Annotated in this window: 87 protein-coding genes and 1 tRNA gene (2 of these 88 cut by a window edge); 30 read left to right on the top strand and 58 right to left on the bottom strand. The window is 34.0% G+C overall.

Annotated elements, in window-relative coordinates:
- The 3 genes from sprA to Q0912_RS13060 all read right to left on the bottom strand — a co-directional run.
- Positions 1-4,209 carry the 5' portion of a cell surface protein SprA gene (sprA, locus tag Q0912_RS13070; protein WP_299115784.1) on the bottom strand. It extends 3,066 nt beyond the left edge of the window, so only the first 4,209 of its 7,275 coding nucleotides appear in the window; its start codon is at positions 4,207-4,209; its stop codon lies beyond the left edge, outside the window.
- Between the two features lie 80 nt (positions 4,210-4,289).
- On the bottom strand, positions 4,290-4,871 hold the full coding sequence (ruvA, locus tag Q0912_RS13065) for a Holliday junction branch migration protein RuvA (protein WP_299115782.1): 582 nt from the start codon (positions 4,869-4,871) through the stop codon (positions 4,290-4,292).
- Positions 4,872-5,028: 157 nt separating this feature from the next.
- Positions 5,029-7,323: an NADP-dependent malic enzyme gene (locus Q0912_RS13060; protein WP_299115780.1), complete on the bottom strand. Its 2,295-nt coding sequence runs from the start codon at positions 7,321-7,323 to the stop codon at positions 5,029-5,031.
- Positions 7,324-7,431: 108 nt separating this feature from the next.
- Between Q0912_RS13060 and Q0912_RS13055 the strand changes: the two genes are divergently transcribed.
- Complete coding sequence (locus Q0912_RS13055; protein WP_299115777.1) at positions 7,432-9,804, top strand: DUF5686 family protein; 2,373 nt, start codon at positions 7,432-7,434, stop codon at positions 9,802-9,804.
- A 3-nt stretch (positions 9,805-9,807) separates the two neighbouring features.
- Here the strand turns inward: Q0912_RS13055 and queG are convergent, their stop codons facing one another.
- From queG to Q0912_RS12995, 12 genes are all read right to left on the bottom strand, one after another.
- Positions 9,808-10,728, bottom strand: a complete 921-nt coding sequence (gene queG, locus Q0912_RS13050) for a tRNA epoxyqueuosine(34) reductase QueG (protein ID WP_299115775.1) — start codon at positions 10,726-10,728, stop codon at positions 9,808-9,810.
- Positions 10,729-10,776: 48 nt separating this feature from the next.
- Complete coding sequence (locus tag Q0912_RS13045; RefSeq protein WP_299115773.1) at positions 10,777-12,117, bottom strand: cytochrome c peroxidase; 1,341 nt, start codon at positions 12,115-12,117, stop codon at positions 10,777-10,779.
- A gap of 125 nt (positions 12,118-12,242) precedes the next feature.
- Complete coding sequence (gene ruvB / locus Q0912_RS13040) at positions 12,243-13,265, bottom strand: Holliday junction branch migration DNA helicase RuvB (protein ID WP_299115771.1); 1,023 nt, start codon at positions 13,263-13,265, stop codon at positions 12,243-12,245.
- A 140-nt stretch (positions 13,266-13,405) separates the two neighbouring features.
- Positions 13,406-14,707: a T9SS type A sorting domain-containing protein gene (locus Q0912_RS13035; protein WP_299115769.1), complete on the bottom strand. Its 1,302-nt coding sequence runs from the start codon at positions 14,705-14,707 to the stop codon at positions 13,406-13,408.
- 140 nt (positions 14,708-14,847) lie between these two features.
- The gene (locus tag Q0912_RS13030) at positions 14,848-16,641 is read right to left on the bottom strand and encodes a cbb3-type cytochrome c oxidase subunit I (RefSeq protein WP_299115766.1); all 1,794 of its coding nucleotides are present in this window, start codon (positions 16,639-16,641) and stop codon (positions 14,848-14,850) included.
- A 32-nt stretch (positions 16,642-16,673) separates the two neighbouring features.
- On the bottom strand, positions 16,674-17,741 hold the full coding sequence (locus tag Q0912_RS13025; protein ID WP_299115764.1) for a cytochrome c oxidase subunit II: 1,068 nt from the start codon (positions 17,739-17,741) through the stop codon (positions 16,674-16,676).
- 28 nt (positions 17,742-17,769) lie between these two features.
- Positions 17,770-19,137 carry a quinol:cytochrome C oxidoreductase gene (locus Q0912_RS13020; protein ID WP_299115762.1) on the bottom strand — a complete coding sequence of 456 codons (1,368 nt, stop codon included), beginning with the start codon at positions 19,135-19,137 and terminating at the stop codon, positions 17,770-17,772.
- Positions 19,138-19,158: 21 nt separating this feature from the next.
- Positions 19,159-19,719 carry a cytochrome c gene (locus Q0912_RS13015; protein WP_299115760.1) on the bottom strand — a complete coding sequence of 187 codons (561 nt, stop codon included), beginning with the start codon at positions 19,717-19,719 and terminating at the stop codon, positions 19,159-19,161.
- Between the two features lies 1 nt (position 19,720).
- On the bottom strand, positions 19,721-20,260 hold the full coding sequence (locus Q0912_RS13010) for a DUF3341 domain-containing protein (protein ID WP_299115758.1): 540 nt from the start codon (positions 20,258-20,260) through the stop codon (positions 19,721-19,723).
- An 8-nt stretch (positions 20,261-20,268) separates the two neighbouring features.
- Entirely contained in the window at positions 20,269-22,005 is a 1,737-nt protein-coding gene (gene nrfD, locus Q0912_RS13005) for an NrfD/PsrC family molybdoenzyme membrane anchor subunit (RefSeq protein ID WP_299115756.1), read from the bottom strand.
- A gap of 29 nt (positions 22,006-22,034) precedes the next feature.
- The gene (locus Q0912_RS13000; protein ID WP_299115754.1) at positions 22,035-25,145 is read right to left on the bottom strand and encodes a TAT-variant-translocated molybdopterin oxidoreductase; all 3,111 of its coding nucleotides are present in this window, start codon (positions 25,143-25,145) and stop codon (positions 22,035-22,037) included.
- A 27-nt stretch (positions 25,146-25,172) separates the two neighbouring features.
- Positions 25,173-26,471, bottom strand: coding sequence for a c-type cytochrome (locus Q0912_RS12995; protein ID WP_299115842.1), 1,299 nt, complete (start codon positions 26,469-26,471; stop codon positions 25,173-25,175).
- A gap of 211 nt (positions 26,472-26,682) precedes the next feature.
- On the opposite strand from Q0912_RS12995, the gene Q0912_RS12990 reads away from it, so the two are divergent.
- Positions 26,683-27,066 (top strand): SPOR domain-containing protein, encoded by a 384-nt coding sequence (locus Q0912_RS12990; protein ID WP_299115752.1) that lies wholly within the window; start codon positions 26,683-26,685, stop codon positions 27,064-27,066.
- Positions 27,067-27,130: 64 nt separating this feature from the next.
- Here the strand turns inward: Q0912_RS12990 and infB are convergent, their stop codons facing one another.
- From infB to rimP, 3 genes are all read right to left on the bottom strand, one after another.
- Positions 27,131-29,833 (bottom strand): translation initiation factor IF-2, encoded by a 2,703-nt coding sequence (gene infB, locus Q0912_RS12985; protein ID WP_299115750.1) that lies wholly within the window; start codon positions 29,831-29,833, stop codon positions 27,131-27,133.
- A gap of 70 nt (positions 29,834-29,903) precedes the next feature.
- Positions 29,904-31,136, bottom strand: a complete 1,233-nt coding sequence (gene nusA / locus Q0912_RS12980) for a transcription termination factor NusA (protein WP_299115747.1) — start codon at positions 31,134-31,136, stop codon at positions 29,904-29,906.
- A 12-nt stretch (positions 31,137-31,148) separates the two neighbouring features.
- Positions 31,149-31,613, bottom strand: coding sequence for a ribosome assembly cofactor RimP (gene rimP, locus Q0912_RS12975; RefSeq protein ID WP_299115745.1), 465 nt, complete (start codon positions 31,611-31,613; stop codon positions 31,149-31,151).
- Positions 31,614-31,773: 160 nt separating this feature from the next.
- Between rimP and Q0912_RS12970 the strand changes: the two genes are divergently transcribed.
- Positions 31,774-32,598 carry a universal stress protein gene (locus Q0912_RS12970; protein WP_299115743.1) on the top strand — a complete coding sequence of 275 codons (825 nt, stop codon included), beginning with the start codon at positions 31,774-31,776 and terminating at the stop codon, positions 32,596-32,598.
- Positions 32,599-32,651: 53 nt separating this feature from the next.
- Here Q0912_RS12970 and Q0912_RS12965 read toward each other — a convergent pair.
- A tRNA-Gln gene (locus tag Q0912_RS12965) sits at positions 32,652-32,724 on the bottom strand.
- Positions 32,725-32,877: 153 nt separating this feature from the next.
- Between Q0912_RS12965 and Q0912_RS12960 the strand changes: the two genes are divergently transcribed.
- Complete coding sequence (locus tag Q0912_RS12960; RefSeq protein WP_299115741.1) at positions 32,878-36,276, top strand: DUF2723 domain-containing protein; 3,399 nt, start codon at positions 32,878-32,880, stop codon at positions 36,274-36,276.
- 8 nt (positions 36,277-36,284) lie between these two features.
- Entirely contained in the window at positions 36,285-36,953 is a 669-nt protein-coding gene (locus Q0912_RS12955) for a polysaccharide deacetylase family protein (protein WP_299115739.1), read from the top strand.
- On the opposite strand, the gene Q0912_RS12950 is transcribed toward Q0912_RS12955, so the two are convergent.
- From Q0912_RS12950 to Q0912_RS12930, 5 genes are all read right to left on the bottom strand, one after another.
- Positions 36,934-37,230: a thioredoxin family protein gene (locus tag Q0912_RS12950; RefSeq protein WP_299115737.1), complete on the bottom strand. Its 297-nt coding sequence runs from the start codon at positions 37,228-37,230 to the stop codon at positions 36,934-36,936. The genes Q0912_RS12955 and Q0912_RS12950 overlap by 20 nt on opposite strands.
- 106 nt (positions 37,231-37,336) lie before the next feature.
- A complete protein-coding gene (locus tag Q0912_RS12945) occupies positions 37,337-38,581 on the bottom strand; it encodes a metallophosphoesterase (RefSeq protein ID WP_299115735.1) in 1,245 nt (414 codons plus the stop codon).
- A 30-nt stretch (positions 38,582-38,611) separates the two neighbouring features.
- On the bottom strand, positions 38,612-41,110 hold the full coding sequence (locus Q0912_RS12940; RefSeq protein ID WP_299115733.1) for a glycoside hydrolase family 2 protein: 2,499 nt from the start codon (positions 41,108-41,110) through the stop codon (positions 38,612-38,614).
- Entirely contained in the window at positions 41,100-41,789 is a 690-nt protein-coding gene (locus Q0912_RS12935) for a copper homeostasis protein CutC (protein WP_299115731.1), read from the bottom strand. Before Q0912_RS12935 ends, Q0912_RS12940 begins: the two co-directional genes overlap by 11 nt.
- A gap of 1 nt (position 41,790) precedes the next feature.
- Positions 41,791-43,989 carry a family 20 glycosylhydrolase gene (locus tag Q0912_RS12930; RefSeq protein WP_299115729.1) on the bottom strand — a complete coding sequence of 733 codons (2,199 nt, stop codon included), beginning with the start codon at positions 43,987-43,989 and terminating at the stop codon, positions 41,791-41,793.
- A gap of 112 nt (positions 43,990-44,101) precedes the next feature.
- Here Q0912_RS12930 and Q0912_RS12925 point away from each other — a divergent pair, with 112 nt between their 5' ends.
- The 3 genes from Q0912_RS12925 to Q0912_RS12915 are packed head-to-tail and all read left to right on the top strand — an operon-like array spanning position 44,102 to position 49,802.
- Positions 44,102-47,050 carry a GH92 family glycosyl hydrolase gene (locus Q0912_RS12925; protein WP_299115727.1) on the top strand — a complete coding sequence of 983 codons (2,949 nt, stop codon included), beginning with the start codon at positions 44,102-44,104 and terminating at the stop codon, positions 47,048-47,050.
- Between the two features lie 22 nt (positions 47,051-47,072).
- On the top strand, positions 47,073-48,749 hold the full coding sequence (locus Q0912_RS12920) for an MFS transporter (protein WP_299115725.1): 1,677 nt from the start codon (positions 47,073-47,075) through the stop codon (positions 48,747-48,749).
- 42 nt (positions 48,750-48,791) lie between these two features.
- Positions 48,792-49,802 (top strand): N(4)-(beta-N-acetylglucosaminyl)-L-asparaginase, encoded by a 1,011-nt coding sequence (locus Q0912_RS12915; RefSeq protein WP_299115723.1) that lies wholly within the window; start codon positions 48,792-48,794, stop codon positions 49,800-49,802.
- Here Q0912_RS12915 and Q0912_RS12910 read toward each other — a convergent pair.
- Complete coding sequence (locus Q0912_RS12910; RefSeq protein WP_299115721.1) at positions 49,799-51,211, bottom strand: aldehyde dehydrogenase family protein; 1,413 nt, start codon at positions 51,209-51,211, stop codon at positions 49,799-49,801. The genes Q0912_RS12915 and Q0912_RS12910 overlap by 4 nt on opposite strands.
- A 270-nt stretch (positions 51,212-51,481) precedes the next feature.
- On the opposite strand from Q0912_RS12910, the gene Q0912_RS12905 reads away from it, so the two are divergent.
- Complete coding sequence (locus Q0912_RS12905) at positions 51,482-51,742, top strand: hypothetical protein (RefSeq protein ID WP_299115719.1); 261 nt, start codon at positions 51,482-51,484, stop codon at positions 51,740-51,742.
- Between the two features lie 70 nt (positions 51,743-51,812).
- Here the strand turns inward: Q0912_RS12905 and cphA are convergent, their stop codons facing one another.
- Positions 51,813-54,452, bottom strand: a complete 2,640-nt coding sequence (gene cphA / locus Q0912_RS12900; RefSeq protein ID WP_299115717.1) for a cyanophycin synthetase — start codon at positions 54,450-54,452, stop codon at positions 51,813-51,815.
- A 91-nt stretch (positions 54,453-54,543) separates the two neighbouring features.
- On the opposite strand from cphA, the gene Q0912_RS12895 reads away from it, so the two are divergent.
- Positions 54,544-55,404, top strand: coding sequence for a cyanophycinase (locus Q0912_RS12895; RefSeq protein ID WP_299115716.1), 861 nt, complete (start codon positions 54,544-54,546; stop codon positions 55,402-55,404).
- Positions 55,405-55,581: 177 nt separating this feature from the next.
- Here the strand turns inward: Q0912_RS12895 and Q0912_RS12890 are convergent, their stop codons facing one another.
- Both Q0912_RS12890 and Q0912_RS12885 read right to left on the bottom strand, forming a co-directional pair.
- A complete protein-coding gene (locus Q0912_RS12890; RefSeq protein WP_299115714.1) occupies positions 55,582-56,232 on the bottom strand; it encodes a GNAT family N-acetyltransferase in 651 nt (216 codons plus the stop codon).
- Between the two features lie 41 nt (positions 56,233-56,273).
- Positions 56,274-57,203: an isoaspartyl peptidase/L-asparaginase gene (locus Q0912_RS12885; RefSeq protein ID WP_299115712.1), complete on the bottom strand. Its 930-nt coding sequence runs from the start codon at positions 57,201-57,203 to the stop codon at positions 56,274-56,276.
- Between the two features lie 36 nt (positions 57,204-57,239).
- Between Q0912_RS12885 and Q0912_RS12880 the strand changes: the two genes are divergently transcribed.
- Positions 57,240-58,607: a PQQ-dependent sugar dehydrogenase gene (locus tag Q0912_RS12880; RefSeq protein WP_299115710.1), complete on the top strand. Its 1,368-nt coding sequence runs from the start codon at positions 57,240-57,242 to the stop codon at positions 58,605-58,607.
- A gap of 144 nt (positions 58,608-58,751) precedes the next feature.
- Positions 58,752-61,604 carry a DNA polymerase I gene (gene polA, locus Q0912_RS12875; protein ID WP_299115708.1) on the top strand — a complete coding sequence of 951 codons (2,853 nt, stop codon included), beginning with the start codon at positions 58,752-58,754 and terminating at the stop codon, positions 61,602-61,604.
- A 33-nt stretch (positions 61,605-61,637) separates the two neighbouring features.
- Here polA and Q0912_RS12870 read toward each other — a convergent pair whose 3' ends face one another.
- A complete protein-coding gene (locus Q0912_RS12870; protein WP_299115706.1) occupies positions 61,638-62,273 on the bottom strand; it encodes a TonB-dependent receptor plug domain-containing protein in 636 nt (211 codons plus the stop codon).
- Positions 62,274-62,548: 275 nt separating this feature from the next.
- Between Q0912_RS12870 and Q0912_RS12865 the strand changes: the two genes are divergently transcribed.
- The 9 genes from Q0912_RS12865 (at position 62,549) to Q0912_RS12825 (ending at position 70,430) form a co-directional block, all read left to right on the top strand.
- Positions 62,549-62,827 carry a UBP-type zinc finger domain-containing protein gene (locus Q0912_RS12865; RefSeq protein ID WP_299115704.1) on the top strand — a complete coding sequence of 93 codons (279 nt, stop codon included), beginning with the start codon at positions 62,549-62,551 and terminating at the stop codon, positions 62,825-62,827.
- A 2-nt stretch (positions 62,828-62,829) separates the two neighbouring features.
- On the top strand, positions 62,830-64,458 hold the full coding sequence (locus Q0912_RS12860) for a cyclic nucleotide-binding domain-containing thioredoxin-disulfide reductase (protein ID WP_299115702.1): 1,629 nt from the start codon (positions 62,830-62,832) through the stop codon (positions 64,456-64,458).
- Between the two features lie 42 nt (positions 64,459-64,500).
- Positions 64,501-65,460 carry an L-threonylcarbamoyladenylate synthase gene (locus tag Q0912_RS12855; protein WP_299115700.1) on the top strand — a complete coding sequence of 320 codons (960 nt, stop codon included), beginning with the start codon at positions 64,501-64,503 and terminating at the stop codon, positions 65,458-65,460.
- 158 nt (positions 65,461-65,618) lie between these two features.
- Complete coding sequence (rplM, locus tag Q0912_RS12850; RefSeq protein ID WP_299115698.1) at positions 65,619-66,074, top strand: 50S ribosomal protein L13; 456 nt, start codon at positions 65,619-65,621, stop codon at positions 66,072-66,074.
- Positions 66,074-66,460 carry a 30S ribosomal protein S9 gene (gene rpsI / locus Q0912_RS12845; RefSeq protein ID WP_299115696.1) on the top strand — a complete coding sequence of 129 codons (387 nt, stop codon included), beginning with the start codon at positions 66,074-66,076 and terminating at the stop codon, positions 66,458-66,460. Before rplM ends, rpsI begins: the two co-directional genes overlap by 1 nt.
- 209 nt (positions 66,461-66,669) lie before the next feature.
- Complete coding sequence (gene rpsB / locus Q0912_RS12840; protein ID WP_299115694.1) at positions 66,670-67,455, top strand: 30S ribosomal protein S2; 786 nt, start codon at positions 66,670-66,672, stop codon at positions 67,453-67,455.
- Between the two features lie 81 nt (positions 67,456-67,536).
- A complete protein-coding gene (gene tsf / locus Q0912_RS12835) occupies positions 67,537-68,511 on the top strand; it encodes a translation elongation factor Ts (RefSeq protein WP_299115692.1) in 975 nt (324 codons plus the stop codon).
- 183 nt (positions 68,512-68,694) lie between these two features.
- The gene (locus Q0912_RS12830) at positions 68,695-69,636 is read left to right on the top strand and encodes a ribose-phosphate pyrophosphokinase (RefSeq protein WP_299115690.1); all 942 of its coding nucleotides are present in this window, start codon (positions 68,695-68,697) and stop codon (positions 69,634-69,636) included.
- Positions 69,637-69,782: 146 nt separating this feature from the next.
- On the top strand, positions 69,783-70,430 hold the full coding sequence (locus Q0912_RS12825; protein WP_299115688.1) for a 50S ribosomal protein L25/general stress protein Ctc: 648 nt from the start codon (positions 69,783-69,785) through the stop codon (positions 70,428-70,430).
- Positions 70,431-70,507: 77 nt separating this feature from the next.
- Here the strand turns inward: Q0912_RS12825 and Q0912_RS12820 are convergent, their stop codons facing one another.
- From Q0912_RS12820 to Q0912_RS12800, 5 genes are all read right to left on the bottom strand, one after another.
- On the bottom strand, positions 70,508-71,245 hold the full coding sequence (locus tag Q0912_RS12820; protein WP_366125136.1) for an alpha/beta fold hydrolase: 738 nt from the start codon (positions 71,243-71,245) through the stop codon (positions 70,508-70,510).
- A 98-nt stretch (positions 71,246-71,343) separates the two neighbouring features.
- Positions 71,344-74,106, bottom strand: a complete 2,763-nt coding sequence (locus Q0912_RS12815; protein WP_299115686.1) for a PD-(D/E)XK nuclease family protein — start codon at positions 74,104-74,106, stop codon at positions 71,344-71,346.
- Between the two features lie 71 nt (positions 74,107-74,177).
- A complete protein-coding gene (locus Q0912_RS12810) occupies positions 74,178-75,575 on the bottom strand; it encodes an OmpA family protein (RefSeq protein WP_299115684.1) in 1,398 nt (465 codons plus the stop codon).
- 124 nt (positions 75,576-75,699) lie between these two features.
- Positions 75,700-76,893 (bottom strand): glycine C-acetyltransferase, encoded by a 1,194-nt coding sequence (gene kbl / locus Q0912_RS12805; protein ID WP_299115682.1) that lies wholly within the window; start codon positions 76,891-76,893, stop codon positions 75,700-75,702.
- Between the two features lie 40 nt (positions 76,894-76,933).
- Positions 76,934-80,065: a UvrD-helicase domain-containing protein gene (locus Q0912_RS12800; RefSeq protein WP_299115680.1), complete on the bottom strand. Its 3,132-nt coding sequence runs from the start codon at positions 80,063-80,065 to the stop codon at positions 76,934-76,936.
- Between the two features lie 114 nt (positions 80,066-80,179).
- Here Q0912_RS12800 and Q0912_RS12795 point away from each other — a divergent pair, with 114 nt between their 5' ends.
- Positions 80,180-80,788: a superoxide dismutase gene (locus Q0912_RS12795; RefSeq protein WP_299115678.1), complete on the top strand. Its 609-nt coding sequence runs from the start codon at positions 80,180-80,182 to the stop codon at positions 80,786-80,788.
- Between the two features lie 550 nt (positions 80,789-81,338).
- Here the strand turns inward: Q0912_RS12795 and Q0912_RS12790 are convergent.
- The 4 genes from Q0912_RS12790 to Q0912_RS12775 form a co-directional block, all read right to left on the bottom strand.
- Complete coding sequence (locus tag Q0912_RS12790; RefSeq protein WP_299115676.1) at positions 81,339-83,237, bottom strand: amidophosphoribosyltransferase; 1,899 nt, start codon at positions 83,235-83,237, stop codon at positions 81,339-81,341.
- A 42-nt stretch (positions 83,238-83,279) separates the two neighbouring features.
- Entirely contained in the window at positions 83,280-84,206 is a 927-nt protein-coding gene (locus tag Q0912_RS12785) for a PfkB family carbohydrate kinase (RefSeq protein WP_299115674.1), read from the bottom strand.
- A 114-nt stretch (positions 84,207-84,320) separates the two neighbouring features.
- Positions 84,321-84,962, bottom strand: a complete 642-nt coding sequence (locus Q0912_RS12780; RefSeq protein ID WP_299115672.1) for a ribonuclease H family protein — start codon at positions 84,960-84,962, stop codon at positions 84,321-84,323.
- A gap of 109 nt (positions 84,963-85,071) precedes the next feature.
- On the bottom strand, positions 85,072-85,638 hold the full coding sequence (locus Q0912_RS12775) for a phosphoribosylglycinamide formyltransferase (RefSeq protein WP_299115670.1): 567 nt from the start codon (positions 85,636-85,638) through the stop codon (positions 85,072-85,074).
- A gap of 181 nt (positions 85,639-85,819) precedes the next feature.
- Between Q0912_RS12775 and Q0912_RS12770 the strand changes: the two genes are divergently transcribed.
- The 5 genes from Q0912_RS12770 (at position 85,820) to pyk (ending at position 90,115) form a co-directional block, all read left to right on the top strand.
- Positions 85,820-86,053, top strand: coding sequence for an acyl carrier protein (locus Q0912_RS12770; RefSeq protein ID WP_008269813.1), 234 nt, complete (start codon positions 85,820-85,822; stop codon positions 86,051-86,053).
- Positions 86,054-86,066: 13 nt separating this feature from the next.
- A complete protein-coding gene (gene fabF, locus Q0912_RS12765; protein ID WP_299115668.1) occupies positions 86,067-87,317 on the top strand; it encodes a beta-ketoacyl-ACP synthase II in 1,251 nt (416 codons plus the stop codon).
- Positions 87,318-87,324: 7 nt separating this feature from the next.
- Positions 87,325-88,068 (top strand): ribonuclease III, encoded by a 744-nt coding sequence (gene rnc, locus Q0912_RS12760; protein WP_299115666.1) that lies wholly within the window; start codon positions 87,325-87,327, stop codon positions 88,066-88,068.
- A gap of 123 nt (positions 88,069-88,191) precedes the next feature.
- The gene (locus Q0912_RS12755) at positions 88,192-88,671 is read left to right on the top strand and encodes an IPExxxVDY family protein (RefSeq protein WP_299115664.1); all 480 of its coding nucleotides are present in this window, start codon (positions 88,192-88,194) and stop codon (positions 88,669-88,671) included.
- A 1-nt stretch (position 88,672) separates the two neighbouring features.
- The gene (gene pyk / locus Q0912_RS12750) at positions 88,673-90,115 is read left to right on the top strand and encodes a pyruvate kinase (RefSeq protein ID WP_299115662.1); all 1,443 of its coding nucleotides are present in this window, start codon (positions 88,673-88,675) and stop codon (positions 90,113-90,115) included.
- Positions 90,116-90,247: 132 nt separating this feature from the next.
- Here the strand turns inward: pyk and Q0912_RS12745 are convergent, their stop codons facing one another.
- The 7 genes from Q0912_RS12745 to dinB all read right to left on the bottom strand — a co-directional run bounded on the left by Q0912_RS12745 (position 90,248) and on the right by dinB (position 98,237).
- Positions 90,248-91,270, bottom strand: a complete 1,023-nt coding sequence (locus Q0912_RS12745) for a HEAT repeat domain-containing protein (RefSeq protein WP_299115660.1) — start codon at positions 91,268-91,270, stop codon at positions 90,248-90,250.
- A gap of 11 nt (positions 91,271-91,281) precedes the next feature.
- A complete protein-coding gene (locus Q0912_RS12740; RefSeq protein WP_299115658.1) occupies positions 91,282-93,180 on the bottom strand; it encodes a S9 family peptidase in 1,899 nt (632 codons plus the stop codon).
- A gap of 87 nt (positions 93,181-93,267) precedes the next feature.
- A complete protein-coding gene (locus Q0912_RS12735) occupies positions 93,268-94,314 on the bottom strand; it encodes a helix-turn-helix domain-containing protein (protein ID WP_299115656.1) in 1,047 nt (348 codons plus the stop codon).
- Positions 94,315-94,350: 36 nt separating this feature from the next.
- Positions 94,351-96,012: a serine hydrolase domain-containing protein gene (locus Q0912_RS12730; protein ID WP_299115654.1), complete on the bottom strand. Its 1,662-nt coding sequence runs from the start codon at positions 96,010-96,012 to the stop codon at positions 94,351-94,353.
- Between the two features lie 88 nt (positions 96,013-96,100).
- A complete protein-coding gene (locus Q0912_RS12725; protein WP_299115652.1) occupies positions 96,101-96,607 on the bottom strand; it encodes a hypothetical protein in 507 nt (168 codons plus the stop codon).
- A 2-nt stretch (positions 96,608-96,609) separates the two neighbouring features.
- Positions 96,610-97,077 carry a hypothetical protein gene (locus tag Q0912_RS12720; RefSeq protein ID WP_299115650.1) on the bottom strand — a complete coding sequence of 156 codons (468 nt, stop codon included), beginning with the start codon at positions 97,075-97,077 and terminating at the stop codon, positions 96,610-96,612.
- A 47-nt stretch (positions 97,078-97,124) separates the two neighbouring features.
- On the bottom strand, positions 97,125-98,237 hold the full coding sequence (gene dinB / locus Q0912_RS12715; RefSeq protein WP_299115648.1) for a DNA polymerase IV: 1,113 nt from the start codon (positions 98,235-98,237) through the stop codon (positions 97,125-97,127).
- A gap of 43 nt (positions 98,238-98,280) precedes the next feature.
- Here dinB and Q0912_RS12710 point away from each other — a divergent pair, with 43 nt between their 5' ends.
- Both Q0912_RS12710 and Q0912_RS12705 read left to right on the top strand, forming a co-directional pair.
- Complete coding sequence (locus tag Q0912_RS12710) at positions 98,281-98,754, top strand: CYTH domain-containing protein (RefSeq protein WP_299115646.1); 474 nt, start codon at positions 98,281-98,283, stop codon at positions 98,752-98,754.
- Positions 98,754-99,287, top strand: a complete 534-nt coding sequence (locus Q0912_RS12705; protein ID WP_299115644.1) for a YciI family protein — start codon at positions 98,754-98,756, stop codon at positions 99,285-99,287. Before Q0912_RS12710 ends, Q0912_RS12705 begins: the two co-directional genes overlap by 1 nt.
- A gap of 47 nt (positions 99,288-99,334) precedes the next feature.
- Here Q0912_RS12705 and Q0912_RS12700 read toward each other — a convergent pair whose 3' ends face one another.
- The 6 genes from Q0912_RS12700 to Q0912_RS12675 all read right to left on the bottom strand — a co-directional run bounded on the left by Q0912_RS12700 (position 99,335) and on the right by Q0912_RS12675 (position 109,511).
- Entirely contained in the window at positions 99,335-100,399 is a 1,065-nt protein-coding gene (locus Q0912_RS12700) for a hypothetical protein (protein ID WP_299115642.1), read from the bottom strand.
- A 3-nt stretch (positions 100,400-100,402) separates the two neighbouring features.
- Complete coding sequence (locus tag Q0912_RS12695) at positions 100,403-100,867, bottom strand: T9SS type A sorting domain-containing protein (protein WP_299115640.1); 465 nt, start codon at positions 100,865-100,867, stop codon at positions 100,403-100,405.
- A gap of 92 nt (positions 100,868-100,959) precedes the next feature.
- Entirely contained in the window at positions 100,960-102,879 is a 1,920-nt protein-coding gene (locus Q0912_RS12690) for an OmpA family protein (RefSeq protein WP_299115638.1), read from the bottom strand.
- A gap of 20 nt (positions 102,880-102,899) precedes the next feature.
- Positions 102,900-103,811: a type IX secretion system membrane protein PorP/SprF gene (locus tag Q0912_RS12685; RefSeq protein ID WP_299115636.1), complete on the bottom strand. Its 912-nt coding sequence runs from the start codon at positions 103,809-103,811 to the stop codon at positions 102,900-102,902.
- A gap of 35 nt (positions 103,812-103,846) precedes the next feature.
- Positions 103,847-108,349, bottom strand: a complete 4,503-nt coding sequence (locus Q0912_RS12680) for a gliding motility-associated C-terminal domain-containing protein (protein ID WP_299115634.1) — start codon at positions 108,347-108,349, stop codon at positions 103,847-103,849.
- A gap of 211 nt (positions 108,350-108,560) precedes the next feature.
- Positions 108,561-109,511, bottom strand: a complete 951-nt coding sequence (locus tag Q0912_RS12675) for an endonuclease (RefSeq protein ID WP_299115633.1) — start codon at positions 109,509-109,511, stop codon at positions 108,561-108,563.
- 72 nt (positions 109,512-109,583) lie between these two features.
- Here Q0912_RS12675 and hflX point away from each other — a divergent pair, with 72 nt between their 5' ends.
- The gene (hflX, locus tag Q0912_RS12670; protein WP_299115631.1) at positions 109,584-110,795 is read left to right on the top strand and encodes a GTPase HflX; all 1,212 of its coding nucleotides are present in this window, start codon (positions 109,584-109,586) and stop codon (positions 110,793-110,795) included.
- A 49-nt stretch (positions 110,796-110,844) separates the two neighbouring features.
- On the opposite strand, the gene Q0912_RS12665 is transcribed toward hflX, so the two are convergent.
- From Q0912_RS12665 to Q0912_RS12635, 7 genes are all read right to left on the bottom strand, one after another.
- Entirely contained in the window at positions 110,845-111,753 is a 909-nt protein-coding gene (locus tag Q0912_RS12665; RefSeq protein ID WP_299115629.1) for a DUF3078 domain-containing protein, read from the bottom strand.
- A gap of 130 nt (positions 111,754-111,883) precedes the next feature.
- Entirely contained in the window at positions 111,884-112,390 is a 507-nt protein-coding gene (locus Q0912_RS12660; RefSeq protein ID WP_299115627.1) for a DUF2480 family protein, read from the bottom strand.
- A gap of 7 nt (positions 112,391-112,397) precedes the next feature.
- Positions 112,398-113,837 (bottom strand): hydroxymethylglutaryl-CoA synthase, encoded by a 1,440-nt coding sequence (locus Q0912_RS12655; RefSeq protein ID WP_299115625.1) that lies wholly within the window; start codon positions 113,835-113,837, stop codon positions 112,398-112,400.
- A gap of 14 nt (positions 113,838-113,851) precedes the next feature.
- Positions 113,852-114,178: a DUF59 domain-containing protein gene (locus Q0912_RS12650; RefSeq protein ID WP_299115623.1), complete on the bottom strand. Its 327-nt coding sequence runs from the start codon at positions 114,176-114,178 to the stop codon at positions 113,852-113,854.
- Positions 114,179-114,230: 52 nt separating this feature from the next.
- Positions 114,231-114,653, bottom strand: a complete 423-nt coding sequence (locus Q0912_RS12645; RefSeq protein WP_299115621.1) for a SufE family protein — start codon at positions 114,651-114,653, stop codon at positions 114,231-114,233.
- A gap of 33 nt (positions 114,654-114,686) precedes the next feature.
- Complete coding sequence (locus Q0912_RS12640; RefSeq protein ID WP_299115619.1) at positions 114,687-115,214, bottom strand: hypothetical protein; 528 nt, start codon at positions 115,212-115,214, stop codon at positions 114,687-114,689.
- Between the two features lie 48 nt (positions 115,215-115,262).
- A protein-coding gene (locus Q0912_RS12635; protein ID WP_299115617.1) for a cysteine desulfurase crosses the window boundary here: on the bottom strand, positions 115,263-115,343 show its final stretch. It continues 1,158 nt past the right edge of the window; only the last 81 of its 1,239 coding nucleotides appear in the window; its start codon lies off the right edge, out of view — the gene reads right to left on this strand; its stop codon occupies positions 115,263-115,265.

Raw genomic sequence — 115,343 nt, 5'->3', positions numbered from 1 at the left:
TGCAAGAGAACCACCTTCAACCAAATCTGTTGGCAATAAAGGAATCTCAATCTGATAATAGTTTTGTGTAAAATCATTACCCATTCTAATAAAGCCTACTATTTCGCCTTCTTGTAAAGTAGACCCTTCTTGAGCTTCAGCATGTAAAAACATACGCAGTTTTTTATATTGGCGCATGTCTACATTAATATTCTTAAATACGCCTCGAGAATCTGTTGGTTCTAAATCACAAGCCTGAAGCACAAGGGATTGCTCATTTTGCCTTATAATATTATTGTTATTATTTAGTTCTTCTCGTCTTACTCCTGGCGGAATAACATAATCTCCATCATTTTCTTGTACACCAACTATAGCTACATTAAATTCTGCATCTGCACTGTTATTACTTGTGTCGTTATCTAAATCTAGTGTATAGCGTCTCCAATCACTACGAACTAAATCTAAGGTCGCAAAACGCAGTACTGTATTTTCGGTAAAATCCTCTAAATATAAACGTGCAAAACGTACCGACCTAATATCTGTAATTCCACCTATTCTATTTGTTTCTTCATTTATAGGCAACCTAAACTGATACCATCTTACCTCTCTTTGGGTTCCGTTTGGTAATGTTACAGTTCTTGTCTTTACATCATTAATCTGAGGGTTATTGATATTAAGGTTGGTAGGATTCATCTCAACCTCATACTCAAAATAACTATCAATGGTATTCATAGTATTATCTCGGTTGATATCTTCAACATCTGGTTGAGTTGTTGATCCTCTATTGGTATCTGTAAATACATCTGGTGTATTACCTTCTTGCCCGTTATATAATTTATAACGTTCAAAAATATCCCCATCTGTATTTAAATAATACGTGTAATTATCTTTTGCTGGATCTTCACCAAAATTATTAACCCCATAGATATCCTGTAGCATCTGGCTTTCTTCGATATCATCATAACCATCAAGTCCAACATCTTGGTTAGCGCGCTCATTTCCAGTAGTGGCAAAGGTGTATATTAGGGATTGGTTTTGAGGAACTACATACGGCTGATTAGGCTGTAATGGAGTGTCTGCTTTTAAAAACTCTATATTACCGTCATCTGGTAATCCGTTTTCGTATTGTTTTTTACCATCTTTAAGTACATCTTCAGAAATATTACCTAGATTAACAAATAATTTACCGCCAGTACTTGAAGGGTTATCTAAAAATGGGTCTTGTACCCAAAACTCAATATATTCTACATTAGCTTGCTCAAAATCGGTTGATGTGATTTGTCTTGTAATACCTGCCCAACTTTGTGTTGGATCTAATGGAGTATTAGCTGCAGCTGGATCAAAATTATAAGGTCCACGTTCTGTTGGATAATATGCTAAATCTAGAGTATTTATAACTGAGGTTTGTCCTTGTACAATATCTACTTCAGGGAAAATTTCTTCAATAAAGACACGCCTGGTATATAAATCTGAGACATCGTCATCTGTTATACCGCCTGGTCTTTGACTACTGTAAAAAATCGGATCTATAGTATACCAGTTTAAAAATGCTCTGTCGTAACCATTCTCAATACCATTATTATTGCTAGGGTCACTTTCACTAACACCATTAACTGTAAGGGGCCTACTGGATAAAAACCAAGACAATGGACTTAACAAATCGATAGACCCTTGGGTCCCTTCAAAATCATCAATATATGCTGTAGCTTCACCATTAAAGTCCGTACCATTAGGTGCACCTGGTAGCAAATATGCAAATTCACCTCTTAGTGAAACATTAGATGGTACGTCAGTATCTACATTTGGTAATTTATTTACTAACCGGGTTAAGAATGGTACTTCGGTAGAATAATTTCCATTGACGCCAAAAATGGTATTATTAATTGGTTCTGAGTTAAAATTGGCTTTTTGTGTAATTGGTCGCTCATTAAGGTTTAATAAGGTTGCACCAAGCACAAAATTTTCGTTGAACTGATGTTCTATATTAATTCCTGTGAATCGTCTTGTTTGCTGTCCAAAAACAGCATTATTCTCTACAGAAACATTAATTGGTGTATTAGACGCTTTTAAGGCTTCGTCTAAAATCTCGACACGTCCTAATTGATAATTTACTGTGTAATCAATGCCTTCTACAAGTAATCGCCCACCAGCAGTCACTCTAACCGAGCCTCTAGGTACATTAAAGGCACCTATTGGGATACCTCCATCACCTCCACTACTTTTAAAACGCCCTTTAATCTCAAACTTATTTTTCTCTGCTTCGTCTAAGGCTTGTGTTTTTGTAGATTTATAGAGTAAATCGTAAACATATTTCTCTTGGTTTGCGTTGGGATATGTATCTAGCTCATAATCGGCATCATTATTATTAGGGTTGCCATCATCATCTAAAACATCAAATAAGTAACGCCCAAAAGGTTCTACTTTAGTAAACACAATTTTACCATTTTGTGGTATAACAGTTACAATTGGGTTTGCCACATAATCAAAAAAGCCATCACCACGTTCTTGAGGGTCATTGTTAACATTGAGTCGGTCTAAATGAAAGAGTCGTATTAATGGTGTTTCTCTAATTTCGGAATCATCTGCTGTAAATGGTGTATTGTTATTGAATATCGGAAATGTAGTACCTTCAACAGGTGTAATGTAGTTTAAAGGCGAGGCTTCAGTATAAAAAATATTTAACCTGAAATCTTCCTGGCTTAATTGAAAAGCACCCGTGTCGTAGATATTTTTCATCATTAAATCCCAAATTGGCTGGTCTACTGCGGTAACAGCACTCTTTAGCATCTTTAAGACTAAACTTTGATTGTTTACCACTTGGTTACCATTGTTGCCATCAGTGACTTCTGTAGCATCTACACCATCATTGGCAAACTCACCAACCTGAAACACTTCTCCTCCTCTGGTATACTGAAAAGCAACAGCTAAAACCTCATCATTTAGCAAACGTTGATTTAAGGAAATATATCCTAATTCTGTATGTAGAACATAATCACGACCTTCAATAAGTTTTCTGGCTGCCTCTAATTTTCCGTAATCAAAGCCTTCATTTACGTTAACGAGTACGCCAGATTCTACATTAGTAATATCTCTAACAGCTTCCGTTAGTAGTGAGCCTGCACCTCCAATATTAGTTGGATCAAAATCATTATTTCCATTATCTGGTAATGCCCCTGGATTATTTACAAAATTTGCTGGTAATGGATTTAAACCTATGTTCCCTGCTTCTGATTCTCCTAAATCCTGAAATGCAACAACATTTCTAACATTATCGGTTTGATTATTTCTATTGGTTACCCATACTTCTACTCTTGTTATTTGTAGTCCTTGATTATCAATAAAAGGGTATTGTAGTAAAGCATCGTCGTAAGTATCTCTAAAATAATGTGATAAGAAATAATGCCTGTTTTCGTCGTAATCTCTTGCAAAAAACTCAAACTCTTCTAAAGTTCCGCCACCTTGTGCAACCACAGATCTTGATTGCGACTGTTGTTCTGAAAACACTGCAGTAACTCTAGTCTTACCAAATTGCAATTCTGTTTTAACACCAAAAAGACTTTGTGCTCCTGTTATAAGTGAGCTATTTAAAGGCATGTTTACATTACCTACTTCAATTTTTCTAACAATATCATCTTCTGTTGGTGTGTATTCTAATTTTATGAGTTGTTGAAAATCGAAAGTAGCCTCGGTGTCATAATTTGCTGTTACCTGGAGTCTGGTACCAACTTTTCCTAGTAAACTTATCCCAATTCTCTGATCAAAATCGAACGTAAAGTTAGTTCGGTTTCTGGGTGAAAAAGATGGATTATCTTGTTTAGAAAATAATATCCCAAGATCTACTTCTGCATAACCGCTAGGAATTACATTTATAGTATTACCACCAAATATAGTCTCAAACAAACCAGAATTAACATAGAACTCTGGCAGTAGGTTTTTCTGATCTTCTTCAGAACCTTCCTTTTGGCCAGCAGCAGCATCTGCCATGCGCTTGTAATATTCCTTCAACTTTTCTTCTAATACCAATTTTTGAAATTCTGCTGGAGTTAAGATTAAAGGGTAATTAATATTGAAATTCCCTATCTTTTCCGTGTAGACATAGCGGTCTAAAATAGGATCGTATGTATATTTTGAAACAATACTGTTTGGGTTTGGCATGTTTAGCTTCCCAAAGGCAAAAGTTGTCTTTGTAGAATCTTGTTCAGTCTCTGTTTCTTGTGCAAAAACTGACATATTCATTAGAGTTATAAGCACTAATGAAAGGCAAAGATTAATTAAGTTTAAACGGTTATAGTTAGTTTTGTTCAATTCTATTATAAATTTTTTAGAGCTTCTTTTATAATTTGCTCTACTTGCGCATCTGGCTGAGTTTTTAAAATTCTATCAACAATTTTTTCAGATTGTTTTTTATTAAATCCTAAAACGTCTAAAGCAGATAACGCTTCATCTTTATTCGTATTGTTTGGTATTGAAGAAAGTTCGTCTATACCATAGACTTTTAACACTTTATCCTTTAAATCTATAATAACACGTTGTGCAGTTTTCGCTCCGATTCCCTTAACGCTTTGTATTAGAGCCACGTTTTCGCTTGCAATACCTTCTTTTATCTGTTCTGGGGTTAAGGACGACAACATAGTACGTGCAGTATTGGCACCAATACCACTAACTGAAATCAATAGCTTAAAAATTTCACGCTCAGTTTTAGAGGAAAACCCATAAAGACTATGAGAATCTTCTCTAACCTGCAAATAGGTATACAACCTTAGGTGTTCTCTATCCGGGATTTGAGAAAATGTATGAAGTGATATATTAATAAAGTACCCTACACCATTGCAATCTATTACAATATCTGTAGGATTTTTTTCAACAAGTTTGCCCTCTAAGTGCGTAATCATAAAATCTAGCTGTCTACTTAGATTAACACTAATTGAAACTTATCATATGCATAAAATGGCTTATTGTGCTTTAGCCATAATTGCCCGATAAATCTATGCCATAGGTTAACGTCCCAAATGTAATAAAATTATTTACATTACAAGGGTAAGTTACAGACTAAGAAAGCAACTCTTTTTGCTGTCTTTTTTCGCGCTCTTGTGCATCGATTACTGCAATTGCCGTCATATTTACAATTTCGTCTACACTTGCACCTAATTGCAAAATATGCACTGGCTTTGCCATTCCCATCATAATAGGCCCTATAGACTCTGTCTTATTAAGTTCCTTTAGCAACTTATACGTTATGTTTGCAGCATCTAAATTTGGAAAAACAAGAGTATTGACTTTATGACCTGCTAATTTTGAAAATGGAAAAATATCTTGAAGCATTTTAGAGTTTAATGCAAAATCGGTTTGCAATTCCCCATCAACAACCATTTCTGGATATGCTTTGTGTAGAAACGCAACGGCTTCTTTTACTTTTTCGGCTCTTGGATTTTCTGATGACCCAAAATTAGAATACGATATCATAGCAGTCACGGGTTCCATACCAAACATCTTCGTTACACGAGATGTCATACGAGCAATTCTGGCTAAGTCTTTGGCTGAAGGATTAATATTAATAGAGGTATCACTCAAAAACATAGGTCCGCGTTGCGTCATCATTACATTTGTAGTCGCTACTCGAGATACACCTTTAGCCATGCCAATTAATTCTAGCATTGGTTTTACAACTGATGGGTAACTTCGAGAATAGCCTGTAACCAGAGCATCTGCATCGCCAACATTTACCATCATAGCTGCATAAAAATTACGCTCGCGCATTTTCTTTTCTGCAGAATAAATCGTTACTCCTTGTCGTTTACGCTTTTCCCAATAGGCTTTGGCATATTTATTTTTTCGCTCTAATTCTTCATCAGATTTAGGATCTATAATTGGGACATCTGCATCAAATTCTAACTCCTCCATTAAGTCTATAATGGTGTCTCTTCTCCCTAATAATATAGGCTCAGCTACACCTTCCTCGTAAACTATCTGTGCGGCTTTGAGCACATCTAACTGATCTGCTTCAGCAAATACCACACGCTTTGGATTTGTACGTGCCCTACCCAATAATTGACGCACTAGTTTATTGTCAGAACCTAGTCTTTCGAGCAGTGAATTTTTATAACGATCCCAATCTTCAATTGGTTCTTTTGCTACACCACTTTCTATGGCTGCTTTTGCCACAGCAGGCGGCACCTCTGCAATCAACCTTGGATCAAATGGTTTTGGGATAATGTAGTCTCTACCAAAAGTTAAACGTGTTTCATTATATGCCAGATTAACTTGTTCTGGCACAGGTTCTTTTGCTAATCTCGACAATGCTTTAACAGCAGCCATCTTCATAGCTTCGTTGATTTTTGTTGCTCTTACATCTAGAGCACCTCTAAAAATAAAAGGAAAACCTAATACATTATTTACTTGATTAGGATGATCACTGCGACCTGTTGCCATTATAATATCGTCGCGCGTATCTATGGCCAACTTATAGCTTATCTCTGGGTTTGGATTAGCCATAGCAAAAACGATAGGGTCTTTTGCCATAGACTTAAGCATCTCTGGTGTTACAATATCTGCCATAGAAAGACCTATGAAAACATCTGCGCCTTTCATAGCATCATCTAAAGTATCTATATTTCTATTTGTAGCAAATTCGTCTTTCTGAGATGTTAAATTATCTCTGTCTTTTCTTATTACTCCTTTGCTATCTAGCATTACAATATTTTCTGCTTTGGCTCCACAACTCTTATATAAACGTGTACAGGATATGGCGGCTGCACCAGCTCCGCTAACTACAATCTTAACGTCTTTAATATCTTTTTCAGCAATTTCAAGTGCGTTCAATAAAGCTGCAGCTGAGATAATTGCAGTACCATGCTGATCATCGTGCATTACAGGAATATCTAATTCTTCCTTTAATCGACGTTCAATTTCAAAGGCTTCAGGTGCCTTAATATCTTCGAGATTAATACCACCAAAAGTTGGAGCTATGTTTTTTACGGTTTCAATAAAAGTATCTATATCTTCTGTATCTACTTCAATATCAAAAACATCTATATCTGCAAAGATTTTAAAGAGTAATCCTTTACCTTCCATAACTGGTTTTGATGCTTCTGGCCCAATATTTCCTAGCCCTAAAACCGCTGTTCCATTAGATATAACAGCGACCAGATTACCTTTAGCTGTATACTTGTAAACATTATTAACCTCTTTTTCAATTTCTAAACAGGGTTCTGCAACACCTGGAGAATATGCTAAAGATAAATCGCGTTGAGATGCGTATTTTTTAGTAGGAACAACCTTTATCTTACCTGGTGTTGGTTTGGCGTGATAAACTAATGCCTCAATACGCTTACTTTGTTTACTCATAATCTAAATGGATTAAGGCGCAAAGATACATAATGATAATTGGTCTGAAAATCCAATAGTTTTAAAAAATCTCCGTTAATTAGCAATACACTAGCCATCACTTATTAAATGAAAAAATTATTTGTTCTAACATTACTCATTCTAAGTTTTAAAACTATAGCGCAAAATCCTGAAAAATTTATTCTTATAGACGATACCAATGAGCAAGTCGTACCATTTGCTAATATTCTTTTTAATACAACAGATTATAAAGGTACTTCATCAGATATTGACGGTGTTTTTTACGTTACATCTGATGTAAAAACGATTACAATTAGCTATGTTGGCTATGAAACTAAAATATTAACGTTAAGTGAAATCACTTCAAAAACTATTAGACTAAAGCCTAAAGTCAGTGAATTAGAAGAAGTTGTGCTTGACGGTGAAAACCCTGCTCATCGTATTATTAAAAACACCATCGCTAACAAAACCTTAAATAATCCTGAGCACTTAAATTCATTTACCTATGAATCTTATGATAAAATTATAATAACTCTAGGCAAACAAAAAAATGAAAAGGAAAGAGATACGATTAGAGAGAAAATAGATAGCATAATGAAAGGCTCCTATTTTTTTATCACAGAAACTATAGCAAAACACAAATATTTAAAGCCTAATTTTTCCGAAGACAGTATTATTGCGACACGATCTTCGGGTTTTAAGAACCCTAAATTTGCAATGCTAGCTAATAATTTTCAACCCTTTTCTTTTTATAGTGAGCATATTACCCTTTTTGAAACCAATTATTTAAATCCAATTTCTAAAGGTAGTACACGTAAATATAAATTTAGATTAAAGGAGGAATATCTTCAGGGTAATGATACTATTTTTGTAATTTCTTTTGAGCCTAAAGCTAATCGCAATTTTGAAGGGCTAAAAGGTCTACTAAGCATTAATTCTAATAAATATGCTGTACAAAGTGTGGATGCTACAACATTCAATTCTGGCAAATTAGAAGTCACAATTCAGCAAAAATATAAGCATGTTAATAACACTTATTGGTTTCCTGAACAATTGAATTTTGAAATTAATGTTGGTGAAGGTCTTGGTAGTGTGACATACATTGGTAAAAGTTATCTTTCTAAAATTACTCCCAATGTTTCGTTAACAAAAAAGGAATTTCCATTTGTATCTGTAACCTTAGCTGAAAATGCTGGATTAAAAGATAAGTCATTTTGGGATTTCAACCGAAGGGACTCACTTAATTACAGGGAGAAACGCACCTATATTTTTATAGATAGTATAGGAGAAAAAATAAAACTTGATAAGGTTTTTGACATCGTCCCTAGCTTACTTAAAGGTAGATACCCATTAAAGTACATAGATATAGACCTTACTAAAATTGCGCGGTTCAACAAATATGAAGGGACTCGACTTGGCTTAGGCCTTTACACTAATGATGATATATTTAAACACGTATCTATTGGCGGATATGCTGGCTATGGCTTTAAAGACCATACCTGGAAATACGGAGGAGAACTTTTAGTAGATGTTCCTGGTAAAAAAGAAATCTCAGTGAGTTTAAAATATATAAATGACCTCAGAGAAACAGGTGCGTCAATAGATAACAGGTTTAATTATTTTCTTTCGCAACGAAATTGGATTGCCAGACAAATGGATGGTATTGAATCTTATAGTATAACAACTAACATGAAACTCTACAGAAACCTTAACTGGTCATTAGGTTTTAGTACTACAGATATTACGCCACTTTATGATTATACATTTTTAAATAATGGAAATCCTGTTACAAACTATACAAATTCCGAGTTTAGTATCGGCATAGGTTACCATGTTAAAGAGCAATTAGTTAATAACTTTGGCGTAACCAATAGATTGCCAAATGATGCACCAGTCTTAAATTTACTGTATTCTAAAGGTTTAAAGGGTGCCTTAGATGGTGATCTAGATTATAATAAGTTTAGGTTTACCTTAGATCATAGTTTTATTACAAAAGGCTTAGGAAAAACGACTTATAGGTTAGATTTAGGTTATATAGATAGTTCGCTTCCGTTAGGTTTATTATTTACTGGAGAAGGATCCTTTGATAGGCAAATTCCGTTTGTTGTTCGTAATTATTTTCAAACAGTATCCCCTTATGAATTTCTTTCAGACAAATATGCGCATTTATTTACCGTTCATAATTTTGGTAGACTGTTAAATAATAAAGGATACTTTCAACCCGATGTTTTATTACATAATAATTTGGGACTTGGAAGTTTATCTGACACAGAGAATCATCAAACGGTAGCTTTTTCAACAAAAGAAGAATTGTTTATAGAAACTGGACTTGAATTGCAAAACCTTATAAAATTACCTTTTATGAATATTGGTTATTTGGGTTTAGGTGTTGGTGGTTTTTACCGTTACGGTTATCATAATTTAGAGTCATCTGGTGATAACTTTGCTTTTAAGTTTTCAATGGGTTTTAGTTTTAAATAACTCTCAATCTTTTAAAAAATCAATATTACGTTTTAAACCAGAAAATTTAGTGCGTTTTACAGCTGATTTTTTAAATACTTTTCTAAATGTGTCTTCCGTTATTTCTTCCCAATCTTTTTTGGTCATGGATAAGAGTTCTGGGTGAGGATTAAACAGAGGTTCGTTATGAGATTTTGAAAATCGATTCCATGGACATACATCCTGGCAAACATCACAGCCAAACATCCAATCATCAAATTTGCCTTTAAATTCTGATGGTATATTTTCTTTAAGTTCTATTGTAAAATAGGAGATGCATTTACTTCCATCTACAACATAAGGTTTGGTTATGGCTTCTGTTGGGCAAGCATCGATACAAGCAGTACATGTACCACAATGATCAGTTACAGGCGTATCATAGTCTAACTCTAAATCAATGATAAGTTCGGCGATAAAATAAAACGAACCTACCTGCTGTGTTAATAGGTTAGAGTGTTTACCAATCCAACCTAATCCAGATCTCGCTGCCCAGGCTTTATCTAAAACTGGCGCAGAATCTACAAACGCTCTACCACTTACTTCACCTATTTCTTCTTGAATAAACTGTAAAAGTGATTTAAGCTTATCTTTTATTACGAAATGATAATCTGTTCCGTAAGCATATTTTGATAACTTAAATGAATCTTCATTTTGAAGCTCAGATGGATAATAATTTAATAATAAGGATACCACACTTTTTGAGTCTTCTACAAGTAAGGTAGGATCCAAGCGCTTATCGAAGTGGTTCTCCATATAACGCATTTCACCATGCATGCTCTTATTTAACCAAGCTTCAAGTCTTGGTGCTTCTTCTTCTAAGAATTCTGCCTTGCTGATACCACAAGACAAAAAGCCAAGGCGTTTTGCTTCGGCTTTAATTTGGTTTGTATAAGTTGTAGTATTCAATTTAGTTCTTAAAAAAACTAAACTACGATAATGTTTTTAATTTATAATCTACTCACAGCCTAAATCAGACGATGACATATAATCAGCATTAGGGAAACAATTACCTGAAGGGATTGATTCTGGGACATAACGACTCAGATTATTATCATATAAAGACGCTTCAAGGAATAATGTTAACTGATCAATTTCTGTTTCAGTTAAGTTTAACTCTACAAAATAAGAAGACAACTTATTTTCTGGCACAAGACTATTTTCTGCTACTGCAGCATTCTTATATTCAATAACTTCTTTTAGGGTTTCAAAGCTTCCTCCATGTCCAAAAAATTGAACATCTTTTAAATTATATAATTGCGGCGTTTTGAATTTAAAATCATCATCTGGATTCCCTGTAAATCCTCCACGTCCTTTTCTGGTTGCCATATCAACGTCATTAAACACATCAGCCCCTTCAAGATCATTCATTCCTAAAGCATGAAAATCCATTCCGTTTAAACCTGGCCCAGAATGACATGTATAACATTGTGCCTTATTAAAAAACAACTTTGCTCCTTCAATTTCTTCTTCTTCCATGGCATTAGCATCTCCTCTTAACCACCTTTGAAAAGGGGATTGATTTGGCAGTAATGTTCTCTCGTATGCAGCAATAGCCAAAGCTGCATTTAACTTGGTATAACGCTCACTCTCATCTATATTTGAAAAAGCAGTATCAAACATATTTTTATATGACGAGTTAATGATATCATCTGGATTAATCTGTAATCTATGAACATCTAAACCTGCAATTGCCTGAATCTCTACACCTTCAAAACCTAAATTATTATTCTCTTTAGGCGTACCAACAGTCCATTGGGCTTCTGTACCTAGATTTGGACCGACAGCTCCAAACTGTCCATTCCACAACATTACTTTTTGAAAAGCTACATTCAATGTTGTTGGCGTTCTTATGGGTTGAACATCGAGATCAGATGCAGCATACATAGGGTTTTTAATTCGTCCTTCGCCATGAGTACCAAAACCTAATCCTCCGTCGCCTATACCTTGTTTTAGTCCACTTTGAAAACCAGCATCTACATGGTGACAACTAGCACATGAATAAGTATACATGCCTTCATTTTCGTTTGGATTTGTAGCTATCATAGTTTCATGATATAATAGTTTTCCTAACTCTACTTTAGCTTCAGTAATAGGATTATTTATATCACTTGGAATAGAACTATAGTCAGTTTCTATTGGTTGAATTAATGGGCTGGTAGAACCATATAGTTCAATTATACGATTCTCTAATTCGATATTATTAGATACTGTTTCGTAGTTGTCCTTATCAGAATTACAAGAACTAAAGGTTAAAACAGTCAGTAAAAATATTGACTTAAATAGTAGGTTTTTCATGATTAGTAGGCATTATATATCTTTCAAAGATATAGTCTACTTAAAAGGATAAAATTACTTTTAGACAAAATCACAAAAAATTAGTTGAATTAATGTAAGGTGCAGAATTTATAGATAAACGGTTATTAAAACAATCCTCCTTGTGTAGAGCCTTTTATTTTTCCTAAATGCCTGTATGCTTGTTCTGTTACTTCACGTCCTCTGGGCGTACGCATTATAAACCCTTGCTGAATTAAAAAGGGTTCGTAAACTTCTTCTATAGTTTCAGAACTCTCACTTACTGCAGTAGCTAAAGTCGTGATACCTACAGGACCTCCTTTAAACTTGTCTATAATGGTAGTTAGGATTTTATTATCCATTTCATCCAAACCATGTGCGTCCACATTTAGGGCTTCTAAAGCAAACCTGGCAATTTTAATATCTATTTTACCATTACCTTTTATTTGAGCAAAATCCCTAACTCTGCGTAGTAATGCATTTGCAATACGAGGTGTTCCTCTACTTCTACCTGCTATTTCTATAGCAGCTTCCATGGAAATTGGCACGTTTAATATAGAAGCACTTCGTTGTACAATCGTAGTTAATAAATCTGTTTTATAATATTGTAAACGACTACTTATCCCAAAGCGTGCACGCATAGGTGCTGTTAATAAACCTGAACGTGTTGTTGCACCAACAAGTGTAAATGGATTTAAGTTGATTTGAACTGTTCTGGCATTTGGACCAGATTCTATCATAATATCGATCTTATAATCTTCCATTGCAGAATATAGATATTCCTCCACAATTGGGCTTAGGCGATGGATTTCATCAATAAAAAGTACATCTCTATCTTCCAGATTTGTTAATAGGCCTGCCAAATCACCGGGTTTATCCAACACAGGACCGGAAGTAACCTTTATACCAACATCTAATTCATTGGCCAAAATATGTGCTAAAGTCGTTTTGCCCAATCCAGGTGGTCCGTGAAATAACGTATGATCGAGAGCTTCTTCTCTAAGGTTTGCTGCTTGAACAAACACCAACAAATTTTCCAACACTTGGTCTTGACCTGTAAAATCTTCAAAAGTAAGTGGTCTTAATTTCTTTTCTACATCAAGTTCTTCTGGTGTAAAGTTGTCGTTATTTGGATTTAGGTTTTCGTTCATAGCATTTCCCATGAAAATGGTAATCTCTTAGTTTTAGATTTTTTGCTTTACTCTGAATGACAGAGCTGTTAAAACAAATATAACGAAAAAGCCTTTCTGTTTTAGAAAGGCTTAGTGCATATAAACAATTAATTATTTATTCATTCTTTAATTATACGCTTTATTGAAGTTCCATAGTCCGTTTTTATCTTGATTAAGTACATTCCCGACTTTAAGTGAGACACATCAAAAACTCTTATACTTGATTGGGACTTTAAAATGGTTTTACCAAGGATATCGTAAATAGTAATCTCTTGTATAGCTGCATTGTTCGTATTTATCTGAAGCTTATTCTTTACTGGGTTCGGATATATATTTATAACATTTTTTGATAAGTCTTGACCTAAACTCAAAGTCCCTGTGTTATAATTTAAAACAATATCATCAATTATATTTAAACTAAACCCAAAATTGTTACTACTTGTAATGACTACACGGTCAACATCACCAAATATAAGACCATCAAAAGTGACGCTATATTGCCCAACAGATGGATATACTGAAAAACCTGTTCCAGTGTTTTGTATTCCAGTTGATGATCCATTTTTAAAACCTTCAGCTGAAACAAAATTTGCATCCAACGATGTGCCAAATGTATTGATTATTAACTCTTGAAAATCGAATTCATCACCAGCAACCGATTCAATTGTCAATGTTTCACCATTTACAAAGTTTGATGGGAATAAGGCTTGAGTACCAGCATTACCATCGTTATCAACAATATAGATATCACCACTACTTAGGATTAACTTTATATCTCCATCTGTAAATTCTCCGCCTGTAATTGTGGCTTGACCTGATGAAGCAACTGGCCAGGTATTTGGCTCGAAACTAATCTTTGTTCGTGTATCATTAAAAGAAGTTGCTGAAGAGTATTGAATTGAGTTTATTAGAGTAGTACCATTATTGTCAACCGATTCGTTGAAGTACACTCTTACTTCGTCAACATCATTAAATGCTTGGTTAGAAGAGACATCTATGGTTTGAGCTAAATTTTGCGTAAAAGTAATTGCGCTAAAAGCACCAACCACTGTTTCTCCATCTTTTAGACCTGATAAGGTAGCCGAAGTTGTAGTTGAAATATTGAATTCAATATTCATAGTCTCGAATTTAAACTCGGATCCATCTGTTCTTGAGAAGCTATAATACGACTGATCGTTATTCATGGTAAAAGCTAACTGACCTGATCCATTTCTAGTCACAATTCCACTTCCGCCTCCTACGCTAGAAACTGAATAAGAATTTGAATCAGATAGAGTAATACTGCCCGTGGCTGGTGATGGAATAAAGCCTGTTATATTTACAAATGCACCCGTAAAATCTAAAGTAGTTGTCTGAGCTAGTAGTTTGCAAGGTAAGTTTAAGATTACAATAACAAATAGTAGTTGGGTAATTTTTTTCATAATAGGTTAAGGTTTAAGATTTGTTTGTTACAAAGATAAATATTTATGGTATTATATATTAAAAAGCCTTTCTGAAAAAAGAAAGGCTTTTTAATATAATGTCCCCTTTTACTTTTACTAAGCTTAGGGTTTTATCTTGTTTAGTGCTGCAACTCTTCCTCCCCATCATACAATGGCACATTTTGAGGTACAAAGTCTACATCATGTCCTGGCTTACTATAATCGTAAGGCCATCTGTATACGTGAGGTATCTCACCCTCCCAGTTACCATGAATATGCTTTATCGGTGCTGTCCACTCTAAGGTTGTAGATTTCCATGGATTCTGCTCTGTTTTCTTTCCGTAGAAAATAGAGTAGAAGAAGTTCCACAAATACACTAATTGGAAAATACCACCAACAATAGCAAATATTGTAATGATAACATTTGCATTAGCTGTATCGTCAAATAATGGGAAATTAGAATTTGTATAATAACGTCTTGGTAAACCTGCCATACCTATAAAGTGCATTGGGAAAAATACCCCATAAGCACAAATTGCAGTGACCCAGAAATGTAAATAGCCTAAATTTTTATTCAGCATACGACCAAACATTTTAGGGAACCAATGATAGATACCAGCAAACATTCCATACAATGCTGATATACCCATTACCAAGTGGAAGTGTGCTACTACAAAATACGTGTCGTGTACATTAATATCTAAAGCACTATCACCTAAAATAATCCCTGTTAAACCACCTGTAATAAATGTAGACACAAAACCTATAGAGAATAGCATCGCGGGATTCATCTGCAGATTTCCTTTCCATATGGTCGTTATCCAGTTAAAGGCTTTAACTGCAGAAGGTATTGCAATCAATAAAGTTGTAAATGTAAATACAGATCCCAGGAATGGGTTCATACCTGAAATAAACATATGGTGACCCCAAACTATTGTCGATAAAAATGCAATAGCTAAAATAGACATAATCATAGCACGATAACCGAAGATAGGTTTACGTGAATTTGAAGCCATAATTTCTGAAACCAGACCCATAGCCGGAAGTATAACAATATATACTTCTGGATGCCCTAAGAACCAGAATAAATGCTCAAACAGTACTGGAGAACCACCTTGATAATGTAGTACTTCACCCTGAATAAATATATCTGATAAGAAGAAGGATGTCCCAAAACTTCTATCCATTATTAATAATAATGCAGCAGATAATAAAACTGGGAAAGAAATCACACCAATAACAGCAGTGATAAAGAATGCCCATATAGTTAATGGTAATCTTGTCATAGACATTCCTTTTGTACGTAAATTAATTACGGTAACAATGTAGTTCAATGAACCAAGTAAGGACGATGCAATAAATATAGCCATAGATACTAACCAGAGTGTCATACCCATACCTGAACCTTGTTGTGCCATTGGTAAGGCAGACAATGGTGGATAAATTGTCCAACCTGCTGCTGCAGGTCCTGCCTCTACAAATAGAGAAATAACCATAACAACACTAGACAAGAAGAATAACCAGTATGATACCATATTAAGGAATCCTGAAGCCATATCTCGTGCCCCAATCTGTAACGGAATTAAGAGGTTACTGAATGTTCCACTAAGACCTGCAGTTAGTACAAAAAATACCATAATGGTACCATGTATAGTTACTAGTGCCAAATATATATCTGGATTCATAACACCCTCAGGAGCCCATTTGCCTAATAACGCTTCAAACAACACATTTGGTTGTTCTGGCCAGGCAATTTGCATACGAAACATTATAGACATTAAAACACCAATAACTCCCATTATTGTACCTGTAATTAGGTACTGCTTTGCAATCATTTTATGATCTTGACTAAATATATATTTAGTTACAAAAGTCTCTTTGTGATGATGTACGTCGTGATCGTCGTGACCGTGTGTATCTACTGTTGCTGACATAATCTCTTTATCTATTGCTTAAAATGATTTTATTATTTATTTAATGAATTAGCAAAGGTTTTTTGCTCTTTCATCCAGGCGTCATATTCTTCTTGAGTTTCTACAATAATCTTCATTTGCATATTGTAGTGCGATATTCCACAAATCTTATTACATAGTAATAGGTAGTCGAATTCATAAGGTTCAAGAGCTTCCTCGCCATTTGCTGTTAGCTTTTTACTCTTTTCAGCCCTGATAGTATTAATATTTTGAACCTTATCTACCATATCTGGATTTTCGCGCATTTCTGCAGTGGTAATGGTTGGTGTAAAACCAAATTGAGTAACCATTCCTGGCACACAATTCATTTGTGCTCTAAAATGTGGCATGTAGGCAGAGTGTAATACGTCTTGAGAACGCATTTTAAACAATACTGGTTTCCCTACTGGTAAGTGCAACTCAGTTACTATAACATCATCTTGCGCATTTGGATCATCTTCGTCAACACCTAAAATATTGGCTCTATCTAAGTCAATTAATCTTACGTTAGCCTTACCTAATACATTATCTTGACCACCATATCTAGCTTTCCAGTTAAACTGTTGTGCATATAATTCTACAATAATTGGGTCTTCATCTTCGTCAATACTCATGATATCATTCCAGGTGAATAAACCATATATAATTAAACCAGCTAATACAATAACAGGGATGATCGTCCAAATAAATTCAAGCATGTTATTATCTGCATAGAACAATGCTTTTTTTCCTTTTTCACCTCTATATTTAAAGGCAAAATAGTGCAAAATAAATTGCGTCACGGTTTGTACAAAAAATATGATCACCATTGAGATAATCATCAAATTATCTAAACCTGGACCATGCTCTGAGGCAGCATTAGACATTAAAGGTAAATCACCTAAGTACCAAAAACTTAAAATGGTAATAACATAGATAAATACTAAAAAGCCCATCATCAGGTAGCCATTTAGCTTATTGTCTTTATCATCAGCAACTGGTGAGTTCGAACTACCAACTTGAGCTAAATCAAAAATCTTTACCAGTTGCCATAAGGCAATAGCTACAAAGAGTACAATTATAATCGTTAATAAAGCAGTCATTATCGTTTATGTTCTTTTTTAATAATTATTAATAATGGAAATGTTCACTTTCCTTCATAAATGGGTTTCGTTTAGCTAATAATGGTGCTTTTCCTAATGCTGTAAACACAAACAATAAAAATAGACCACCAAATAGTAATATAGAACTAATCTCAGGGATTCCTATATACCATCTTTCAACTACTGTTCCTGGCATAATCCAATTGAAAACATCTAAATAGTGTCCACAAAGAATTACTATCCCAGCCATAATTACAAACCAATTGATACGCTTGTAATCACTATTCATTAATAGTAATAATGGGAATATAAAATTCATAGCTAACATACCAAAGAATGGTAATTTGTAATGTTCAATACGTGTAACAAAATATGTCACCTCTTCTGGAATATCTGCATACCAGATTAACATAAATTGAGAGAACCATAAATAGGTCCAGAATATACTAATAGCAAACATAAATTTCGCTAAATCGTGTATATGACTATCATTTACAAACTCTAACAAGCCTTTAGATTTTAAGTAAATGGTAACCATTGCAATTACAGTAATACCACTTACAAACATACTTGCAAAAACATACCAACCAAATAATGTACTGAACCAGTGAGGATCAACACTCATTATCCAATCCCAAGACATCATAGATTCTGTATAAATATAGAATACTAAGAATGCAGCTGAGATTCTAAAGTTCTTTTTAAAGTTTCTGTTATCATCAGCACTATCCTGAGCAATAGAGAATTTTCTAGAGAAGTATCTGTATAAAGACCAACCACCTAAGAAGATAGCACCTCTGATAAAGAATCCTGTTTTATTTAACCAACTTGATTTGTTAGCCACTAATTTGTCATAGTTTTCATGCCCAACTTCAGTTATACCCTCTTTTAACCAAACAAACAAATGACTGTCTGCAAAAAATGCTATTGTTAATACAATTAATCCGCCTGGCAAAACATATGATGTAATACCTTCCATAACTCTAAATAATACTGGAGACCAGCCTGCTTGAGAAGCGTACTGAATCGCATAAAAAGCAAGCACTCCTAAAGCTATCATAAAGAAAAAGAATGCAGCTACATATAAAGCTGAATATGGTCTGTTGTGTATTTGGTGTAACACGTGTTCTTCGTGAGACATTTTATGACCTTCCTCAGCATGAGCTTCATCACCATGACCCTCTTCTACATGCGATGCAGGTTCACTATGAGACTCTCCATGTGCTTCTTCTGCATGTCCACCACCATGATGAGCTTCACTCTTTAATAGGGTCTCAACATCTTTTACAGTTTCATATTTATGTGAATCCATAAAACCGTAAGCAACACCAAGAGCACCAAGTACTATCATTATGATAGCACCCATTCTTAATCGATTTGAAATTTTATATTCCATTATATAATCTTTATCTAAATCTTATTTTTCTAAATCTGCTTTTAGTTTTTCAACATAAGCTACAACTTGCCAACGCTCATTTTCATTCAATTGGTTCGCATAAGAACCCATAGTGTTTTTACCATAATAAATAACATGGTAAATACTACCTGTTGTAATGGCTCTACCAGCATCATCATAACTAGGTACACCTAATATTTTTTCACGGTCTACTAACTTTCCTTTACCATTACCTTTATTACCATGACAAATACCACAGTAAATATCATATAACACTTTACCTTCAGCATAATCAACTTGAGTAGAATCTAAGGGACTGGTTAAAGTCGTTTTGGCTAACTCATAACCTTCATTTGTATTGTCTATTTCATAAGGCATAAAATCACCTCTTGGTATAGAACCTTCTGCTGGTAATTGCGCTTCAAATCCATTAGCAAAAGCATCAGATTCTTGATATGTTTCATACCCCACAGGTTCATACATGTTAGGCATATACTGATAGTTGGGTCTTGAATTCTTCTGACAAGACACAAAGCCTACCAACATTACTAATACTACGATATATTTTAAGGATGTCTTCATATTAATGTGCATCTTCGTCTTTATCAACAATATTTATTTCAACAGCTCCTGTTTCTTGTAATAATGAAGTTAACTCACTTTCATTATTATGTATGGCTATTTCCATTAAGAAATGGTCATCTGTTGTTCTTGGGTCAGGGTTCTCAGCTTTTTTAAAAGGCCACATTCTACTTCTTAAATAAAATGTAATTACCATTAAGTGAGCCGCAAAAAATACTGTTAGCTCAAACATAATAGGTACAAAAGCTGGCATATTTTCTAAATAACTAAAGCTTGGTTTACCACCAATGTCTTGCGGCCAATCTTTAATCATTATAAAATTCATCATTACAATAGCTACTGTTAAACCAACACAACCATACATAAATGATGTAATTGCGATACGAGTTGGTGCTAAGCCCATTGCCTTGTCTAGTCCATGAACTGGAAAAGGTGTGTATATCTCTTCAATGTGATGTTTTTCTGCCTTTACCGTTTTAACGGCAGACATTAATACATCATCATCTGTATAAATAGCATGAATTACTTTTGAAGCTTCCATAGACTATATTAATTATTTAATAAATTTTTAGCTTGCCCTGCCCAATCATCACGTTCTGCTCTTCCTGGGAAAGAACCTGTGATTGAGTCTAACAAGTCGTATTCAGTTTTTGTCATCTTACTTACTTGTAAGAACGTATAGATACCAATACTATTAAGTACGTCTTCCATTTTAGGTCCAACACCACTAATCTTCTTTAAATCATCTGCTGTTTCGGTAGCGGCATCAAAAGAACCTATAGTTCCTAAAAGACTATTTACTTTCTCAGAATTATCTTCTGATGTAGAAGCCTGAGGAGTAGCTCCAGTTGACGCTACACCTTGTGATGTTCTGGCATCTGCACCTGTACCAACTAAACTATCACCGCGTTCTCTAATCTTCTTATAACGTTCACCTGAAGATTTTAAAATGGTCTTAACCTCTGCCTGAGCTATTACTGGGAATGTTCGTGAGTATAATAAAAATAACACAAAGAAAAACCCTATTGTTCCGATAAAGATTCCTATATCTACAAATGTTGGAGAGAACATTGTCCATGATGATGGTAAGTAATCTCTGTGTAATGACGTTACGATAATTACAAAACGTTCAAACCACATACCAATATTTACAACAATAGAAATAAAGAATGAGAACATAATGCTTGTTCTAAGCTTCTTAAACCACATGAATTGTGGAGAGAATACGTTACACGTCATCATTGCCCAATATGCCCACCAGTAAGGACCAGTTGCTCTGTTTAAGAACGCATACTGTTCATACTCTACACCAGAGTACCATGCTATAAATAACTCCGTGATATAAGCCACACCAACGATAGAACCTGTAATCATAATTACAATGTTCATTAACTCAATGTGTTGTACTGTAATATAATCTTCTAGGTTACACACTTTTCTCATAATGATGAGAAGTGTATTTACCATGGCAAATCCTGAGAAAATCGCACCTGCAACGAAGTAAGGTGGGAAAATCGTGGTGTGCCAACCTGGAATAACAGACGTTGCGAAGTCAAAAGATACAATGGTATGTACAGAAAGTACAAGAGGTGTTGCTAAACCAGCAAGTACCAATGATACTTCTTCAAAACGTTGCCAGTCTTTTGCTCTACCAGACCAACCAAAACTTAATAACGAATAAATTTTCTTTTGGAAAGGTCTAACGGCTCTATCTCTGATCATGGCGAAATCTGGTAATAGGCCAGTCCACCAGAACACTAACGAAACCGATAGATATGTAGAAATTGCAAATACATCCCAAAGTAATGGAGAGTTAAAGTTTACCCATAAAGATCCAAATTGGTTAGGAATTGGCAATACCCAATATGCTAACCATGGACGACCCATGTGAATAATTGGGAATAAACCTGCTTGTACTACTGAGAAAATCGTCATGGCTTCAGCAGAACGATTAATTGCCATTCTCCATTTTTGACGGAAGAGTAGAAGTACAGCAGAAATCAGTGTTCCTGCGTGACCAATACCAACCCACCAAACGAAGTTAGTAATATCCCAAGCCCAGTTTACAGTCTTATTAAGACCCCAAACTCCAATACCTGTTGAAATGGTATAAATAATACAACCTATTCCCCAAAGGAATGCAACCAAAGCAATGCTGAAAACAATCCACCATGCTGTGTTGGCTTTGCCTTCTACTGGTCTTGCTACATCAACGGTAACATCGTGATACGATTTTTCTCCAGTAACTAAAGGTCTTCTAATAGGTGCTTCGTAATGAGACGCCATAATTATATACGTATTTCTTTAATTTTTATTTATGCTTTAGCTGTATTTCTTACTTTGGTTTGATATACCACATTTGGTTTTACACCAACATGCTCAAGTAAGTGATATGCTCTATTATCTTCTCTTAATTCTGCTATTTTACTATCCTTATCATTAACATCACCAAATACCATAGCTCCATTACCACAAGCTGCAGAACAAGCAGTTTGGAATTCTCCATCTTTAACAGGACGGCCTTCACGCTTCGCATCAAGAATGGTCTTTTGTGTTTTTTGAATACACATAGAACATTTTTCCATCACACCACGAGAACGCACTGTAACATCTGGATTTAATACCATACGTCCTAAATCGTCATTCATATAATAATCAAACTCATCATTCTTATTGTATAAGAACCAGTTAAAACGACGCACTTTATATGGACAGTTGTTAGCACAATATCTTGTACCTACACAACGGTTATATGCCATATGGTTTTGACCTTGACGACCATGTGCTGTTGCAGCAACCGGACAAACCGTTTCACAAGGTGCATGATTACAATGCTGACACATCACAGGCTGGAATGCTACTTGAGGATTATCAGCAGGACTTTCCATCTCACCGAACTCACTTAATGAGCTTCCTAAACCAGAAATATTTTCTTTCTTTTCATTGTCTCCTTCAAAAGAATCTTGAGATGAATAGTATCTATCAATACGCAACCAGTGCATATCTCTACTTCGTCTCATTTCAGACTTACCTACAACAGGAACGTTATTTTCTGCATGACATGCAATAACACATGCACCACAGCCTGTACAAGCATTTAAGTCAATCGATAAATTAAAATGATGTCCGACTGAACGATCAAATTCATCCCATAAATCTACATCAGGAGATGTTACAGGTGTTTCTATGTGATTTAAGGATACTTCTGGAACTTTGTTCCAAACATGTTTATCTTTAGTATTAAAAATTTCTAAACTTGTTTCTTTAATGATATCTCCACGCCCCATTAAAGTGTTATGTAACTGTACACAAGCAAACTCATGCATACCAGAAGCTTTCTTTATAGTTACATCTTGTACTGTATTGAAATTCTTATATAATGGATAAGCATTAACACCTGTCTTCATCTCCTTTTTAAGTGCATCAGATGTTCTTCCATATCCAAAAGCTAAACCAACGGAACCTTTTGCTTGTCCTGGTTGAATGATTACAGGAACATTTTCTACAGTAACACCATTAACTGTTACGTTAGCGTAACTACCATTTAATCCACCATTAGCAACATTTTCGTTAACCAATTCCATTTCATCAGCATCAGCTCTGGAAACGGTTAAGTAGTTATCCCAAGTGGTTCTTGTAATTGGATCTGGGAACTCTTGTAACCAAGGGTTGTTGGCTTGTTGGCCGTCGCCCATTCCGGTTTTTGTATATAATGCTAATTCCATAGCTCCACCCTTAGCAGAAGCAGCTAAAGCTCTTGCTGCGTTTCCGCTTGGTGTTTCAACAGTCTCTTCATCAGAATCTGAAGATGAATCAATTAAAATTTCAGCTTCGGGATTAGCACTTACAAATACCCCATCTTGAACTGCTTTATTGAAAGAAGCGCCATTCAAAATATCAGCAGTCCATACCGATTTTAAATAATCTCTATATGAAGTACTATTTCCATTCCATGCTAAAAGCACTTCTTGAAATTGTTTTGTATCAAATAATGGACGAATTGTTGGTTGCATCATTGAATAATGACCAGACTTTAATTCGTAATCCCCCCAAGACTCTAAATTGTGAGGTGCCGCAGCGATATAATTACAATTTACAGCTGTTTCATCTTGCTTCATTGAGAAGGCCACAGATAAATCCACCTTAGCTAATCCTTCAGCAAAATCTGATGCGTTTGGCAAGGTATACATTGGGTTAACACCATTTACAATAAGTGCTCCAACATTACCAGCTTTCATATCAGCAACTAATTGCATTACTGCTTTGTCACTACCTTGTCTTGTATTAATCGTAGTCTTAGAATCAAACGCTTTACTATTTAAGTATTCATTTAATTCTAGAGCAACAGTTTGTGCATTTACATCTTGAATACCTGTAACCACAACTGCATTACTTCCTGCTTTACTTAATTCTTTAGCTGCTGCTTTAACTGCTGCATCTAAAGCTTCAGGAAGATTCGCACCACCTACAGAGTTTCCTGTAACGTAGCTATATAATTTAGCTAATGCTAATCTTTGCTCACTTGGCTTCAATGGCAAACGTTTATCTGCGTTTGCACCAGATAATGACATATTAGATTCAAACTGAATATGTCTTGACATTTTACCATGATCTGGAACACGCTTTTTAGCATAACCAGACTCAAAACCTCCGCCTTGCCAACCTCCTAAGAAATCCGCTCCAACAGAAACAATGGTCATGGCTTTAGAGAAATCGTAATTAGCCATTCCTCTTTTACCATACTTTGCTTGGTAAGCATCTAAAGTTGCAGATTCTGAAACAGCATCATAAACCACATGTTTTACGTTACCATATTTTTCAGAAAACTCTGCTATTAATTTATGTGTTGATGGACTTGGCATAGTAGCCGTTAAGAAAACGATTTGCTTATCATCACTCAGTCCATTTAATTTTGAAGTTGTTCCAGACATGAATGCATCCCAAGAAATAGCTTCTTCACCTTTCATTGGTGATTTTACTCTTAAGTTATCATACAATCCTAAAACCGAAGCATTAACTCTGGCATTTGCCATACCATTGGTAGCGGCATCAGTATTGTTCTCTATCTTAATTGGTCGTCCTTCTCTTGTCTTTACTAAAACACTAGCAAAATCATATCCATTTGCAATTGTGGTTGCATAGTAGTTAGCAACACCAGGAATAATTTCCGTCGGCTGCACAACATAAGGAATTGACTTTATCACTGGACCTTCACAAGCTGCTAATGAAGCAGCGGCTGTACTAAACCCAACGTATTTTAAGAAATCACGACGCGATGTAGACGAAGATTCTAACGATTCTTTATCTCCCAAAAACTCATCTGTTGGAATTGCTTCCACAAATTCATTTTGCTGTAGCGTCTCAACAATAGAGCTGTTTTCGTTTAGCTCTTCAACACTTTTCCAGTATTTCTTGTTTGATGACATATAATTCTGAATTACTTCTTATTAAAATTAATAATGGCACTTACCACATTCTAATCCGCCCATCTGTGCCGCAGTTAACTGATCAACACCATACTTTTTAGACAATTCTTCATGAATTTTAGTATAGTAACCGTTGTCCTTAACTTTTACATTTGTTTCTCTATGACAATTAATACACCAACCCATTGTTAATGGTGAGTATTGGTACATAATTTCCATTTCTTCAACAGGTCCATGACAGGTCTGACACTCGATACCAGCAACAGAAACGTGTTGAGAGTGATTGAAATACGCAAAGTCTGGCAAATTGTGAATTCTAATCCATTTTACTGGTTTAGAGTCACCTGTGTAGTTTTGTCCATCCCAACCAACAGCTTCGTATAGCTTTTGGATTTCCGCATTATAATCTACACCATATTCTTTACCTTCTGCTAAGGTTGCAGGTGCCACTTCACTAATTGATTTATGACAGTTCATACAAACATTAAGCGAAGGAATACCCGAATGTTTACTCACTCTGGCTGAAGAGTGACAATATTTACAATCAATGCCATTATCACCAGCATGTATTCTGTGCGAGTAATGAATTGGTTGTACTGGCTCGTAACCTTGATCTACACCAATCTGCATAAAGTAACCATACACAAAATAACCACTAGCTAACAAGAAGAAAATTGCAGTTACTAATACTAAGAACTGATTTTCTACAAATGCTTTCCATAATGGCTTACCTTTTACTTCTGCTTCAATTCCTTTAGCCTCTGCAAAACGATTTAAAGTACGTTTTACTAAAATAAGTGCCATCGCCAATAAACCAAATAGAACTGCTAAAGCTCCAAGAATTAGGTCATTTGAGATTCCGCCTTCTGTTTTTGGTTGATCACAACCAGGACCTCCAGGATTTGCAATGCAAGGGTCAACTGGTGGCGGTGGAGCTGGTGCTGCCGTATAAGCCAAGATATCAGAAATATCTTGATCGGTCAATGTTGGGAAAGCCGTCATTGCCGTTTGGTTATATTCGTTGTAAATCTTAACCGCATAAGCATCGCCAGCTTTTATCATTGCTGCACTATTGCGAATCCAAGCACTTAGCCATGCTCTGTCTAAACCTTCGTCTTCTGCCAATCTTGCTTCTACGTTTCGTAACGCAGGGCCAGTCATTGGTTTATCTAATTTATGACAAGCCGCACAATTGGTGTTGAATAATGATTTTCCATTTGCTGGATCGCCATCTTGAGCTGTAAGTGAGGTTGAAAACGTAAGTAATAAAATAAAACCTAAATGAAGAATCTTAGAGGTTAAATTACGGTAGATCACCTGTTTCATATTAATGGTTGAATTATCTTCTAAACTTTGGTACGATTTTTTCATTAAAAAAGTGAAAAAACATGTTTGTAAAAACTCTTGCAAAAGTAACATTTAAAGTCGATTTTGAAAATCTTAGAGAAGTGTTAATATCTAATTTATACCTATTCTAAATAAGATTTTTATCACAATACCGTTGAATAACATACCTTTGCATTAAAACATAATAATTATGGTATTTAAAACCAAATATTTAAGCATTTTAGTGCTACTATTAGTATTCACTGTTTCTGTCCATGCACAACAAGGGCAAGTGAATGTAGAACAAGATAGTGATATTGATAGATTACTAGAATATAAAAAAGATATTAAAACCACTAAGGTTTACAGAATACAGGTATACCAGAGTGTTGATCCAGATAAAGCACAACGTGAAAAATCTAACTTTCTTAATGCTTATGGTGAGTGGCCTGTAGAAATTGTTTGGAACACTCCCAATTACAAAGTTTGGGTTGGTAATTTTGCTACACGTTTAGAAGCTGACAGGGCTTTGGCTAAGATTAAAAAGAAATATATGAATGCTATTATTTTTCAACCCAAAACGGATAAAAAATAGTGGATTATAAAAATTGAATATTCATAAAAAAAAGCGACTTAACAGTCGCTTTTTTTTATGAATATTATTTCAGTTTCTTTTTAACTTCAACTTCCTGGAAGGCTTCAATGATATCACTTTCTTTAATATCGTTGTACCCTTTAACTTGCATACCACAATCGTATCCTTTAGAAACTTCTTTAACATCATCTTTAAATCGTTTTAATGATGCTAATTCACCTGTATGTATAACAACACCATCTCTAATTAATCTAATGCCAGAATTTCTAAATATTTTACCATTAGTAACCATACAACCTGCAATAGTTCCGATTTTAGAAATCTTAAAGGTTTCTCTAATTTCAGCAGTACCCGTAACTTCTTCCTTAACTTCTGGTGATAACATACCTTCCATAGCGTCTTTAAGATCGTTAATAGCTGCGTAGATTATCGAGTATGTACGGATATCAATTTCTTCCTTATCTGCGATGGTTCTCGCATTACCGACAGGTCTTACATTAAACCCAACAATAATTGCGTCTGAGGCTGTTGCTAATAACACATCACTTTCTGTAATAGCACCAACACCTTTGTGTATAATATTTACTTCTATCTCTTCAGTAGATAATTTCTGGAATGAATCTGTCAATGCTTCTACAGAACCGTCCACGTCACCTTTTAAGATAATATTTAATTCCTTAAATGTGCCCAGAGCAATACGACGACCTATTTCTTCGTAGGTTAAACGTTTTTGTGTTCTTACAGATTGCTCGCGTTGTAATTGTGTACGCTTTGCAGCAATTTGTTTTGCTTCACGCTCATCTTCAAATACATTGAATTTATCACCTGCTTGAGGTGCGCCGTCTAATCCTAAAATAGATACAGGTGTTGATGGGCCCGCTTCTTCAACATCATTTCCACGTTCATCGTGCATCGCTTTTACCTTACCACTATTTTTTCCTGCTAAAACATAATCTCCTACTTTTAGAGTACCTGCTTGTACTAAAATTGTAGATACATAACCTCTACCTTTATCTAAGTAAGCTTCAACAACAGTTCCAACAGCTGGTTTTGATGGATTCGCTTTTAATTCTAGCAACTCAGCTTCTAGTAATACTTTTTCGAGTAATTCTTTAACTCCTGTCCCGAATTTAGCTGAGATATCATGTGATTGAATTTTTCCACCCCAATCTTCAACTAATAAATTCATACCTGCTAAACCTTCTTTTACTTTATCTGGATTAGCGTCAGGTTTATCAATCTTATTTATAGCGAAAACGATAGGTACTCCAGCAGCTTGTGCATGCGAAATCGCTTCTTTAGTTTGTGGCATTATGGCATCATCTGCCGCCACAACAATAATGGCAATATCAGTGACTTGAGCACCACGAGCACGCATCGCTGTAAAGGCTTCGTGACCAGGTGTATCTAAGAATGCTATTTTTTGCCCTCCTTCTAATTCTACTCCATAAGCTCCGATATGCTGCGTAATTCCACCTGATTCGCCAGCAATTACGTTTTCTTCACGTATATAATCTAATAAAGATGTTTTACCATGGTCAACGTGTCCCATTACTGTTACAATAGGTGCACGAGGTTTTAAATCTTTTGGATCGTCTTCTACCTCTTCGATAGATTCTTCGATATCTGCTGTTACAAATTCTACACTATAACCAAATTCTTCAGCAACTATAGAAAGTGTCTCTGCATCTAGTCTTTGATTCATAGTTACCATCATACCCAGAGACATACATGCCGAAATAATTTCTGTAACTCCAACATCCATCATTGTAGCCACCTCACTTACTGTTACAAATTCTGTAACCTTAAGTGTTTTACTTTCTGCTGCTGCAATTTCTTGATCTATTTCTGTCTGCTGACGATGTTGATCTCTTTTTTCTCTACGGTATTTAGCTCCTTTTCCTTTACTGGACTTTCCTTGAAGTTTTTCTAAAGTTTCGCGGATTTGCTTTTGCACTTCTTCTTCACTAGGCTCTTCTTTAACCACTTTTGGTCTAGAATTACCTCTTCCTTTTCCTCCTTTTCTGTTATCGAAATTTGGTTTGCCTCCGCGATCATTACCCCCTTTACTAATACGACGTCTTTTTCTTTTATTACCGTCATTAGCAGGAGCTGGTTTTTCTTCTTTCTTCTTCTTTGGCTTCTCAAATTTTGAGAGGTCTATTTTCTTCCCTGTTGCTGTTGGCCCAGAAAGCTTCTTGTATTGTGTTTTCAGGGTTTCTTCTACAGGTGCTACAGGCTCTTTCTCTTTTTCGGTTTTTTCCTTTTTTGGTTCTGGCTCTATTTTCTTAACCTCTTCCTTAGGCTCCTCTTTCTTTTCTTTTGGTTTTTCAACTTTAGGAGTTACCTCTGGTTCTGGCGTTGGTATAGGTTTTGGCTTTTCTTCTTTCTTTTCCTCTTCTTCCTTAGCCTTAGGTTTTTTGTCTAAGTCTATTTTACCAACTTGTTTTGGCCCATCGAGTTCGGCCTTAGCTTTTACTACAGCTTCTTTAGCGGCTTCTTTCTTTTCTTTTTCTTCAATTTCGCGTTCGCGCTTTTCGCGAAGCTCTTCTTTTTCCTTAAGCTTTGCTTCACTTACTTCTTGAGCTTTTTCACGCTTAGTTGCATCTGTCTGAAATTCATCAGATAGCGTGTCATAAACCTCTTGCGAAATTTTTGTATTAGGGCTTTTCTCTATCTCGATACCCTTAGACTCTAAAAAGTCTACAGCACGATCTAGTGAGATATTCAGTTCCCTTAATACTTTATTAATTCTAATTTGAGCCATAAATTGCCGTAATATACTTAAATCTGTTTTATATCAATCTAACTTTTATTGTTTTAAAGTTAAACTGTTATTAGTCTTCAAATTCTTCTTTTAAAATTCTAATGACTTCTAATATTGTTTCTTCTTCTAAATCTGTACGTTTTACCAAATCGTTAACGTCTTGCTCTAGAATGCTTTTTGCGGTATCTAAACCTGCTTTACTAAATTCTTCTATAATCCACGCATCTATTTCATCTGAGAATTCTTTTAATTCTACATCTTCTTCTGCTCCTTCTCTAAATACGTCTATTTCATAACCTGTCAATTGGCCTGCTAAACGAATATTATGACCTCCTCTACCTATCGCTTTAGAGACTTCTTCTGGTTTTAGCAACACTTCGGCGCGCATATTTTCTTCATCTAACTTTAATGATGTTACACGTGCAGGACTTAATGCTCTGGTTACAAAAAGCTGAACATTGTTTGTATAGTTAATGACATCAATGTTTTCATTTCCTAACTCACGTACAATACCGTGAATACGTGATCCTTTCATACCAACGCAAGCTCCAACCGGGTCAATTCTATCATCATAAGAATCTACAGCTACTTTAGCTTTCTCACCAGGAATACGAACTACTTTTTTAACAGTAATTAAACCATCAAAAACTTCAGGGATTTCTTGCTCAAACAATTTCTCTAAAAACAATGGTGATGTTCTAGACATAATAATTGCTGGCTTACTTCCTTTTAACTCAACACTTTCTATAATACCTCTAACATTTTCACCTTTTCTAAAAAAATCAGATGGAATCTGTCTATCTTTAGGAAGAATAATTTCATTACCGTCATCATCTAACAAAATAATTGCTCTGTGTCGTATGTGATGTACTTCGGCTGTATATATTTCTCCTTCTAATTCCTTAAAATGCTTATATATATTTGTATTATCATGCTCGTGAATTTTAGAGATTAAGTTTTGTCTTAATGCTAAAATAGATCGTCTTCCTAAATCTACGAGTTTTACTTCTTCTGCAACGTCTTCACCAACCTCAAAATCTGGCTCTATTTTTTGTGCTTCGGATAATGCGATTTCCTGATTAGGCTCTTCAACTTCGCCATCAGCTACTACGATACGGTTTCTCCAAATCTCTAAATCTCCTTTATCTGGATTTATAATAATATCAAAATTATCATCGTCACCATATTTCTTCTTTAACGCATTACGCAATACATCTTCAAGAATCGCCATCAGCGTAACTCTGTCTATTAATTTATCGTCTTTAAATTCTGAAAATGATTCAATTAACGCTACATTTTCCATAATTGATATGAATTAAAATTTTATTTTAACTTTTGCTTCTTTAATATCTTTAAAAGCAATATTTGCTTCTTTAGTAACAGTTACCTTCCCTTTACCTACAGGTTTTGGTTCTCTAGTTTTCCATTTTAAGACTACTCCTTGCTCATTAGTTGTAATGAGTTGTCCTTCAAGATTTTCACCATCATTAGTTCTTACTTCAAGGTTTCTACCAACATGCTTTGCATATTGTCGTGGCAAAACCAAAGGTGTAGTTGCTCCAGATGATAACACCTCTAAAGAGAAATCGTGCTCATCTCTATCTATGTTGTGCTCAATAGCTCTACTTATAAACATACAATCTTCAACCAGCACACCTGTATCACCATCAATAACAATTTTAATGGCATTATCACCTGAAATACTAAAATCTATTAAGAACAAATCCTGTCTTTCAGTTAGAGCGTTTTGTAATAAGTCCTCTACGGTTTTCTTAAACATTTTTAATATAAAAAGAGAGGACTTTCCGTCCTCTCATCTATTTATTTTGGTAAACTACGGTGCAAATATACAATATTTAAATTAATTTTTCAAAGCTTCGGATTGTGGATTTATTTTGCTAATTTTATAAGACTAACATAAATCATAAATTAAAAACATAATGAATAGAATATTAGTCCCTACAGATTTTTCTGAACAAGCAGAGAACGCTTTAAAAGTAGCTGCTATGTTAGCAAAAAAACATGATGCAGAGATTTATTTGTTACATATGATGGAAATTCCTATGCAGCAAATCGACCCTGGTGCTGCTCGAAGCGATATCCCTGAGGCACTGTTTTTTATGAAATTAGCGCACAAAAAATTTGAAGACCTTATAGAAAGTGATTTTCTGGATGGGATTACGGTACATGAAACGGTTAAAGCAGATATTACCTTTAATGAAATTAAGGATGCCTGTAAAGAGTTTAGTATCGATTTAATCGTCATGGGCTCACATGGAGCATCTGGTCTCAAGGAAATGTTTGTAGGCTCTAATGCAGAAAAAGTTGTTAGGACATCTGATGTTCCTGTTTTGGTTATCAAAAACCATCATGCAAGTTTTAATATTAGAAATTTTGTTTTTGCTTCGGACTTTAAAAACGATAACAAAAAAACATATGAGCAAGCTGCAAAACTTGCAGAATTATTGGGTGCCAAAATACACCTTCTTTTAGTTAACACGGCTAATAATTTTATTACAACATACGATTCTAGAGCTAGAATCAATGATTTTATTTCAGGGCAAACTTTTGAGAATTACACTGTAAACGTTCATAATGACACAAGTGTAGAAGAAGGTATACTAAACTTTTCTCAAGAGATTGATGCAGATCTTATAGGTATTAGCACTCATGGGCGACAAGGTATAGCTCACTTCTTTAATAGCAGTATTAGCGAAGATTTAGTAAATCATGCTGAACGACCAGTTATAACCTTTAAGATTTAACACACTAATTCTTAAATAAAAAAATCCTAATCGAATTCGATTAGGATTTTTTGTTGGCCTACTAGGGCTCGAACCTAGACTCTTCTGGACCAAAACCAGACGTGTTGCCAGTTACACCATAGGCCAATCTCTCAAAATGAGGATGCAAATTTAAGACAAAGTTTGTCTTAGGCAAAAAAAATGCTAAAAAATAATTGAAATTACTTAACGTTAACTTAAAAACATAGGCATTACTATAATAATTAGTAAATTCGCCTGCATTAAACAGAAGTGATTTTCATGACAGATTTTAACTTTAAAAAGTGGAATAGCATATTAGCTTGGTTTGTATTTGCTATTGCGTTTGTAGTATATGCTTTAACTATAGAACCAACAGTAAGTTTTTGGGATGCTGGTGAGTATATCTTAACCTCATCTAAATTACAAGTTGGACATCCGCCAGGAGCTCCACTTTTTCAAATGCTGGGAGCATTTTTCTCTATATTCGCTCTTGAGCCATCACAAGTGGGTATGATAATGAATATGATGAGTGCAGTTGCTAGTGCATTTACTATACTTTTTATGTTTTGGACCATTAGTTTATTATTAGTAAAGCTAGTTAAGCATAAAAAAGATTCTAGTAAAGGCAAAAGCATGGCTATATTAGGTAGTGCATTAGTTGGTAGCTTAGCATTTACCTTTACGGATTCATTTTGGTTTAATGCTGTAGAAACTGAAGTATATGCTATGGCAACCTTAATTATGGCTGTAATGTTTTATCTCGCATTACGTTGGGAGCAAGATATGGACAAACCAAGAGGCAATCGCTGGCTAATACTTATAGCATTTGTTATTGGTTTATCTTTCGGAGTTCACTTTATGGGTTTACTTACCATCCCTGCAATTGGCCTTATATACTACTTTAAAAATTATAAAACCATAACTATACAGAACTTCATTATTGCAAATGTAGCTTCTGCGGCAATCTTACTTTTTATATTCAAATTATTACTACCAACTACCTTAAAACTCTTTGGTAATCTCGAAGTATTTTTTGTCAACTCCATAGGTCTACCATTTAATTCAGGTACTATTATTACTGGTTTAATGGTTATAGCATTGTTCTATTTTGGATTGAATTACACTCGAAAAAAACAAATGATTCATGCAAATACCTTGGTACTTTGTCTTATGTTTATCTTTATTGGGTTCTCCTCCTGGATGATGTTACCTATACGTGCTAATGCTCAAGTGATTATTAATGAAAATGATCCTTCGGATGCGCGAGAGCTTTTGGCATACTATAATCTAGAACAATATCCTGAAACGCATTTATTCTACGGGCCTCAATTTACCGAGATTTATTCTGGTGCGGATGAAGACAATCCTTTTGTAGATGATAAAAAGAACTACGAACGCGATGAAGAATTAGGCGAATATGTTATTATTAATGAATGGAAAGGTAGTAAACAAAACTACAATCACGAACATGCTGCTATTTTGCCTAGAATGTGGAGTAGCGAACATGCGGAAAATTATATGATGTTTACAGGACTGATTGATTTTAAAGTCGATCCTAATCTACAAACACGCACCTATAATGAAGCCCTAAGCTACGGACTCTCAGAAGAGGAGGCGGGTCAATATTCTATACAGGAAAAAAGACGCTTCGATAAAGTGGTCAATGATTTTAGACAGCGAATTGCCAATGGTGAAGTGGATTATGAAGGATATGATCAATTTTTAAGACGCTATGGACAACAATACTTAATAATAGAAAAACCATCCTTTACAGATAATCTCGCTTATATGTTTCAGTATCAGTTTGGTTATATGTATTGGCGCTATTTTATGTGGAATTTCACTGGACGACAAAACGACATACAAGGAAGGTATGATGATTTTAACGGCAACTGGATTTCTGGAATTAAACCCATTGACGAATTACACCTCGGAGTATCGCAAGAAAATTTACCGACCCAAGTCGCAGAAAATAAAGCCAGAAACACCTATTATTTCCTTCCTTTATTGCTAGGGTTAGTTGGATTCTTCTTCTTAATGTATACTGACGCAAAGCGTTTTTGGGTATTGTTGGTTTTCTTTTTATTGACAGGTATTGCTATTCAATTTTATACTAATGTAAGACCTTTTGAGCCTCGGGAGCGTGATTATTCGGTTGTAGGTTCGTTCTATGTATTTGCCATTTGGATTGGTTTTGGAGTTTATGCGATTTATGATTTATTAAAGTCTAACATTAAATCAAAACTATTAGCTCCTGTAATTACCCTAGCTTGTATTGTAATTGTTCCTGGTATTTTAGCGGCAAACAATTGGGATGATCATGACCGCTCAGGAAAATATACTGCCAATGCTATGGCACGCAAATACCTGGAGTCTTGTGCACCAAACGCCATTCTATTTACTATTGGAGATAACGATTCCTTTCCGCTTTGGTATCTTCAAGAAATTGAAGGAGTACGTACAGATGTTCGAGTGGTCAATACCAGTTTATTTCAAACAGACTGGTACATCGACCAAATGAAACGTAAAGCCTACGAGAGTGATCCAATTCCTTCTCAATTAACGCATAATCAATATAGAGGTGGAACCAGAGATGTTATTATAAGACGAGAAATTACCAAAGACACCTTACCAATCAAAGACTTCATGGATTTTGTTTCTAGTGATAAGCCAAGTACAAAGTTTAAATATGTGGTTGAAAGACAAGGTGAAGATCCAAGGCAATATCCAAATCATATCTTAAATACCAATTATTTCCCTACCAGACACATTAGCATTCCTGTTGATAAAGATACTGTATTAAAAAATGGAATTGTAAAACCTAAGGATGCAGATAAGATTGAAGCTAACCTTTATGCAGAAATTGAAGGCAGCTACATTTACAAAAACCGCCTCCTAATGTTAGATATTATAGCTAATAATAACTGGGAACGACCTATTTATTTTACTGGTGGTGCCTTTGGAGCTGATGACTATATTTGGCTTAAAGACTATCTGCAATTAGACGGTATGTGTTATAAACTTGTACCTATTAAAACACCTGTTGATAGAGCCAACCCTTATGACATGGGACGTGTAGACCCAGACTTAATGTACGATATGGTAAAACAATGGAATTGGGGAGGAAGTGGAGAAAGTATTTACCATGATATAGAAACCCGAAGAAATGGTATCACCTACAGAGGTAATTTAGCACGTTTAATTGAAGCACTTATCAATGAAGATAAATTAGATAAAGCTGAAGAAATTGCTGATATAGCTATGGAAAAAATGCCAGTTAACAAATTTGGTTTTCACTCGCTATTAGAGCCATATATAAGTGCATATTATGAAATTGGTAATACAGAAAAAGGACGAGCGCTTTATAAAGATGTAGCTAAAATATATCAAGAAAATATTATGTATTTCGGTGGTTTAGATGAGGATGATCAAATACGTTTGATTGAGGATATTTATTTAGATATTCAACGTTATAGGGCTTTAGTAGATATTTTAGTCGTTTATAATGATAAAGATTTTGCTCTGGAGGAAACTAAAAAATTCAACAGCTATTTAAGCTTGTTAGATAAGCTGATGGGGCCTGTCGAAGAAGAAAAAGAACAAGTACCTCAGGATATAGATATCAATACTATTTTAAATGACTCTATACCAGATTCTATAGCACCAGAAGAAGACTAAAAACAATCATGCAGATTATTCCAGCAAAAACACCTGGATTTGTAAAAACACTTTTTCCAAATTTTGTTTGGAATATTAATACCGAAAGCAAAGTACTCTATTTAACTTTTGATGATGGTCCAACTCCTGAAATTACGCAGTGGGTACTTAAAACTTTAAGACCATTTAATGCAAAAGCTACCTTCTTTTGTATTGGTAGTAATATTGAAAAGCATCCTGAAATTTTTCAAGCTATAATAGAGCAAGAGCATTCTGTAGGTAACCACACTTATAACCATCTAAAAGGTTGGAAACATAAAACCAAAGATTATATTGAAGATGTCTTAAAAACACAAGCGATAATAAATTCCAAATTTATCAATCGAGATATATCAATCGAAAAACTCTTTCGACCACCATATGGTAAATTTAAAGCTAAGCAAAGTGGAAAGCTACAAGAACTGGGCTATAAAATTATTCTTTGGGATGTGCTTTCTTATGATTGGGGTAAATCTGTAAGCGAAGACAATTGTTTGAATAATGTACTTTCTACAGCAAAAGAAGGAAGTATCATTGTTTTTCACGATAGTATAAAAGCATCTCGAAATTTAAAATATGTACTTCCGAAAGTTTTAGAATATTATAACGAAAAGGGATATATTTTTAAGGCCTTAAGAGTTAAACATACTCTTGAATAATGCCAATTAAAGTGTTTGCATCTTGCTCACCACTATGACGCCATTTCATTTCGCCATTTTTGTAGATAATTAAAGTGGGTAACCCTTTAACACGAAGTGCTTCTGCCAATTCCTTATTTTTATCCACGTCTATTTTAATGATTTTAGCTTTATCGCCTAATGCGGCAGCAACATCTCTAAGCACAGGATGCATGGCAACAGACTGGTCATTCCATTCTGTATAGAAGTCTAATAGTACCGGAATATCGACATCTATTAATTCCCCAAATTTTGACATACGTTAATAGTTTTAGTCAAACGTGTTTCACAAACCTACATAAATTTTTACTAGTAAATCTAGTCCGTTTGTTATCAGCAAGATAAAAATAAACAATTGTTAGCAATTATGCCCCCTTTTTGCCTTTTTTAAGCTCTATCACTGTGATTTCTGGCCAAATACCTACTCTTCCTGGGAAAGCCAGATAACCAAACCCTCTATTAACATTAATATACTGGCCCAAAGCTTCATATATACCTGCCCATTGTTTGTATCTCCATTTTACAGGACTCCATTTTATCCATCCAGGAATTTCAATCCCAAATTGCATACCATGAGTATGTCCACTCAACGTTAGGTGATAATGATAAGCATCGTTAACAACCTCAGCATCCCAATGACTTGGATCGTGGCTCATCAATATTTTAAAATCATCTTTGTTAACTTTTTCAGATGCCCTCTTTAAATCACCTGCTTTTTTAAAACCACCCTTCCCCCAATTTTCAACACCAATTATAGCTAATCTTTGTCCTTCTCTTTCTATGAATCGATTCTCATTTAATAATAAATCAAATCCAATGTCTTTTTGAAGTTTTTTCAAATCTTCGAGGTTTTGCCTCTTATCTTCTTCAGTATTCCATCTTATATAATCCCCATAATCATGATTTCCTAAAACAGAAAACAACCCATCATTAGCTTTTAATTTCTTAAATACCTCAACATATGGCTCTAATTCAGTTGCTTTATTATTTACCATATCACCAGTAAACAATATAACATCAGATTGCTGTTCGTTTATTAAATCAATAGCATATTCTACTTTTTTAATATTATCAAAACTCCCAGAATGCACATCACTAATCTGAGTGAGTTTGTAGCCATTAAAAGCCTCTGGCAAATCTTCAAAATGTAGTGTGTATTTTAAAACTTTAAAATTATATTTCCCTTTATACATGCCATAAATCACAGATGCAAAAGGAATTGCAGCTAGTCCCAAGGCTATTTGACTAATAAATTTCCTTCGTGCAGGAAAGTGCTTAATTTGGTTTTCACTTCCGCTATCGTCTTGCATAAAATAGCTGTATATACCTTGAGGAACTCTAAACACATCTTCACCAAACATCATAACAATGAGTATAAGCTTAGGCACAACCATAGCAATCAACATACCGACAGCAAAACCATTGGCTTGAGAAAAGCCGTTACTTCTATTAAAACTGTAAAATTGATATATAAAGTTACCAATCACAACTACTGTAAACAACCAATAAAGTGCATACCACCAATTACTTTTGGTTACTGTCTTTAAAGATTGAAATGCGTAAAAATCTGCGACACCAATAATGGCTATAAATATTATCCAGCGAATCATCAATAGGGTTTAATTAGCAAAGTTAATCATCTAATATCCTACTTGTCTTATGAAATTGTTAAAGCTTCTTATTTGCAAATCATCAATTGACATGACTTTATCTAGTCTTTCATCATTTGATTTAAAATAAATCCATTTTCTTTGACCTGGATAAAGGTCAAAGAAATTATTATGAAACCAACCTTTGTATTTTGTAGATAGAAAGACATCTTTTTGATAGACATCTGACCAAATAATAACTTTAATACCATCATCCATTTTTACAAATTGTGTTTTGAAATCACCTTGCTTCAGTTTTAAATCTTTAGGTTTTACAAAAAAGAAGTGTTCTTCAACATTATAGAAATCAGTATCAAGATAAATTTGATCTTTAGGAAAACTAATATCTGCTAATGGTATTTGATACTTGATTTGACTTGAATTTGAAGCAATAGAAACTTCTTTAGAATCTTTCCATAAAATATTGTTATCAAAATCTTTAATAGAGATTCGTAATTTTTCATTAATGTCTTCTAAATTATCATTGATCACATAGACTTTTATAGTATCATTTTCAATTTTTGAAGAGATTAAAATATTATCAAAACTATGCTTCAACTTATAATGTAATGCCTTCCAATTACCTAAATAATCAATACCAGACCAGGATACGGCTGGCCAGCAATCATTAAGTTGCCAATATAGTGTTCCCATATTGTAAGGCTTAGCTCTACGATGAGCCTCTATACCCTTTGTAATACCATATGCTTGTAATAACTGACTCATATAGACATAATCCTCTGCATTATCAGGGATAGGAAAATTGCGCTTCATATACTCATCGATAAGCTGAAATCCTCTGGAATGCTTTTGATGATTTTTAAAACCTTCTGAGCTTATTTCAATAGAATCATTCTGATTGATATACCGAATGACTTCATAACTCGGGAAGGACTGAAATCCAAACTCACTCATAAAACGTGGTACATGTTCTTCTAAATGTTCAAAAGGATAGGCGTCGTGCCAAATCCACCAATCGTGTGCATCACCTTCGGTTTTATATTTTGGATTACCTCTGCCATATTTTGGTGATGACTCCCAATAATCTGTATCTGTTAATCTTGCTACCGTGTTTGGTAGAATAGAGTCAAATACTTTTAAATAATTGTCCCAAATCTCGTCTTTCTCTTCACCACTTCTATCGACTTGCCAGCCCCAACGATGCCAACCTTCTGAGTTTTCATTGTTACCACACCATAAGGCAATTGAAGCATGATTCCGTAATCGTTTTACTTGCTGTTCAGCTTCTTGCCGTACATTCTTTAAAAAAGTGTCATCTCCTGGGTACATGGCACAAGCAAACATAAAATCTTGCCAAACCAGAATTCCTTTTTTATCACACAAGTCATAAAATATATCATTCTCATAGATACCTCCTCCCCAAACTCTGAGCATATTCATATTAGCATCGACGACATCATCAAGCAAATCCTCATAGTGTTGATCATTTACCCAATTTTGAAAACTATGTTGTGGAATATAGTTAGCTCCTTTAGCATAAACAGGCACATCATTGACTTTGAAGTAAAAAGATTCTCCTATACTATCTTTTTCAGTGACTAAATCAATGGTTCTGATACCATGTTTTACAGAAATATTGTCTAAAATTTTATTTCCATCTTTTACTACAACTTTGATGTCATATAAATAGGGTTCACCTAGATTATGTGGCCACCAACGTTTTGGTTTTTCTATATCGAAATTAAGTGTGTCATTACCATAAAGATTATAGTCCTTATACTTATATAATAAATAATCATCTATGTATAAATCGATATTATATTCTATATCCGAACTTGAATTTGTTTTAAGAATTAAACCTAATTCGGAAATTGAGTCAGAAAGAGAAAATTGCTTTAAATAATAATCTACGACTCTAAATTCATTCCAAGCCACCAATTTAATTGGTCTCCAAATACCGCTCGTATTTAATTTTGGTCCCCAATCCCAACCGTATTGAAATTGTGCTTTTCTGGTAAAAATACGGTTACCTTCAGGTAGTTGGTAAGTCAGTTTTGCTTTTTCTGCCTCTTCATATTTTGAAGTGTGCTCAAATACCAATCGTAACTCATTTTCAGGTTTTAAAATAGGTTTTACATTGACATTCCATTGTCTAAATGCGTTATTAGCTTTTAAGATTAAACTATCATTTAGATATACTGAAGCATAGGTGTCTAAACCTTCAAAATTGAGCTCAATATTTTTCTTTTGAAATGTTTCCTCATCCACTGAAAAAATTGTTTTATACTCCCAATCAGTTTTAGAAACCCATTGTACGTTTTCTTCATTATTTGCAATAAATGGGTCTTCGATTAATTGATGATCTAGTAAATCTGAAAATATATTTCCAGGTACTGTTGCCGAACGCCATATGGGATCTGATACTTTTTTAAATTGCCAGTTACTATCAATCTCAATAGTAACTGGGACATTATGTTTTGGTTGACAGCTAAAACAAATGAGAATAAAAAGTAGAAAACTATATCGCATCTAAAATGGCTTTAATTTTTTGAGGGTCTGAATAGGTTAAAGAAATTGAAAACATAGAATTATCTTGTTCAATTAGTGTTGAAGCTGATGCATGAATTTCCTTTAATCCTGCTTCTTTAAATTTTAGAGCATTATCAGCATTGATACCACTACCTGCTATAATGGTAATCCTATTATTTGCTATTGCATGCAATGCTTTTAGTAACACTAAACCTTGCTTAGCAGTTGTTTCTTGACCTGAGGTTAAAACTCGTTCTACTTCTAAATCGACTAATTGTTCTATAGCTTCTTTCGGGTTTATAACTTCATCAAAAGCACGATGGAATGTAAATGCTAATGGTTTTGATATTTCCACAAGTTCTTTTGTGCGTACATGGTCTATCGTAAAATTTGAATTTAAAACCCCAGACACAATACCTTGACAGCCTAAGTCTTTGCAAAGTTGAATATCATGTTTCATAATCTCAAACTCATCATCTGAGTATACGAAATTCCCGCCTCTTGGTCGTATCAATACAAACACAGGAATCTGTAAATTCTCAACAACTTGTTTCAACAATCCATTAGAAGGTGTAATACCACCAACTGACAATTCCTGGCATAACTCTATACGATGCGCACCAGCTTGCTGAGCATTTTTTGCAGACTGATATGAGTTGGCACAAATTTCTAGCAACATCCTAATTGATTATTATCTCGTCAATAAAGGTCCAAGCTTTATTGCCAGCACCCTGTTTACCTTCTGGAATAGTCCCATAATTTGGAATCTTAATTTTAACAAAACGACTGTATTGACCCACTCCTTTAATTTGATTCGCTATGAGTTTATCTTCATTATCAGAATCATAATTTATTAATGTACTATCCACTTCAATAGAAAACTTTCTTGGGGCATATATCCATTGCCCATTACCATTATGAAATCGTGTTTCAATGAAATTGATGGCTTGCACTTCTCCTAAATCAATAGTAATCTCAATATCCTCTCCCGAAAACCCTAACCATTCTTTATCTCCATAACGTGAATCACTTCCGCTAATACCATTGATTAAACCTTCTGCACCACTGCCTGAATATGCTTTATGAGGCACTTTATCTATAGTTATTTTTGCACCTACCCCTTTATGGTAATTAATACTTTGGCTAAATACTTTGCCTAGTCGTTCTTTGTTATTAAAAACGGCTGCTGTAATCGTTGTAGATTTAGTAATTGGAATTTTAGATGTGTAGGCTTCAGAATTTAAATTAGGCTCACTCCCATCTAAGGTATAGCGAATATCTTTTCCTTCAGTTAAGGTTTTGAGTTGATAAAACGACTTTCTATCTTCAGAAATCATCTCACCTTCAATTTCATATAAATGATTAGCGTAATTGATGTCTAAAGCATCTAATCGTTTATGGAAGTTTTCTACTTTAGATACAAAATCCACATAATCTTTGTGCTCAGGCTTAGACCACAATACCTCACTCATTGCCAGCATTCTTGGAAACGTCATATACTCTACCTTATCTTCAGTTGGCATATACTCTGTCCATACATTACCTTGAGCACCAAGAACATATTTCGATTCTTCTTTTGACAATTCTTCAGGAATTGGATTGAAGTTATATACTTTTTCTAAGGGTAAATAACCACCTATAGCTAATGGTTCATCCTCATTATCGGATTGGTAGTAATCAAAATAACAATGTGAAGTAGGCGTCATTACAACGTTATGTCCAGACTTTGCCGCTTCTACAGCACCACTTGTTCCTCTCCATGACATCACGGTTGCATTTGGAGCTAAACCACCTTCTAAAATTTCATCCCAACCAATAATTTGCCGTCCTTTAGAATTTAGATAGTTTTCGATTCGCATAATAAAGTAATTCTGAAGTTCATGCTCATCTTTTAAACCTTCACTTTTAATTCTTGCCTGACAATCACTACAGCTTTTCCAACGCGTCTTTGGCGCTTCGTCACCACCAATATGTATGTATTTGCCTGGAAACAATTCTAGCACCTCATCGAGCAAATCCTCAAGAAAATTGAAGGTTTCATCTTTTGTACAATATATCTCTTCAAAAACTCCCCATTTTTTAGCGACTTCAACCTGCTCACCTTTACAACCTAATTCTGGATAAGCAGCAATAGCAGCCTGACTGTGACCTGGCATTTCAATCTCTGGAATTATAGTAACAAAACGCTCTTCAGCATAAGTCACAATATCTTTTATCTCCTCTTGCGAATAATAACCACCATATTTTTTTCCATCAAATTGATGCGGTTGATCACTGTAATGTCTTACCAAGGTTTCATCCCTGTATGCAGCAATTTCCTGAAGCTTTGGATACTTTTTTATTTCGATACGCCAACCTTGATCTTCAGTTAAATGCCAATGAAAGATGTTCATCTTTAGCATAGCCATAGCATCAATATACTTTCTAATAAAGTCAACAGAATACATATGACGACCTACATCTAAATGCATGCCTCTATAAGGAAATTTTGGTTCATCTTTAATAGAAACAGCTTCAATTCTAATTTTATCTTTATCAAAACTTCCGTTCTCTAATGATGCTGGCATTAACTGTCGTAATGTTTGCACACCATAAAATGCACCTTGATCAGAAGAAGCTATGATCTTAATCTTATCTTTAAAAGTCTCCAGTTTATATCCTTCAGAAGGAATACTATCATTCTGTATAAATAAAATAGAACCATTTTTTTCAATCGACTTCAATTGAATGCCACTTCCATTCAAAATAAAGGATTGTAAAAAATTGGCTGAAACTTTAAAGGTTTCAGAAAAGCTTATAGTGGTTTTGTTTTCAATTATAAATTCGTCATTATATCCCAATACAGAATCAACTTCTGGAATAACATCTACTTCAATCATTGGGCAATAACTTTCAGTACAACCAAAAGTTAAAAAACATAAAATGAGAATCCCTACTAAGCTCTTGAAATGCATTTTAGTATATTAGATGCTAAAATTAGCAATCTTTTTAATGACCTCTAAACTATACTTTGTTTTAATTGTTCTGGCCTTAGTTTTAAGTTGTAATAAATCATCTCCAATTTCTGAAGCCAAAAAAGATCAACCTTTAATAAATTACGTAAACACCTTTATTGGTACTGGCGGTCATGGACACACCTATCCTGGCGCTACTATGCCATATGGTATGATGCAATTAAGTCCGGATACGCGTTTAAAAGGTTGGGATGGCTGTTCTGGTTATCACTATACAGATAAATATATCTATGGGTTCTCTCATACACACTTAAGTGGTACTGGAATAAGCGATTATGGTGATGTACTCTTAATGCCTACTAACAAAATCAACTTTAATAATGGTTACGATGGTAAAGAAGGCTATAGAGCACATTTTAGTCATGATAATGAAATTGCGGAGCCTGGTTATTATAAAGTTCATCTAGATTCTACAAACATTGATGTTGAGTTAACCGTTTCTTTGCGCAGTGGGATTCATAAATACCAATTTCATTCCAATGAAAATCAGCATGTAGTTTTGGATTTAGCGCACAGAGATAAATTATTAGATTATAAGATTAATAAACTCAACAACTACGAAATTAATGGTTATAGACATTCATCGGCTTGGGCAAAAGACCAACGTTTGTTTTATCATATTAAGTTTTCACATCCTATTAAAGACATTGTTTATGATGATGGTGAAGATGTTGCCATATCAAAGAATTATAAGTTTGAAAGTAAAAAAGCTATTCTGCTTTTTGATAATCCTAACAATGAACCACTGGTAATCAAAACAGGAATTTCAGCTGTTGACGAAAAAGGTGCTAAAGACAATATGATAGCTGAAATAGGTTCTAAATCGTTTGAAGAAGTAAGAAAAGAAGCCCAGAATTATTGGGAAAAACAACTCAAAAAAATTGTCATTGAAAGTAATGACATAGAAAAAAAAACGAATTTCTATTCGGCATTATATCATACCATGATTGCACCAAATCGTTATCAAGACGTCGATGGAAGATATCGTGGTATGGATTTAGAAATTCATGATGCCAACTTCGACTATTATTCGGTCTTTTCACTTTGGGATACCTACAGAGCTGCACATCCCTTATACACAATTATTGAGCAAGAACGCACCAATGATTTTATCAATACATTTTTAGCGAAATACGATGAAGGAGGGATTATGCCAATGTGGGATTTAGCAGGAAATTATACCGATTGTATGATTGGTTATCATGCTGTGCCAGTTGTAGCTGATGCTTACTTAAAAGGCATCAGAGGCTATGATACTGAAAAAGCTTTTGAAGCTATGAAACATTCCGCTACAAGAGATAAATTTGGTTTAGAAGCCTATAAAAAATACGGTTTTATTCCTGTGGATGAAGAGAGTGAATCGGTTTCTAAAACTTTAGAGTATGCATACGATGATTGGACGATAGCACAAATGGCAAAAGCTATGGGTAAATCTGAAGATTATAAAACCTACATTCAACGTGCACAGTATTATAAAAATGTATTCGACCCTGAGTCTAAATTTATGAGAGGGAGATTCCGAAATACGTGGTTTGCCCCTTTTGATCCTTATGAAGTAAATTTTAATTACACAGAAGCGAACTCTTGGCAATATAGTTTTTATGTCCCTCAAGATGTTTCAGGGTTTATTGACCTGCTAGGAGGAAAGGATAAGCTTGAAGCACAACTTGATGGGTTATTTAATGCCAAGACCGAAACTTCTGGTCGCGACCAATCTGATATTACAGGATTAATTGGTCAGTATGCACATGGCAACGAGCCAAGCCACCATATGGCTTACCTCTATAATTTTGTAAACAAACCTCATAAAACTCAAGAAAAGGTTCATCAAATCTTGACAGAATTATATAATAATGAACCTGATGGAGTTTCTGGCAATGAAGATTGTGGGCAAATGAGTGCTTGGTATGTATTAAGTTCTATGGGCTTTTATTCGGTTACGCCAGGAAGCAATCAATACATTATTGGCACTCCACTTTTTGATAAAGCCACTATTAATCTTGAAAACGGAAAACAATTCAATATAAAAGCTAAACATTTGAGTGATACTCATATTTATATTGAAAATGTAAAACTCAATGGAGAGGATTTAGATGTAACGTATTTAAAACATGAAGATATTGTTTCTGGCGGAACACTAGAATTTACCATGACCGATAATCCAACAGTATGGGGAAGTAGAGTTGGTAACGAGCCAAAGACTGAGATTAAAGATCATATCATTTTGCCTTCACCATATATTGAAAAAGGAGATATTACGTTTAGAGGAGAAACCGAAGTAGTTCTAAATACCTCTGAGCAAGGTGCTAGGATTTACTATGCCCTAAATGATGAAGATTTTCAGCTGTATGAGAAACCATTTACTTTAACCGAAGAAACCAAAGTAAAACTCTATTCTGAAAAAAGTAATATAAAGAGCCCTGTATTGACGACACCATTCTTTAAAATAGATCCTAACCTCAGTATCACTTTAGAAAGTGAATACGCTAATCAATACTCTGCAGGTGGAAATGATGCCCTTATCGATGGTATTAGAAGTACTAAAAACTATCGTACAGGAAGTTGGCAAGGTTACTATGACAGAAATCTCATAGCCACTGTGGATTTAGGTCGGCAAAAACCAATCAATACTATTACTGTAAATTTTTTACAAGACCAAGGTGCCTGGATTTTTTATCCTACAGAAGTGCAATGTTTGGTATCAAAAGATAATATGAATTTTAAAGCTTTACCATCTTATAAAATTGACGCTTCAAAACGTGATAGTGAGCTCGAAATTAGAACTTTGGAATTTAAAATTCCTATGACAGAATACAAGTACGTAAAAATCATCGCCAAGAAAATGGGGAAGCTTCCAGAATGGCATTTAGGTTATCCTTATGATGGTCGAAGCTGGATTTTTGTTGATGAAATTTCGATAAAATAAAACTAACTAACAACAACTAAATATGAGTAATCAAAACAACAAATCGGCATTAGCAACCTTAGTAACGGTTTTCTTTTTCTGGGGATTTATTGCAGCATCTAATGGTGTGTTTATCCCTTTTTGTAAAACCTATTTTAATATCGATCAGTTTCAATCGCAATTGGTGGATTTTGCATTTTATGGAGCATATTATATAGGAGCGCTCTTATTATTTATTATTTCTAGTTCGATTAAAAAAGATATCGTCAATTCTTGGGGCTATAAAAAGGTTATAATATATGGTCTTTTATTATCTGCTATTGGTGCCTTTATCATGTATCCTGCTACTGCTGGAGCAGAACAGGGTCAAACAGCAGTGTTCTATTTTGTCTTAATTGCTTTGTTTATAGTTGGCCTAGGATTTTCGCTACAACAAACTGGCGCAAATCCTTTTGCAATTGCACTTGGTGATCCAGAGACAGGCTCTCATCGTCTTAATTTGGCTGGAGGTATTAATTCGTTTGGTACAACTATAGGACCTATCGTTGTTGCACTAGTTCTATTTGGTACTGCAGCAGTAAGTCCTGAGGAATTAGTAAGAATGATAAAAAATAATGAAATCACTCTTACTACAGTTCAATTACTATATCTTGGTGTAGGTGGTTTATTTTTAGTTGCTGCTGCTCTTTTTTATTTTTCAAAAAAACTACCTGCTTTAAAATCTGAAACAGTATTCGAACCTGCTAATAAGGCAAGAAATTTACTGATAATTCTAACTTTAATTATTGCAGCCTGTTTCGGATATATTTTTAGCACCTATTCTGGCGACACCTCAGCATCTGAAGAAGTAGAAAACACAAGATTAGTTTTACTTTTTATCGCTTTGATAGCTGTTATTGTTTCTGTTTTTATTGCTAATAGTAGCGCATCAAAAAACCCTAAAGGTTGGGGCGCCATGAAATATCCTCAATTAGTTTTAGGTATGTTAGCCATATTCACTTATGTTGGCGTGGAAGTTACCATTCAAAGTAATTTAGGTGAGCTTCTAAAAACGGTAGCCGATAAAGTCAACAAGTTAAACCCTTTAGGATTACCAGTTTTAAATGATGCCGGAATTGCACCATTTATCTCATTATATTGGGGAGGATTAATGATTGGACGATGGGTAGGAGCTATCACTGTCTTCGATCCAAGTAAAGGGTTAAAAAAAGCACTATTAATTATCGTTCCTTATATAGCATTTGGAGTTATTCTTGTGGCTAATTATGCAGGTGGGAAAAGTTTCTCTACCAATGAAATTTTGTTTTTTGCAATATGTGTAGCTGTTCAAATTGGTGGTTTCTTCTTAGCTAAGGATAATCCTGTAAGAACTTTAAAAATCTTTAGTGTTTTAGGCGTTATAGGAATGTTGGTTGGGTTATTCACAACTGGTAATTTGGCCTTATTCGCATTCTTATCTGGTGGGTTATTCTGCTCTATAATGTGGCCTTGTATTTTTACATTAAGTATTGCTGGTTTAGGGAAATATACCTCTCAAGGTTCGGCATTTTTAATTATGATGATCTTAGGTGGTGCTATAATCCCACCTTTACAAGGAAAAATTGCTGATATCTTTAGCATTCAATCGTCTTATTGGATTGCTGTAGCTTGTTTTGCATACTTGTTGTTTTATGCCTTTAGAACAAAAAAAGTATTAGATAAGCAAGGTGTAGAGTATTAAAAAAGATTTCCGCTTTCGCGGAAACGTAAAACAAACTTTTCGATGAACCGTAGAAAATTTATTAAAAATGCGTCATTAACTGGTGTTGGATTAGCCGTTGGAAACGCAATTATAAGTTGTGATGAATCTGATTCTAAAAAAAATATTCAAGAAAATAATGAGGCTATTGCCGATTTACAAGGTCTGCCCTTGGTCATCGCTACATGGCATGTAAAGGAAGCAACAGCGAAGGCTATGGAAGTTCTACAAGCTGACGGAAACTCACTTGATGCAGTAGAACAAGGCTGCAGAGTCGAAGAAGCTAATGAAAAAGGTCAGTCTGTTGGTAAAGGTGGATTGCCGGATAGAGACGGCAATGTAACCCTAGATGCCTGTATTATGGACAAACATGGTAACTGTGGGGCTGTTGTTTATCTTCAAAATATTACGCATGCAGTTTCAGTAGCAAGAAAAGTTATGGAAGACACTCCGCACGTAATGTTAGCAGGTGAAGGCGCTAAGCAATTTGCCATTTCAAGTGGATTTAAACCAGAAGATTTATTAACAGATGCTTCAAAAGAAGCCTGGGAAAAATGGAAAGTTGAGGCTAAATATAAACCCATTATTAACATAGAAAATCACGATACTATCGGCATGCTTGCCATAGATAAAAATGGGGATATTTCTGGAGCTTGTACTACAAGTGGCTTGGCATACAAAATGGGAGGTCGTGTTGGTGATTCACCTATTATAGGTTCTGGTTTATTTGTGGATAATGAAATTGGTGCTGCAGTAGCTACAGGTTTAGGCGAAGAAGTCGTAAAAACGGTGGGGAGCTTTCTTGTGGTAGAATTGATGCGTCAAGGTAAATCTCCTCAAGAAGCTTGTGAAGAAGCCATAAGCAGAATTGTTAACAAACCCAATAGCAACTATAAAGACTTTCAAGTTGGCTATATAGCCGTAAATAAAAAAGGGGAAACAGGGTCTTATTCTATACACCAATGGTTTAGTATGACGAAGTTTCAAAATGGAGTTAATGAGCAAATTCAATCGGATTTTTTTAATAAGGCTTAAAACCACTTAACAGTTAATTTTGCTAACTTCTCTTTAAAAGTAGTATATGGAGGAAAAAGCAATGTCACAGGTCCTGAGGCATACCGTTTTAACACTGCACGTTCATTAGAAAACGCTTTAAAGCTATAAAAACCATGTGCTTTACCAATACCACTACTATTACTACCGCCAAATGGTAAATGATGATTAGAGAATTGTATACCATTACCATTAATGCAGGTTGTGCCAGCCCTGGTATTGTTAATAATTAAATCGGTGAAAAAGCTTGATTTTGAGTATACATATAACGCTAGAGGTTTATCCTTATCTTTCAAGTAATTGATAACTTCTTCTTTATGATCATAAGTTTTTACTGGTAAAATTGGACCAAAAACTTCTTCTTGCATTAAAAGAGCATCCTGTTTTAGATTTGAAATTACTGTAGGACCTATAAACTGCTCCTCTTTATTAATTTTGCCTTCTATTAAAAATTCTGACTCCGATGCCTTAGCATTATCAATATAGGAAATCAATCTATTAAAGTGTTTTTTATTTATGATTCGTCCATAGCTTTCAGAGCTTGAAATATCTGATCCATAAAATTTATTTAGATAATACTTATAATGTGTTATAAATGATTCTAAAATTTTCTCTTGTATAAATACATAATCAGGCGCTATACAGGTTTGTCCGCAATTAAAGTGTTTTAGCCAAACTACAGTTTTTGCTGCTAATTTTACATCTGCAGATTTATCTATTATTACTGGCGACTTTCCTCCTAGTTCTAAAGTTACAGAGGATAAATGTCTCGCTGCAGCTTTCATCACTATTTTACCCACAGGAATAGAACCCGTAAAAAATATATGATTAAAAGGTAGTTGTAATAAATTTTGAGCGACATCAACATCTCCTTGTATTAATGCAATCTCATCTTCTTCAAATAAATCCTTTACTATAACTTCCATTAACTCAGAACAATTTGCTGATATTTCTGAAGGCTTTATTATTACAGTATTACCTGCGGCAATTGCTGCGACTAAAGGTGAAAACGTAAGATTAACAGGATAATTCCATGGAGACATAATTAAGCAAACACCTTTTGGTTCGTACTTTATCCACGATTTTGTACCTAACAATACAAGATCAGATTTAACCTTTTTTTTCTTTAACCAACGATGGAGGTTGGCCTTAGCATGTTTTATTTCTTTAATGACGAGATAGATAGCAACTAAGTCAGATTCTATAATAGGTCGCTTTAAATCTTTATACAATGCTTCTTTAATTTGCTTTCTATATGTATATTCTAGAGCGTTATGAAGTTTGTTGAGCTTTCTAATCCTTTGACTATATGTACTCTGAGCAACTTTATATTGATTCTCTTTCTGTTTTAGAAACAAATCAAAGTAGGGATTATCTCTATAATCTATCATTTATATACTTTTTATAAAATTATACCTATACCATGCATTTCATCGAGGTTATTGGTAAACAGCTTCATTTGGTCTAAATCTTAGGCTTTTTTATCTATAAAATTACCCTTTTTAAAGGGCTGTGAGCCCATTTTGTGTATTTCATCGATGTTTTTTACTAACAAATACCAGTTATCTAATTATCGCCTTATTTCGTCCAAAAATTTTACCTACAGTAAATATCTACCGTTTCTTTGAACCGAAGTTAAAACAAAAAACAATTTAACAATTATGAAAAAAGGTTTAGTCATATTATTATTCTTAACAATATCTTTTGCAGGATATGCTCAACAAGATGTTGTAAGTAATGTTGAGACTGAGCTTATTGAAACCCCTAAAGCTGAAAAGCCTGAGGTAAAAAAAACTGTTATTTCTGCTAAAGTAAAGGCTAAAGTTTTAAAAATTAATCGTAAAAAAAGTAATGAAATTATAAGTATCAAAGCTTACCGAAAGAGCTTACAAATTAAAGTAAAGACTAAAAAGCTTTGTTAATTAATATGCTATTAACCATTTAAAAAGCCGAAACATAAATGTTTCGGCTTTTTTGTTTATTCGAAAGAGATTATACTAAGTTTAATTCTCCTCTAGATTCTTTTTCCTTTAGTTCTTTAACCAAATCTAATGCATCTGGTATTACATCACTACAAAGAATAATCAATGATCCTTCTACTGCATGTTTAACTGCATGTTTAATCGCCTCTTTTTCTGATGGAATTATAGTAGTCTTCTTGTTAGGGTCTTTCATTTTAATACCATCATTTAGCATCTTAATGAGTTCTTCTTCTGTTTTACCACGCAAACGCTTGTCCTGACGAATAATAATTTCATCAAACATTTCAGCAGCAATACTCCCCATTTCATTATTATCTTCTACACGTCTATCTCCAATACCTGCAATAATACCTACTTTAACCGTTGCGTCCAGTTCATCCGTAAATTTCTGGAGTGCTCGCATTCCGGCTGCATTATGTGCATAATCTAATAATATATTAAAGTTGTTAAACTTAAATAGGTTTAATCTTCCAGGTGTTTGCGCAGCAGAAGGTATAAAGGTTTCTAAGCCCGCTTTCATATCTTCGATACTAATACCCTGTACATGAGCTGCTAAAATCCCTGCTAATACATTCTGAATCATAAATTTAGCCTTCCCACCATAAGTCAATGGAATGTTTTCTGCTTTCATAATACGCATTTTCCATTCTCCTCGGCAAATAGTAACATAACCATTTTCATAAACTGCTGTAATGCCATGTAAACGCTGTAAAGCCTTAATCCTTGGGTTATTTTCGTCCATTGAAAAAAGTGCCACATTACAATCTACACTTCTACGCATATCGTAAACTAAATCATCATCAGCGTTTAAAATGGCATATCCATCTGGTAGAACTGTTTCTGGCACTACGCCTTTTACTTTAGCCAATTGCTCTACGGTATGGATCCCTTTTAGGCCTAAATGGTCTGCAGCAACATTGGTTACTACAGCAACATCACATTTTTTAAAGCCCAATCCTGCACGTAATAAACCGCCACGAGCGCATTCTAAAACAGCAAAATTAACCGTTGGGTCTTTAAGTACAAATTCGGCACTTGCTGGTCCAGTGCAATCTCCTGTCATTAAAAGTCTATTCTGAATATAAACTCCATCACTCGTTGTATATCCCACACGATAACCTTTCATTTTTGCAATATGAGAGATTAAACGAGACGTTGTTGTTTTTCCATTAGTACCTGTAATAGCTACAATAGGTATACGTCCTGTATCCCCTTTCACAGGAAATAACTTATCGATAACAGGTGCAGCTACGTTACGTGGCAAACCTGTTGTTGGCGCTAAATGCATTCTAAATCCTGGGCCTGCATTAACTTCTAAAACAGCACCTCCTGTTTCTGATAGAGGCTTTGAAATATCTGTAGTCATTACGTCTATGCCACAAATATCTAGATCAATAATCTTTGAAATACGCTCTGCCATACTCACATTTGCAGGATGTACAATATCTGTAACATCTTCTGCAGTACCACCAGTACTCAAATTGGCTGTGTCTTTTAAGATTAGTTTTTCTCCATCAGCTAACACAGACTCTAAAGTATAACCTGCGTCTTTAATAATCGTTTGAGTTAACTCATTGACAGAAATCTGTGTTAAAACTTTTTCATGTCCATAACCACGACGAGGATCTTTATTTACCTCATCAATCAATTCCCGGACTGTCGATTTTCCATCTCCAACCACATGCGCAGGTGAACGTAAAGCCGCAGCAACCAACTTATTGTTAATTACTAACAATCTATAATCTTCACCAACAATGAATTTTTCAACAATTATTGCGCCACTCCGAGAGCTCTCCTTAGCATGTCTAAACGCTACTAAAGCCTCATCATAATTTTGAATATCAACAGTAATTCCTCTTCCATGATTGCCATCAATAGGTTTTATCACCAAAGGATAACCAACATAGCGACAAGCTTCTTCTAAACTACGTTCACGACGAATAATATCACCTCTAGGTACCTCAACTTCAGCTTGTTCCAATAAATACTTTGTGTCTTCTTTATCGCAGGCCAACTCTACTCCAATACTGCTAGTTTCACTAGTGACTGTAGCTTGAATTCGTTTTTGGTTAGCGCCATAACCCAACTGACACAACGAATACTTATTTAATCGAATCCAAGGTATACCTCTAGCTTCGGCTTCTGCAACGATAGAACCTGTACTAGGTCCTAAACGGTCAGCTTCGCGAAGCTCACGCATTTCCTGAATATCTTCAGCTAGATCATAATCCTCTCCTGCAATTAGAGCTTCACATATTCTAACTGCTGCTTTTGCTGCATAACGACCAACAGATTCTTCCATATAGGAGAACACAACATTATAAACCCCTTCCTCTCCATAACCTCGTGTTCGTCCAAAACCAGTATCCATTCCTGCTAGTGTTTGAATTTCTAAGGCAATATGCTCAATAACATGTCCCATCCAAGTCCCATCATCAACACGCATAAAAAAGCCTCCTTCACAACCTTCGGAACAACGATGCGAGTACATAGAAGGAAACATGGCTTTTAATCGTTCTGGAAAGCCATCTATTTTATTAGATGGTAATTCCTCCATTTCCTGAAGGTCTAAAACCATTACAATTAACTTATGTCTTCTAACTGACCAATAGTTTGGTCCTCGCATGGCATTTATACTTCTTATCTCCATTATAGTTGGTTTTATTAGTGAAAGATTATAAATATAGTATTTTTCAATAGAAAATTTGGCTTATTTTTGCGCAATATTTTAGATTAAAATTATGCAGAAGGCTAAGGGCACTTTAATACCTATTGGAGGAAATGAGGACAAAGGTATTGAAGCAGATGAAATGTACACATTAGAGTTTATTGAGGAAGGCATTCTATTTCACGTAGTTAGAGAAGCTGGCGGTATTGATGCTAATATCGTAATCATTCCTACGGCATCGAGTATACCTGTTGAAGTTGGTGAAAACTATTTAACTGCATTTTCTACTTTAGGCTGCAAGAATGTTGAAGTTTTAGATATTCGCTCTAAAGAAGATTCCGAGACTGAAAAAGCAATAAAACTCATAAAAAATGCTGACTGTATTATGTTTTCTGGAGGTAATCAGTCTAAGATTACTGACAAGATTGGTGGTACAACAATACATAAAATTTTAGCTAAGCGTTATAAAAATGAGAAAGGTTTTGTTATTGCTGGTACTAGTGCAGGTGCTATGGTTATGGCTAATGAAATGATTGCCGGAGGAAGCGCCTCTGAATCCTTCATTAAAGGTGCAGTTAAGATGTATAAGGGACTTAGTCTCATTCCTGAATTAATTATTGATACCCACTTTATCAGACGTGGACGTTTTGGTAGAGTTTCTGAAGCGGTTGCTCAATTTCCTAAACTTGTGGGATTAGGCTTAGCTGAAGATACTGGATTAATAATTAAGAATAATACTTTTGAGGTTATTGGCTCTGGGATGGTCATTGTTTTTGATGGTAGAAAAATTAAGCATAATAATCACAGTATCTTAAATGAGGGCACACCAATGTCATTAACTAATATGAGAACTCATATTTTATCTAATGGCGATCGTTTTAATATCAAAAAGAAGAAAGTAGAAGTGTTGCCTATCGAAGCTCCTTTTATTTAGTCTTAACTATGTTTTAGTCAACAAATGGCAAGCAAGTAAAATCTACTGATTTAAAAACAATTCCATCTCAAACTGATCAACAGTATTTTTCAATCCAGCTGTTTCTACTGCTTTAATCTTATCGGTTAATCTATTGTCTATATTATTAATTCTAATATCTGAATTAATGGACTGTACTCATGAAAATAGAGTTCGCCATTGAGAAATTGAATCTTCTATGGCTTCTAATTGAGCGATATATCCACTTTTGGAATCTATAATAAAGTAGGATTGTAATTTATTATCAACTTCAACTTGATAAAACTCATAATTAGTATTTACTAAACTCTCTTTCTGATTATCCCAAGAATATAAATTTTGGTTAGGAAAAACATCCCAATTCATATCCTTAAATGAAACTTTATTCAAACTGAAATCCTCTTTGCTTTTAGTTGAAAGTGTTCCTTTATAACATTTAAATCGTTTACAAATTTTAAAACCGATGCCTTCATAAGACTTAATGGCTTTTATATTTTCGGTTATCACTTCGAGTTGGCATTTTGTAATACCATATTGGATTAATTTTGGTATAGCATAATCGTAAATAGATTTTACAATACGTTGCCCTCTGTACTTAGGTATTACACCTGTGCCAGAATTATATGCTGTTAAATAACCTTGGCGTTCATCAATGGCATTAATAATAAAACCCACCAATGTTTCATTATCAAACATTCCATAAGATAAATCATATCTCACACCTGCAGCTTCCCAACGTTTTTTGTAGTAATTATAATCCGTTGGCATTTTTACAAAGTAATTTTCGAATGCCAATAAGAAGCATTTCATAATCTGATTAAAATCCGTATCACCTAAATGCCTGACTACCACTATTTATATATTGAAATATCTTCTTTCCCACCCGAAGATTTACAAGCTCTGTACATACCTTCAGTATTAAATGGCATAGTAATATTACCCTGGGCATCAATTGCAATAAGCCCTCCATCACCATTTATTTCTAAAACACGTTTATGGATAACTTCTTCTGAAGCTTCTTGTAAGCTTAAACCTTTATGCTCCATTAAACATGATACATCATACGCCACAACACCACGAATAAAGAACTCACCACTTCCAGTACAACTTACTGCACAAGTCTTATTATTTGCATAATTACCTGCTCCAATCATTGGACTATCTCCAACACGTCCCCATTTTTTATTAGTCATTCCTCCAGTCGATGTCGCTGCAGCTATATTACCATCTTGGTCACATGCTACTGCGCCAACGGTTCCAAATTTTGAGTCTTTCTTAGTGGAATGATCTAATTGAAAGTTATCTGTATCTTTTATCTCTTGCCATTGATTATATCTAAATTCATCATAGAAATAATGGTCATCTTCAAATTTATAATCTAATTCTTTGGCAAACTGCATCGCACCTTCGCCTGCTAAAAATACATGTTCACTTTTTTCCATAACATCTTTTGCTAAACTCACAGGGTTTTTAATTCCAGTAATTAAGGATATAGCTCCAGCATTTAGAGACTTCCCGTCCATAATGGCAGCATCCATTTCGTGGGTACCTTCAGCTGTGAAAACACTCCCTTTTCCAGCATTAAATAATGGTGAGTCTTCTAATAGCTTTACTGCAATTTCAACAGCTTCGATTGAAGATTTACCATCATCTAAAACTTTATAACCTGCATCTAAGGCTATTTTTAAGGCTAATTTATACCTTGCCTCTAGCTCTGGCGTCATCATCCCTTTTACTAAGGTTCCCGCTCCTCCATGGATTGCTATTGAAAATACTTTCATAATATTTTATTACATTTAAAAAAAAGCATAACAAAAATGACAAAAAAAATCTGCTTTCTCACTTTAATTTTAACTTGTTATACTAGTTTCTCACAAATACAATTAGATAACACCTTAGTTTCCGAACGTGTCATAGCCACAAACCTTACTGTACCTTGGGACATGACTTATAGTAATGATGGATGGATTTGGTTTACTGAACTATCTGGAAATATCAACCGAGTAAATCCAGATACCAACGAATTACAACCCATACATTCCGTCCCAGATGTTGAAGTTTTTGGCTTTAGTGCTGGCATGCATTCTATTGTACTTCATCCAGATTTTCCAACAACACCTTATTTATTTGTTCATTACACCAATACTGCTACAACTTCTAAACTCGTACGATATACTTATGGTATTGATAGTAACACTTTATCGAGTCCATTAACAATAATCGATAACATTCCAGGAAGCGTATCGCATAATGGCTCTAGAATGTTAATTGAAAACGATAAGCTATTCATTACTATTGGAGACGGTTATATCGATCCTACCACAGCTCAGGATCTCAGTACTCTAAACGGAAATATTCTTAGATTAAATCTAGATGGTTCTATTCCTGCAGATAACCCTATTACTAATAGTTACATCTGGTCATTTGGTCATAGAAATCCTCAAGGTTTATGCTCAGGAAACGGAAAAATATACAGTTCAGAACATGGTACATCAAACAATGATGAAATAAATATCATCGAAGAAAATGCCAATTTTGGTTGGCCAAACGTTGAGGGGTATTGTGATTTATCTTCAGAAATGGCATTCTGTAATAACGAAAATGTTGTCGAACCTATTTGGGCGTGGACACCTGCTATAGCACCTTGCGGAATGGATTACTTTGACCATCCTTCTATACCAGAGTGGCAAAACTCATTGTTATTAGCTGTACTCAAAGATAAAAAATTGATTCAGCTACAACTTAGTGCTGATGGCAATACAGTTATAGAAGAAAATAGTTACCTTATCAATACTAGAGGACGACTTAGAGATGTGCTAGTTTTGCCTGATGGTAGAATTTTTATATGTACTACCAACAAGGATTTTGCAGGAACCCCAAATGCTGACGACGACAAGATTATTGAACTTAAAAACAATGATTTTTTGAGCCTTGAAACATTCAACAATAATAGCTTTAAGGTTTTTCCAAATCCTGCAAAAGGTTTTTTAACGCTCAAAACAAATACAAACTTAAGCTCTAATTATACTTTAGAAATTGTATCAATAAATGGTCGTTCTGTTTTAAGACAATCAATTTATAATAGAACAACACATATAAATATAAATACGTTAAGTTCTGGAATCTATATTTTAAAAGTGAGTAATGCTGAGTCATCGAGTTATAAAAAAATAATCGTTAAGTGAAAATTGAATATTTAAATTTTTCATTCAAACGCATAACTTTTCGTAGCTTTGAGTTTCTTGTCTGTTAGGGTATGGTTGTGTATTATATAAATACCTCTTTACTACGCTCGAGCTGACATTCATTTTTCAACTTAAACTTTTAAAATGTCAGACCAAAAACGTCTCTTTCTTGTCGATGCATACGCCTTAATTTTTCGTGGGTATTATGCTTTTATAAAAAATCCGAGAATCAATTCTAAAGGTGAAGACACCTCAGCCATTATGGGCTTTATGAATTCATTACTAGATGTTATAAAACGTGAACGCCCAGATCATTTAGCCGTTTGTTTTGATAAAGGCGGGAGTGTTGATCGCGTGGAAATGTACCAAGAATACAAAGCCAATAGAGATGAAACACCCGAAGGTATAAAAACTGCTGTTCCTTATATCTATGAGATACTAAAAGCCATGCATATTCCTATTATGGTTAAGGAAGGTTACGAAGCCGATGATGTTATAGGTACTTTGTCGCGACAAGCTGAAAAAGAAGGCTATAAAACCTATATGGTAACACCCGATAAAGATTTTGCACAATTAGTTACGGAAAACATTTTTATGTACAGGCCCGTTTTTGGCGGAGGTTACGAAACCTGGGGAATACCTGAAGTACAAAAGAAATTTGAAGTAAGTGATCCTATGCAGGTGATTGATTTTTTGGGTATGATGGGAGACTCTAGTGATAATATTCCTGGGCTTCCTGGCGTTGGTGAAAAAACTGCTAAGAAATTTATCAACCTATTTGGTAGTATGGAAGGTTTGCTGGCAAATACAGACCAGTTAAAAGGAAAAATGAAAGAAAAAGTCGAAGCAAATGGTGAACTTGGCTTGTTATCTAAAAAGTTGGCCACTATTATGCTCGATGTTCCTGTTGAGTTTAATGCCAAAGATTTTGAACTCGATCATCCCGATATTGAAAAAGTTAAAGAGATATTTCAAAATCTAGAATTCAGACGATTAACCGATAACTTCTTAAAGACATTTTCAGTAGAAGCCAATACTCTACCAACTGCTGAGATTTCAGAAAAGAAAACATTACCAAAGGTAACCCCAAAAGAACAAAAGTCTGCTGGAGCAGGTCAGTTTTCATTATTTGGAGGTGATGATTCATCTGAAACAAATACTGAAACAAGTACAGCATTTACAAGAAAGACAGTAGAAACAACATCGCATTTTTATCAAAGTGTGGCGTCAGGTATGGCAACAAAATTGTTTGCAAAAAATTTAATGAACCAAACTTCAGTATGCTTTGATACAGAAACAACTGGCCTCAATCCGTTGACAGCAGAACTTGTTGGTATTGCATTTTCTTGGGAAGCTGGCAAAGGATTTTATATACCTTTCCCAGAAGACCGAGATGAAGCACAAGTACTTATTGAAGAACTAAGACCGTTTTTTGAAAGTGAGGCTATTGAAAAAATTGGTCAGAACTTAAAATACGATATTAAGGTTTTAGCAAAATATAATATTGAAGTTAAAGGCAATTTGTTTGACACCATGTTAGCACATTATTTGATTAATCCAGATATGCGCCATAATATGGATGTACTAGCTGAGACGTATCTCAATTACACACCTATTTCAATTAATGAACTCATTGGTAAAAAAGGTAAGAACCAACTCTCAATGCGAGAAGTACCAATTGAAAAGCAAACTGAGTATGCTGTTGAAGATGCTGATATTACATTACAACTCAAAGAACATTTTGAAAAGGAACTTGGCGAAGCCAATACAAAAAAGTTGTTTGATGAGATTGAAGTGCCTCTTCTACGTGTATTAGCAACTATGGAATTAGAAGGTATTAACTTGGATAAAGACTTTTTAAATTCATTGTCTGAAGAATTGAATAGTGATATCGCCAATCTTGAAAAGAAAATTTATGAAGCTGCCAACGAAGAATTCAATATTGCATCCCCAAAGCAATTAGGTGTGATTTTATTTGAAAAAATGAAGCTGGTTGATAAGCCTAAAAAAACCAAAACAGGTCAATATTCTACTGCTGAAGATGTATTGAGCTACCTCGCAAAAGACCATGAAATCATTCAAAATATTTTAGATTTCAGAGGACTTAGCAAACTAAAAAGCACTTATGTAGACGCTTTACCACTTCAAGTTGAAGAAAGCACAGGACGTGTACATACCGATTATATGCAAACCGTTGCTGCTACAGGACGTTTGAGTAGTAATAATCCGAATCTGCAAAATATTCCTATCCGAACAGAACGTGGTCGCCAGGTTAGAAAAGCTTTTATTCCAAGAAATGAAGATTACACTTTATTAGCTGCTGATTACTCACAAATAGAATTGAGAATTATCGCTGCTTTGAGTGAAGAAGAAACCATGATTGAAGCTTTTAAAAATGGAGAAGATATTCATGCCTCTACAGCATCAAAAGTATTTAATGTCCCTATTAATGAAGTTACAAGAGAGCAACGTAGTAATGCCAAAACGGTTAATTTCGGGATTATTTATGGAGTTTCGGCTTTTGGGTTGAGTAATCAAACCAACTTATCGCGTTCAGAATCTAAAGCTTTGATTGACACCTACTATGAGACTTACCCTAAGTTGAAAGCCTATATGAGTAAACAAGTAGATTTTGCCAGAGATAATGGTTATGTGCAAACAGTTTTAGGTCGCCGTCGTTACTTAAAAGATATCAATTCTCGCAATGCTGTAGTACGAGGAGCTGCAGAACGAAACGCTGTAAATGCGCCAATACAAGGAAGTGCTGCAGATATCATTAAAATCGCCATGATTAATATTCATGAAAAACTTAAGGCTGGTAATTACAAATCTAAAATGCTCTTACAAGTGCATGATGAATTGGTTTTTGATATGTATAAACCAGAGTTAGAAGGCTTAAAAAATCTTATTAAAACCGAAATGGAAAACGCCTATAACCTATCTGTACCTTTAGATGTCGATTTAGACATTGGTTCAAATTGGTTAGAGGCGCATTAAATTCTTTAATAAAAACGTAAAAAAGTATTGGTATTACTTAGTTTCAAAAACTATCACACCATTCGCACCTCTTGATCCGTAAATTGCAGCAGTTGAGCCTTTTAATAGTGTAACGCTTTTAATATTATCTGGTACTAATTGTTCAATATCATTGGTTGGAGCACCATTAACAATAAATAATGGTTCATTAGAGCTGTTAAAGCTACCTGATTGTCCTTGCACTCTAATTTGATTATTACCATCAATAAGTAAATTAGGAATTCTAGCTCTTAAAAGATCATAGATATCCGTAAAAACCTGTTGGTTCTTCCTAGATTCGTTTTTTGCGTTGGCGTATTTTGCCATAAAGGCAACATATTCCCCTTTTTTAATACTGTTTACATTAAATTTTATGTTAATTGTTTCATCGTAACCCACAGTTTCAAACCCTTGGTCTTCAGAGAAAGCAGAAACGGTTTCTGGCAATTCTTTAACCTTTATTTTAAACTCACCTTTCTTATTTGTAGTCTTATTCGTCTTTACATCATCAAGAAAAATCACAGCATTTTTAACAGGTTGCCCAAGAGAATCTGTAACCGTTCCTTTAATTACTGTTTTACTTTTTTGCTGGGCATTAGAAATGGAAAAAACCATTAAGAAGCAAAGCAATAGTGTAGTTAAGTGTTTCATAATAAATATTTTAATTACTAATTGGTTTATAATATAATTTAAAATCTTAAAAAGACATGTTAAATAAATCAAAAACTATGCCTTATACATCTACATTATTATTCCTCTAATGACAAAGTTACATAATACAGATAACGCAAAAATTGAGGAAACGTAATTTGTAAGATACGTAATTTTATTTACAATTATGATGTTATTATTTACTTTTTTAGGGCTATAATAAATCCATATTTATTTCACCTTTCATTATCTTTACATTACTAACTGTTTCTTCAATGTCAAAATTTAAACTTAAAACCTGCGAACATCTAAATGGCATTTCAGAAGTTAAGCCTTCACAAGTATACCAATGCCAAGAATGTGTAAAAACAGGTGACACTTGGTTACATTTAAGAACCTGCCAATCTTGTGGGGTGACTTTGTGCTGTGATAGTTCGCCAAACAAACATGCCAGCAAACATGCCTCATCATACAGTCATCCAGTAGCGAGTTCTGCAGAGCCAAATGAAAAATGGATGTGGTGTTATGAGCATAAATTGATTAAAAAATACTAGAAATGAAAGACCCAAGGTTTCCAGAATTAACACATAACCAAGTTACAAAACTTAAAGATTATGGGATAATTGAAGATTATGATGACCCAACCCGAGTATTTGCACTTGGTGACAATCTCTATGACTTTTTTGTAATCCTCAAAGGTGCTGTTGATATTAATGACCCATATAATAAAACCACTATAGTTACTCACGGTAAATACGAATTTACTGGAGATAGTGGTATGTTGTCTAATAGAGCTGCACAATTTCATGCAGATACCATACCAGATACTAGTTTACTAAGGATAAAGCCTAGTAAACTAAGAGAGGCCATCTCAAAAAATAGTGACATTAGTGATGTGTTATTAAATGCCTTTTTACTACGCCAACAAACTGTTTTATCCGAAATGTCCGGTGGATTAAAATTAGTAGGTTCTGGCAAGTCTAATGCGACATATCAAATTAGAGATTTTCTAGAAAAGAATCATATTTGGCACAACTTTATAGATACAGACTCAGAAGCTGATGCTTTAGAACTACTTGAAAGTTTTGATTTATCTGAAAACGATCTACCTATTTTAATTAATAGCGAATCTAAAGTCTGTGTGAGACCATCTGTAGATGAAGTTGCAAGGTATAGTGGTGTACTTATGGATTTTGAAGACAAAGTGTTTGATGTGCTTGTTATTGGTGCTGGACCAGCAGGTTTAGCAGCAAGTGTATATGCCGCCTCAGAAGGATTAGAAGTTGTTACTATTGATAGTGAGTCACCAGGTGGACAAGCAGGTAAGAGTTCTAAAATTGAAAACTATTTAGGCTTTCCGACGGGTATTTCTGGCGGAGATTTAGCAAACAGAGCATACATACAAGCTCAGAAATTTGGATGTAATATTTCTATTCCTCATCGTGCTAAAAGTTTAGAATACAATCAAGATCATTTTACAGTTTACGCTACTAATGATAAAGTTATAAAATCGAAAGCTATTATCGTCGCTACAGGTGCGGCTTACAGACGCTTACCAATTGACAACATAAGTGATTATGAAGGTAGTGGTATTTACTATTCTGCTACAGGTATGGATGTAAGTAATTGCATTAATCAACCTGTAGTTATTGTTGGTGGTGGTAATTCTGCCGGGCAGGCTGCCATGTTTTTATCTAACCACGCCAAAATGGTTTATGTGATGATAAGAGGTAATGACTTAGGTGCAAAAATGAGTGATTATTTAGTACAGCGATTAGAAGCTTCAGAAAAAATACAGATTCTTAGAAATACAGAAATTGTTGAACTCAAAGGTGATCACCATTTAGAATCAATCACCATATCAAATAAAAGTGAACGAAGTGAAATGGAAGTTTCGAATGTGTTTTCTTTTATAGGAGCAAAACCAAATACAAAATGGATGGAAGGTATTGTGGTCACAGACGAAAGAGGTTTTATATGTACCGGAATGTCATTACTTAAAAAGGATTTAACCAAATGTAATATCTATTCTAATCGCGAGCCTCAATCTTTAGAATCTAGTATTCCGGGGATTTTTGCAGTTGGCGATGTAAGACATGATTCTGTTAAACGTGTTGCTTCAGCTGTAGGCGAAGGTTCGGTTGTAGTAAGTATGATTCATCGTTACTTAAGTGATTTAAAATAAAACTTTCACTTTTTTGAAGTAATATTGCAGTCTGATTAGAGGATGAGCATTATTTCAAAAGACATATCAAAAGCAGTAGCGCTTTTAAACCAAGAAGAATTGGTTGCCATACCAACTGAAACAGTTTATGGCTTAGCAGGTAATATTTATTCTAAAAAAGCAATTACATCAATTTTTGAAACTAAACAACGTCCTCGTTTTAATCCACTCATTGTTCATATACCTTCATTAGATTATCTAGAGAAAATTGTCGATTACATTCCTGAAAAAGCAAAACTATTGGCCAATGCTTTCTGGCCAGGACCAATAACTTTAGTTCTAAAAAAGAAAAACACAATCCCAGATATAATTACTGCTGGAAAAGATACTGTTGCGGTAAGAGTTCCTAATCACCCTACAACCTTAGAGCTATTAAATCAATTAAGTTTTCCTTTAGCAGCACCAAGCGCTAATCCATTTAATCGTATTAGTCCTACTAAAGCCGTGCATGTAGAAGACTACTTTAAGGAAAAAATAAAAATGGTATTGGATGGTGGACCATGTAAAAGTGGAATTGAATCTACCATTATTGGCTTTGAAAATGATGAACCCATTATCTATCGCTTAGGATCAACACCAATTGAAGATCTTGAAAATATAGTTGGTAAGATTGCGATCAAAAACAAAAAAGACATTGCACCAGATGCTCCAGGTATGTTAGAACGTCACTATGCGCCAAAAACAAAAACCATACTAACGGATAATCTTCAAAAAGCTATTAAAGATTATAAAGGTAGACGAATTGGCTTACTCCTATATGATGATCTTTTGAATGATGAAATCATCGACTTTAAAATCGTATTGTCTAAAGAAAAGAATCTTCAAGAAGCGGCATCAAAGCTTTATGATGCATTACATCAATTAGACAAAGAAGATTTAGACATTATCATTGCAGAACGACTTCCAGATTTTGGGCTAGGTAAATCTATAAACGATAGACTTTCTAGAGCCACAAAAAATTAAACTAAAAAAGTAGTACTAAAACTTGCTGATTTTCAGGATAAAAAAATAGCATTAGGCGTTTGGTAATCCAATAGTTTATCGTAAATTTGCAAACTCTTTTTCGGAAGAGGAATGTATAATCTTTTGTGCTATTAAGCACAATATTAAATCAAATTAGTGTGGATACATTAAGCTACAAAACAGTTTCTGCTAACAAAGCTACCGTTAATAAGGAGTGGGTTTTAGTTGATGCTGAAGGACAAACTTTAGGTCGTTTAGCTTCGAGAGTAGCAATACTTTTAAGAGGTAAGCACAAGCCTAACTTTACGCCACACGTTGATTGCGGTGATAACGTTATTGTTGTAAACGCAGAAAAAATCAACTTAACTGGTAACAAGTGGACAGATAAAAGTTATATCCGTCATACAGGTTATCCAGGTGGTCAAAGAAGCTTGACTGCTACTGAAATGTTTGAGAAAGACCCAACCAGATTAGTAGAAAAGTCAGTAAAAGGAATGTTACCTAAAAACAAATTAGGTGCAATTCTTTTTAGAAATTTAACTGTTGTCGCTGGTACTGAGCACGCTCACGAAGCTCAAAAGCCAAAGGCAATTAACTTAAACGAAATTAACTAATGGAAGTAATTCACAAAATTGGCCGTAGAAAGACGGCTGTTGCTCGTGTGTATGTTGCCAAAGGAAAAGGTAACATTACCGTGAACAAAAAAGACATGGCGGAATACTTTACTACTGCACCACTGCAGTACAAAGTAAACCAACCTTTAACCATGACTAACAATGATGGCAACTTTGATATTACTGTTAACGTATATGGAGGTGGTATCACCGGCCAGGCAGAAGCAATACGTTTAGCATTATCGCGCGCAATGTGCGAAGTTGATGCTGAAAACAGAGCAATATTAAAGCCAGAAGGTCTATTAACAAGAGATCCAAGAATGGTAGAGCGTAAGAAATTCGGTCAGAAGAAAGCGCGTAAAAAATTCCAGTTCTCTAAACGTTAATATCCAACAACACTTAATTCAGAATCTGAATATTCAGATTCTGAATTACTTTATTTTATTGAAATCGCTGAATAATTCAGCAAAATTAAAACCAGTTATTGTTGTCCATCACTAAATGTGAGGATTTAGTTTAGCATCTAAATGGTTAAGGCGAGCAAAAGCAACCACTTAATCATTGCTAATTCAACAGAACGTAAACTATTACAAAAATGGAAAAAGTAGAAGTAAAAGAACTACTAGAAGCAGGTGTACACTTTGGTCACCTAACACGTAAATGGAACCCAAACATGGCTCCATACATCTATATGGAACGTAATGGCATCCATATTATCAACCTTTACAAAACAGCAGCTAAGATTGAAGAGACCTGTGCAGCATTAAGCAAAATTGCAGCATCAGGAAAGAAAATCTTATTCGTAGCTACTAAAAAACAAGCAAAAGACATCGTTGCAGAAAAAGCAGGTGCTGTAAACCAACCTTATATTACTGAGCGTTGGCCAGGTGGAATGTTAACAAACTTCGTTACAATTAGAAAAGCCGTTAAGAAAATGGCTTCTATTGACAGAATGAAGAAAGATGGTACATTTAACTCTTTATCTAAGAAAGAACGTTTACAAGTAAATCGTTTACGTGCTAAATTAGAGAAGAATTTAGGCTCTATCTCAGATATGACACGTTTACCAGGAGCTTTATTTGTAGTTGATATTATGCGTGAGCACATTGCTATTAAAGAAGCCCAGAAATTAAACATTCCAATCTTTGCAATGGTAGATACCAACTCCGATCCACGAGAGGTTGATTATTTAATCCCGGCAAATGATGATGCTTCAAAATCTATCAACAAGATATTATCTATTGTTACATCTGCAGTAGAAGATGGTCTTAATGAAAGAAAAGCTGAACGTGCTGATAAAGACAATAAAGCAAATGCTGAAGCAAAACCAGCAGCTAAGAAAGCTGAAAAAGCTCCAGTAGCAGCTCAAGAAGAAGAATAAATAACATTTATACAATATTAAAAGTCATTTAATTCTTTTCAACTCGAAAATTAATTGAATGACTTTTTAAATTTTAAAACTATGGAAAACACTGTAAAAATTACAGCAGCAGAAGTAAACAAGCTAAGACAAGCAACTGGTGCTGGTATGATGGATTGTAAAAAAGCTTTAGTTGAAGCAGGTGGTGATTTTGATAAAGCCATTGAAGTTTTACGTAAAAAAGGTCAAAAAGTAGCAGAAAAAAGAGCTGACAGGGATTCTTCTGAAGGCGCTGCTGTTGCAAAAATAAATTCAGATAACACATCAGGAGTTGCTATCGTTTTAGGTTGCGAAACTGATTTCGTAGGTAAAAACGAAAATTTTGTAAAGCTTGCTAATGAATTAGGTGAAGCTGCATTAAACTATAATACAAAAGAAGAATTTTTAGCTGGTGATTTCGGCGGAATGACCGTTGCTGAAAAATTAACTGAGCAAACTGGTGTTATCGGTGAAAAATTAGATATCACTGCTTTTGAAAAGTTAGAGGCACCTTTCGTAGGACAATATGTTCACATTAATAAGATTGCTGCTTTAGTAGGTTTGTCTGCTAAAGTAGATAATGCTGAAACTTTAGTAAAAGATGTAGCTATGCAAGTAGCTTCTATGGGAGCAACCACATTATCTTACAAAGATTTTGATCCAGCTTATGTGGCTTCAGAAACTGAAGCTCGCATCGCTGTTATCGAAAAAGATAATATAGAATTAGGACGTTTAGGCAAAACTTTAAAGAATGTACCTAAGTATATTTCTATGGCACAATTAACTCCAGAAGTTTTGGCTGAAGCGGAAGAAGCAGCTAAGGTTGAGTTAAAAGCTGAAGGTAAACCAGAGCAAATCTGGGATAGAATATTACCAGGTAAAATGGAGCGTTTTATTTCTGACAATACAACTTTAGATCAAGAACAATGTTTATTAGATCAGAAGTTTATTAAAGACGAAAAGCAAACTGTTGCAGAATATGTTAAATCTTATGGCGAGGTTGAAGTTATTGGATTTAAAAGAGCTACAGTCGGATAAATACGTTGCATAAAAGCAATTAGCAAAAAGAGACCTCTCATTTAAAAAATGAGAGGTCTCTTATTATATAAATATGTTATTACATAAAAATAGTAGGTTTAATATGTTAACCCAACAAATATTTTTCTAAATTTGGTTTTTACTAATAAAACAACCAACAACGCTTTAAATCCCTGATTACAAATGCCTAACAATACTATAGAAGCAAAAATATTTACATGTACTCAAAGTAAAGATTTAGCAGAGCAAATCGCTACTGCTTATGGAGTTAAACTAGGCAATGTTATTACATCTACATACAGTGACGGGGAGTTTCAACCCTCTTATGAAGAATCTATTCGAGGAACACGAATTTTTATTATTGGTTCTACGCATCCTGGCCCAAAAAATTTGATGGAGATGCTTTTAATGATTGATGCTGCAAAACGCGCATCTGCTAGACATATCACTGCTGTTATGCCTTATTTTGGCTGGGCAAGACAAGACAGAAAGGATAAACCAAGGGTACCAATTGCGGCTAAGTTAATAGCCAAGATGTTAGAGGCCGCTGGTGCAACTCGAATTATTACAATGGATTTGCACGCAGACCAAATACAAGGTTTTTTTGAAAAACCAGTAGATCACTTGTTTGCTTCGACTATATTTTTACCGTATTTGAAAAGTCTTAACTTAGATAACCTAACTATAGCATCACCTGACATGGGTGGTTCTAAACGTGCTTATGCTTATTCTAAAGCATTAAAAAGCGATGTTGTTATTTGCTATAAACAACGTGCTAAAGCCAATGTTATTTCTCACATGGAGCTCATTGGAGATGTAACAGGAAAGAATGTTGTTTTAGTAGATGATATGGTTGATACTGCTGGCACACTTACAAAAGCAGCAGATCTAATGATGGAACGAGGTGCAAAAAGTGTACGCGCTATTTGTACGCATCCTATTTTATCTGGTAGTGCATACGAACGACTAGAAAATTCTAAACTCGAGGAATTAATAGTCACAAACTCAATTCCTGTAAAACAAACTAGTAAGAAGCTAAAAGTCTTAAGCTGCGCTAATTTATTTGCTGAAGTTATGCATAATGTTCATCACAATAAATCCATTAGTAATAAATTTGTGATGTAAAATTAGAGGGACTTGCTCCATTTCACATCATCTAGTTGCCTAATAAGCAAAAAATAGCTTAAATATACTAGCATTTCCATAATATATTTATAAATTTGCAGCCCTCAAAATGAGGTAATTAATAATATAAACTAAAAATTTCTGAAATGAAATCAATTACAATCAATGGATCTCAAAGAGAAAGCGTAGGCAAAACGTCAACAAAAGCCTTACGTAATGCTGGTCAGGTTCCTTGCGTACTATACGGAGGAGACAAGCCACTACATTTCTCTGCACCAGAGTTGGCATTCTCTAAACTTGTATATACCGCAAATGCGCATACAGTTGTGATTGCCCTAGATAACGGAGAAGAATATAATGCTATAATGCAAGATATTCAGTTTCATCCTGTAACAGATAGAATTCTTCATATAGATTTTTATCAAATTTTTGAAGACAAACCAATTACTATGGATATTCCTGTACAACTTACAGGTACCTCAATAGGTGTAAGAAATGGTGGGAATTTAAGAAGACCTTTCCGTAAGTTAAGAGTAAAAGCTATACCATCTAAACTTCCAGATTTTATTGAAGTAGATATTACTCCATTAAAAATCGGCACAAAGCTTTACATCACAGAGTTAGAAAACGAAGACTACAAATTCCTTCACCCAGACAATACGGTTGTTTGTCAAGTAAGACGTAGTAGACTAGCAATTGTTGATGAAGAAGAAGGAGATGAAGAAGAAGGCGAAGAAACAACTGAAGCGGGAGCAGCAGATGCAGCACCTGCAGCTGAAACAGCTCAAGAATAAATCATCTTTATTTCAAATATTTAAAAAAGCATTCCGACATGGAATGCTTTTTTATTTTATAGTGTTTTGTTTTCTAATTAAACAAAATTAAGAATTAACTGACTTACTGCTTTTAATTCTTTTGACATTTCCATGTCTTTCCATGGATGTTTCGTATTAAAGACATGATTAGCTCCTTCAATGATTTCTAACCGACTTTTAGGATTCCATTTTTTTAACTCCATGGCTTCATTAATTGAAACAGAGATATCCTCATTACCATGAATAATAAGATGTGGGATTGTAAGTCGTTTTTCAGCAGATTCAATATGCAATCGTTTTTTATTGGTCATAAAGTCCTCATAGAATTGATAATAGTGAGGCATTTGCTGTTTTGTCCTCCCGTTAAGTACATACTTTACTCCTTTATTTTTCCACTCGTCTAAATCCCCTGTAGTTGAAGTACGTTTTTCAAAATCACTTACACTCGCCAAAGTAATTAACTTAGAGATTCTACTATCTTCTGATGATTTTAAAATGGCTATACCTCCTCCTCGACTATGACCAATTAGACAAAGCTGGGATGTGTTTATTAATGGGTTATTTTGAAAATAGTTTTGAGACCAATCTATAACATCATGTAAATCTTCTAATTCTTTTGTGTAACTATTATTACCAAAGGCTTCTAAATCTGGAAAATCGATGGGATCTTCTATTGTACCTCCATTATGAGAGAAATTGAACTTTATAAAACAAAACCCTGCTTTAGCTATAGATTTTGCTAAAATATGCCAAGCTCCCCAGTCTTTAAAACCTTTGTAGCCATGGCAGAAAATAACTATGGGCTGATTGATTTTATGTTTTGAATAAAATACATCTATAAGAATAGGTTTCTTACTTTACCTTTTGAATATGATATTTTTTTCTATTTGTATCAATCCATTTCTTTTTCAATAAAATCTATGTCTGGATTACAGATTTCTAAAATGAGTTTTTTTAGTTCAATTTCAAAATTGTTTAATGTTTCTTCCGCAATTAATTGTTCTTTTATCCTGCTAAAAGCTGACTGTTTTTTGCCAAACTTTAAAAATCCAGCATTAAGATTTTTAAATGATATAATACCTGCTTCGACAGGCAATTGTATCTTTCGCTTTTGATGCATCATGTAGGCATAACATAGCACTTGAAAGGATTTACTATATTTATTATAATCTGTCGTTAAATCTTCCCAATTGACAAGCTCAACTTTGTTTTGCTCCACTTTCCCGGATTTATAGTCAATAACTCTTGTTACACCATTAAACTGGTCTACTCTATCTACTTTTCCAGTGAGTTTAACATTAAAATCTATACCTTCAATTTTTAACTCTATAGTATTATTTGTCTCAATAGCTATAATTTTTATTTCATTTCCTAGTTTTAAACTTTCAATTTCAGAATTAATAAAATTAGAAATATAACGTTGAGCTATTTCAAAAATGATAAGGTTTTTACCTTGTGTAAAATCCCCATATTTGTACAAAGCTTTAAAATGCTTAGTTACCTTTTTTTCAATTTTAGATTTAAACGTATTTAAATGCTCTAGCGTTAAAAAATTCCCTTCTAAAGGTTTGTAAAAATCTTCTAATGTATTATGGATTACTGATCCTAGGGTATTGGCAGCTATAGTTTCTTCAACATCTTCAAATTCTTTAATCTCAAGTATTTTCTCGTAGTAAAAATCAATAGGGTTTCTTATGTAGTTAGTTAAAGAAGATGGAGAAAACCCTTTTAAAGACAGATCCTTTAATTTGTCTAATACAGATTGGGTTTTAGATATATGTTGTAACTTTTTTTCTATAACTGGAACTTCTTGTGAAATTACATAATGTTTTATATGGTGTATCCTTTCTATTTCTAATTGAGTGATAAACCTACTTTTCTCACCTCCCTTTAGGGCATCAACTTCTGTATTATAAAGGATATAAACATTTTTGGCACGCTGCAAGAGTCTAAAAAAATGATACGTATAGACAGCATCTTTCTCCTTATAAGTAGGTAAGTTGTTTTCTATTTTTACATCAAAAGGAATAAAGGAATTGTTGGTTTTTCCTGATGGGAGAATACCTTCGTTAACAGAACTTATAATAACGGTTTCGAAATCTAAAACACGTGACTCAAGCATACCCATAACCTGAAGACCTTCGAGTGGTTCACCTTTGAAATCTAAAGTTTCTACACTTAATAATTCTCTATAAATACTATATGCTGAGCTAACCGAATTAAGATAGCCGTAATTATAGTTTAACTCTAATAACTGATTAAACAAAGTATTAAATCTATATAAATATTCTAATTCTAAACGGTTAATGTTTTTGTTTTCGCTTAGATGCTTTTTAATCCTTAAAATGATATTTAAGCAATTGACCAAGCCTATTTTAGGTTTGTCTTCCCAGGAATGAAATAGTAACTCAATAAGCTCATCAGAAGTATTATTGGCAATCTGTTTTAGTTCTTGAGTAGTAACATAAACCAAGTTATTCTTTTGAATATGCTCAACTATGGCATTAGATGAGTTTTTATGGTTTATTTCAAACAGATTGTAAATTGATGGATGAGAAACGATATCTATAATATCTTTAAAGTAAAATTTATCTGTCTTATGTCTATGAATAGAAAAAAGTTGTTCAAATAATGATGCCAAAGGAACAAATTTTAATGGCAAACCCATGGTAATATTAAGCTGAGGTACATTATTAGGGATAGAATTGAGCACAGGCATTAACAGATGTTCTTCGCCTAAGACAATAGCTACACTCTTAAGTTCTTTATTATGTAAACTAATATCCTCTAATATTTGCCCAATATATTTTGCCTGACCTACAAGTTTAGGAATGCCAATAACTTGTATGTTTTTAGGTTCACTATAGTGAGGGGTTACCCAATTAAAAGATTGTTTTTTAAAATAATTCCATTGGTTTCTATGTGCTCTTATAAATAGCCCAGCGCTATGTATATCATCATCAGTAAACACTTTATCAATATCCCAATAAATGTGAGCTAAATCATTTTGTAGTAAACCTTGTATAATTTGTGACTCTGCTGTATTAAGAGCATTAAAACCCATGAATACATGATGCTTATATTTGTTATTTTCTATATAGATTTCTAGGTTTTCAGCAGCTTCTCTATAAATCAAGCCTTGGTAACCTAGTTTAGATTGTAATAATTTTTCCGTAAATATTAGATAATACTCCTTAAGTTTACTCCAAAACTGTAAATGGTTTTTTATTAAGTCTGTTTGCTCATTTTCTAAAGACCAATGGTGTAATTCTTTAATAGCATGTAAATAGTCAAAAATATGTTCTTGTGGAACAAGAAAACGGTCGATCTCATTAAAATCTTGTAATAACATTTGTGCCCACTTAGTAAACGATTCAAAAGGTTCTTGATCTACTTTTGGAGTTAACGTTTTATATGAATCGTAAAATCTAAAAAGTAAATCTGCATTTGAAAGCTTTTGAAGACCAGACAGATCTTCTACAAACTCTTCTATACTAAGGATCTGAGGAGAGAAAATAGGGTATTCTAATAATGTCGAAAGTTGATGTTTTAAAAAAACACCTGCACGCTTGCTTGGGAGGATAAAGTATAGATCTTCGAGTTTAGTTTCTTTTGCTTTTAGATCTAGCAATACAGTTTTTATAAAACTTATCATTTTATAAAAATAAAAAACGCTCCGGAATTCGGAGCGTTTTTAAAATGTATTTTATTTTGTTTGAGATATTATTAGTTTTTCAACTTAACCTCTACACGTCTGTTTTCTTTTCGACCAGCTCTAGTTTTGTTAGTAGCAATTGGGTTATCTTCACCATAACCAGCAGCAGTCAATCTGTCAGCACTAATTCCGTTAGCGATTAAGTAATCTCTTACTGCATTAGCTCTTCTTTCAGATAAAGCTTGATTTGTAGACTTAGAACCTACACTATCCGTATGACCTTCTATTGCAAAATCGGCTCTTGGGTATTCTTTGAATATCGCTACCATAGCTTGTAATACTTGGTCAGTTTCTTTTTTGAAAGATGCTTTACCTGTATCAAATAATATGGTTCTTGCATAACTATTTAAAGTATCGATAACTTCTTGAGTAGGCTTAACTTCTGGACAACCATTGTTAGCAGCAGTACCAGCTTCGTTAGGACACTTATCGTCTTTGTCTAATATACCATCACCATCAGTATCTGGCCAAGGGCAACCATTATTAGCTGCAGGACCTGATTCGTTAGGACAGTTATCATCACCATCAGCAACACCATCACCATCAGCATCTGGACAACCCATAAGAGATTTTAAACCAGCAACTGTAGGACACTTATCATCTTTATCCATAACACCATCACCATCACCATCTGGGCAACCATTAAATTCAGCTAAACCAGCAGTATTAGGACAATCGTCTTTAGAATCTTGAATACCATCATTATCAGAATCTGGGCATCCATTAAAAATTTCTAAACCAGCTTCTTCAGGACAAGCATCATCTTGGTCATATATACCATCACCATCAGTATCAGTTCCACCAAACTTAAATGTTACACCAATAGAATGTTGGAAATGCTTAGGTAAATAATCTTCGAAAGCATGCTTATAAGTAGATTGTGCATTAAGTCCTACTTTATCACTGAACCAATATGTAAGACCTACAGATCCATTAAGTGTACCAGCTCCTATTTCATCTAACCAAGTGTAACCACCACCAACACCTAAAGAAGGATCTAAACTTTTAGACTTAATTAATTTCATAAAGCTGTATGATACTCTACCGTCAACACCATAATACGTTAAGTCATTAACTTTATTTGTTCCAGCTTCAGTTCCATCAGGATTTAAATTGGTTCCAAATTTATCAATTCTATTAAACGATCCCGTAGCAGTAAAAGTAAAACCGTCGCTTAAATATCTAGATACAGATAATGTAGATAGCGATGGAACAACATTCCAATGATCAGTTGCGTTAAAGTATTCGTCAAAATAATCTCCTTGAGGCGCGTCTTCACCAACTGGATATGGGTCAACCGCATTCATTCCAATTGTTATAGCCCATGGATTGTTCTTGTCTTGACCATGTGTAGTGCTAAAACTCATAAGAAGCACTGCGACAAAAAGTAATCTGCTAAGATTTTTCATATTCTAATTAATTTTAATTTTAAGTGTTAATTGTTGACAAATGTAAGTTGTTAAATACTATTAACAAAGACAAATATATAAAAATATTGTTATATCGCCCTAAAATAGCGAGTTTGTAACCATTTTAAATAATTTCTAATGTTTTCCCTACCTTGATAAAGGCTGAAATTGCTTTATCTAGTTGGTCTTTATTATGTGCTGCAGATAATTGTACTCTAATTCTTGCTTTTTCTTTAGGCACCACAGGATAAAAGAAACCTATCACATACACCCCTTCATCTAATAACATATTTGCCATAGTTTGAGACAATTTAGCATCATATAACATCACTGGTACAATTGCAGAATCCCCATCAACAATATCAAAACCTGCATCTTTCATTCCTTTTTTGAAATATTTTGTATTCCAATCTACTTTATCTCTTAATGAAGTGTCTTTTTTGAGCATATCAAAAACTTTGATAGATGCTCCTACAATTGCAGGCGCTAACGAGTTTGAAAACAAATAAGGTCTAGAACGTTGACGTAAAATTTCAATAATCTCTTTTTTGGCGGTAGTATAACCCCCCATAGCACCACCCATTGCTTTACCTAAAGTACCAGTAATAATATCAATTCTTCCCAGAACCCCTTTTTCTTCTAATGTACCGATACCTGTTTCGCCTATAAAGCCTGTAGCATGGCACTCGTCTATCATTACCATAGCATCATATCGATCAGCTAAATCACAGATTTTATCCAATGGTGCTACCAAGCCATCCATAGAAAACACCCCATCTGTAACTATTATTTTGAAACGCGTACCATTTTCATTAGCAGCAATAAGTTGTTTTTCTAAATCTATCATATCATTATTTTGATAACGATATCGAGCTGCTTTACATAGTCTTACACCGTCAATAATTGAAGCGTGATTTAGCGCATCTGAAATAATAGCGTCTTCCTTAGTTAATAGCGGTTCAAAAACACCACCATTAGCATCAAAAGCTGCTGCGTATAATATAGTATCTTCTGTACCATAAAAAGCAGCAATTTTTTGCTCTAATTCCTTATGTATATCTTGTGTGCCACAAATAAATCGTACCGAAGACATCCCATATCCATGAGAATCCATTGTATCCTTTGCCGCTTGTATTACATCTGGGTGTGATGATAAGCCTAAGTAATTATTAGCGCAGAAATTTAAAACTTTTTGTCCTGTACTTAGTGTAATTTCAGCACCTTGAGGTGAGGTTATAATACGTTCTTCTTTAAAAAGCCCTGCTTCTTTAATGGATTCTATTTCTTGTTGTAGATGTATTTTTATATTTCCGTACATGATTTTTTGTGTTAGTTACAACAAAGATACTATGTAAAAATTAGACTTCAATGACATCAATAGTATCATTTATGTAAACCAAAATTTTGCGCATAACTTTCATATTCATTTCATTTAAAACAGTTTCGTATTTATTAAGCTGTAATCTATGTGATGGTTTTTGTTCTCCAGTTTTATAATCTATGATTACAGCTTCATTGTTTGAACTGATATTTAAACGATCTGGTCTCAATAGTTGGCCCGTGCTGGTAATGATATCTCTTTCATTATAGATCTTAAAATTATCTTTAAAATATGGCTCTAGTTTTGGGTGTTCAATTACCTTTAGCACTAATAGTTTTAATTCCGTCATATAACTCTTTGAAACCTCTCCAGAAGCGACCAAATCATTGAATGTAAAATCAATATCTTCGATTGTTTTAATCTTTGACATAATGAAATGCACTAAATTACCACGCTCTATTGCGCTTTGTTGTTTAGTGTCCCATAACAATCCAGATTTTGTAATGATATTTAGATTATGAGCTTCTTTAGGTACTGAGATAATTTTGAGTAGTTTAGATATCTCTTCTTTTTCTTGTTTGTGATTTTTTGAGGTTAATTTGCCAAAGCTATAAGTTAATTTGTTATCTCTCCATTTGCCTATATTTTGTAGGTAGGAAATAAACATTCCTGAATATGTGCTAACATTGGCTTCTCCTTTTGAATTGATATCTTTTTTTGAAATTACGTATAGCTGCTCAACAGATCTGGTTAAAACAACATATAATAAATTGATGTTATCTAACTCTAATTGCGATTGACGAGTATCGTATAGCTGTTTACCAACATTACCAAAATACTCTAGATCTTTATTATAATTAAGAAGTAAAGTTTCGAAATTGTGATGCATATCTTTTTCAACAGAAAACCAGACTTTAGGTTCTAATTCTCTATAAATGTTAAGGTCTGCAAAAGGGAAAATCACAACAGGAAACTCAAGCCCTTTAGACTTATGGATTGTCATTATTTTTACCGCATTCATATCATTTGTTGAAATGACACTAAGGCTATCTTTTTTCTTTTCAAAATACTCTAAAAAAGCGGCTAAATCTGAATTTTGTTTTTGTGTAAACTCTAAGACAGCATCCATATAAAACTGAAGGTAAGCATCAGAAGCATTATGAAGATTAAAAACTCTTAGAAGGTGCTCAACAAGTTCGTAAAGCGGTAATCGAAGTAACTTATTTTTATGAATTATAACATTTATAGCCTTAAGACTTTCAAACATATCATTAAGATTTGTCTTTAGGTGTTTTACAAAGAAGGTGTGCTTGTCTTCAATCTTATTTTTCTCTGCTAAAAACGACAAGACTTTGATTTTTAACAAATCATTATTAGGCTGAATTAATAGCTTTAAAAACGAATCAATAAAATTAATTTTATCTGAATTCTTTAAAAGCAAGGTTTCTGAAGAAGTGATTCTAATACCTTTTTCACTAAGATAATTAGCAATAGTAATACCTTCTTTTCTTTTCCTAACAATAACACAAATATCATTTAAAGCAAAGCCATTTTTTTGACATTCTTCAATGGTTTTAAAAACTTTAGAAGTATATAGCTCAGTATTATCCTCATTTTTTTCAGTTTCTAAAAACGTGAAATTAACGTAGCCTTCTATATCTCTTTTTGCTTTTTGTTTTGCAGTTTCGTAAAGCTTCCCATAGTCCTTATCTGTTAAATAATTTTCGCCTAAATATTTAAAGAACGCATTGTTAAATTTTATAATCGCTTTTGCGCTTCTATAATTGGTGTCAAGTGCTAATATTTCGGCTTCAATCTGAAACGGATTTTGTACTTGGTTGTAAAGATCCATAAATTGCTCCGCTTCACCTCCGCGCCACCTGTAAATAGCTTGTTTAGCATCTCCAACTATCATCGCAGAACCGTTTGAAGCGGATAAGGCATTATCTAAAAGGGGAACTAAATTCTCCCATTGCTTTTTTGATGTATCCTGAAATTCATCTATAAAATAGTGCTTAAATTTTTCTCCCAGACGTTCATAAATAAATGGAGTTGGTTGGTCTTTTATCTCTGCACTTATAATTTTATTAAACTCAGAGATAAGCATTTTATTTTGGTCTTCCTTTAATGCATTTAATTCATTTTTAATTGCATTTAAAACAGAAAGTGGTGTAATATGTTTATAAAATCCTTTTTTTAACTTTAGTTCATAAACCAAAGATTTGGTTTTAAGAAAGGCTTCCGCCAGGTTTGGCTGAATATTCTCAATAATAGACGCTATAGTATCTGTAACTCGTTTTGGAGAAAGTACATTGCCTTCTATTAAATCGTTTTGCCAAGACGTATTAAAGCTTATATCAATTTTGTTTTGGCTTAGGTTTTTAAAATGGTTAGGAAGCGATTTTCTATTAAAATCATCAAATTGTAGATTACACGTTTCTATTAATTTTAATACATTATCAGCAGTCTTTTTAATTTCTTTTTCTAACACCTCAATCTTACTTACTAATTGATATTTTAATTGCTTAAAATCTTCAAACGTTTTATCTTTTAAAGTCTCAATCGCTGGTAAATCATTTTCGCTTACCAGAAGCTTTGCGATTTTATTGAAATCGTAACTGATATCCCAGCTTTTATCATCATCTGCTTTTTCAATTGCAAAATCAACAAGTACTTGGGTGAGTTGATCATCACTTCCTGCTTTTGCTATTAAACTATCAACAGCTTCGTTTAGCAATCGCTCTTGATCGAGCTCTACCTCAAAGTTTACAGAAAGCTGAAGATCGTGAGCAAAGGTTCTAATAACCCGATGCGTAAAACCATCTATCGTAGAAATATCAAAAGCGCCATAGTTGTGGATAATATGTTTAAGTATATGTTTGGATTTATCATGAAGGTATTTAGGTGTTATAGACATTTCATCGCATATGGCTGTAAACATAGGATGAGGAGCACTAAAACTTTCTTCTAAAGCAAAGCCTATTAACATATTAATAATGCGAGCTTTCATTTCACCAACCGCTTTGTTAGTAAATGTTATCGCAAGAATAGATTTAAACTGGTCATAATTTTTAGCGGCTACCAATATTTTAATATAAGATTTCGCTAGCGTAAATGTTTTACCACTACCTGCGGAAGCATTATATATTTTAAAAGCTGAATTTTGCAAAAAAGATAAATTTTATACCAAAATAGGTAATCTTAATAATTAATTTGGAAAATCTTGTTTTCAAAATTGTAATTTTGTTAAAATTTAATTTTTTAACACTAAAACATAAATATCATGGCTTTTGAACTACCAAAATTAAAATACGCATACGATGCTTTAGAACCTCATATTGACGCACGCACTATGGAAATACATCATTCTAAGCATCATAATGGATATACAACAAAATTGAATGCAGCGATTGAAGGAACAGATTTGGAAGGGAAATCTATTAAAGATATTTTGACCAATCTAGACATGAGTAATTCTGGTGTGAGAAATAATGGTGGCGGTTTTTACAATCATTCATTGTTTTGGGAAGTGATGAATCCAGAAGACCGAGGTTATCTTTCAGGAGATTTAAAAGATGCCATAGAAGCTGAGTTTGGATCTAAAGAGGCATTTGTTGAGGCTTTTTCTAAGGCAGCTGCAACACAATTTGGTTCTGGATGGGCTTGGTTGTGTGTACATAAAGGAGGAAAAGTAGAAGTGTGTTCTACGCCAAATCAAGATAACCCATTAATGCCTGGTGTTACATGTGGTGGCACACCAATTTTAGGCTTAGATGTTTGGGAACACGCTTATTACTTAAATTACCAAAATAGAAGACCTGACTATATAGACGCTTTCTTTAAAGTAATCAATTGGAATGAAGTTGAAAGACGTTATGCTGAAGCTAAATAAAGTTTAAGAACTTACTATTATAGAAATAAAATCCAAGCTTGTATAGGCTTGGATTTTATTATTTTGAGTGTTTTTAAGATTTAAAAATAAGAAAAGCTAAAATGAAAGATACCAGCCTAACACTGGTATAAAATGAAAAAAGGTGAACAGAGAGTTCACCTTTTTTGCCCCAAATCTACCATAAACTTAACCTACTTATGTTATGGTGAGTCAAATATAAGTTTACATTATTTTAACTCGTAAATTTATTGGATAAACGACCTATATATTAGTCTAAGCGTGGAAACCTCTATGATTAAACTAGCTTTAGCTATGAAACAAGACTAACAACTTTTAATTTACTTAAAGTTTTACTTTAATTATATCTATAAAAAAAGGTGAACAATGTTCACCTTTTTTTGCCCCAAATCTACCATGAACTTAACCTACTTATGTTATGGTGATACCAATGTAAATGTTATTTGTTAAAACAATACATATAATGGATGAAATACCTATTTCTTGGGTGAAATACCTATTTTTTCGGATTAAACGTTAATTTGAGTGATAATTAATAAGCACGTTCTTTATTTCCTTCGTAAAAATTAATAAATGCTCTATTGACTACTCGATTACCACCAACTGTAGGGTAATTACCTGTAAAGTACCAATCGCCCAAGTTTTTTGGACAAGCCTTATGAAGATTATCTACTGGTTGAAAAATAATCTTCACCTCTGCATTAACATCTTCATCGCTAAGCAATTCTGAAATCTTACCTGAGATTTGTTCATCCGTAAAATTATCATAAACCTCTTTAACATAGTTCACAACATTTTTATCTTTTAGATGTACTTGTTTTAAGCATTTTTGATAAACCTCTTCTATAATATGGTATTTATTATGGTCTTTTAAAAGTTCTAAAGCTGCTCTAAAGGCGACAAGGCTTTCAAGATTAGCCATATCAATACCATAACAGTCTGGATAGCGAATTTGAGGCGCTGAGGAAACAACAACTATTTTCTTTGGATTTAAACGATCCATCATTTTAATGATACTCTTTTTTAGCGTTGTTCCCCTAACAATACTATCATCAATAATTACTAAATTATCCGAAGGTTTTATAACACCATATGTAACATCGTAAACATGGGCAACTAAATCATCTCGACTACTGTCTTCAGTAATGAAGGTTCTTAGCTTAACATCCTTAATTGCTATTTTTTCTATTCTTGGTCTTTCGGATAAAATTTCTTCAACTTTCTTAGCTGACAACTCCCTTTGTCCTTTAAGTATGGCTTGTGTTTTCTTATGATTAAGGTGCTCTTCTACTGTATCAATCATTCCAAAGAAAGACGTTTCGGCTGTGTTAGGAATAAAAGAAAATACTGTATTCTTTGTATCGTTATCTATAGCTTCAAGAACCTTTGGCATTAATAATCTACCTAGTTCTTTTCGTTCTTCGTAAATTTCTGCATCACTTCCTCTAGAAAAATAAATGCGTTCAAACGAACACGCTTTTCGCTCTAGGGGCTCTAATATTTTTTTAATAGCAGTAGAGCCCGACTTTTTTGTAATAATAGCATGACCAGGATCTAACTCCTTAACATCTTCAAAAGGTACATTAAATACCGTTTGTATTACTGGTCGCTCAGAAGCGACAACAACGACCTCATCATCTTTATAATAATAAGCAGGTCTAATACCCGCAGGATCTCTCAGTACAAATGAATCACCGTGACCTAGTAACCCAGCCATAGCATAGCCACCATCCCAATTTTTTGCTGCACGCTTTAAAATTTTGTGCACTTTTAATCGCTCAGCTATTAAAGGAGAGCATTCTATTTTTGAATACCCTTCTCTTTTAAGGTCTTTATATATTTTAGAAACAGCATCATCTAAAAAATGACCTATTTTTTCCATTACTGTAATAGTATCAGCTTTTTCTTTAGGATGTTGTCCAATTTCAACCAAGTTATCAAAGAGCTCATTTACATTGGTCATATTAAAGTTACCCGCTACAATGAGGTTTCTGTGCATCCAGTTGTTTTGCCTTAAAAACGGATGAACACTTTCTACACTATTTTTTCCAAAAGTGCCATAACGAACATGACCCAATAAAAGTTCTCCTACATAGGGAATATGCCTTTTTTGCAAAGCGACATCGTCTTGATAGTTTGGATGTTGTGTTAACTCTAGGTTTATACGCTCATTAATTTGCGAAAAAATATCTTGTATAGGTTGCTGAGCAATAGATCGTACTCTACTAATGTAGCGTTCACCTGGGTTGGTGTCTAATTTAATACTCGCAAAACCAGCACCATCCTGCCCACGGTTGTGCTGCTTCTCCATCATTAAGTACATTTTGTTAACACCATAAAATGCACTTCCGTATTTCTCTTTATAATATTCTAATGGTTTTAAAAGTCTAATAAGTGCTATCCCACACTCATGTTTTAAAGCATCACTCATGTTATATAATAAAAAACGCGCTCAATTTTGAGCGCGCAGGTTTTAAGTTAATTCTATTTCAAATTGTGTTAGACTTTTAAATTGGTCTAAACGTTTATGTATTTCAGAAGCCGTTAGGTTTTGCATTCGTTCTGTACCAAACTTTTCTACACAGAAGGACGCAAGGGTTGAGCCATATATTACAGCCTTTTTCATATTCTCAAAGGAATAATCAGAAGTTTTGGCTAAGTAACCGGCAAAACCACCAGCAAAAGTATCACCAGCACCTGTTGGGTCAAATACTTCTTCTAATGGTAAAGCAGGCGCATAGAATACATTATCATCATGAAACAATAATGCGCCATGTTCCCCTTTTTTAATAACTACATATTTTGGTCCCATTTCATGAATCTTTCTTGCTGCAACCACTAACGAATATTCACCAGTTAATTGTCTTGCCTCTTCATCATTAATAGTAATGACATCAATATGCTTAATTGTGTTGTGTAATTCTTCTAAAGCACAATCCATCCAAAAATTCATTGTATCGAGAATTACAATTTTTGGCTTTGTTGCCATTTGGTTTAATACACTCATTTGAACAGATGGGTGCAAATTCCCTAACATAACTACTTCGGCATCTTTATAATTTTCAGGCACTTTAGGTTCGAAATCTGCTAATACATTTAACTCTGTTGCTAAGGTATCTCGCGAATTCATATCGTTATGGTATTTACCACTCCAAAAGAATGTTTTTCCTTCTTTTACGATTTCAATCCCTGAAACATCAATATTTTTATCAGACATAAGGTCTAAATACTCTTGAGGAAAATCTCCACCCACAATTGAAACTACAGAAGAATCTACATTGAAGTTTGAAGCAGCTAAGCCTATGAAAGTACCAGCACCCCCAAGAATTTTGTCGGTTTTACCAAAAGGGGTTTCAATAGCATCAAAAGCTACTGTACCAACAATCACTAATTTACCCATTACCTAAGTTTGAATTAAGGTGCAAATTTACATAAAATATATTCCTTGTGAAAACCAATAATTGGCATTTAGCATGCAAAAATTTATGTGTAAAAAACAATTTTACAAATACTGTTATTTCCTCCCGAAATCAGCAGGTATTTCACCCCAAGCTTTAGTTTCCCATTTTACTATGGCAGTCGTATATTGATTATTTTTGAGCCATTTTACGGCACGATCAACCAAATCAAAGACAGGTTTATTCTTAGCGTTACGTTCTAGTTTAGAGTTACATAATTTTTTACGCACCCAACTCATTGCGGTTTTAGAATCTGTGTAGATAATACGATCGCTATTATGTTGTTTTAAAAAGGCTAGACCATGAACTATGGCTAAGAATTCGCCAATATTGTTAGTACCCTCATCAAAAGGTCCTTGAATAAATAATTGCTTTTTTGTTTTTGTGTCTACTCCTCTGTACTCCATTTTACCTGGATTACCACTCGATGCCGCATCTACACAAATAGAATTGTAATTAGGTTGTCCTATTTTTTTAAGCTGCGCATCAGACAGCTCGCTTTTAAAGGTTTTGGACTTACCTATATAATTTTTGGGTCCTTCTTTATATGCTTTTTTAGCAGCCTCAAAAGTCGTAAAAGATTTATACTGTGCTCCTTTAAAATCTTTAATTTGGGCTTTACAGTCATCCCAAGACTCAAAGACACCTGCGTTATGACCTTTCCAAACGGTGTAATATTTTTTTTTCTTTTTAGACAAAGTTTAATAGGTTTTAAAATAACTTCTCGACACAAAACCTCATTACTTTGGTTTTCCTCGAAGTGACGTCAGTCCGAATTGAATCTAGCAAGGTATCGAGAACTATTTTTTAATTATATAGTAGCTTATCAACCACCTTTGGAAAATGTTCCATCTCTAATTTATGAATTTTAGCAGCCACATCTTCAGCAGTATCTGATGTTTCGACTTCGCATTTTGCTTGAAAAATAATGGCTCCTTCATCATAATTTTCATTTACATAATGTATGGTTATACCTGTTTCAGTTTCTTTGTTAGTTACTACAGCTTTATGTACATGCATACCATACATGCCTTTCCCCCCATATTTTGGCAGTAATGCAGGATGAATATTTATAACCTTGTTTTCAAATTCCCTTAAAATAAATTCGGGGAATTTCCAGAGAAACCCTGCTAAAACAATTAAATCTGGTTGTGCTATTTTTAAAATGTTTAGTACATCATTAGATTTTGAAAATGCAATTCTATTAAACGATAATGCACTAGTTTTCAATCTTCTACAGCGCTCTAAAACTTTGGCATGAGGATTGTTAGTCAATACCTGAATAACAGACGCATTATCGCTGTTGTGAAAAAACTTAATTAAATTTTCAGCATTTGATCCGCTTCCGGACGCAAAAATTACAATACGTTTCATTTACAGGTATATTGGTTTATTATTCAAAACAAAAAAAAGAATAATAATTAACAATTAGACGCAAAACCAAAATACTTCTACTGATTTTTTGCATTTAAAGGCACATTTTATCGGTAAAGGTGATTTTTAAAATAAAGTTTTTTATTTTTGCGGTCTAATTAAAACTTAAAATTAAAAGATTATGTCAGACATTGCATCAAGAGTAAAAGCGATTATCGTAGACAAATTAGGTGTTGATGAAAACGAAGTTGTAACTGAAGCTAGCTTCACAAACGACTTAGGTGCAGATTCATTAGATACTGTAGAATTAATAATGGAATTTGAAAAAGAATTTGATATTCAAATCCCAGACGATCAAGCTGAAAACATTGCAACAGTTGGTCAAGCTATTTCTTATATAGAAGAAGCAAAATAAGAACTTTATTTTTATGGAATTAAAGCGAGTCGTAGTTACTGGTCTAGGTGCACTTACACCAATTGGCAATACCAAAGATGAATATTGGAATGGTCTTGTTAATGGTAAGAGTGGTGCTGCACCTATAACACATTTTGATGCTGAAAAGTTCAAAACACAGTTCGCTTGTGAAGTAAAAAACTTTGAAGTTACTGACTTTATTGATAGAAAATTGGCACGCCAAATGGATAAGTTTTCGCAGTATGCCATGGTTGCTTCTGATGAAGCTATAGCAGACTCAAAACTAGATCTTGACGCGGTAAACAAATTGAGAGTAGGAGTAATTTGGGGAGCTGGTATTGGAGGCTTAGAAACATTTCAAGAAGAAATGTTAAACTATGCTAAAGGTGACGGTACACCTCGATTTAACCCACGTTTCATTCCAAAAATGATTGCTGATATAGCACCAGGAAACATATCTATTAAATATGGTTTCATGGGACCAAACTACACCACAGTATCTGCTTGCGCATCTTCTGCTAATTCAATGATCGATGCCTTAAACACGATTCGTTTAGGTCATTGTGATGTTGTAATTACTGGCGGAAGTGAAGCTGCAGTAACTATTGCAGGCATGGGAGGTTTCAATGCTATGCATGCTATGAGTACTAGAAATTATAGTCCAGAAACAGCGTCTAGACCTTTTGATGCTAACCGTGATGGTTTTGTATTAGGCGAAGGAGCAGGTTCTATTGTTTTAGAAGAATACGAACATGCAAAAGCCAGAGGAGCTAAAATTTACGCTGAAGTTGTAGGCGGAGGTTTGTCCTCGGATGCTTATCACATGACAGCACCACATCCTGATGGTATAGGTGTTGTTGCAGTAATGAAAAATTGTTTAGAAAATGCTGGATTAAATCCTGAAGATGTAGATCATATTAATACACACGGTACATCGACACCATTAGGTGATGTTGCCGAATTGAAAGCTATATCAGAGGTATTTGGCAGTCATGCTAAGAGCATAAACATTAATTCTACTAAATCTATGACTGGTCACTTGTTAGGTGCTGCTGGAGCTATTGAGGCTATTGCTTCTATTATGGCTATGCAGCATGGTATTGTACCACCAACAATCAACCACGAAACGGTTGACGAAAACATAGACCCTGAATTAAATTTAACACTCAATAAAGCACAGAAACGAGATATTAAAGTCGCAATGAGTAATACATTTGGATTTGGCGGTCATAACGCTTGTGTATTATTTAAAAAATTAGATTAAATCCCGAATGAGCTTCATTCGTAACATATTAAAAAATTCCCGTACTCAAGAAGACGGGAATTTTTTTTTACAACTAAAAGATATTCTAGGTTTTAAACCAAAATCTAAATCGCTTTATACAAAAGCCTTTACCCACCGTTCTATGAATATTAAGGATAAAACGGGTAATCCTATTAACTATGAACGTCTTGAGTTTGTTGGAGATGCAATGATAAGTTCTGTAATTGCAGCATATCTTTTTGAACAAGTGCCACATGGAGATGAAGGTTATCTTACTAAAATGCGTTCGAAAGTGGTAAGTAGAGAACATCTAAATGAACTTGGTAAAGAGCTCATGCTCATTGATTTAGTAAAAAGCAGAATCCCAAAAAATAATTTTGGAAACAATATTCACGGTAACTTATTTGAAGCTTTGGTAGGTGCTATCTATTTAGATAAAGGCTTTAAAGCTTGCGAAAAGTTTATCTATAACCGTGTTATTAATCCGCATGTAGATATTGAAACCTTAGAAGGTAAAGTTATTAGTTATAAAAGCTTGCTTATAGAATGGTGCCAAAAAGAAAAAAACACTTTTGATTACGAAGTATATGAAGACACAGGAAATGATGAGTTAAAACACTTCTCGGTTAAATTAAGTATTAACGATAAAGTTGTTTCTAAAGCAAGAGCAACATCTAAAAAAAAGGCAGAAGAAAAAGCTTCTAAACGTGCCTTTTTTGCGTTCCAAAAGCAAATTACTAAGCTTATTTAATTGGTCTTTAATAATTCTTACCAAACTATAACGTTTTCGTAGATTTTAAGGGTTAAGATTAACCAAAAGTTAATTATTCTAAGCTATTTATATTCTATATTTACATTTCAAAGTTATAACTGTATGGCTTTACACAAACTTCTAGTTGATGATTTCTATGATGACACCTACAAACTCATTGCCATTCATTGCGGGCTAGAAGATTACCGTTTGGCTTATTTACTTAATCAAAGTTTAGAGCTAAACTTAAAACGCAAACCAGATGATTTAGATTTTGAGTATTTAAAATCTTCATACAGTATTTTCGAATGGAATAATACTTCGCAATATATAACTTGGAACTTAATTTCTAATGTGTGCAAGAAAGAGGAAGCAAGTTTATATAGTTCGGGGACATTATTTCAAACTAACGAAAAAGTATTAAAAACCTTTAATCTTGTCCCAGAATTTAAAAAGGTAGATTATTTTATTAAGATTTCTGATGAAATTCAGAATGTAAACGAAAAATTGATCTTGAATAAGCTGCAGATTATTCCTCAGATTATTACAAGTTATTCGGTTAACCCGAAACAATTAAAATCAAAAGACCACTTAATTTTTTGAATTGATGTCAAATAAAAAAACAAAAATAGTAGCCACATTAGGTCCAGCAACGAGTAACAAAGAAACACTTAAGGCAATGTTGGATGAAGGAGCTAATGTATTTAGAATCAACTTTTCACATGCTGATTACAAAGATGTAGAAGCACGCATAAAAATGATACGAGAACTTAATGATGAATATGGTTACAACGCAGCTATATTAGGGGATTTACAAGGGCCTAAGCTAAGAGTTGGTGTAATGAAAGGTGAAGTCATTGTCAATGAAGGTGATGAAATTGTTTTTGCCACAGGAAAACGTTTTGAAGGCACAAAAGAGCGGGTCTATATGACTTACGAGAACTTTCCACAAGATGCAAAACCGGGTGAACGTATTCTTCTCGATGATGGTAAACTCATTTTTGAAGTGGTTTCTACTGACGGTAAAAAAGAAGTTAAAGCTGAAGTTATTCAAGGTGGACCATTAAAGTCTAAAAAAGGGGTTAACCTACCAAATACAAATATCTCACAACCTGCATTAACCGAAAAAGATATTGAAGACGCAATTTTTGCCATTAAACAAAAAGTAGATTGGATAGCATTATCCTTTGTAAGACACGCAGAAGATTTAATGCAGCTCGAAAAGTTGATCAATGAGCATAGTGATCATAAAATTCCAATTATTGCCAAAATTGAAAAACCTGAAGCGGTTGAGAATATTGATAAAATTGTAGCATATTGTGACGGATTAATGGTAGCTCGGGGTGATTTGGGTGTAGAAATCCCTGCAGAAGAAGTACCACTCATACAGAAGAAATTAGTATTGAGAGCAAAGCGTGCCCGAATTCCTGTTATTATCGCTACGCAAATGATGGAAACCATGATTACCAGTCTAACTCCAACACGTGCAGAGGTTAATGATGTTGCGAATTCGGTAATGGATGGAGCAGATGCTGTAATGCTATCTGGTGAAACGTCTGTTGGACAATATCCTGTGCAGGTAATTCGTCAAATGGCAAATATTATTCGTAGTGTTGAGGATTCGCCATTGATTGAAGTTCCACAATCTCCACCACATATTCGAACCAAGCGTTATATCACAAAGTCCATATGTTATCATGCTGCAAATATGGCTAATGAGATTAATGCTAAAGCAATTTCCACATTGACTAATAGTGGTTATACAGCGTTTCAAATCTCAGCATGGAGACCACAATCTCATATTTTAGTATTTACCTCTAATAAACGTATTTTAACCCAACTGAGTTTACTTTGGGGAGTAGAGGCTTTTTACTATGATAAATTTGTAAGCACAGACGAAACTATTGAAGATGTAAATGCTATTGCCTGTAAAAAGGGTTACCTCGAAGTCGGAGACATGTTAATTAGTTTAGCCGCTATGCCAATACAAGCTAAAGGTATGGTAAACACGCTCCGCGTAACTGAGATTGAGAGTTGTAGTTTTTAGAGAGTTTTACAAAGTATTTATTTAGTGTGATTTATGAGCTATAATATAGTTTATATTCCGTAGTTACAGTATAATGAGTTGTAAAAAGGTGTTATCTTATTTGATTAAAACAATTAATCACAAGAATTATTTTTAATCTTTAAAGTAAGTTTTTTGCCATTTTCCCCAGTTCTCAATAGCATCTATAGCAAAATCTTTTTTGCTTAGCTTTTTTATAACTATATATGCATTTTTATAATTGTGAGCATCTTTCTTCTCTAAAATTTCAACGAGAATGCGAGATAATCTTTTTGAATCTTCCTTTTTTAAATTATCTAATGAGATAGATCTTAAAATAACCAATGCTTTATTTCTATCCGTAAAGCTGGGGAAATCTAGTGCGTCAATGACTTTCGATATATCAAATTTAATATCTGGATATGCACGAACTATATAATAAATTACTCGCATACTATTATTTCTTACATTCCTTTCTGGGTCGTAAATACTAGGCATAAGAATTTTTAATAAGTCTTCATTACTTATTTCTGAGTGCGCTAATAAGAAGGCAGCAGAAGCTCTTTTATTTGGTGATTTACTTGAATTTAATATTTCGATAAGCCTGTCTTTGTGCTTTGGAGCATAAGTATTAAAAAACTCTAAATATGATTTTAATTTAAGGTGATTAAATGACCATAGGCAATGAATAACAGGACAGCTATAATCCTTAATTTCCCCATCTTTAAATAATCTATAACTATAATCTTCATATGATTGCCATTTAGCTATCAAATTATCTGGATCATCAAAGTGTATCGTATCTATTTCCCGGAAGTTAAGTCGTGTTTTTGCATCACTGGTTTCAACAAGGTCAAGAATAAAATCATACTTACCTGTATAACTTTTAATCAATTGTACATTGATTAGTGAAAAGTCACCAAATGTCATTAACTTATTTTCCAAATCAGCTTTCTTTTTCTTGTATTTATCCCGATCTCGAGTGTACAAAATTTTCAATGTATCTAATTCTTCTGTATGATTTTTTATTATATCCTCTTTAATGATAAGGTTGGTTCCAAATACTGTTATCCCATACTCTTGTGCAATTGCAGTAATAGGGTTAAATATTATTAAGAATAATATAAGAGCTCTTTTATATGGTTTTTTTATTTTCAATGTTGTGCTTTTTAATTCAAATATTGGTTTAAAAATTCACCGATTTCTCTCATTACTTCAATTTGATTTTCCTTTTTTCTAATACCGTGTCCTTCATCATCAAATAAAATATATTTTGTCGGCACATTGTTAGATTTAACTCTTGCTACGATACTATCTGATTGACTTTGTAATACTTTAGGGTCATGAGCTCCTTGAACTACCATTAATGGTTTTTTTATATTATCACTAAAAAATAAAGGTGATTTATTATATAGTTTGATAGAGTCATGTTTAGGATGACCTATTTCCTCATAAAGTGCTTTTTTTCTGGTTTCCCAAAAAGCTGGGATGCTATTTAGAACATGTAACCAATCCGAAATTCCAAACATATCTATTCCAATAGCAAATTCATTGGGGTGAAAGGTCAATGCAGCAAGCACTAAATAGCCACCATAAGAATCACCGACAATTCCTATTTTGTTTTCATCGATATCTTTCATCGATGCTAATAATTTTTTCCCTTCTATTATGTCTTGTAGATCGTCTAAACCATGTTTTTGATTATCTAAGGCTTTAAATGTTTTGCCATATCCACTGCTCCCTCTATTGTTTATTGCTAAAACTGTATAACCTTGGTTTACGACGTATTGTATATACTGATTATAGTTTGTACGAAATTGACCGCCAGGTCCACCATGGGTCCATACTAATGCTGCATCTGTTTTCTTAGCTTTGTTTTTAGGAAGGTATAGAAAAGCCGGGATTTTTATACCGTCAAAAGAAGTAATGGTGGTATCTATGGGATATGATAAATCATTTGCATCTATTTCTGGATTAAGGCTTGAGACTATCTGTTTTGCCTCACCAGTTTGTAGATTTAACAACCAAATATTTTTCGGTTGATTATACCCCGCAACTTGCAAAGACATATATCTGTTTTTAGGACCAAATCTTATCTTTTCTATTTCAGCAGTTTTTAGAAATGGGATATCTAAAAACCTGTTCTTTTTTAAATCTTTAACTTTAACTCTAGCCCTTCCATTTTCGTTTGTATAAATAGCGAGAAAATTATGATCTCGAGAAAAAGTAACGTTAACAATATCCCAATCTTCTTTTGCAATAAGAGTTCTTTCTTTTGTTTTAATATTATACTTTTCGAAGTAAGCAAATTCATTATTGAAATTAGTTAAATAATATACTTCGTTGCTTTCTAAAGAAAACCCTTTTCCATAAAAATAAGAGTCATTATCTGCTGGCGATAAAGAGACTCTTCTTTTGTTAGCTATATCATATAAGTATAAATTAGTTATTTCTTCAGTTATTCTTTCGTGTAATAAAATATATTTGCGATTATTAGAGTTATAACTCGTACTATATTTTGTGTCGTTTTGAAATATTAATTGAGATGTTTTTGTCGTAAAGTTATATTCATACCTGTCAAACTTTCGAGGAGAACGCACATTAGACAGATAATAAATACCTGAGAAATCATTATTTACACCTCGCCATGTAGCTCTTATATTTTCTCCAGGTGTTATATTAGTAGTTTGTACTCCTTCTTTAGCATAAATATGCATAGATCTTCCACCATTAGGATTCATGATGTATATTAAATTATCATCTTCACCGTAAAGCGTTAAAGAGTAAACAGCATTAAGAGAATCTCTTTGTAGTAATGTTTTTTTTGAAGTTTTTATATTATAAGTCCACGCTGCAGGCAAACCTGTTTCATCACTAGTATACAAAAGTTTATGTCCTTTTTTTGAAAAAGATCCTCCAGATATATACCTGTTTTTTGCAAATTGTTCTGGAGTATAATTTTTTATAGATACTTTTTCTTTTTCACTTATAGTGCAATTACACATAAGTACAAAAGAAAGGGTTAACATACCATATAAAAATACAGTCACTTCATTTTTATGAATCATTACAGTAGTTATTTTAATCTAAGGACTAAAATAGCTTCAAATAGTTATGCTATGAAAATATACTATTCTCATTCGTACGAATAAGAACTATTTTGAAGATTGAGAATGTTCCTTGATATACTCTAAAGGGGTTAATCCTGTTTGGTTTTTAAATACTCTATAAAAAGTCGCTGTACTTTTAAAACCTGATTCATTAGCAAGTCCTGAAATTGATAAATGTTTTTTGTTTTTATTTAGTAATGCATCTTTAACATGGTCAACTCTATATGTATTCATTAATACATTAAAACTACATTTCAATTCTTGATTGAGAAACTCGGTTAGTTGGTGCCTACTAATCCCCAATTGATTTGCCATGTCATTTGCATTTAATCCCGAATTAAGAAACACCTTTTTATGGCTCAATAACTCTATTACTTTTTCGTTTAAAGTGTTTAAATTCTGCGATTGTAAATTAGATATCTTATATTTTTTATTTTGAAGTGTAATAAAATCATACGATGTGTTTAATCCTTTAACCATAGCTACTTCAAGAATTGTCACAAAGCCAATTAAAAATGCTATAACCAGAGTTGTTATATTTACACTATTAATATCTAAACCTATTTTTGTTATAAATAGTATAAATGTACAAATAGCAAAAATAAGCATACACAGCGTTAAAAACTTTAAAACTCTGGATGGTTCTGCATTGTGTTTTCTCCCCTTTCTCATTATTCTATAACTTTCAATACTATAGCCTAGTAATTGAGCAACAAATAATGAAAATAGTATCTTCTTAAATGGTGACCTTAAATCAATAAACTGTACAATTAACACAAAAACGAAAGGCATAAAATGCAGCATAGTTTTCAATGATAACCTTTGATAATTAAAATTGCTTGAACTAAACAAGTAAAATAGTGGCGGAATCAAAAACATTGGAGAAAAACCAAGTGCAAATAATTTTGGATAAAACTGATAATACCCTAAGTTAATAAACATGTACTGAACTCCAATAAATGTTGTAACTATTAACAAAGGAATTAAATAATAAATTCCTTTATCTAGTTTTCTTTTAACCGAACTTAGTAGACAAATAAGCAAAATACTCTGGATGGTCGCATAGCCAATAATAAAAACTAGTAAATTCATAGAATAATATATTTTTAATATAAATCAGACTTAATTTTAATCGATTTTCATATACCTACCATATTCAATTTGAACTGTTTCATTTCTAAAATCAACTATTTGTCCAAATTGATCAAAAAACACATCTGGAATATATTCCTTTAGTAGGCTGTTATTAAGGGTTAAGTAGCCATTTTCTATATCTATGAATTCCGTTGATTCCAAAACACCATAGGCATAGGAGCGGTATCTTCCTGTATATTCGTTCCAATTAGGATTATTCGGTCCCTTTTCTATTGGATTAACATCAATCTTAACGAAAGTCATACCATTATTCAAATTTATGATTTGCTCATTTTTATACAAGAATTGAACGATTTCGCTGTCTTTTATAAACCATTCATTTTTGGAAAGAAAGTAAACATTTCTGTAGCTCCCATCATTTGGTGCTAAAACACCAAAAGTATTATCTCTGGTTTCAAATGTAAGAGTAACATTACCGTTTGAATAATCCCCAGCAATATATTTATAATACGTTTCGTCATCTTTTTTGAAATAACTGGAATACTCAGCTAAGCTATGACATGGTAAATCCGCAATCTCAGATGGCATAAATTTATTAAGTAGAACCCGTTGGATTTTTTGCAGTCCAGAAAAGGCAGATTCGCGATTACACATTATTGCAATACCTATTTTGTACTCTGGAATCCATAAAACAAGCGATGTAAATCCAAAGCCATTTCCTGTATGTCCATATGTTGGAGTGCAATATTGAATCTGGTTTATAGTTAACCCCAAGGCATATCCATTCGATGCGTTAGAAAAAGGTATGGTCGTCAACTCACTTAATTGATCGTCATCTAAAATTTCTGGGAACCCCTTTAAAGAAGAATTTAAGAAATTTGCCATGTCTCTTGAGCAAGTATATAGTCCGCCTGATCCAATTGATGAAAATCTAACAGGAATCAAACCATCAAAATTGTTGCAATGGCCTTGTGCTACATTTAATGAATATTGAATTGCATCGAGGTTGAAAGTACTATACTTCATATTGAGTGGATTAAGTACCTTTTGCTGTACATATTCGTGAAAACTTTTCCCTGATGATACTTCAATAATTCTTGCAACGAGATCAAAACCAATATTTGAGTAATTATATTGAGAACCAACTTTTGTTCTCAACCAAAGATGCTTCATACTTTTTATACGTTGATTCAAAGTAGTATATAGATTGCCTTTAAATTGGGGAGTGAAAATATTTCCATCTGGTGCATCTGGTGGTAATCCAGACATATGAGATAACAAATGTCTTAGTGTAATCTTTGATGCGGCATACTCTTCATGAGCACTATTAATGCTAAAATTTGGCAGATATTTTGTTATTGAAATATCTAAATCCAAAAACCCCTCCTTTACTGCACTAAGACATGCCAAAGACGTAAAGATTTTACTGATTGATTGAGCACTAAATAGTGTTGTATCTGTAATCTCTTTTTTAGAATTGCTATTTGTATACCCTATATTTTTTAATAAAGTTTCAGACTCAGGATTTACCATAGCTATCGATATGCCTGACAAGTCATACTTAGATTTGATGGCATTAATAATGCTGTCAACTTTAGGGTGATTTTTTGATTCTGTTTCAGCTTCAATACTTGCTTTTGTCTGTGAAGAGCATCCAAAAGATAGAATCAATAACAAAAAAGTAAAGTTTTTCATTCAAAAATATGTTACAACCTCAGCAATAACCTGTTTAAATATCTTATCATAACAAAATGCTGAGGAAATTTATAGAAAATTAAAAGCGTTAATCACTTAATTTTACTTGATAAATCCTACTCGATCCATTATCATATTTATTTAGCTCAGAAATTAGTTCTTTTGTACTAGTAAAGCCATTTTCCTTAGATGATACACTACTTCTTCGGCTCGTAAAATAGAGTATTCCATTATTTACAAAGGGGCAAAACTCCATGTATTTAGAATTAATTTTATCTCCAAGGTTTTTAGCAGTTGACCATTTACCATCTACGTTTTCACTGATATACATATCACCAGAGCCTAAACCATTAGGTCGTCGCCAACCGCCAAAGATAATGTAAGACTCATCTGGAGCAATAAAAGCATTATATTCTGCACCTTTTGTGTTGACACCTCCTTCTAAAATTTCTGGTTCTTTATAAGCACCGTTTTTCCATTTACTAACAAAGATATCGTCTGCAGATTCGAGCTCTTCTTTAATGGTGGTGAAGTAGAGGTTGCCATTTTTAGCTACTGCAGGATAGAATTCATCTCTTTCGGTATTAATAGGCACACCTATGTTTTTAGGCTCAGACCAAGCCTCTGTTTTGTTGTCCGCTCAACATACCAAATATCCATATCTTTTGTGTTTGTACTATCCTTTGATATAGGTCTATTAGACACGAAATATAGCTTTAAATAATCTGGAGATAAAAAAGGTTCTAAATCTGTATACTTTCCTGAGAAACTGCTAATTTTTGGTTCTTGCCATTTACCTCCTTTGTTTTCAATCTTCATGATTACTGAAAGTTCTCGTGCGGGACTTTGAAGTGTAAAATAAGCTTCTGTTTCATCAACATCCATAGTAAAATCTCTTACATTGGTAAATTGAGAAAAGATATGTTTAGCAAAGGGTTGTACATCATTTTTTATTTCAATTTCAGATTCGGGTTCTGCGATATGTTTCTTTTTTTCTTCATTTTCTTTACAGGATGAAAAAGAAAAGATTAAAAGCACAACTAAAGTAGAATTTAAGAACTTCATTTTTAATTGCTTTTAGTTAGCTCTATAAACTTAAGAAATACTATAGATTAAAAATCGAACTTTAACTGTACGCTAACAGATTTTTCCTTGTCCTCTGATACTTTAGTCAAGTTAGACCTATCTGTATTTAGATTAGAAAGCGAAATACCTAATAGTCTAACAGAATTCTTTAACCTTTCTTGATACAACAAGTCTTTTGCAGTGTCTAAAATTATGATTTTATCGCTTACAAAATAAGGTAAAGTCTTACTTCGTGTTTGAAGCGTAAAGTCACTATACTTTATCTTTAGTGTCACCGTTTTACCAGCAACCTTACTTCTATCTAGGCGTTTAGCAACTTCTTTTGCTATATGGTCTAGTTTTTCGAGCATAAAAATTTCGGAAGAGAGATTTTCACTAAAAGTGCGTTCAGCAGCTAGAGATTTTCTAATGCGATTGGGTTTTACTTCACTATTTTGAATTCCTCTAACTATATAATAGTAATAACGACCAGATTTTCCAAAATGCTCGTCTAAATATTCAAGCGATTTTGATTTTAAATCCTTTCCTGTAAAGATTCCTTTTTGATACATTTTCTCAGCTGTAACTTTGCCAACACCATAAAACTTTCTAATATCCAAATCTTCTAAAAACTGAAGCACATCTTCTGGGTTTACAGTTTTTTGCCCATTAGGTTTGTTATAGTCACTGGCAATTTTAGCAATAAATTTGTTAATAGATATACCTGCCGAAGCTGTTAAACCCTCTTCATCATAAATACGCTGCCTAATCTTTTGAGCAATTAAAGTAGCGCTTGGTAGCCCTATCTTATTTTCAGTAACATCTAGGTAAGCTTCATCAAGTGACAAAGGCTCTACCAAATCTGTGTAATCGTAAAAAATCTTTCGAATACGTTTTGATATTTCGATGTAGCGTTCAAAATCAGCCCTTACAAAAATAAGATCGGGACAAAGCTTTTCTGCTAAACGACCAGACATAGCACTTTTTACACCAAACTTACGCGCCTCATAACTTGCGGCACTAATTACTCCACGTTTTCCTCCACCACCAACAGCGATAGGTTTACCCCTAAGTTTAGGATTATCCATCTGTGCAACAGAGGCATAAAATGCATCCATATCCACATGAATTATCTTTCTTATTGGTAAATCGTTAATCATAATGTAAATTTAGGCATTAAATGCCTTTTAAATAGTATCATTTGTGGCCACAGAAATAGAACGTAAATTTTTAGTAACATCAGAAGTTTTTATAAACGAAGCCTACAATAGTTTTGATATTAAACAAGGGTTTTTAAACAGTCATAAAGAGCGTACAGTTCGTGTAAGGCTAAAAAAGAACAAAGGCTATTTAACCGTAAAAGGAAAATCGACTGAGAATGGTTTACTGCGTTTTGAATGGGAAAAGGAAATATCTAAAACTGAAGCCGAAAGTCTTTTAAAGTTATGCGAGGAAGGGGTAATTAATAAAAAGCGTTATGAAGTTAAATTTGGGAATCACACCTTTGAAGTTGATAAATTTTTTGGTGAGAACGAAGGTTTAATAGTTGCCGAAGTTGAGCTTAACACTATAAATGAAACTTTTGAAAAACCTGAATGGCTGGGCAAAGAAGTTACCGGAGACATCAAATATTATAATTCTCAATTAAGTAAACAACCATATAATACATGGAACTAATGAAAAAATCACTAACATTACTGTTATTATTCGCTTGCTTATTGGCTTGTAAAAATGAAGTTAAGTCTAGCCCAGAAAAAGGCATCGTGACTGAAGAAGATCTTTTAGACCCGTCAAATAAAGACCTAGAAACCATAAAAGAACAATCTATAGCAGAGCTTAAAACAAAACTGGTTAAAGACGGCTATCAAGTTTTTGATTATGTAGATGAAAAAACAAAAGATACCACACTAATGCAACAATACTTCATCGCTTTTTTAAAACGCGGTCCTATCCGCAATCAAAACGAAGAAGAAGCTAATCGTCTTCAAAGCGAACATTTGGCACATTTAGGTAAAATGTACGAGTTAGGCTATGCAGATATTTCCGGACCTTTTGGTGATGATGGAGATATTAGAGGTATTACCATTTATAATGTACCAACTTTAAAAATGGCCGATAGTTTAGCAAATGCCGATCCTATGGTTAAAGCTGGCCGACTTATTATAGAGGTTCATCCATGGTGGGCAGCAAAAGGATTTCCTCTTAGGTAAAACAAAAAAATGCTCTGACAAATAATTCAGAGCATTTTTTATAGGATTTAATGTCCTACAATACCTTCAGGTGTACCAGATAAAGTTTGAGAATCCCAGTTACCACTTCCACCATTGAATTGTGAGAACCCATAAGCATTTGTCGTCGTCAACACTACAATAGTTGCATCATTCGCTACAGCAGATACAGGTTCACCTGAGAGGGTTTGAGAATCCCAATTACCACTTCCGCCATTAAATTGAGAAAAACCGTAAGCTGTAGTATTTGTATACACCACTATATTATTATTAGAACTCACAGCTTCCAATGGAAGTCCTGAAAGGGTTTGAGAATCCCAATTCGCACTTCCACCATTGAATTGTGAAAATCCATAAGCATTTGTCGTTGTATATATTACAATAGTGTCTTTAGAACTAATTGCGCCTAAGGGTTCATCTGAGAGTGTCTGAGAATCCCAGTTACCACTTCCTCCATCAAACTGAGTAAATCCATAAGCATTAGTCGTTGTATATATCACTATTCCATTTTCTGATGCAACAGCGCCTAATACGGTTCCTGAAAGGGCTTGAGAATCCCAATTACCGCTTCCACCATTGAATTGTGTAAATCCATAAGCTGTAGTATTAGTATAAACTACTATTTGTTTCCCTGCCTTAATTTGAGTAGTTATTACATCAGAAACAGGATTAGGCGAACTCACATTATCACTATCCCCAGAGTTTTTTGCATACAAAGCATATGGCACACTTAACAATTGACTAGTTCCTGTAATACTATAATTAGTACCTCCTGTTGGGTCTGTCTCTGATTTAATATAATAGCTGCCATCTCCCCAATCTATAGAAGAAAAATCATCTGATGTAGAACCAGAACCTATAGCTAAAGTCAACAAGCCATTATCATTAGTTGTTTCAGTATGCGTTTCTGTATATACTGCTGTACCAGTATCAGAGTTTAATAGTATACTTATTCTTACACCAACTGAAGTGTTTTGTATAAGATTACCATCAGCGTTTCTTATTAAAGCCTGGTAACTCATTAATTCTGGCGCTTGAGCAAGAGAAATGAAAGTAATACTAAACAAAAGTATAATAGTAAAAAACTTTTTCATGGATTATTTTTTTGAAATTTTATAAGATTTAATAATTGTATTGTCCTTAAGGATATTTAAAATATAAATTGATGTTTCTAAAGATGTTAACTCTATTTTTGATTGAAGTGCATTTAGATGACCAGATGTTACTTTTCTTCCGGACAAATCAATAAGCTGATACTTAAGATTCTCGACTGATGTTAAATGAACATTTAGGACATTATCCGTTGGATTAGGAAAAACCTTAGCAACCGAACTACTAAAATCATCTATACTCAATACTTCAGAAACCTCAAAAGGAATCTGAGCTCCAACTGATGCACTTCCTCCAGTTCCTGTAGCTTCTTTATAATGAATTAGTCCCACAGAATAAGTAACTTTACCAGATGCAGACTCATTATTAGAACCCGAAGATAGGATGTTTTCTTGAGCAGATAATTGTAATGAAAAGCCTATTAAGGTAAAAATTAAAAATATTTTTTTCATTGAAAACAAGAATTTAATAGCATTAAAATTTATTCAGTAAAAAGCCTATCATTTTAATAAAATGATAGGCTTACAATTTTATCGTTTAAAAATTATTTTTGATTCTGTGGTCCGCCAGCAACAATCAAAAATTCTGAGCGTCTATTCTGTTGATGTTCTTCGTCAGTACAGTTAGAACCGCATTTAACTTTAAGTTCGCTCTCTCCTTTTCCTTCAGCTGAAATACGGGACTTGTCTATTCCTTTAGAAATCACATATTGCTGTGTGCTTTTTGCTCTACGTTGAGAAAGTCTCTGGTTATAGGATTCAGAACCTCTGCTATCTGTATGAGACGTTGCGTTAATCACTAAATCTGGGTACTTATCCATTACCTGAACTAATTTATCTAATTCAAAAGCTGCTTGAGCTGTAATGTTAGACTTATCAAAGTCAAAATAAATAGGGTTTAGCACAATCTCTTCAGGTGTAACGATTTTTTCTATAGGATCTAAGGAGATTTGCACAGCTAATTCTTGTTCATTACTTCCTTTAACTGGTACCCTTTTGCTTTCAAAATCTTCCATTACTACTTCGAGCTCAGTATCTTGTTCACATTCTACAATAAACTCAGCAATGCCTTCTGCATTTGTAGTTTTGGTTACCACTTTGTTTCCTTCTGCATCATACAATGTCACAGATGCACCATTTACAGGTTCTCTGGTTTTATCATCTAATACAGTAGCCATAATTAATACATCGCATAATGGCTGTAACTTTTTAAAAGCATATACATCGTCACTTCCTTGGCCTCCTTCTCTATTAGAAGACACAAAACCTTCTTCTGCTTCTTCATCAATAGTAAACGCAAAATCATCTCCGTTACTACTAATTGGAATACCTATATTTCTAACAGGTGCAAGTTTTCCGTCAACTTCTTTGGTGTAGAATACATCCATTCCACCAAGACCTAAATGACCATTAGAAGAAAAATAAAGCGTATTATTACTACTTATATAAGGGAACATTTCTTGTGCCTCTGTATTAACTTTTTGCCCCATATTTACAGGTTCTCCAATTGTTCCATCAGAATTAATTGGTGCTTTATAAATATCAAATTGTCCATAACCACCAGGCATATCAGATGAAAAGTATAAGGTAGTACCATCAGCACTAACAGAAGGATTCTTTACAGAATAGTTTTCACTATTGATAGATAAGCTTTCAACATTATCATAATCATTTCCAAGTTTTGTTGCTTTAAATAAATATAGTTGGCTGTAACGCACTCTACTTAGAGAATCTTTTTGAAAATCTTTTTCAAAATAACTCTCTCTAGAAAAATACATAGTCTCCCCATCTGGTGAGAATGACACTAATCCTTCATGGTATTTTGTATTAATCTGATCGTTCATTAAGGTTGCTCCTTGGTACGATCCGTCAGAATTTTTAGTCAATGTATAAATATCTAAAAAAGGTTCTTCATTCCATCCATAAGTTTTACGGTTATCGTTTCTTGCAGAAGTAATATATAGTTTACCATCTTGTGTTACACCACCAAAATCTGATTGTGCTGTGTTAAAACCTGCATCTTGTACATTAAACTTTTTTCCTTGTTCTAAAATCTTAGGAAGATAATTAGGGTTTTTTCTAAAAGCAGTCGCTCTATTATCTGATGGGCGCATTGAAGCGAATTTTTCCATTTGCTTATTAGATTCTTCATATTTTCCGTTAGCCTTAAGCATTTCAGAATATTTAAAAATCATCTCTGGGTCATCACTAGATTCTAAAGCCTTAGCATACCATTTTTCGGCCTCAACTGAATTAAAAATATTATAATAGCATTCTGCTAATTGCCCATAAACGTAAGAAGAACCATCTCCTTTGTCTATAAGTTTTTTATAGCTTTCTGCAGCATCGACATATTCAAATCTGGCAAATTCTTTGTCGGCTTTCTTAGTGTTTTTGTTTTGAGCAGTTAAGCATAAACTACTACTCATCAACGTAATAAATAAAAGTGTTTTTAAGTTTTTCATAATTGTTTTAGCTTAACGGATTAAAAGTATCTAGGTGAACGAGAAACTCGCTTAGGGAAGTTAAGGTCGAATAACAACATAACTTCATGCGATGCTGGTGCAAATGCTTTTATTTCTGAAGAAACAGCATCATAAGCATATCCCACTCTTATCGATGGTGATAATGCAAAGTTTACTAATCCAGAAACAGAATCATCTAATCTGTATGATGCACCAATTTCAAACTTCTTAAAGAACCTAGCGTTTAAGTTAACATCAAAAGAAGTCGGAGCATCAAAAGCTGACTTTAACATAAATGATGGCTTAAGTTCTGTATTTGGTGACAAATCAAAAACATAGCCACCAGTTAAGAAATAATGCTGTGTTTCAGAACCAATTTTATTACCATTAGAATCTAAATGCACAGATGATAACATGTTAGGAACCGATAAAGATAAATAATACTTATTGGTATAGTAGAAGAAACCTGCGCCAATATTAGGTGTGGTTTCGTTAATACCTATGCCAAAGAAAGGATCTCCATCATCAATAACATCTACATTACCGCTTGTTAGATTGATATCATGAAATGTTGCTCCTGCTTTAACACCAAAAGCTAAGCGATGTTCGCCACCTAGCTTTAATGTATATGATAAATCAACATATGCATTGGTTTCTTTAACAGGACCGATTTGATCGGCAATAAGAGATACACCTAATCCTAAATTATTACCAATTGGTGAGTGACCAAAAAATGTTCCTGTTTCTGGTCCACCACTTACACCAGCCCATTGATTTCTGTATAACAGTCCAAAAGAGAGGTTTTCTCTAGAGCCAGCGTAGGCTGGATTGATAATATTCATATTATACATGTACTGTGTGTACTGAGGGTCTTGTTGCCCATGCATTTGAAATGCTAAAAGCAAAACCGCTATAATAGAGAGTTTTTTCATTATAATTTAAGTTGATTCAGTTAGTTGATTATCTGTTATCTGTTTATATATACCCAAGCACTTTTTTGTTTGGCACCGCCTTCGTATGTCATGGTATAGAAATATGTACCAACAGGAAGTTCTTCGCCATCATTAGTCTGTCCTACCCATTCATCAGAATAATTTTTCTTAGAATAAACAAGAGTTCCATTTCTATTGAAAATATCGAGTCGGGTAACATTAAAATACCTTAAGTCAAAGCTATCATTAAAGCCAGGGGAAACTCCAGGAGATATACCTTCAGGAATAATACAATTATCAAGTTCAACAACTGTAACCGTATTATCCGATACTATATTAGAACATCCTGTATCATTAAATGTTATTCTAGGAGCATAATCACCTGAAGTATTAGCTTCATAAGATAAACCTGTTGCTCCCGCTATATCCATACCATCTAATAACCATTGTATAGATACTTCTGAAACATTAAAGCCATTAGGTATTATTGTTAAGATAGCACCAGATTCAGTTTGTGGACATAATAAAAATTCATCATCATCGGCATCGTAATAAAATACATCAGTGTTAATAGAAAATAATGGCACAACATTAACAACAAGGTTAAATGATGTTGTACTATGACAACCTGTAGTGTTATCTTCTGCTCTAACAAATACTGTTTCACCACTACTTGTGTAAGGACTTGTTAAAGCACCTACACCATCATCTGCATCATCTTGAGACATATGATAAGTAACAGTGACATTAGCATCAGTAGTAACCTCAGTGTCGATTGAGGTTAAATTAAACTGTGTTGAACCGTCAACATTACCATCTGCATCATCGCAAACTATAAAATCCATTGGTTGATTAATAACCGGATTAGCATTAACGACTAATTGTACTTCAGATAGTTGTCTACATCCTAAGAAACCATTATTAGCAGCGTCTACATCCTCTATTCTTATGATTAAAGTTTCACCTGATGATGTGTAAGGTGTTGGTACTGCATTCATTGCTGTGTTAGCATCTGTCATATTTGTATAATAACTAATCGTAAAATCTGCACTATAACCAAGTGACGTACTAAAAGCATCTAAATCAAAAGTTTCTTCGCCATCTGCCACAGGACCATCACATACCACAAGAGTTTGTGGTGCAAGAGCGCTAGGCTCGTCATATAGATTTACAATTACTATTTGAGAAAAAGTGTTAGTACCACATTGCCCATCAAATGCCTGTACTTGATAGTTAGTAGCTCCTAGTCCAAATCCTCCAATTGGAACTGTCAGTGTACTCGAAGTTTGACCAGGGATTACAAAACCATCTTCATACCACACATAATCATCAGCGAAAGGTGAATCTGCTTCAATAGTAACTGAAGGGAATCCACAAACAGAAACCTCATCTGTTTCCATAGGGTCGTTATCTGGATCTATAAATACTTCAGCACTTATAATCTCTGCCTCAATATCTGCTATTGTACTACCAGAACCAGGTGCTCCAACATTGGTTTGACGTACTTGTATTACACCCGCTTCTGCCTCAAAATTGGTTATTAATAATAAATAAATTTCACCTTGTACTGCTCCTGTAAGTGTAACATTTTCTACTGGTGCAGCAGAATAACTACAATCTACAACAGATCCAAGAACGCACAAATCATCATCTGGTCCATAAGGCCCCCAAAGTATAAAATCAACATCCAACTCATCTCCTATTGGGTTATCATCAGCATCAAAAGCAGAGTTTTGAACCATTTCAATTAAAATATCACCAGAAGTTCCAATTTCTAAAACACTATATGTTGGGTTAGGTGATGTCCCCAAACAGTCAATTGATGTATTATCTGGCATACCTATAGTATTATAACTATATAATATATCTGTAGCATCACTACCACTACAGAAATTTGCTGCGGTATCACATTCAATATTGCTTGGAGCATTATATGGAGTGATACAGAGATCAAATGTTGTAGTTTCTGCATCAGAACCTCCTGAGTAAATTCTAATAAAGTAAGTTTCCCCAACGGTCAATCCAGAAGCAACGCTAGATAGTTCTGCAAAATCTGAAACACATGCAATCTCAGTTAGATTATCACATGTACCCGAATATACGGAGTGATCAACATCAGTTGTTGTACTACCAGCTATATTAGCCAGTGATATTAAGTGTGATTCATTTGTTGCCACAAATTGAAACCAAACATCGTCATCTGGATCACCACCACAAGATGGGTCAGCATTTCCTGAAGGTGTAGCCTCTATAAGACTACCAGGTGTACTGTTAACACATAGAATATCATCATTAACAACAGCTACAGTAGCATTACATGGATTGTCGTTTTCTGGAGGACAAGCCAATAATTGTATTGCAGTACTGTTAATTACACAATTTACATCTTGATCATTACTAACAGTTACCACAACATCTACGTTAAAAGGGAATGGCCCTATTTGATATACGCCAGTTGCCGTCACTGGAACTGTATTAGCGTCTATATTATTAGATATTGTTAGAGACGTAGCATCACCTATAGAAGTAATATCTACATCTATTAAAAATTGATCCCCATTATCACAATCATCAACCACAGTATAAATAGCTTGAGGATTAATACATGTAGCACAAGAAACGGTATAGTTAATCCCAGCTGTTAACCCTGCACTTCCAGCTCCACAACTTACAGACCCATCAGAATTAATATAGAAAGAAATCGTATCTCCAGTAGATTGAAATGTTAAACCTCCTATATCACCAGCATTTCCAGTATTTCCATTACCAAAACCTGGTGGACCAGGCTCATAACCTAGGAAAGGAGTACCGTCAGAATCTAATACTACAAGTTCATCATAATTATTTTCTACTGAACCTGAATTAAATACAAGATTTAAAGGTGTACCATCATTACTGGTAAATGTAAATATAAAAGGAGTCGTTTCACCACCACTTTCATAGCAATAATCTTGAGTTAATGGTCCTCCTGAAACACAATCTAGTGTAAAATTAGATTGAGGGGTTGTGGTGAATGTAAAAGGTCCAGAAAAATCAGAAGTCTCAGCACCACAATCCGCTTGTACATAAAAATCGTATTCTGTATTTTGTGTTAATGTAGTTAAATTGTAAGGGTTTGTTGTTACACCATTAACGGTTGTACCTGTTCCTTGAACAAAACCTGATGGTCCCCACTCAATATTCCAAGTAGTAGCTGCTCCATTTTCAGTCCAACTTAAATCTGCTGAATCCTCACCTATATTTAAAGCATCTAAGTCTATAGGAAATGGACATGTTGGCCCTTCTTCGATACATACATCAGCAGTTTCTGCTTGTCCATCTCTCCAAATTACGGCTACATAAGTGTTTCCTGGTATAAGACCACCTATAACATCTGAGCTTTCGCCAGTATCAAACGTATTGTTTTCACAATTCCCTATAGTTGTACCACCACAAGCATCTAAGATTTCTAGACCAACACCATTAGCTGCACCACCAAAGTTAAACACAACAGAACCCACAGCTGGCGCTGTAAAGCTTACCCAGTAGCCAAAATTTCCAAACCCATCACAAGACGGATTCTCACCGTTGGCATCTATATCTTCTGCGTTGGCAAAGTCAAATGTAACTGGAGTTGCAGTATCACAATCTGTCTCAACTGTCATAGCAAATGCATTGGCACATGTGCCACCTGGTACGGCGGTAACAAAATTAAATGGCCCTATATAATTGGATGTACCTGAGCCACCACAATCTGCTTGCACATAAAAATCGTATGATGTACCTGCTGTTAAGGTTGCTAAATTATAAGTTGTAGCTGTAAGTCCAGAAACTGTAGTACCTGTTCCTTGGACAAAACCTGCTAATCCCCATTCAATATTCCATAAGGTTGCAGAACCTGTCTCAGTCCATTGTAAGTCTACACTTGTTTCCATAATATTATCAACAGTTAACATATCTGGATCTGGACATGTAGGTGGAGTCTGCGATGTTATCGTTGGAGAATCAAAACAAAATCCCCATTCAAAAGCTGCACCACCTGCACCACCATCATCTAAAAATGATATTCTATATTGAAAACCTGACAATTGGGTTGCGGTAAAACCAGCTATATTTAATTGATCACTCACAAAGCTATCTCGTACACCTCCACAAAAATTATCAAATGGTTGATCTCCTGAAGCTACAAACTGTTGCCATGTTACCCATATGCCAGCGTCAGCATCCCAATATTCTAGAGTTAAGGTATCAGCTAAGTCGTTGTATGTATAATCTACGTTGACAAACAACCAGGTTTCCCCAGCTGCAAATGCTGCTGAAAGGTCAATAACTGGTGACTCTGCAGCAATATCATCGTCACTACCATTACCTGCATCATCATCGTCGAACGCGAAATTAGCAGTCAGAGTAGGATCTGCTTCATATGCAGCAGGATCTGTGTTAAATACACCTGTAACTGTCCAATTTGTATTTGGCCAGGCTGCAGGCTGATTAAGTACTTGAGCACTTACTGAAAAGGAAAAGCACAAAAGCAATAAAATTAGAGTAATCTTTTTCATTATTAATCGATTTATTAGAAATTATTTTACCCTCTATAACACACTGATTATAAAGGCATTGTTTTTTTAAAAAATAAATGAGGCTTAGTTGGGTATTTAATTACGTTGGTTAGTCGTTCTTTTTTGCCCACTCGAATATATAAAAAATGCCTATTAACAAGATGTTAACATTGCTATAATAGACTAACTACCGTATTAATCGATAAAAGGTTTAGGAAGTTTTCAATTGTATATAAACAGGAAAATGATCACTATAACCGCCTTTGTATTTTTTCCCTACATAAGTTCTAAAAGGCTGTCCTTTATATTTACCATGATATTGAGTTAACGATTTATTATTATAAACATCCGCCCCTTTATATGATAAAATCGAATTTGCTGCGTCAAAAAAATTAGTTGAAAATAAGATTTGATCAAACAAATTCCATTGAAAATCATGATTTAAACTGCCCTTGTCTCTTGACCAAACGGTTTTAAATGGATTATATAAGCTACTTTCCTTCTCTATTAAAGACAGGCTGTCATTATTTGGGTTATCATTGAAATCACCCATTACAATAATTTTTGTATTGACCTCTTCTTTATTTAATCTTTTAATAATAGAATTTACTTTGCGGGCTGCTGCTATGCGTTTATGTTCTGTCTCCTTCTCGCCTTCGCGTCTTGAAGACCAATGATTAACAATGATATTTAAGCGCTCTTCTTTTAACTTCCCTTGTACTAATAGAATATCTCTAGTATAATCGCGTTCGCCAGATTCTGTTTGTAGATATACTGAAAATGTCTCAGAACTTTCTACTTTAAAAGTATCACTTTTGTAAAGGAGAGCGACATCAATTCCTCGTTCATCTGACGAATCGTAATGCACATAGCTATAGTTTTCTTCAATAAGGTTTTTACTTCTTACTAAGTCTAATAATACTCTTTTGTTTTCTACCTCTGCCAAACCAATAATTATAGGTGCTTCCTCAGCATCCTCATCTCCAATTTTTGAAATTACTGTACCAAGTTTTCTTAGCTTATTTTCATAACGCCTGGGTGTCCAACGCTTTGCAGAAATCGGTAAAAAATCATCATCATTGGTTAGCGGGTCATTTTCTACATCGAATAAGTTTTCAATATTATAGAATGCAATAGTGTAAGTATCTAAAGAATTATTCATGGGATTAAATATAGGTTTTTTAAAGCGTATTTAGAATACTACATTTACTTAACTTTGCACTTTAATTTATGTATGATAGAAAAAAAGGATATTAATTTAGAGAAGGTTGTTCTTATAGGTATAATAACTCAAGATCAAAATGAAGAACAATCTAAAGAGTACCTCGATGAATTAGAATTTTTAACCTACACTGCAGGTGGGGAAGTCGTAAAACGCTATACCCAGAAAATGACCATGCCTAATCCTAAAACTTTTATAGGGACAGGAAAAATGGACGAAGTAATGCATTTTGTTAAGGAAAATGATATTGGAACCGTAATTTTTGATGACGAATTATCTCCTGCTCAAGAACGAAATATTAGTAAAATTCTTAATTGTAAAATCTTAGATAGAACCAACCTTATTCTAGATATTTTTGCACAACGTGCTCAAACCAGCTATGCCAGAACACAAGTAGAGTTGGCACAATGCGAATATTTGCTGCCAAGGCTCAAAGGTATGTGGACACACCTGGAACGGCAAAAGGGTGGTATTGGTATGCGTGGTCCTGGGGAAACCGAAATAGAAACCGATAGACGTATTGTTCGCGATAAAATCTCATTGTTAAAGAAAAAAATAAAAACCATTGATAAGCAGATGGCTGTACAACGTGGTAATCGTGGCAAAATGGTGCGTGTTGCTTTGGTGGGTTATACAAACGTTGGGAAGTCTACATTAATGAATGTTATTAGTAAAAGTGAAGTCTTTGCTGAGAATAAACTCTTTGCAACTTTAGACACTACAGTTAGAAAAGTGGTTATTGGTAATCTTCCTTTTTTAGTTAGCGATACTGTTGGTTTTATTAGAAAACTACCAACACAATTAGTAGAATCTTTTAAGAGCACACTTGATGAAGTTAGAGAAGCAGATTTATTGCTCCATGTGGTAGATATTTCGCACTCAAATTTCGAAGAGCATATAGATTCTGTCAATCAAATATTAGATGAGATTGATAGTAAAGACAAACCGACTATTATGGTGTTTAATAAAATTGACGTCTATGAAGCCGAACCTTATGATGATGATAATTTGGTTATTGAGCGTACTAAAGCCAATTACTCCATAGAGGAGTGGAAAAAAACATGGATGGCAAAATTAGGTGATCACGTATTGTTTATCTCTGCATTAGAAAAAGAAAATCTTGATGAATTTAGAAAACGGGTTTATAAAGAAGTAAGAGAAATCCATATCACCAGATTTCCATATAATCATTTTCTTTATCCAGACGTAGAAGACATAATATAAAAAAAGAGGTCTAATTTAAATTAGACCTCTTTTTTTATCTCTGATGAATTTAGAACTTATAGCTTAATCCTACAGTATAATAACTCTGTAAATCGTTGTCTGCATCATCTAAATCTACACCTTGAAAGTTCGCTGCTTCTTGTCTATTACTACGTAATCCAAAATCAAAACCAACACCAATACCTTTCCAAAAAGTATATGCAAAAGAATTAATCCATGTCCAATTCGACAGGTTACTATCCTCATAACTTTGGAAAGCAGAGAGGTTTGTTTTAAAGTTAATTTTCCCTATTTGTCGTGTATAATCAGCAACTATTTTTGCACCAAAAGACGAATCAAAAACAGTATCACCACTAGAAAATACAAAATTATAGTTTGCCGGGTGTATAACCACAACTAAATCTGTAATTGGTGTCCAGGTGAAACCTACACCAACATCTAAATAACCAGGGTCGTTAAAATTATTTAATATTGTAGTTCTATACTCAGCTAGCCCAGAAACTGCCCATTTTTCACTTAGTCGTCTCCCATATAATGATGATAAATTAAATACATCTGTTGTAGGTTCAAAATCATCACTATCATTAGGATCATCTTTATTATCTAACTTGGTCCAATTTAAATTTGTATTTAAACTATTTCTCCAAAAGTATTTTTCATCTATTTTATTTGCAAAAGCATTTACTGTAAATCCAATTGCCCCAGATTGATTGTTTGGTGCTCCCTGAGCATACCATTTACTAAAGTTAGATAAGCTACCACCTATAGTACCAAAGGCTCCAATACGCCATCCTGGTAATGCATCTATTTGTGCTTGTAAAGCATCAGCTTCCGCTTGAAATTTATCAGCTTCCGCTTGTTTCTCTGCTTTTTGAGCTTCTAATTCTTCTTTTGTCTGTGAAAAACTAAATGTAATCATTAACATTAAGAATACAGATAAGAGTAGTTTTTTGTTCATAATGAATTAAATTTTAGTAAGTCTAAGTTTTGTTAATTTGCAAATATAAGTCTTTATGATTTACAGTAACCCCTTCTTTACCATTACAATAACACTACAATGGTTTTAAAAAGTATAAATCTGGTATATGTTACTTTCTTTTAAACAGTGGAACCGAGGAACATGCTTCACCAAACATGATGGATTTTGCCACTGGTTTTAATCGTTGAGATAGTAATACCAATGCATTTGCTGGCACAGGCTTGTAAGAGCAACCTTTTATAATTACGGGCATGTCCTTATAATCAGAGATATCTAAATCTGAAATAATGGAGGTGTAGATAATAGATTCTAAATGTTCTAATGACCCAATAACAGTTAGCTTAGAATAATTTTGAAGTTGAAGAGAAATCAACATATATGCCCAATCTGGCACAATAGCATCAGTAGAGCAATACAAAGCTACATAACAATCGTGGTATTGTGACCAATCGTGTTCAGCAACCGAAGCTCTAAATTCTTTTTCTCTTAGTACTAAGCCCTCCATTAACCAATCCTTTATATCAAAAAGGACGCGTTTTCCTTCTGGATAATAATCTTCGAGATCTATAACCTTAAGCTTACTATTTGCTACTCTGTTTACAATTTCTCCTTCCATATTTATATTAATTCACTTTGTAGCGTCGTAAGCCATAATTGGTGTCATCTTTTTCAATATAATCCAAAGCTATTTTACTACCATCTAATACAGCTTTTTCTAATTGTGAACGGTGAATTTTTTCGTAAGTAGTCACATCAATAGCCGTTCTGTTTTTCAAATATTCAAACAGTTTAACATCTTTTAATTTTGAAGTCCAGTTAGCTTGAATTGTACCTTCAAACACCTTTGATTTTGAACCACTTCCATAACTTATAAAACCAATGGTATCACCTTCAATTGTTTTTGAAACGTCTAAGCTATGTGATAAATAACTTAAAAATGACATAAAAATTGAAGCCGTGTACATGTTCCCAATTTCAGAAGATGCTAATTCACCTGATACAATTTTTGATGTTATAAATTCATTATAAATTTTTGATTTGTAAGCGCTTTTTTTCCATTCTTTCTTGTCTGATGTTTTGCGTTCACCTATCTCGTTCTCCAAAGCTAAGTATACTCTTGTATCTTCTATCCAATTAAGCCAATTATAAAAAATAATACGTCTCCCATGAAAGGCATATGGCAAGTGAAAAATAAGCTGTTGCCATTTTGTTACAAAATCCGTTGTGTTTTGTGTATTAAAATGTGCAATAGCTTCCGTAATTCTGTCGCTGTAACATGTATTTGAAAACTGTCCATCAAACACAGGTTCTTCTTTAAAGACTTCTACCAAGTCGTTATTATCTGACCAAAATTCGGATGAAGACGAGTTTAAAAAATCTTCGATTTTCTTATTAGATGTATCTAAATTTAAGTCTTTAAATACTGTTTTTAAAAGTTCAATTTTTTTGTATGTACGTCTTGGTTTAAAAAAATCGCCTTCACTTTTCGATGCAATACCCCAAGTATCATTTATCTCTAAAATAGCTGGATAATGTGTAATTAAAACTGCTACTGCACCCGCACCTTGTGTATATTCCCCAGTAGAATTTAAATCGTATTTTGAAACATCAGAGGCTATAATAACGGCTTTTCGCTCAGGATTTTGTTTTACCCAATCAATACTATTATGCATGGCATCTACAGCACCAACACATGCAAAAGTCATATCTAAAATATCACAATTCTTAAAACTACGTTCACCATATGTTGAAGCTAGTTTGTTTTCTACAATTTCAACGGCATAGGTTGCCGATGGTTTTGAGCCATCAACTGCGCTTTCGGTACCTAAGTATACACGACCAATCTCATTAGGATTGAGATCATTTTGTTCAATAAGGTTTAATAAGGCATTTGAGGCAAAGGTTACAACATCTTCACCTACATTTGGCACTGCCATTTTTTGAAGCCCTAAACCGCGTTTTAACTTTTCGGCAGGGATACCTCTTCTCGCTGCCAAATCATCCATTGATACATAAAGTTGTGGCACATAAAACGCGATAGAGTCAATTCCAATTTTTGACATGTTGATTAATTTTATTAGAGCATTCCTAATTCGAGTTTTGCTTCTTCACTCATTAAATCTTGTGACCAAGGTGGGTCAAATGTAATTTCTACCTCAGCATCTTTAACATCGTTAAGTGATTTTATTTTTTCCTCGACCTCGAGAGGCAAGGTTTCTGCAACTGGACAATTAGGTGTTGTTAATGTCATTAAAATTTTTACATAATAATCTTCATTGACAAAAACATCGTAAATTAGTCCTAATTCGTATATATCTACAGGGATTTCGGGATCATAAATAGTTTTTAAAACTCTTACGATTTTATCCCCAAGTATATTTGTATCTATTGTTGTATCGCTCATTTTTTAAATATTTGTGTTTACTACAGTTGTCTTACAAATTAACATAAGACACTTAATTTAATTGTGTTTGGTAAGCAATTGCATATAATTTTATTTGCTTTACCATACTCACTAAACCATTTGCTCTAGTTGGTGATAAATGCTCTTTCAAGCCTATTTTGTCAATAAAATATGTGTCGGCTTCAATTATATCTTTTGGGTGCTGGTTAGAAAATGCTCTAATAAGTATTGCAATTATTCCTTTAGTGATAATAGCATCGCTATCTGCAGTAAAGTTAATTTTATCATTACTCATATCTGCATGTACCCAAACCTTACTTTGGCAACCTTTTATAATATTATCTTCGGTTTTATATTTTTCGTCAATTAAAGGAAGTGTTTTACCTAAATCTATCATGTACTGGTAGCGTTCTTCCCAATCTTCAAACATTGAGAATTCATCTATAATTTCATCTTGAACTTCTTGAATTGTCATAGTTTAATACTTTGTTGTAAAATTACAAAATCACTATTGTTTAACAGCATTTTCCTTAACGGATAACACTTTATTAACTAATGCTTCAATTTCTTTTGGTGGTACACCATGATCAAATGTAGGCGTCATCATTTCTACATCACCTTTAATAATCGCCAGATTTGCGTGAGCTGCACCATCGTGCAATCGTTTATTTGTTGGCGCACTTAATTTATTTAAATTTTCAATATCGATTTTCTCTATCAGTTCTTCTAACATAACCCAATCCTGAGATTTACAATTATAAGTGCTCATCTCTTTTAGATTTCTATCTTCAGAAATAATTACTTGAGCTTTTGAAATTTGAACATATTCAAAAGTTCCTCTTGATAAAGCTTGGTATGTAATTAGAACTTTTTCGTAATTGTCCCCAACTACTTCTTGCTTTAAGTTGACTGCTTCTCGGCTTGGTTTAGAAGCCACAACTTGTTCAGTTTCTTTAGAGTCTGAAACTACTTCTTTATTAGAATTACAAGATTCGGCAAGCATTACAATGGTAAATAGACTAAATAAAAATTTCATGATATAACATATTGTTTACAATGTAAGTTACATTTTTAATGCCAAAGTCTATGAAAGCATAAGTACTGCCTTTTTTAATGCAGTAATGAAAGTGTCAATCTCTTCTATAGTATTATAAAACATAAATGA

Source organism: uncultured Winogradskyella sp. (genome assembly GCF_947498345.1).
In the GTDB taxonomy this organism is placed as follows: Bacteria; Bacteroidota; Bacteroidia; order Flavobacteriales; family Flavobacteriaceae; genus Winogradskyella.
The sequence above is the reverse complement of the archived record's forward strand: the minus strand, read 5'-3'. Positions and strand labels throughout refer to the sequence as shown.

Bases quoted from the DNA above. Each gene is read 5' to 3' on its own strand.
- Q0912_RS12720 (WP_299115650.1), bottom strand. From the start codon at position 97,077: ATGAAGTTCTTAAATTCTACTTTAGTTGTGCTTTTAATCTTTTCTTTT.
- Q0912_RS12955 (WP_299115739.1), top strand. From the start codon at position 36,285: ATGCAGATTATTCCAGCAAAAACACCTGGATTTGTAAAAACACTTTTT.
- nusA (WP_299115747.1), bottom strand. From the start codon at position 31,136: ATGGAAAATGTAGCGTTAATTGAATCATTTTCAGAATTTAAAGACGAT.
- Q0912_RS12940 (WP_299115733.1), bottom strand. From the start codon at position 41,110: ATGCGATATAGTTTTCTACTTTTTATTCTCATTTGTTTTAGCTGTCAA.
- Q0912_RS12830 (WP_299115690.1), top strand. From the start codon at position 68,695: ATGCCTAACAATACTATAGAAGCAAAAATATTTACATGTACTCAAAGT.
- Q0912_RS12960 (WP_299115741.1), top strand. From the start codon at position 32,878: ATGACAGATTTTAACTTTAAAAAGTGGAATAGCATATTAGCTTGGTTT.
- polA (WP_299115708.1), top strand. From the start codon at position 58,752: ATGTCAGACCAAAAACGTCTCTTTCTTGTCGATGCATACGCCTTAATT.
- Q0912_RS12665 (WP_299115629.1), bottom strand. From the start codon at position 111,753: ATGAACAAAAAACTACTCTTATCTGTATTCTTAATGTTAATGATTACA.
- Q0912_RS13000 (WP_299115754.1), bottom strand. From the start codon at position 25,145: ATGTCATCAAACAAGAAATACTGGAAAAGTGTTGAAGAGCTAAACGAA.
- fabF (WP_299115668.1), top strand. From the start codon at position 86,067: ATGGAATTAAAGCGAGTCGTAGTTACTGGTCTAGGTGCACTTACACCA.
- Q0912_RS12970 (WP_299115743.1), top strand. From the start codon at position 31,774: ATGAATAGAATATTAGTCCCTACAGATTTTTCTGAACAAGCAGAGAAC.
- Q0912_RS13015 (WP_299115760.1), bottom strand. From the start codon at position 19,719: ATGAAGACATCCTTAAAATATATCGTAGTATTAGTAATGTTGGTAGGC.
- Q0912_RS12695 (WP_299115640.1), bottom strand. From the start codon at position 100,867: ATGAAAAAAATATTTTTAATTTTTACCTTAATAGGCTTTTCATTACAA.
- Q0912_RS12930 (WP_299115729.1), bottom strand. From the start codon at position 43,989: ATGATTGAAGTAGATGTTATTCCAGAAGTTGATTCTGTATTGGGATAT.
- rnc (WP_299115666.1), top strand. From the start codon at position 87,325: ATGAGCTTCATTCGTAACATATTAAAAAATTCCCGTACTCAAGAAGAC.
- Q0912_RS12690 (WP_299115638.1), bottom strand. From the start codon at position 102,879: ATGAAAAACTTAAAAACACTTTTATTTATTACGTTGATGAGTAGTAGT.
- Q0912_RS12675 (WP_299115633.1), bottom strand. From the start codon at position 109,511: ATGAATAATTCTTTAGATACTTACACTATTGCATTCTATAATATTGAA.
- Q0912_RS12910 (WP_299115721.1), bottom strand. From the start codon at position 51,211: ATGATAGATTATAGAGATAATCCCTACTTTGATTTGTTTCTAAAACAG.
- Q0912_RS12755 (WP_299115664.1), top strand. From the start codon at position 88,192: ATGGCTTTACACAAACTTCTAGTTGATGATTTCTATGATGACACCTAC.
- Q0912_RS12685 (WP_299115636.1), bottom strand. From the start codon at position 103,811: ATGAAAAAACTCTCTATTATAGCGGTTTTGCTTTTAGCATTTCAAATG.
- Q0912_RS12945 (WP_299115735.1), bottom strand. From the start codon at position 38,581: ATGATTCGCTGGATAATATTTATAGCCATTATTGGTGTCGCAGATTTT.
- Q0912_RS12735 (WP_299115656.1), bottom strand. From the start codon at position 94,314: ATGAATTTACTAGTTTTTATTATTGGCTATGCGACCATCCAGAGTATT.
- Q0912_RS12795 (WP_299115678.1), top strand. From the start codon at position 80,180: ATGGCTTTTGAACTACCAAAATTAAAATACGCATACGATGCTTTAGAA.
- Q0912_RS12640 (WP_299115619.1), bottom strand. From the start codon at position 115,214: ATGAAATTTTTATTTAGTCTATTTACCATTGTAATGCTTGCCGAATCT.
- kbl (WP_299115682.1), bottom strand. From the start codon at position 76,893: ATGTACGGAAATATAAAAATACATCTACAACAAGAAATAGAATCCATT.
- Q0912_RS13045 (WP_299115773.1), bottom strand. From the start codon at position 12,117: ATGAAAAACCTACTATTTAAGTCAATATTTTTACTGACTGTTTTAACC.
- Q0912_RS12650 (WP_299115623.1), bottom strand. From the start codon at position 114,178: ATGAGCGATACAACAATAGATACAAATATACTTGGGGATAAAATCGTA.
- Q0912_RS13025 (WP_299115764.1), bottom strand. From the start codon at position 17,741: ATGACTGCTTTATTAACGATTATAATTGTACTCTTTGTAGCTATTGCC.
- Q0912_RS12790 (WP_299115676.1), bottom strand. From the start codon at position 83,237: ATGAGTGATGCTTTAAAACATGAGTGTGGGATAGCACTTATTAGACTT.
- Q0912_RS12870 (WP_299115706.1), bottom strand. From the start codon at position 62,273: ATGAAACACTTAACTACACTATTGCTTTGCTTCTTAATGGTTTTTTCC.
- Q0912_RS12890 (WP_299115714.1), bottom strand. From the start codon at position 56,232: ATGAAATGCTTCTTATTGGCATTCGAAAATTACTTTGTAAAAATGCCA.
- infB (WP_299115750.1), bottom strand. From the start codon at position 29,833: ATGGCTCAAATTAGAATTAATAAAGTATTAAGGGAACTGAATATCTCA.
- Q0912_RS12995 (WP_299115842.1), bottom strand. From the start codon at position 26,471: ATGAAACAGGTGATCTACCGTAATTTAACCTCTAAGATTCTTCATTTA.
- Q0912_RS12905 (WP_299115719.1), top strand. From the start codon at position 51,482: ATGAAAAAAGGTTTAGTCATATTATTATTCTTAACAATATCTTTTGCA.
- Q0912_RS12860 (WP_299115702.1), top strand. From the start codon at position 62,830: ATGAAAGACCCAAGGTTTCCAGAATTAACACATAACCAAGTTACAAAA.
- Q0912_RS12655 (WP_299115625.1), bottom strand. From the start codon at position 113,837: ATGTCAAAAATTGGAATTGACTCTATCGCGTTTTATGTGCCACAACTT.
- dinB (WP_299115648.1), bottom strand. From the start codon at position 98,237: ATGATTAACGATTTACCAATAAGAAAGATAATTCATGTGGATATGGAT.
- Q0912_RS12680 (WP_299115634.1), bottom strand. From the start codon at position 108,349: ATGAAAAAGATTACTCTAATTTTATTGCTTTTGTGCTTTTCCTTTTCA.
- rpsI (WP_299115696.1), top strand. From the start codon at position 66,074: ATGGAAGTAATTCACAAAATTGGCCGTAGAAAGACGGCTGTTGCTCGT.
- ruvA (WP_299115782.1), bottom strand. From the start codon at position 4,871: ATGATTACGCACTTAGAGGGCAAACTTGTTGAAAAAAATCCTACAGAT.
- Q0912_RS13020 (WP_299115762.1), bottom strand. From the start codon at position 19,137: ATGGAATATAAAATTTCAAATCGATTAAGAATGGGTGCTATCATAATG.
- Q0912_RS12950 (WP_299115737.1), bottom strand. From the start codon at position 37,230: ATGTCAAAATTTGGGGAATTAATAGATGTCGATATTCCGGTACTATTA.
- Q0912_RS12770 (WP_008269813.1), top strand. From the start codon at position 85,820: ATGTCAGACATTGCATCAAGAGTAAAAGCGATTATCGTAGACAAATTA.
- Q0912_RS12885 (WP_299115712.1), bottom strand. From the start codon at position 57,203: ATGAAAGTATTTTCAATAGCAATCCATGGAGGAGCGGGAACCTTAGTA.
- Q0912_RS12775 (WP_299115670.1), bottom strand. From the start codon at position 85,638: ATGAAACGTATTGTAATTTTTGCGTCCGGAAGCGGATCAAATGCTGAA.
- Q0912_RS12915 (WP_299115723.1), top strand. From the start codon at position 48,792: ATGAACCGTAGAAAATTTATTAAAAATGCGTCATTAACTGGTGTTGGA.
- ruvB (WP_299115771.1), bottom strand. From the start codon at position 13,265: ATGAACGAAAACCTAAATCCAAATAACGACAACTTTACACCAGAAGAA.
- Q0912_RS12785 (WP_299115674.1), bottom strand. From the start codon at position 84,206: ATGGGTAAATTAGTGATTGTTGGTACAGTAGCTTTTGATGCTATTGAA.
- Q0912_RS12645 (WP_299115621.1), bottom strand. From the start codon at position 114,653: ATGACAATTCAAGAAGTTCAAGATGAAATTATAGATGAATTCTCAATG.
- rimP (WP_299115745.1), bottom strand. From the start codon at position 31,613: ATGTTTAAGAAAACCGTAGAGGACTTATTACAAAACGCTCTAACTGAA.
- Q0912_RS12700 (WP_299115642.1), bottom strand. From the start codon at position 100,399: ATGAAAAAGTTTTTTACTATTATACTTTTGTTTAGTATTACTTTCATT.
- Q0912_RS13030 (WP_299115766.1), bottom strand. From the start codon at position 16,641: ATGTCAGCAACAGTAGATACACACGGTCACGACGATCACGACGTACAT.
- Q0912_RS12990 (WP_299115752.1), top strand. From the start codon at position 26,683: ATGGTATTTAAAACCAAATATTTAAGCATTTTAGTGCTACTATTAGTA.
- Q0912_RS12815 (WP_299115686.1), bottom strand. From the start codon at position 74,106: ATGATAAGTTTTATAAAAACTGTATTGCTAGATCTAAAAGCAAAAGAA.
- Q0912_RS13060 (WP_299115780.1), bottom strand. From the start codon at position 7,323: ATGAGTAAACAAAGTAAGCGTATTGAGGCATTAGTTTATCACGCCAAA.
- Q0912_RS12705 (WP_299115644.1), top strand. From the start codon at position 98,754: ATGAAAAAATCACTAACATTACTGTTATTATTCGCTTGCTTATTGGCT.
- Q0912_RS12855 (WP_299115700.1), top strand. From the start codon at position 64,501: ATGAGCATTATTTCAAAAGACATATCAAAAGCAGTAGCGCTTTTAAAC.
- Q0912_RS13035 (WP_299115769.1), bottom strand. From the start codon at position 14,707: ATGAAAAAAATTACCCAACTACTATTTGTTATTGTAATCTTAAACTTA.
- hflX (WP_299115631.1), top strand. From the start codon at position 109,584: ATGATAGAAAAAAAGGATATTAATTTAGAGAAGGTTGTTCTTATAGGT.
- Q0912_RS12810 (WP_299115684.1), bottom strand. From the start codon at position 75,575: ATGAAAAATCTTAGCAGATTACTTTTTGTCGCAGTGCTTCTTATGAGT.
- Q0912_RS12880 (WP_299115710.1), top strand. From the start codon at position 57,240: ATGACAAAAAAAATCTGCTTTCTCACTTTAATTTTAACTTGTTATACT.
- Q0912_RS12935 (WP_299115731.1), bottom strand. From the start codon at position 41,789: ATGTTGCTAGAAATTTGTGCCAACTCATATCAGTCTGCAAAAAATGCT.
- rpsB (WP_299115694.1), top strand. From the start codon at position 66,670: ATGGAAAAAGTAGAAGTAAAAGAACTACTAGAAGCAGGTGTACACTTT.
- Q0912_RS13055 (WP_299115777.1), top strand. From the start codon at position 7,432: ATGAAAAAATTATTTGTTCTAACATTACTCATTCTAAGTTTTAAAACT.
- Q0912_RS12920 (WP_299115725.1), top strand. From the start codon at position 47,073: ATGAGTAATCAAAACAACAAATCGGCATTAGCAACCTTAGTAACGGTT.
- Q0912_RS12660 (WP_299115627.1), bottom strand. From the start codon at position 112,390: ATGGAAGGAGAAATTGTAAACAGAGTAGCAAATAGTAAGCTTAAGGTT.
- Q0912_RS12730 (WP_299115654.1), bottom strand. From the start codon at position 96,012: ATGAAAAACTTTACTTTTTTGTTATTGATTCTATCTTTTGGATGCTCT.
- nrfD (WP_299115756.1), bottom strand. From the start codon at position 22,005: ATGGCGTCTCATTACGAAGCACCTATTAGAAGACCTTTAGTTACTGGA.
- tsf (WP_299115692.1), top strand. From the start codon at position 67,537: ATGGAAAACACTGTAAAAATTACAGCAGCAGAAGTAAACAAGCTAAGA.
- cphA (WP_299115717.1), bottom strand. From the start codon at position 54,452: ATGGAGATAAGAAGTATAAATGCCATGCGAGGACCAAACTATTGGTCA.
- Q0912_RS12895 (WP_299115716.1), top strand. From the start codon at position 54,544: ATGCAGAAGGCTAAGGGCACTTTAATACCTATTGGAGGAAATGAGGAC.
- Q0912_RS12925 (WP_299115727.1), top strand. From the start codon at position 44,102: ATGACCTCTAAACTATACTTTGTTTTAATTGTTCTGGCCTTAGTTTTA.
- Q0912_RS12825 (WP_299115688.1), top strand. From the start codon at position 69,783: ATGAAATCAATTACAATCAATGGATCTCAAAGAGAAAGCGTAGGCAAA.
- Q0912_RS12740 (WP_299115658.1), bottom strand. From the start codon at position 93,180: ATGATTCATAAAAATGAAGTGACTGTATTTTTATATGGTATGTTAACC.
- Q0912_RS13010 (WP_299115758.1), bottom strand. From the start codon at position 20,260: ATGGAAGCTTCAAAAGTAATTCATGCTATTTATACAGATGATGATGTA.
- Q0912_RS12865 (WP_299115704.1), top strand. From the start codon at position 62,549: ATGTCAAAATTTAAACTTAAAACCTGCGAACATCTAAATGGCATTTCA.